The organism is Myxococcus sp. XM-1-1-1 (assembly GCF_020037095.1).
Classification (GTDB): domain Bacteria; phylum Myxococcota; class Myxococcia; order Myxococcales; family Myxococcaceae; genus Myxococcus; species Myxococcus fulvus.
On record NZ_JAIQDH010000014.1, the window covers coordinates 173,015 to 264,765 of the forward strand.

At 70.2% G+C, this 91,751-nt stretch carries 75 protein-coding genes (1 of these 75 cut by a window edge); 46 read left to right on the forward strand and 29 right to left on the reverse strand.

Annotation, left to right across the window (positions count from 1 at the left end; translation table 11 throughout):
- On the forward strand, positions 1-143 hold the 3' end of the coding sequence (locus K8640_RS25580) for an ABC transporter permease (RefSeq protein ID WP_223749460.1). It extends 637 nt beyond the left edge of the window; only the last 143 of its 780 coding nucleotides appear in the window; its start codon lies beyond the left edge, outside the window; the stop codon is at positions 141-143.
- A gap of 67 nt (positions 144-210) precedes the next feature.
- Complete coding sequence (locus K8640_RS25585) at positions 211-1,206, forward strand: ABC transporter substrate-binding protein (RefSeq protein WP_223749461.1); 996 nt, start codon at positions 211-213, stop codon at positions 1,204-1,206.
- Positions 1,207-1,215: 9 nt separating this feature from the next.
- Here the strand turns inward: K8640_RS25585 and K8640_RS25590 are convergent, their stop codons facing one another.
- The 8 genes from K8640_RS25590 to K8640_RS25635 form a co-directional block, all read right to left on the reverse strand.
- Positions 1,216-1,803 (reverse strand): PIN domain-containing protein, encoded by a 588-nt coding sequence (locus K8640_RS25590; protein ID WP_223749462.1) that lies wholly within the window; start codon positions 1,801-1,803, stop codon positions 1,216-1,218.
- Positions 1,804-1,842: 39 nt separating this feature from the next.
- Positions 1,843-2,304 carry a helix-turn-helix domain-containing protein gene (locus tag K8640_RS25595; protein ID WP_223749463.1) on the reverse strand — a complete coding sequence of 154 codons (462 nt, stop codon included), beginning with the start codon at positions 2,302-2,304 and terminating at the stop codon, positions 1,843-1,845.
- Between the two features lie 126 nt (positions 2,305-2,430).
- Entirely contained in the window at positions 2,431-3,675 is a 1,245-nt protein-coding gene (locus tag K8640_RS25600; RefSeq protein WP_223749464.1) for an HlyD family efflux transporter periplasmic adaptor subunit, read from the reverse strand.
- The gene (locus K8640_RS42925) at positions 3,662-6,766 is read right to left on the reverse strand and encodes a peptidase domain-containing ABC transporter (RefSeq protein WP_305070680.1); all 3,105 of its coding nucleotides are present in this window, start codon (positions 6,764-6,766) and stop codon (positions 3,662-3,664) included. Before K8640_RS42925 ends, K8640_RS25600 begins: the two co-directional genes overlap by 14 nt.
- An 11-nt stretch (positions 6,767-6,777) precedes the next feature.
- Positions 6,778-7,839: an iron-containing redox enzyme family protein gene (locus K8640_RS25620; protein WP_223749465.1), complete on the reverse strand. Its 1,062-nt coding sequence runs from the start codon at positions 7,837-7,839 to the stop codon at positions 6,778-6,780.
- Positions 7,832-8,143, reverse strand: coding sequence for a hypothetical protein (locus tag K8640_RS25625; RefSeq protein ID WP_223749466.1), 312 nt, complete (start codon positions 8,141-8,143; stop codon positions 7,832-7,834). The genes K8640_RS25620 and K8640_RS25625 overlap by 8 nt, the downstream gene beginning before the upstream one ends.
- Before the next feature lie 5 nt (positions 8,144-8,148).
- Positions 8,149-8,970, reverse strand: a complete 822-nt coding sequence (locus K8640_RS25630) for a hypothetical protein (protein ID WP_223749467.1) — start codon at positions 8,968-8,970, stop codon at positions 8,149-8,151.
- Between the two features lie 116 nt (positions 8,971-9,086).
- On the reverse strand, positions 9,087-9,266 hold the full coding sequence (locus tag K8640_RS25635) for a hypothetical protein (RefSeq protein WP_141326135.1): 180 nt from the start codon (positions 9,264-9,266) through the stop codon (positions 9,087-9,089).
- Positions 9,267-9,413: 147 nt separating this feature from the next.
- Between K8640_RS25635 and K8640_RS25640 the strand changes: the two genes are divergently transcribed.
- Positions 9,414-10,166: a pyridoxine 5'-phosphate synthase gene (locus tag K8640_RS25640; RefSeq protein WP_223749468.1), complete on the forward strand. Its 753-nt coding sequence runs from the start codon at positions 9,414-9,416 to the stop codon at positions 10,164-10,166.
- 11 nt (positions 10,167-10,177) lie between these two features.
- Here the strand turns inward: K8640_RS25640 and K8640_RS25645 are convergent, their stop codons facing one another.
- From K8640_RS25645 to K8640_RS25670, 6 genes are all read right to left on the reverse strand, one after another.
- Entirely contained in the window at positions 10,178-11,218 is a 1,041-nt protein-coding gene (locus K8640_RS25645) for a hypothetical protein (protein WP_223749469.1), read from the reverse strand.
- An 8-nt stretch (positions 11,219-11,226) separates the two neighbouring features.
- Positions 11,227-12,102 (reverse strand): SDR family oxidoreductase, encoded by an 876-nt coding sequence (locus K8640_RS25650; protein WP_223749470.1) that lies wholly within the window; start codon positions 12,100-12,102, stop codon positions 11,227-11,229.
- Positions 12,103-12,128: 26 nt separating this feature from the next.
- Positions 12,129-13,046 (reverse strand): carbohydrate kinase family protein, encoded by a 918-nt coding sequence (locus K8640_RS25655; protein WP_223749471.1) that lies wholly within the window; start codon positions 13,044-13,046, stop codon positions 12,129-12,131.
- Between the two features lie 66 nt (positions 13,047-13,112).
- Positions 13,113-13,751, reverse strand: coding sequence for a hypothetical protein (locus K8640_RS25660; protein ID WP_223749472.1), 639 nt, complete (start codon positions 13,749-13,751; stop codon positions 13,113-13,115).
- Between the two features lie 20 nt (positions 13,752-13,771).
- Positions 13,772-14,809: a zinc-binding dehydrogenase gene (locus K8640_RS25665; protein ID WP_223749473.1), complete on the reverse strand. Its 1,038-nt coding sequence runs from the start codon at positions 14,807-14,809 to the stop codon at positions 13,772-13,774.
- A gap of 18 nt (positions 14,810-14,827) precedes the next feature.
- Positions 14,828-16,141 carry an aspartate aminotransferase family protein gene (locus K8640_RS25670; protein ID WP_223749474.1) on the reverse strand — a complete coding sequence of 438 codons (1,314 nt, stop codon included), beginning with the start codon at positions 16,139-16,141 and terminating at the stop codon, positions 14,828-14,830.
- Positions 16,142-16,347: 206 nt separating this feature from the next.
- Here K8640_RS25670 and K8640_RS25675 point away from each other — a divergent pair, with 206 nt between their 5' ends.
- On the forward strand, positions 16,348-17,124 hold the full coding sequence (locus K8640_RS25675) for an HAD family phosphatase (protein ID WP_223749475.1): 777 nt from the start codon (positions 16,348-16,350) through the stop codon (positions 17,122-17,124).
- 114 nt (positions 17,125-17,238) lie between these two features.
- Entirely contained in the window at positions 17,239-18,333 is a 1,095-nt protein-coding gene (gene fba, locus K8640_RS25680; RefSeq protein WP_223749476.1) for a class II fructose-bisphosphate aldolase, read from the forward strand.
- Between the two features lie 71 nt (positions 18,334-18,404).
- Here fba and K8640_RS25685 read toward each other — a convergent pair whose 3' ends face one another.
- Complete coding sequence (locus K8640_RS25685; RefSeq protein WP_223749477.1) at positions 18,405-18,887, reverse strand: hypothetical protein; 483 nt, start codon at positions 18,885-18,887, stop codon at positions 18,405-18,407.
- 246 nt (positions 18,888-19,133) lie between these two features.
- Between K8640_RS25685 and K8640_RS25690 the strand changes: the two genes are divergently transcribed.
- On the forward strand, positions 19,134-20,117 hold the full coding sequence (locus K8640_RS25690) for an NYN domain-containing protein (RefSeq protein ID WP_223749478.1): 984 nt from the start codon (positions 19,134-19,136) through the stop codon (positions 20,115-20,117).
- A gap of 282 nt (positions 20,118-20,399) precedes the next feature.
- On the forward strand, positions 20,400-23,369 hold the full coding sequence (locus K8640_RS25695) for a M36 family metallopeptidase (protein ID WP_223749479.1): 2,970 nt from the start codon (positions 20,400-20,402) through the stop codon (positions 23,367-23,369).
- An 84-nt stretch (positions 23,370-23,453) separates the two neighbouring features.
- Here the strand turns inward: K8640_RS25695 and K8640_RS25700 are convergent, their stop codons facing one another.
- The gene (locus tag K8640_RS25700) at positions 23,454-25,493 is read right to left on the reverse strand and encodes a PilZ domain-containing protein (protein WP_223749480.1); all 2,040 of its coding nucleotides are present in this window, start codon (positions 25,491-25,493) and stop codon (positions 23,454-23,456) included.
- Between the two features lie 584 nt (positions 25,494-26,077).
- Between K8640_RS25700 and K8640_RS25705 the strand changes: the two genes are divergently transcribed.
- Both K8640_RS25705 and K8640_RS25710 read left to right on the forward strand, forming a co-directional pair.
- Complete coding sequence (locus K8640_RS25705) at positions 26,078-26,575, forward strand: YkgJ family cysteine cluster protein (RefSeq protein ID WP_223749481.1); 498 nt, start codon at positions 26,078-26,080, stop codon at positions 26,573-26,575.
- A 197-nt stretch (positions 26,576-26,772) separates the two neighbouring features.
- Positions 26,773-27,531 (forward strand): hypothetical protein, encoded by a 759-nt coding sequence (locus K8640_RS25710; RefSeq protein WP_223749482.1) that lies wholly within the window; start codon positions 26,773-26,775, stop codon positions 27,529-27,531.
- A 14-nt stretch (positions 27,532-27,545) separates the two neighbouring features.
- Here K8640_RS25710 and K8640_RS25715 read toward each other — a convergent pair whose 3' ends face one another.
- Positions 27,546-29,441 carry a ribonuclease R family protein gene (locus tag K8640_RS25715; RefSeq protein ID WP_223749483.1) on the reverse strand — a complete coding sequence of 632 codons (1,896 nt, stop codon included), beginning with the start codon at positions 29,439-29,441 and terminating at the stop codon, positions 27,546-27,548.
- Between the two features lie 190 nt (positions 29,442-29,631).
- Positions 29,632-29,985 carry a hypothetical protein gene (locus K8640_RS25720; RefSeq protein ID WP_223749484.1) on the reverse strand — a complete coding sequence of 118 codons (354 nt, stop codon included), beginning with the start codon at positions 29,983-29,985 and terminating at the stop codon, positions 29,632-29,634.
- A 203-nt stretch (positions 29,986-30,188) separates the two neighbouring features.
- Here K8640_RS25720 and K8640_RS25725 point away from each other — a divergent pair, with 203 nt between their 5' ends.
- The 6 genes from K8640_RS25725 (at position 30,189) to K8640_RS25760 (ending at position 39,014) form a co-directional block, all read left to right on the forward strand.
- Positions 30,189-30,614 (forward strand): helix-turn-helix domain-containing protein, encoded by a 426-nt coding sequence (locus tag K8640_RS25725; protein WP_223749485.1) that lies wholly within the window; start codon positions 30,189-30,191, stop codon positions 30,612-30,614.
- Between the two features lie 77 nt (positions 30,615-30,691).
- The gene (locus K8640_RS42590; RefSeq protein WP_255653446.1) at positions 30,692-33,241 is read left to right on the forward strand and encodes a serine/threonine-protein kinase; all 2,550 of its coding nucleotides are present in this window, start codon (positions 30,692-30,694) and stop codon (positions 33,239-33,241) included.
- Positions 33,242-33,317: 76 nt separating this feature from the next.
- Complete coding sequence (locus tag K8640_RS25745) at positions 33,318-34,019, forward strand: head GIN domain-containing protein (protein WP_223749486.1); 702 nt, start codon at positions 33,318-33,320, stop codon at positions 34,017-34,019.
- A 147-nt stretch (positions 34,020-34,166) separates the two neighbouring features.
- Positions 34,167-35,630, forward strand: a complete 1,464-nt coding sequence (locus tag K8640_RS25750; protein ID WP_223749487.1) for a lipopolysaccharide assembly protein LapB — start codon at positions 34,167-34,169, stop codon at positions 35,628-35,630.
- Positions 35,631-36,213: 583 nt separating this feature from the next.
- On the forward strand, positions 36,214-37,419 hold the full coding sequence (locus tag K8640_RS42930) for an SRPBCC family protein (protein WP_305070681.1): 1,206 nt from the start codon (positions 36,214-36,216) through the stop codon (positions 37,417-37,419).
- Between the two features lie 209 nt (positions 37,420-37,628).
- Complete coding sequence (locus tag K8640_RS25760) at positions 37,629-39,014, forward strand: DUF4166 domain-containing protein (RefSeq protein ID WP_223749488.1); 1,386 nt, start codon at positions 37,629-37,631, stop codon at positions 39,012-39,014.
- On the opposite strand, the gene K8640_RS25765 is transcribed toward K8640_RS25760, so the two are convergent.
- Positions 38,993-41,182 (reverse strand): tenascin-X, encoded by a 2,190-nt coding sequence (locus K8640_RS25765; RefSeq protein WP_223749489.1) that lies wholly within the window; start codon positions 41,180-41,182, stop codon positions 38,993-38,995. The two genes, K8640_RS25760 and K8640_RS25765, sit on opposite strands and share 22 nt — an antisense overlap.
- 462 nt (positions 41,183-41,644) lie before the next feature.
- Here K8640_RS25765 and K8640_RS25770 point away from each other — a divergent pair, with 462 nt between their 5' ends.
- The 14 genes from K8640_RS25770 to K8640_RS25835 all read left to right on the forward strand — a co-directional run bounded on the left by K8640_RS25770 (position 41,645) and on the right by K8640_RS25835 (position 58,621).
- Positions 41,645-41,935: a hypothetical protein gene (locus K8640_RS25770; RefSeq protein ID WP_141325272.1), complete on the forward strand. Its 291-nt coding sequence runs from the start codon at positions 41,645-41,647 to the stop codon at positions 41,933-41,935.
- Between the two features lie 21 nt (positions 41,936-41,956).
- On the forward strand, positions 41,957-42,253 hold the full coding sequence (locus K8640_RS25775; RefSeq protein WP_223749490.1) for a hypothetical protein: 297 nt from the start codon (positions 41,957-41,959) through the stop codon (positions 42,251-42,253).
- A gap of 663 nt (positions 42,254-42,916) precedes the next feature.
- On the forward strand, positions 42,917-44,542 hold the full coding sequence (locus tag K8640_RS25780; protein WP_370640390.1) for a protein kinase domain-containing protein: 1,626 nt from the start codon (positions 42,917-42,919) through the stop codon (positions 44,540-44,542).
- Positions 44,543-44,614: 72 nt separating this feature from the next.
- Positions 44,615-45,580: a glutathione synthase gene (gshB, locus tag K8640_RS25785; protein ID WP_223749491.1), complete on the forward strand. Its 966-nt coding sequence runs from the start codon at positions 44,615-44,617 to the stop codon at positions 45,578-45,580.
- 481 nt (positions 45,581-46,061) lie between these two features.
- A complete protein-coding gene (locus K8640_RS25790) occupies positions 46,062-47,930 on the forward strand; it encodes a PHB depolymerase family esterase (RefSeq protein WP_223749492.1) in 1,869 nt (622 codons plus the stop codon).
- A 60-nt stretch (positions 47,931-47,990) separates the two neighbouring features.
- Positions 47,991-48,767, forward strand: a complete 777-nt coding sequence (locus K8640_RS25795) for a tRNA1(Val) (adenine(37)-N6)-methyltransferase (protein ID WP_223749493.1) — start codon at positions 47,991-47,993, stop codon at positions 48,765-48,767.
- Between the two features lie 109 nt (positions 48,768-48,876).
- Entirely contained in the window at positions 48,877-50,202 is a 1,326-nt protein-coding gene (locus K8640_RS25800; protein WP_223749494.1) for an AHH domain-containing protein, read from the forward strand.
- Between the two features lie 17 nt (positions 50,203-50,219).
- The gene (locus K8640_RS25805; protein WP_223749495.1) at positions 50,220-50,792 is read left to right on the forward strand and encodes an imm11 family protein; all 573 of its coding nucleotides are present in this window, start codon (positions 50,220-50,222) and stop codon (positions 50,790-50,792) included.
- A gap of 131 nt (positions 50,793-50,923) precedes the next feature.
- On the forward strand, positions 50,924-51,430 hold the full coding sequence (locus tag K8640_RS25810; protein WP_223749496.1) for a DoxX family protein: 507 nt from the start codon (positions 50,924-50,926) through the stop codon (positions 51,428-51,430).
- 104 nt (positions 51,431-51,534) lie between these two features.
- Positions 51,535-53,412, forward strand: a complete 1,878-nt coding sequence (locus K8640_RS25815; RefSeq protein ID WP_223749497.1) for a CapA family protein — start codon at positions 51,535-51,537, stop codon at positions 53,410-53,412.
- A gap of 538 nt (positions 53,413-53,950) precedes the next feature.
- Complete coding sequence (locus K8640_RS25820) at positions 53,951-55,186, forward strand: MFS transporter (RefSeq protein ID WP_141325262.1); 1,236 nt, start codon at positions 53,951-53,953, stop codon at positions 55,184-55,186.
- A 152-nt stretch (positions 55,187-55,338) separates the two neighbouring features.
- The gene (locus K8640_RS25825) at positions 55,339-56,343 is read left to right on the forward strand and encodes an alpha/beta fold hydrolase (RefSeq protein WP_223749498.1); all 1,005 of its coding nucleotides are present in this window, start codon (positions 55,339-55,341) and stop codon (positions 56,341-56,343) included.
- A gap of 122 nt (positions 56,344-56,465) precedes the next feature.
- Positions 56,466-58,184: an alkaline phosphatase D family protein gene (locus K8640_RS25830; RefSeq protein WP_223749499.1), complete on the forward strand. Its 1,719-nt coding sequence runs from the start codon at positions 56,466-56,468 to the stop codon at positions 58,182-58,184.
- A gap of 140 nt (positions 58,185-58,324) precedes the next feature.
- Complete coding sequence (locus K8640_RS25835; RefSeq protein ID WP_046710224.1) at positions 58,325-58,621, forward strand: hypothetical protein; 297 nt, start codon at positions 58,325-58,327, stop codon at positions 58,619-58,621.
- 294 nt (positions 58,622-58,915) lie between these two features.
- On the opposite strand, the gene K8640_RS25840 is transcribed toward K8640_RS25835, so the two are convergent.
- Positions 58,916-60,430, reverse strand: a complete 1,515-nt coding sequence (locus K8640_RS25840; RefSeq protein ID WP_223749500.1) for an insulinase family protein — start codon at positions 60,428-60,430, stop codon at positions 58,916-58,918.
- A complete protein-coding gene (locus K8640_RS25845; RefSeq protein ID WP_223749501.1) occupies positions 60,430-61,836 on the reverse strand; it encodes a pitrilysin family protein in 1,407 nt (468 codons plus the stop codon). Before K8640_RS25845 ends, K8640_RS25840 begins: the two co-directional genes overlap by 1 nt.
- Positions 61,837-62,034: 198 nt before the next feature.
- Between K8640_RS25845 and K8640_RS25850 the strand changes: the two genes are divergently transcribed.
- Both K8640_RS25850 and K8640_RS25855 read left to right on the forward strand, forming a co-directional pair.
- A complete protein-coding gene (locus K8640_RS25850) occupies positions 62,035-62,835 on the forward strand; it encodes a B-box zinc finger protein (protein WP_223749502.1) in 801 nt (266 codons plus the stop codon).
- A 114-nt stretch (positions 62,836-62,949) separates the two neighbouring features.
- Positions 62,950-63,429 carry a DUF2267 domain-containing protein gene (locus tag K8640_RS25855; RefSeq protein WP_223749503.1) on the forward strand — a complete coding sequence of 160 codons (480 nt, stop codon included), beginning with the start codon at positions 62,950-62,952 and terminating at the stop codon, positions 63,427-63,429.
- 11 nt (positions 63,430-63,440) lie between these two features.
- On the opposite strand, the gene K8640_RS43240 is transcribed toward K8640_RS25855, so the two are convergent.
- Both K8640_RS43240 and dnaA read right to left on the reverse strand, forming a co-directional pair.
- Complete coding sequence (locus tag K8640_RS43240) at positions 63,441-65,171, reverse strand: HEAT repeat domain-containing protein (RefSeq protein WP_223749504.1); 1,731 nt, start codon at positions 65,169-65,171, stop codon at positions 63,441-63,443.
- A 78-nt stretch (positions 65,172-65,249) separates the two neighbouring features.
- Positions 65,250-66,602 (reverse strand): chromosomal replication initiator protein DnaA, encoded by a 1,353-nt coding sequence (dnaA, locus tag K8640_RS25865; RefSeq protein WP_223749505.1) that lies wholly within the window; start codon positions 66,600-66,602, stop codon positions 65,250-65,252.
- Between the two features lie 520 nt (positions 66,603-67,122).
- On the opposite strand from dnaA, the gene rpmH reads away from it, so the two are divergent.
- From rpmH to K8640_RS25905, 8 genes are all read left to right on the forward strand, one after another.
- Positions 67,123-67,275, forward strand: coding sequence for a 50S ribosomal protein L34 (gene rpmH / locus K8640_RS25870; RefSeq protein ID WP_015353655.1), 153 nt, complete (start codon positions 67,123-67,125; stop codon positions 67,273-67,275).
- A 12-nt stretch (positions 67,276-67,287) separates the two neighbouring features.
- A complete protein-coding gene (gene rnpA, locus K8640_RS25875) occupies positions 67,288-67,710 on the forward strand; it encodes a ribonuclease P protein component (RefSeq protein WP_046717247.1) in 423 nt (140 codons plus the stop codon).
- Positions 67,707-67,925, forward strand: a complete 219-nt coding sequence (gene yidD, locus K8640_RS25880; protein WP_046717246.1) for a membrane protein insertion efficiency factor YidD — start codon at positions 67,707-67,709, stop codon at positions 67,923-67,925. Before rnpA ends, yidD begins: the two co-directional genes overlap by 4 nt.
- Positions 67,926-67,973: 48 nt before the next feature.
- A complete protein-coding gene (gene yidC, locus K8640_RS25885) occupies positions 67,974-69,794 on the forward strand; it encodes a membrane protein insertase YidC (RefSeq protein WP_223749506.1) in 1,821 nt (606 codons plus the stop codon).
- A complete protein-coding gene (locus tag K8640_RS25890) occupies positions 69,791-70,570 on the forward strand; it encodes a hypothetical protein (RefSeq protein WP_223749507.1) in 780 nt (259 codons plus the stop codon). The genes yidC and K8640_RS25890 overlap by 4 nt, the downstream gene beginning before the upstream one ends.
- A gap of 8 nt (positions 70,571-70,578) precedes the next feature.
- A complete protein-coding gene (locus K8640_RS25895; protein WP_015353650.1) occupies positions 70,579-70,806 on the forward strand; it encodes a hypothetical protein in 228 nt (75 codons plus the stop codon).
- Between the two features lie 71 nt (positions 70,807-70,877).
- Entirely contained in the window at positions 70,878-72,272 is a 1,395-nt protein-coding gene (gene mnmE / locus K8640_RS25900; protein WP_223749508.1) for a tRNA uridine-5-carboxymethylaminomethyl(34) synthesis GTPase MnmE, read from the forward strand.
- Between the two features lie 78 nt (positions 72,273-72,350).
- Complete coding sequence (locus tag K8640_RS25905; RefSeq protein ID WP_223749509.1) at positions 72,351-72,962, forward strand: Uma2 family endonuclease; 612 nt, start codon at positions 72,351-72,353, stop codon at positions 72,960-72,962.
- Between the two features lie 12 nt (positions 72,963-72,974).
- Here K8640_RS25905 and K8640_RS25910 read toward each other — a convergent pair whose 3' ends face one another.
- Together K8640_RS25910 and sppA are read right to left on the reverse strand one after the other, a co-directional pair.
- The gene (locus tag K8640_RS25910) at positions 72,975-74,030 is read right to left on the reverse strand and encodes a general secretion pathway protein GspE (RefSeq protein ID WP_223749510.1); all 1,056 of its coding nucleotides are present in this window, start codon (positions 74,028-74,030) and stop codon (positions 72,975-72,977) included.
- 347 nt (positions 74,031-74,377) lie between these two features.
- Positions 74,378-76,171, reverse strand: a complete 1,794-nt coding sequence (sppA, locus tag K8640_RS25915; RefSeq protein WP_223749511.1) for a signal peptide peptidase SppA — start codon at positions 76,169-76,171, stop codon at positions 74,378-74,380.
- Positions 76,172-76,426: 255 nt separating this feature from the next.
- Between sppA and K8640_RS25920 the strand changes: the two genes are divergently transcribed.
- Entirely contained in the window at positions 76,427-77,392 is a 966-nt protein-coding gene (locus K8640_RS25920; RefSeq protein ID WP_223749512.1) for an aldo/keto reductase, read from the forward strand.
- On the opposite strand, the gene K8640_RS25925 is transcribed toward K8640_RS25920, so the two are convergent.
- Positions 77,389-78,033, reverse strand: a complete 645-nt coding sequence (locus K8640_RS25925) for a metallophosphoesterase (RefSeq protein WP_223749513.1) — start codon at positions 78,031-78,033, stop codon at positions 77,389-77,391. The two genes, K8640_RS25920 and K8640_RS25925, sit on opposite strands and share 4 nt — an antisense overlap.
- Positions 78,034-78,119: 86 nt before the next feature.
- A complete protein-coding gene (locus K8640_RS25930; protein ID WP_223749514.1) occupies positions 78,120-78,908 on the reverse strand; it encodes a hypothetical protein in 789 nt (262 codons plus the stop codon).
- Positions 78,909-79,185: 277 nt separating this feature from the next.
- Here K8640_RS25930 and K8640_RS25935 point away from each other — a divergent pair, with 277 nt between their 5' ends.
- Positions 79,186-82,014 (forward strand): pitrilysin family protein, encoded by a 2,829-nt coding sequence (locus K8640_RS25935; RefSeq protein WP_223749515.1) that lies wholly within the window; start codon positions 79,186-79,188, stop codon positions 82,012-82,014.
- Positions 82,015-82,134: 120 nt separating this feature from the next.
- Here K8640_RS25935 and K8640_RS43245 read toward each other — a convergent pair whose 3' ends face one another.
- The gene (locus K8640_RS43245; protein WP_370640391.1) at positions 82,135-82,599 is read right to left on the reverse strand and encodes a ClpX C4-type zinc finger protein; all 465 of its coding nucleotides are present in this window, start codon (positions 82,597-82,599) and stop codon (positions 82,135-82,137) included.
- A gap of 138 nt (positions 82,600-82,737) precedes the next feature.
- Positions 82,738-83,958, reverse strand: a complete 1,221-nt coding sequence (locus tag K8640_RS25945) for a multidrug effflux MFS transporter (RefSeq protein ID WP_223749516.1) — start codon at positions 83,956-83,958, stop codon at positions 82,738-82,740.
- Positions 83,959-84,780: 822 nt separating this feature from the next.
- Between K8640_RS25945 and mnmG the strand changes: the two genes are divergently transcribed.
- From mnmG to K8640_RS25970, 5 genes are all read left to right on the forward strand, one after another.
- Complete coding sequence (gene mnmG, locus K8640_RS25950; protein ID WP_223749517.1) at positions 84,781-86,631, forward strand: tRNA uridine-5-carboxymethylaminomethyl(34) synthesis enzyme MnmG; 1,851 nt, start codon at positions 84,781-84,783, stop codon at positions 86,629-86,631.
- Between the two features lie 98 nt (positions 86,632-86,729).
- Positions 86,730-87,383 carry a 16S rRNA (guanine(527)-N(7))-methyltransferase RsmG gene (rsmG, locus tag K8640_RS25955; RefSeq protein ID WP_223749518.1) on the forward strand — a complete coding sequence of 218 codons (654 nt, stop codon included), beginning with the start codon at positions 86,730-86,732 and terminating at the stop codon, positions 87,381-87,383.
- Positions 87,384-87,989: 606 nt separating this feature from the next.
- Complete coding sequence (locus tag K8640_RS25960) at positions 87,990-88,658, forward strand: hypothetical protein (RefSeq protein WP_223749519.1); 669 nt, start codon at positions 87,990-87,992, stop codon at positions 88,656-88,658.
- Positions 88,659-88,899: 241 nt separating this feature from the next.
- Positions 88,900-89,286 (forward strand): VOC family protein, encoded by a 387-nt coding sequence (locus K8640_RS25965; RefSeq protein ID WP_046718731.1) that lies wholly within the window; start codon positions 88,900-88,902, stop codon positions 89,284-89,286.
- 2,265 nt (positions 89,287-91,551) lie between these two features.
- Positions 91,552-91,716, forward strand: a complete 165-nt coding sequence (locus K8640_RS25970; RefSeq protein WP_223749520.1) for a hypothetical protein — start codon at positions 91,552-91,554, stop codon at positions 91,714-91,716.
- The last annotated feature ends 35 nt before the right edge of the window (positions 91,717-91,751 follow it).

Here is a 91,751-nt window from a genome sequence, read left to right on the forward strand (position 1 = left end):
TGGGGCGCGAGCTGATGGACGTGCCGCAGGTGATGGCGGTGATGGTGGCCATCGTGCTCATCGGCGTGACGGTGGACCGTGTCTTCTTCCAGACGGTGGAGGGGCGGCTGCGCCGGCGCTGGGGTTTGCAGCCGGCGATGTGAAGCGCCCGACGCTCGTGTCGTGACACGTGTTGCCAGTGCTGGCTTCGCGTCCTTCTGCTGGGTGCCTATGCGTCTTCTTCGTTTCCTGGCGGTCGTGGTGTTGATGGGCGTCGGGTGCAAGCGCGAGTCGGCGCGAGGGCCTGACGATGCGCTGCGGCTGGGGTTCTTCCCGAACATCACGCATGCGCAGGCGCTGGTGGGGAACGCGGAGGGGACGTTCGCGTCGGAGCCTGGGGTGGGGAAGCTGGAGGTGAAGCAGTTCAACGCGGGGCCCGCGGCGATGGAGGCGTTGGTGGCGGGCTCGTTGGATGTGTCCTACGTGGGCACGGGGCCGTCCATCAACACGTTCCTCAAGGCGGGGCGCGAGCTGCGGGTCATCGCGGGCGCGGTGAACGGGGGCGCGGTGTTGGTGACGCGCACGGCGAAGAGCGCGGCGGAGCTGAAGGGGAAGAAGCTGGCCACGCCGCAGTTGGGGAACACGCAGGACATCGCGCTGCGGTATTGGCTGAAGCAGCAGGGCGTGGAGACGAACCTGGACGGCACGGGGGATTTGCAGATCGTGCCGCTGAGCAACTCGGACATCCTGGTGCAGTACCTGCGCGGGGGAATCGAGGGTGCGTGGGTGCCCGAGCCGTGGGGTACGCGCATGCTGCTGGAGCCGGGGGGCGGCGGGCAGGTTCTGGTGGATGAGAAGTCGCTGTGGCCGGGTGGGCGGTATCCGACGACGGTGGTGGTGACGACGCGGAAGGCCATCGAGACGCAGCGGCCGCGCATCGTCGCGCTGTTGCGCGCGCACGTGAAGCTGACGGAGCGGTGGGAGCAGGAGCCGGAGGCGTTCGCCACGGCGGTGAACGCGGCGTTCGGGCAGTTGACGAAGAAGCCGTTGAAGCCGCCGATTCTGCAGGGGGCGTTCTCACGGCTGGAGCCGAGCCTGGACCCGGTGGGCTCCGCGCTGGCGGCGGCCGCGCGGCATGCGCAGGAGCTGCACTTCATCCCCGCGTCGGACATCAGCGGGCTGGTGGACTTGAGCCTGCTCGAGGAGGCTCGCAGGGCGAGGGATTGAGGCAGCGCGCTATGCGCTTCCATCCGGGTCGGAGTCGAGCAAGCGCAGATAGTCGCGCACGTCCTGAACAAAACCCGGGAGCGGCTTCGACAGCGCATTGAGGTGCTGCTCGAAGGTCTGCGGAGGTTTTTTCTTCTCCTCGGCGTGCTGTCGGAGAATCTGGAGCAGCGTCTCACTATCAAGGTCGAAGAGATTCCGCAGGAAGCCGTCAGCGGACTGCGCCTCCATGAAGTCGGGCAGGTCTTCCTTCTGGAAGTGCTTCAGATTGTTGGTCACCAGGACCTGCGCCTGCGCCTTGAAGGCCGCGGCGGCGACATGCCTGTCCCCCGGATGATTTCTCATGCTGGGCTCCAGGTGCTCGTAGCCTGTCACCCTCGAGTCGGGGAAATGCAGCTCCAACAGGGCGAGCGTCCTGTCGATCGACTCCGGGGTGCGGTTCCTCTTCGCTATCAGGCTCCGTCGGAACTCTTCGAGGACGCGGTCACTCCAATACGGTTGGATGAGACCGGCCGAAGCGACGCGCAACAGGGTGTCGCGCGTCACTCCCGAGAAGAACACGTTCGCGTCGATGAACACCCGAAAGACCGCTGGGAACACGCCCCCACCCCGCAGCGGGCCGGCGTGCTTCGACCGGCCCTAGCTGTAGTAATCCTCGTCGTCTTCACTGAGCTGCGTGAGCTCTCGAAGACCACTCGCCCTTGCCTCGTCCCGCTGCTGCTTATAGCGCAGGAGGTCCTCGAAAAGGATGCGTCGATGCTTGACGCTTCGGGTGTATTTGATTTTCCCGGACTCACACAGATTGACGAGTCCCTGGCGTGAGATGTTGAGAAAGTCCGCTGCTTGCTGCGTGGTCAGCGCTTTCCTCGAAGGCACGATGCTCACCGGCTCTCCCTTGGCAAGCGCGGCGAAGAGCGTGCGCAGCAACTCCGCGGCCTCTGGCGGCAGTTCGACCTGAGCGCCGTTCGGGAAGAGCAGGACCGGCGACTTCGGGCGAGCCCCTGACGCGGCCTTTCCCTGGGTGAGCTGCCGATGGATCTGCTCGGCGATAGGGCGCTTCTCGGGAGGAAGCGCGACGGGGTCGTCGAGGTTGGTCAGCATGCGGGCACTCCGCTACAGCAGCAAAGGAATCCCTGTTTATTCAGGGGTTTGAATCACTCGACTTGATTCAAAATCGCTAAATTCGCCAACCTGATTTAAACAGCCGTATGACATCTGTCAAACCCGTCAGTGCCCCAGGCTGTCCACGCCCCGCAGCGGGCGCATCAACGCGGAGACGAGTCGCTCGCGGCGCACCACGAACTCGGCTGTGCCCGTCATCCCTGGACGCAGCTTCACGGGCACTCCCGCCGTGGAACGCGGCGCCTCCGGCACCCTCACGTCCACTCGATAGGGCGAGGCCCCCAGCGTGTCGTCCTGCCTCCGCGTCGTGTCCCCCGCGACGCGTGACAGCTCCCCCAACAACACACCGAAATCCTGGAACGGATAGCCGTCCAGCTTGATGCGCACCGCCTGCCCCTCTCGCAGGAACGTGATTCCCTCCGACGTCACCGCCGCGCGCACCACCAACGCATCCTCCGACGGCACCACCAACCCCAACACACTCCCTGCCTGCACCACGTCTCCCCGGTCGAACACCGTCAGCCCCTGCACCGTCCCCGCTCGCGGCGCCACCACCTCCCACCTCGCCACCTCCAGCCGCGTCTCTTCCAGCTCCCCCTCGTACCGCTCCAACTCCACCTTCGCCGCCGCCAACGCGGCCCCGTCCGCCAACGACGCCACCCTCGCGTCCCCCTCCAACCCCCGCTGCTCCAACTCCAGCCGCCCCAGGCTCGCCTCCAGCTCGCGCGCCGCCGCTCTCGCCGCTTCCACCTGGGAGCGCGCGACCTCCGCCTCCGTCGCCGCGTTCTCCGCCTCCACCGGCGCCACGAACTCCTTCGCCTTCAGCTGCTCGGCCTGCCGCGCATCCCTCGCTCGCGCCTCCGCCTCCCGCTCCTTCGCGCTCACCTGCGCTCGCGCCGCCTCCAGCCTCGCCACCGTCTCCACAGCCGTCGCCTTCCGCACGCGAACCTGCACCCCGTACGCGTCCGCTCGCGAGGCCACCAGCGCCTCCAACATCGACACCCGTCCTCGCGCCTCCGCCACCTGCTGCTCCAGCAGCTTCAAGCGCGTCCGCACCTGCGCGTCATCCAGGCGCAGCAGCACCGCTCCCTGCTCCACCGGCTGCCCCTCGCGCACCGAGATGTCCGCCACCACCCCCGAGCGCTGTGCCTGCACTCGCGCTGTCTCCCCCACCGGCGCCACCACCGCCTGCGCTCGCACCACCACGTCCAGCTCGATGAAGCACAACGCGCCGAAGCCCAGCAACGCCAGCCCCGCGCACACCAGGTACAGCGTCCGCAACACCTGCCGCGTCCTCGGGAAGTCGAGCACGGGAAGCAGCTCGCGATAGGTGTCCTCACTCACCGCCATGCCCCACCTCCGTGCCATGGCGCTTCCAGTTCGGCGTCGCCTGCGCGAGCGCGCTGTACAGCTTGCCCTGCGCCGACATCAGCGACTCGTGCGTCCCCATCTGCGAGATGCGCCCCTCGTTCATCACCACGATACGGTCCGCGTGCTGCAACGTCTGGAGCCGATGGCTGATGATGAGCGTCGTCCGCCCTCGCACGATGTCTCGCAGCCGGTCGTGAATCGCCTGCTCCGCCAGCGGGTCCAACGCCGCCGTCGCCTCGTCGAAGATGAGGATGCGCGGGTCCGTCACCAACGCCCTCGCGATGATGACCCGCTGCCGCTGCCCTCCCGACAACGTCAACCCGCGCTCCCCCACCAACGTCTGGAACCCGTACGGCAGCTCCGTGACGAAGTCGTACGCCCCCGCGAGCTGCGCCGCCCTCACCACCGCCTGCTCCGTCACCGGACGCCCACAGGCGATGTTGTCGAACACCGTGCCGGAGAACAGCTGCGTCTCCTGCGTCACCATCCCTATCTGCCCACGCACCGACTCGGGCGTCACGTCCCGCAGGTTGTAGCCGTCAATCGAGACCGTCCCCTCGCTCGGGTCATGCAACCGCAACAGCAGCCGCACCAGCGTGCTCTTCCCACACCCCGAGGGCCCCACCAGCGCCACCACCTCGCCCGGCGCGAACTCCAAGTCCAACCGCTCCAACGTGTTGGACTCCCTGCCACTCCCATAGCGGAAGCTCACCCCGCGAAACCGCAGGTGCCCCTTCACCCTCGGCAGCTCCAACACCGCCGAGGCCCGCTTGTCCCCCTCCCCCGCCACGTCCTGCACCGCCCCCACCCGCTCCAGATGCGCTCGCACCCGCTGGTAGTCCCGCCACTGCGTCGCCAGTCGCACCAACGGCCCGCTCATCTGCCGCGCGAACAGCGTCGCCGCGATGAGCGCTCCCACCGTCAGCTCTCCTCGCAGCACCGCCTTCGAGCCCACCCACAGCACCAGCGCGCTGCCCATCAGGTCCAACGTCTGCGACACACTCGCGCCAATCGCCCCGTGCATCGCCGCCTTGAAGCCGTGCTGCAGCGACGGCGCCAACAGGCGCTGCATCGTGCGCAGGAAGGGCAGCTCCAAAGCGTGCGCCTTGAGCGACTCGAAGCCCTTGAACGAGTCCATCAGGTGCGTCTGGTACAGGTCATGCTGTGACAGGTACGCCACCGTGTGGTTGCGCACCTGCCGCCCCACCACCGCCGACACCAACAGGTGCAACGGCATCAACGCCAACGCCAGCACCGCCAGCACCGGCGAGTACAGCGTCAGCACCGCCGCCGTGCTCAACACCAACGCCACGTCAATGGTGATGGCGATGGCGTTGTCGACGATGAACCCGCGCACCAACCCCACCTCGAGGAACCGGTTGAGGATGTCGCTCGTCGTGAAGCGCTGGAACAGGCCCGAGGCCCCATCCAGGATGCGCCGGTACAGCGTCTCCACCACGTCGCGCTCGATGCGCGTGGACGCCTCCAGCACCAGGTAGCTGCGCGCATAGGACAACACCCCGGACACCACCGCCGTCCCCAGCAACCCCACGAGCAGCACGTCGAGCAGCGCCGTGTCCGCGCGCATCAACACCCGGTCGATGACGACCTGGCTCCCCAACGGGAACGCCAGCGCCAGCACCTGCAACAGCAGCGACAGCCCCACCAGCTCCGCGATGGCCCAGCGATAGGGACGCAGCAGCACCGAGAAGCGCCCGAGCGCGGACTGCTCGCGCTGCTTCGGGGCCAGCGGCGCCACCGCTGTCGTCATCCGGTCCGACGGCTTGAGCAGCAGCAACATCCCCTTCCACGAACGCTCGAACGCCTCTCGCGGAATCGTGCGCGTCGCGAACGAGGGGTCCCCCACCACGACACCCTTGCGCGTCACCCGCCACACCACGACGAAGTGGTGCCGGTCCTGCAGGTGCGCGATGGCCGGCAGGTCCACCGAGCGCAACAGCTCCCAATCCGCCTGGATGCCCGTGGTGATGAACCCGAGCTGCTCCCCCGTGCGCGACAGGTCCAACAGGCTGGTGCCGTAGCGGCTCACGCCCGCCAGCTTCATCAGCGAGGGGTAGTCCAGCTCGTGGCCGTGGTACCGCGCCACCATGCGCAGGCACGCGGCCCCACAGTCCATGTGCTCCTGCTGTCGGTAGAACGGCACGGGCTTCCAGCTCGGCGCGGAGCCGGGTCGCTCGGGGAGTTCCAGGGAGGACTCCTCCTCCGCGGGCAGCTCGGGTGGCGCGCTCACGTCCGTGAGCACCACGTGCGGCCACCGGTTGAACTGCGCGCTGCTGCGAGCCACCCGCCGCCCCAGCGCCCGGCGGACTCCCGGGTAGCGCAGCAGCACCTCGGCCGTGGCACCTCGGGGCGCGGACAAGAGCGTGCTCGGCTCCAGCGCCGTCGCCGCGGCGAAGACGGGCGCATCCAGGAGCAGCGCATCCAGCGCGAAGTCCTCGCCCGGCCCGAGGGCCCGCTCGCCGTAGCGCACCGAGCCCTGGCGCAGCACCCACCACTCCGCCGCCGTGGCCCCCGCGGGCATGAGCACCGTGCCCTCCGGCACCGTGCTCTCCCGGAAGCACGCCGCGAGCCGCAGCGCGCCCTCCGGCTCCACGTCCTCCACGAACAGGTCCAGCAACGCCCGTCGCAGCGCGGGACACAGCAGCGCCTTCAGTCCACCCGTCTCGTCGAGGGCCAGCGCCTCCGTGAACGCAGCACCCGGGACCTCCAGCACCCGCGCGCCGCCGCTCGCCACCACATCGAACCCGTGCGTCGCCCCCACGTCACGCGCGTGCGTGCCGTACAGCTCCCCCGCCGCCACATGGGTCACCCGGAGGAACGCACCGTGGCTCGCGCCCAGGTGCCCCATCACGAGCATCCCCTCGAGCACCAGGAGCACCGAGTCACACGGCTGTCCGTGCGTCGCCACCAACTCCTGCGGCGCGAAGACACGGATGCGCCCCGCGCGCTCCAGATGTCGACGGACCTCTTCCGGCAGGATGCGCAGCACCCCGGACACACGTCGCGCATCCAGGGCGAACGTCTCGACGCTGTCCGCGAGCACGCTCATGGCGCCGCCACTCAATCCTCCACGGTGAAGACGAGCGGCCCCTCGTCCGGACCGTAGAAGTCGAGCAGCTCGCGGTGGTACGCCATCGTCAATCTGCAGAACGTGATGAGCCTGCGACGGATGCGCGCCTGGTCCGCCGCGGTCAACGGCCCCGAGTCCGCGAACGGCTCCCGCCCGAACTGGTCGTGGTCATCACTGCAGTCCCCCACGTCATGGTCCCGGAAGGGCCCGTACGCCTCCACCGGCAACACCCCGTGCTCGGTGAAGCGCTCCCAGAACTTCCCCACCGTGGCCAGCGCCGTCGGGTCTCCCTCCCCCACGCCGATACAGGCCGAGTACGACAGCGGATCCGCCATGCCCAACCACCGCAGGTGGTTGATGAGCGCCTGCATCGAGATGAGCGGAGACGCCCGCTCCAAATCCACCTCCGTCAACCCCGCCGCGAGCAACCCGCGCTTCAACCACGCGTGGTGCCAGTACTCGAACGACAGGTGCTCGCTCAGGATGGTCTTCAGCCGCTCCGTCGGCTGCGACGCCACCGCCGCGCTCTGGTGCGACGAGGCCGCCAGCGCGAAGTGGTAGTTCTCCAGCAGGTACCCCACCGCCAGGCGCCGCGACACCGGCCCCGTCCAGAACCGGTGCAACATCGCCGACGGCCCCCAGCGCTGCTGCGCGATGCCCGCCAGCGAGCGCAGGTGCTCGTAGTACGCCAGCGCGTCCACCTCGAACGCGCTCGTCTGCACCAGCACCGCGCGGTGATACAGGTCCTGCGCCACCGACGACACCAGCTCCAGCCCCAGCTTCGTCTCCCGCGCCAGCTCCGAGAGCGTGCGCTGCCCGTCGAACAGCGGAATCACGCGCCAGGCCTTCTCCGCGCTCTCGCTGTCGATGGTCATCACCTCCCAGGGCTCGCCCTGCGCCCCACCGAGCACCAGCTCGCGCCGCGCAAGCCCGTCGGGACGGACCCAGCTCGCCAGGGACAGCCGCATCGCGGGATGCAGCGGCCCGGGCTCACGCGTCGAGGGATGCCAGGCACGTCCGATGATGGGAAGGTGGCCGTTGCTGTCACTCATGGTTCTCACCGCCTGCTGAAGGGTTGGAAGAAGAAGGAGGAGCCACGAGCGAGACGAGCTCCTGCTGAACGAAGGCGCCCAACGTGTGGCGCGTGACGGCGAGCGCGAGCTCCAGGTCCCAGCCCCGCTCGCGATGCAGCACCTCGGCCACCTGGACCACCGTCCTCACGCCGTCACAGGCGCGCCAGACGGCATCGGTGCCCTCGTCCAGGTCGAAGTAGTAGTTGTCCAGGATGAGGTGCACCTGGCCCTCCGCGCGGCGCCGCCGCACGCGCAGATGGGTGACGGGAACGAGCAGGTCCATGGCGCTCATCCCTCGATGACATCCGTGAGCTGGTTGCACAGCCGGATGCACGTCTCCAGATAGGCCTTGAGCGCCTCCGGTTGCGCCCTCAGCCGCGCGCCGTCGGGGAACTGGAGCTCCCAGAAGCGCTGCTCGAACGTGCGTGCCTCCGCGTCACCGCTCGCGGCGAGCTGTCCCAGGATTCTGGTGCGCCACTTGCGGCGGATGTTCGTGCTGCCCCGCGCGTGGCAGAAGGCGTCGCAGGTGGAGTTGAGCAGCTCCCGCGCGCGCATCAGCGCCACGTCCGGCTGCTCCATCATCCCGTAGAGGTCCTCGAGCGCGTCGTCGACCTCGCGAATCTTCACCTCCTGCAACCACCGCGACAGCCGAGGGAAGTCGAAGCGGGCGCGGAGCCGCTCCAGGCGGCTGTCGTGCATCAGCGCGACGCCCGTGCGCACGCGGTGGAGGAAGACGATTTCGTCCTCCGTCATCCGCCGCTCCATCATCACGTTGTCCGGCCCCCCCTCCTTCAGGTCGAGCGAGGCCAGCTTCGCGGCGAGCCGCTCCACGGCCGCGTCACTCCAGTACTCGAAGTCCACGCGCCGCTTGCCGAGCATGTGCACGGAGAAGAGCGCCTCCCCCGCCTTGTGCAGGCTGGTGCCCTTCGGCTCCCCCCCGCCGACGATGAACACGTCGATGTCGGAGAAGGCGTTGCCCATGCCCTCCACCAGGGAGCCGGACAGGAACACCGCGGCCTCCAGCGCGGGCGTCAGGGACTCGAGCGCCAACAGCTGGCCCAGGTCCACACCCAGGAGGTCCACCAGGTCGTCACGCGAAGGCTGCGTCATGAGGGCCGCCACATCGGAAAAAAGAAGAGGAAGGACGACGCGGGCCCGTTTCCAGGCGGCCCGCGCCCCCCTGCATGAGCCTCAACGGCCCACGCGGTCAGCCTTCACCGGCGAAATCACAGCACCGGGAAGACGCGGCCCGGCCCCTCGAGGATGGGACCCGTCACCACCGGGCCCGTGACGATGGGACCCGGCAGGGTGACGACGGGGATGTTCGTGGTGGTGATGGCGCCACCGACGACGCACTTCATGGTGTCGGCGGACAGCTTGATGGCAACGCTGCGGGGCTTGTTCATGGTGATGCTCCTTGATGTGTCGGTTGTGACTGCGTGCTACGTGCTGCGTGCTGCACCTGTGGCGGCCACACCCCACCGCCTGAATCGAATGAGTCCCCGCGCGAGGACCGTGCGAGGATGGGTCCCCTGGAATCCGGAGGACCGTGGATGCGTGCCGCTGCCTCGACACCCGTGCTTCGCGTGGGACTCAACAAGGTCGCGCTGCTGCGCTCGTCGCGTGGGAGCGCCGTCCCCGACCTCGGCGAGGCCGCGCGGGCGCTCGTCGACGGCGGCTGCCGCGCGCTGCTCGTGCACCAGTGGCCGGACCATCGGCACGTGAAGCCCGAGGACGTCTCCGCGCTCGCGCGACTGGATGTCATCCGCGACGAGCGCGCCTCGCTGCACGTGGGCGGAGACCTGCGCGAGGACCTGGGCGCGCTGCTCGAGCGGACGCCCGGCGTCGGCTGCTGGGTGGTGACACCGTTCGAGGCCCAGCACCTCACCACGCAGCGCGGCTGGCGCGCGGAGGATGACCAGGCACGGCTGGCGCACTGGGTGCGCTCGCTCCAGGGACGCACGCGCATCTCCGTGTTCGTGGACCCGGAGCCGGCGGCCGTGGACCTCGTCGCACGCGCGGGCGCCGCCGCGGTGGAGCTCAACTGCCGTGCGTATGTCGAGGGCTTCGAGACCCCCACGCGGGAGCGTGCGCTGGAGGCCCTCGCGCTCGCGGCGGACCGCGCGCGTCAGCTCGGGCTGGAGGTCAACGCCGCGCATGACCTGGACCGGCGTCACCTGCCGCCGCTCATCCGCGCGGTGCGCCCCACGCTCGTGTCCGTGGGACATGCCTTCGTGGCCGCGGCGGTCATCGCGGGGCTGCGTGAAGTGCTGCCCGGCTTCCTCCAGGCGGCCTCGGAGGAGTGATTCGCTCGCCGTCATGGCGACACCCCCAGGTCCCGGGTGCCGTGCAGCTCCAGCGCCTCCGCGAGCAACCGCACGCCCGTGGCGTGCAGCACCAGCGCGATGTCCTCGGTCCGTGGATTCACGGGCGCGAGTTGGAACGGCGCGTTCGCCAGGAGCAGCAGCGGCGCGAGCACGTCCAGCCGCACGCGCCAGTCCGCGTCCCTCCGCACGCGGGCCTTCACAGACAGCTCGTCGACCAGCCATGCGTCCAGCGCGGCGAAGCGCTGCAACGCCGGCCCGGCCCACGAGGCCCACTCCCACGAGATGCGTCCCTCGCCCTCGCTCACCCGCGCCGCGCCCGCGCGCACCAGGTCGTAGAGCCCCCGCGTGCACGTGCGCAGCTTGGCCAGGTCCTCCATGTAGTCGCTGTCGGAGTCCCCGGTGACGGTGGAGCCGCGCGGGTCCAGCAACAGGAAGCGTCCCGTGGCAGGCTCGAACAGCACGTTGTCGTACTTGAAGTCCCCGTGGAACCGACCGAGGCACGGTGGACGCAGTCGCGCGAGCAACACGGTGTCGCGTTGCAGCTCGCGCATCAGGGACGCCGCGCTCGGGTATACCCGGCCGTGGATGTCCAGTTGCTCCGCTGAGCACAGCCGGTCGAAGCGCTCGGACATGCCCCGGCCCGCGCTCGCCCTGCGCCAGAACTTGTCCACGTAGCTGACGTGGAAGAAGTCCTCCGGCGCCGGCCGGTGATGGTCCGCGTAGAGCACGTCGAAGGCGAAGCCGAGGAGACTCCGCGTCCCCGAGATGGCCTCGTCCACCGTCAGCGTGCCTTCCACCAGCACGCGCGACATGTCCGGCCACGGGCAGAAGTCCATGTCGTACTCGGCCCAGCCCTCCCCCGTGCGCACCTCCAGCACCCGCGGGAAGTACCCGACGGCCCTGGGTGGAAGCGCCTTCAGCCACGCCACCTCGCGCAGGAGCTTGTCCCGGCCGTGCGTGGCGCGCTTGGTGACGCGGTGGCCGTTCACCCGCACGTCGCGCACGACGCCGCGCCAGTCTCCTTCCGACACGGGCCCCCTCATCGCGCCGCCTCCCGCTGGTGACGGAGGACGTCCAGTCCCTCCGTGAGCGTGAGCGGCGGTTCGAACCCGAGCGCGGACAGTCGCGTGGAGCCCAACCGGTTGTCGCGAGGACGCGCCGCGAGCGACGACTCCTTGCGCGCGTGCACCAGCGTCACGTCCAGGTTGAAGGCATGCGCCAGTCGGCGCGCCCACGAGTACTTCGTGGTGGCCTCGGCGCCGCTGAAGTGCAGCACGCCGTTCACGCCTCCCCCCGCGAGGCGCGCGAGAATCGCCGCCACCTCGTCCACGAGCACCGGGTAGCGAACCTGTTCGCCATCCGCGTACACGGGCTGTCCCGCCGCGAGCCGCTCCAGCGTGGACGTGACGAACGTGGCCTTCTCGTCCGGTCCCGCGAGGCCGTAGAGCAGTGGCACGCGCAGCACCAGCACGTCCTCTAGCGTCAGCGCGAGCAGTTCTCCTTCCCGCTTGGTGACACCGTAGTGCTGCAGCGGCCGGGGCGCGTCGGTCTCCACGTACGCGCTCGCGGGTGCGCCGTCGAAGACATGGTCCGTGGACACGTAGAGCAGACGGGTGCGCGTGCGTCGGCAGGCCTCCACCACGTGGCCCGTGCCAACCACGTTGGTGGTCGACGCGAGCGTCCGGTGCCGCTCGCAGTCATCGAGATTGCATCGCGCCGCCGCGTGGATGCACACGTCGAAGCGTCCCGCCGCGAAGGCCTCGTCCACGGCGCGTGCGTCGGTGATGTCCAGGCGCTCCAGGCCCTCGCGCGGCGTCGTGCTCCAGGTCCCCACGGCCTGGGCTCCGCTCGTGCGCAGAGCGCGCATCAGGCGACGGCCCAGGAACCCACTCGCTCCCGTGACAATGACTTTCATGACCCTGCCTCGTGTCCGCCTCGCCGCTACAGCAGCGAAGAGGACGCGCCCCCGCTCGCGCCCAGTGCCGTGCCCAGCAGCGCCAGCCGGTCCGCTCCCGCGCGGGGTCCCGGCACGCCGCACTTCACCGCCGCCACCTTCGTCGCGAAGCGCAGCGCCTCACCGAAGCCCTGCCCCGCGAGCGCCGCCGCGATGTAGCCCGCGTGGAACGCATCCCCCGCACCCGTCGTGTCCACCACCTCGCAGGACTCCGCCGACACGCGGTGGTGCTCTCCATCCGACGTCCACCCCTCGCACCCCTCCGCGCCCAGCGTGCCCACCACCACGCGCAGCCCTCCAGCCAGCAGCGCCCGCGCGGCCGAGGCCAGTTCCCGCTCCCCCGTCAGTTCGCGCAGCACCTTCCCAGGCGCCACCAGGCTCGTGAGGTGCGGCAACAGCGGCCGGGCCTCGTCGGCCACCTCCGCGTCCGCCAACACCGGCAGCCCCCGCGCCCGCGCGTGCTTCGCCAGCGCCAGCGAGAAGGCGGGCTCGTGCCCGTCCAGGTACACTAGGCCACACGCATCCATCGGCGCGGCCTCCACCGGGACACCGTCCATCCGCAGCCGCGCGTCCTTGTGCATCACCAGCGAGCGCGTGCCGTGCGTCGTGTCCACCACGATGGCCGCCGTGTGCTGCGGACAGTCCGCCACCGTGAGGCTGCCCTCCACCCGCACGCCCGCCTCCACCAACGAGCCGCGCGCGAGCCTCCCGAAGTCCCCTCCACCGAAGACACCGAAGTAGCGCGTGGTGACCCCCAGCGCGCCCAGCATCGCCGCCACGTTGGCGCCCTGCCCGCCACCGAAGAAGCGCAGGCCGTCCGCCTGCACCTTCCCGTCCGTCACCAGCGCCTCGCGCGTGGAGAAGACGATGTCCACCGTGTTGTTGCCGATGACGAGCACTTCCATGTCTCCACCCCGTGTCCGCATTGCCTGCCCGCCCCTCGGGCCTCGTCGCTCCCCCGCCGTCGCCACCTAGCGCGCCACCACCGGACGCACCGGTGCCTCCGCATGCAGCCGCCGCAGCACGTCCGTCGCGATGCGCTCGGCCACCTGCTCCGGCCGCAGCTCGCTCGTGTCCACCACCACCCAGCGCTCCTCGGGCGGCAGCAGCGACACGAGGAACTCGTCGTAGGCCTGGTGACGCTCGGGGTTGTCGCGCAGGTACGTGTCCCGCACCGACTTGGAGGGGCGCAGCAGCGAGCGCTCACGCTTCGCCTTCGGCGTGGACGTCAGGTAGTAGTTGAACGCGAACGGGAGGTGCTCATCCCAGATGAGCTGACTCGGCAGCCCCGCCGCCTCCGGATGGAAGAAGCGGTTGCGCCCCACCTGGCTGAGCCAGTGCCGGTCCTGCACCAGGAACCCCGACGGCAGCCCGCGATGACACCGCGCCAGGTCCAGCAGGATGTTCGCCGAGTAGAGCCAATCAATCCGCAGCAGGTCCGGCGTGAGCTTCGCCTCGGCCAGGAAGTGGTCGAGGATGGGCAGGTCGTGCACGTAGCAGTGCCCCAGCCGCGCGGGCAGCCCCGCCGCCGACAGGCTCGCGCCCAACAGCTTGCACACCGTCGTCTTGCCCGCGTAGTCCGTGCCTTCAATCAGCAGTCCGTGAATCATGTGCGTGGGCCTCGCTCGCATCAGGGTTGGAGGACGACCTTCAGCGCGCCCGCGGGAGCACCCTGGCGCCGCGCGTCCACGTCGCAGCCCACCAGCGCCAATCCCTCCCGGAAGCGCGTCAGCGGAAGCTGGTGCGACACCAATCGGCGCGCGGGGATGACGCCCGAGCCGATGAGGTGCAGCGCGGTGGCGAAGCTGCCGTCCAACGAATCGATGGAGCCCTGCACGGACAGGCTCCGGTCCGCGATGGCGCCCACGTCCAGCGGCACCTCGTGACGCTTGAGCCCCACCAGCAACAGCTGTCCGCCGCGCGAGAGCCTGGGCAGCACGTCCCCCGCCATGCGGCCCGTGGTGTCCACCACCAGGTCGAGCGGCGCCGCGTCCCTCGCGTAGCGCGCGCACACCTCGTCCAGTGACTCGGCCACCGCCCAGCGTCGGTCCACCACCTCGCGGCACAGCTCCCGCCGCCCCGGCGCGCGCTCCACCAACGTGCCCGTCAGCCCCAGGCTCGACAGCACCCACGCGTACAGCACGCCCATGGGTCCGCCCCCCAGCACCACCGCGCGCAGTGAGGGCCGCAGGCGCAGCTGGTTCGCGCCCGTGACGGCGCAGCTCAAGGGCTCGGTGAGGCTCGCCTCCTCGAAGCCCACGTGCGCGGGCAGCGTGTAGAGGAAGCGCTCCGTCGTCCTGTGCAGGGGCGCCATCGTCCCGTCCGCGCTGACGCCCGTCTCCGTCTCGCCCTTGCGCTCGCAGTGGTTCTGTCGACCCGAGCGACACAGCCGGCACTGGCCGCAGAAGAAGGTCGGGTCGATGACGACGCGGTCCCCCACCCGCACGTCGCGCACGGCGGGGCCCACGGCGACGACCTCACCCGAGGACTCGTGGCCCAGCACCACCCCGGGCTTCGCCGCGTACTCGCCGCCGATGATGCCCAGGTCCGTGCCGCAGATGCCGGTGGCGCGCACGCGCACCAGCACCTCGTCCCGCACCGGCGCCGCCGGCTCCGCGCGCTCCTGGAGCGACAGCTCCCAGGCCGCTGAATACACCAATGCCCGCATGTGACACGCCCCCTCGAGTCAGCCCACGTCCGCGAGCGCGCGGCCCAACCGCGCGACGATTTCTTCCAGGTCGTCCTGCGTCGCGATGAGCGGCGGACGCACCTTCACCACGTTGCCGAAGCTGTAGCGCGAGCCGCGCAGCACCAGCTGGTGGCGCTCCTGCGCCACGCGGATGAGCGCCAGCGTCTTCTCCACGTCCGGCGAGCCATCCTCCCGGACGATTTCCAGCCCCCACATGTACCCGAGCCCCCGCACGTCCCCGACGCACGGATGACGCGTGGCCAGGGTGTGCAAGAGTTCGCCCAGGATGATTCCGTTGCGACGCACGTTCGCCAGCAGGTGACCGGACGTCATCGCCTTCAGCGTGGCGGACGCCGCGGTGAGCGCCACCGGATTGCACCCCGAGGTGAAGGAGTGCTCGTGGCTCTCCAGCACGTCCAGCGCGCCCTCGAAGAGCACCGCCGCCACCGGCACTCCGATGCCGCCCAGCCCCTTGGCCAGCGTGACGATGTTCGGCTTGAAGCCCAGCGCCTCCGAGGCGAACAGGTGCCCGGTGCGCCCCATGCCCGTCTGCACCTCGTCCGCGATGAGGAGGATGCCCTTCTCCTCACACAGCTTGTTGAGTGCCTGGAAGTAGCCCGGCGGCGGCACCACGTTGCCGCCGTTGCCCAGCACCGGCTCGACCAGCATGCACGCCACCGAGCCGCTGCTCGCGTACTCCACGAAGTCGCTGATGCGCTCCACGCACAGCATCCCGCAGCCGGGGTACTTCGCCTTGTAGAAGCACCGGTAGCAGTACGGCGCCGGCACCTTCACCGAGTGCGGTGACACCGCCTCCGGGAAGCCCTTGCGCCGGAAGGCGTTGCCCGAAATCGCCGTGGTGAACTGTGTCTGCCCATGATGCGACAGGAACAGGCTCAGCACGTCTGTCTTTCCCGTGGCCTTCTGGGCCACCTGCACCGCGCACTCGTTGGCGGTGGAGCCGGTGATGTCGCGCATCCATCCGGCCGTGAGGTGACTCGGGGCATGCGCGAGGAGCTCCGAGAGCACCTGCTTCGCCTGCGCCGCCATCAGCGAGGAGCTGGCGTGCGCCATGCGGCGCAGCTGCTCGACGACGGCCTCCACCACCTCCGGGTGGTCATAGCCGAGCGGCACGTTGAAGGTGCCCGACGCCGCGTCGAGGAACGCCGTGCCGTCCTCCCGCACCAGCCGGATGCCGCGTCCCCGGACGAAGTCCTCCGCCCTCGAGACGCCCTCCGTCGCGACTTCGGACGCACCCTCTCGTACATCCGGGCCTTCCCCAGGAAGGACCTTCAGATTGAGACCGGACATGCGCGCTCCCCCGAACGGCATGAAACGTCCCCCCTTGGACGTTTCGAATCCCCGCTGCTGGTGTCTCAACGGGGGTCTTGAAAATCCGTCGGTGAGTCACCATTTCCCGGCGCTTTTCGCGCGGGCAGCTCGCAGGACGCGTCACCTCCGCGTGAAAACAAAGACAGGGGTTGGCCGCGCGCGCATGGGCGGCCAGGATGTCCGCCATGAAGACGGAGCACGTGGAGCAGACGCTGGAGCGCATCGCCCGCGAGCGGGAGGCCACGCCGGGCGGAGTGCTGGCCTTCGACGGAGACGGCACGCTGTGGAGCGGCGACGTCGGCGATGACCTGTTCATGAGCATGACGGGGCACGACGCCGTGCGCGAGGACGTGCGGCCCCGCCTCACGGCCGTCACCACCCACTACGGCCTGGAGACCGAGGGCAGCCCCAGCACGCTGGCCCGCCGCGTGTTCTCCGCCTTCCAGGCCGGCCGCATTCCGGAGAAGGACATCTGCGAGATGGCCACGTGGGTGGCCGCGGGCTGGACGCTCGAGGCGCTGTCCGACTTCGCTCGCGGCGTGGTGGAGTCACACGGCGTGGCCGAGCGCGTCCACCCCGAGGTTCACCGTGTCCTGGAGTGGGCACGAGCGCACGACGTGCCCTGTTACGTGGTGAGCGCCTCGCCGCTGGCCGTGGTGCAGGCCGCCGCGCGCGTCGTCGGCATCCCCCCCGAGCAGGTGGTGGCGAGCACGCCCCAGTCCCGCGACGGCGTGGTGTGGACGGACGTGGTGTCGCCCATCCCTTATGGCCCCGGCAAGGTGACGTGCCTCAGGGCCCGCACCCAGCGCCCCCTGTACGCGGCCTTCGGCGACAACGTGTTCGACCTGGAAATGCTCGGTGCGTCCCGGGTGCCGGTGGCGGTGCGTCCCAAGCCCCGGCTGATGGAGCGCGCGGCGAGCCTCCCCTTGCTGGTCCAATTGCACCCGGTGGCCAGTCGCTGACAGCGTCCGCTGGGGAACGCGGCCGGCGAGCTTTTGGGGGCGTCCGCCGCCGCGTCCGTGCTAACTCAGGCGCCCTCACTCACTTCTTCCAATCCGCCACGGAGAGACACAGTCATGCCGCTCATCGCCCTGCGTCCCCTGCTCGACTACGCCGCCGCCAACAACTTCGGGGTCGCCGCGCTCAACGTCAACAACATGGAGCAGATCCAGGCCATCATGGAGGCCGCGCGCGCCACCCAGAGCCCGGCCATCATCCAGGCGTCGCGCGGTGCGCGGAAGTACACCAACGACTTGTTCCTGCGGAACCTGATGCAGGCCGCGGTGGAGCTGTATCCGGAGATTCCGGTGGTCATGCACCAGGACCACGGCAACTCGCCGGAGACGTGTATCAGCGCCATCCGCATGGGCTTCACCAGCGTGATGATGGACGGCTCGCTCGAGGACGACGGCAAGACGCCGTCCAGCTACGAGTACAACGTGGCCGTCACGCGCGAGGTGGTGAACGTGGCGCACCGCTTCGGCGTGTCCGTGGAGGGTGAGCTGGGCGTGCTGGGCTCGCTGGAGCACGGCATGGGCGAGAAGGAGGACGGCCACGGCGCCGAGGGCAAGCTGACGCTGGACCAACTGCTCACCGACCCGGACCAGGCGGTGGACTTCGTCAACCGCACGGGCATCGACGCGCTCGCCGTCGCGATGGGGACCAGCCACGGCGCCTACAAGTTCTCGCGCAAGCCCAGCGGTGACGTGCTCGCGATGAGCCGCATCGAGGAGATCCACAAGAAGATCCCCAACTGCCACCTGGTGATGCACGGCTCCAGCTCCGTGCCCAAGGAGCTGTGCGACATCATCAACGCCAACGGCGGGCGCATCAAGGAGACCTACGGCGTGCCGGTGGAGGAGATCCAGCGCGGCATCCGCGCGGGCGTGCGGAAGATCAACGTCGACACGGACAACCGCCTGGCCATCACCGGCGCCATCCGCAAGGCGTTCACCGCGAAGCCGGAGGAGTTCGACCCGCGCTACTACCTGACGCCCGCGCGCGCCGCGATGCAGGCCGTGTGCGAGGAGCGCATGAAGCAGTTCGGCCAGGCCGGCCACGCGAAGAAGGTGCCGCACGTCACGCTGGAGCAGATGGCGCGTGACTACGCGGCGGGCAAGTACGGCGACAACGCGCGCCCGGACACCGTCGTCGGCAAGAAGGCCAGGTAGTCACGGCCCTTCCGGGGGAGGAGCGCGCGGGACGGCGGCTCCCCCGGAGTGGTCCCTGAAGCAGGCGGCGCTCACTTCTCTCCCTGGAGCGCCGTCGCCAGGTTCTGAGTCTGGTTCTCCACCTGGTAGTCGGCCACCACCTTCTGGCCCTCCCGGGGCGTCTGCGTCAGGCGCAGCGCCTGCAGGTCCAGCGGGATGACGGCGCCCTGCTGGTCCTCCTGGATGTAGAGGACGTCGTTGCCCAGCTCCACCACCTCGCCCGAGATCTGCTTCGTGCGCTTGGGGTCCGGCAGCGTGTCCACCTTGGGCCCCTGGACGATGGGCACCTGGCCCTGCGTGGGCGTGACGTCCACGCCAATCATGCCGCCCAGGTTGAGCGGAGGCAGGACGGAGGCCCGCGTGGTGGTTCTGTCGAACTCAATCTGGCTCTGCTGGTACTCTCGCGAGTCATGGTTGGGTATCTCCGCGGCGCCCACGGCGGGCACCAGCAGCGCGCCCATGGCGGGTACCGCCAGGGCCCAACTCTTCCAGCGACTCCACCTCGTTCGTGTCATGACGCATGCTCCGGCTCGGGGGTCCTCGACCCGTTTGCCTGAAGCTAGGTCACGCCCCGGCGCTCACGCCTGGAGGGTGCCCCGGCCACCTCCCGGAAGGACAGGCCGACGCTGTGGCCCGAGTGTTCAGCCGGCGAACACCCGCGCCCCATGCCGGTGGGAACAGGCTAGGGTGCACCCGCAAGGCCCGGCGGGCGCCCTTCCGGACGGAAGACGCGCCGGGGCGCCATACCGCAGAGGCCTCACGTGAACGGTCGGACCAACGAGCACCGCATCGCCCTCTTTCTCGACTTCGAGAACCTCGTCACCAATACAGGCATCAGCGCCTCCAACTTCGACCTCCAGCCCTCGCTCGACCGACTGCTGGAGAAGGGCAAGGTGGTCTTCCGCCGCGCCTACTGTGACTGGTCGCGCTTCAGCGACGCGAAGATTGGGCTGCACCGGTTCGGCGTGGAGCTCATCGACGTGCCGCCCTCCACGCGCGCGGGGAAGAACGGCGCGGACATGCGCCTGGTCATCGACGCGCTGGAGCTGTGCTACGCGCGCGAGAGCATCGACACGTTCGTCATCGCCTCCGGCGACAGTGATTTCTGCCCGCTGGCGTACAAGCTGCGCGAGAACGGCCGCACCGTCATCGGGCTGGCGGTGAAGGAGTCCACCTCCCCCCTGTTCGTCAACGCGTGTGACGAGTTCATCTACCTGCGCACCCGTCAGCGCTCGGAGAAGGGTGAGAAGGGTCGTCACGGTGGAGCGTCCGAGGAGGCGGGGCACGGCAAGCGCGGCCGGCACGGGCGTGATGCCGGGGGCAAGGGTGGCAAGGCGGAGGCCGACAAGCAGGCGCCGTCGGGCAACAAGGGCCACGCCAAGTCGGACGTGCCGCAGATTGCCCGCGAGGTGGTGCAGAACCTGCTGGCCCGCGCGACAGGCCCGGTCAACCCCTCGCTCATCAAGGAGACCATCGTCCGCAAGGAGCCGGACTTCGACGAGAGCGAGTACGGCTTCGCCACCTTCGCCAAGCTGCTCGCCGCGCTGGAGCAGGAGGGCGTGCTGCGCCGCATCCAGCAGGGCCGCCAGTGGTACGTGGTCGGCGCCGACGCGGACCTGGGCCACGGCGGCGACGCCAAGGAGCCCAAGGAGTCCAAGGGCAAGAAGCACGGCAAGGGCCGCGTCGAGGAGGTCGAGGAGGAGCTGGAGTCCTATCCCGACCCGGACGAGGACGACGGGCTGTAACACCGTGGCGCAGTGGGGCCGCTCAGCGGCTCCACGCCCCCAGGTCGTCGCATGAAACGGGGGAGGGGGTTCGACCTGGACCCCAGGAATCTCCAGAAGTTACGGCGAAGTCACCGCCGTCATCCGTGACGCCTTCCGCTACGAATCCGCCGTTTTTGTGACGGCCCACGCTACAGCGCTTCCGGTGTTGGCCCGGAAGGCGTCGTTGGCACGTCCACTGCTCTGTGCGGGCTCGCCGGGTTTTCAAATCCCCCACCGGCCTTCACCGCGGAGCATTCCAACATGTCACAGGGTCATTTCCGCCGACGCCTCACCCAGGCGTTGGTGCTGATGGGCGTCTGCAGCGCGCCCTCGGCGTTCGCCGTCGTCCAAGGCTCGGAGGGCGTGCGCAGCCACGACGCCCGCGTCGCCCACAACCAGGGCCTGCGCCAGGGCCTCAGCGCGAAGCAGCAGGACAAGGCGGCCCAGCTCCGCAAGAGCGTGCCCGAGCTGCGCGTGGAGCACGACGCCACCACGGGCCTGGTGCGCTCGCTGGTCAACCCCGTGGGCGCGCTCACCTCCCCCCTCAAGGGTGACGCGCTCGCCGTCGGCCTCACCTTCGTCCAGAACCAGTACGAGCTGCTCGGCCTGGAGCTCAAGGACCTGGCCAGCCTGGAGGTCACCGACCGCGTCTACTCGCGGCAGACGGGTATCACCCACCTCTACCTGCGCCAGACGCACGAGGGCCTGCCCCTCTACAACGGCCAGTTGCAGATCAACGTCGACAGCCAGGGCCGCGTGCTCAGCGTGCACAGCGACTTCCTGCCGTCGCTCGCCCGGAGCGTCGCCAGCATCCAGCCGCGCCTGGGCGCCGCCGCCGCCGTCACCGGCGCCGCGCGTCACCTCGGCCTGAAGCTGGCCACCGCGCCCCGCGCGCTGGAGAAGCAGGACGGCCCCCGTCAGCGCACCCGCGTGGAGCAGTCCGGCCTGTCCACCGAGCCCATCGACGCCGAGCTCGCGCTGCTGCCCATCCGCCCCGGTGACGCCCGGCTGGTGTGGAACTTCCAGGTCCACACGCCCGACAGCAAGCACGTCTACGACCTGACCGTGGACGCCAACACCGGCGAGGTGTGGACGCGCTTCGACTGGACCGCGTCGGACGCGTACTCCGTCTACCGGCGCCCGGTGGAGAGCCCCATCCACAACACGCCGCTGCCGCCCATGGACGGCCGGCTGAGCCTGCTCAACCCCGCCAACCTCATCGCGTCACCCTACGGCTGGCACGACACCGACGGCATCCCGGGGGCCGAGTACACCCTCCACCGCGGCAACAACGTCCACGCCTACGACGACTCGGCCAACGCCGACGTGCCGCCCCTCTTGCAGCCCGACTGCGGCCCCGGCCTCACCTGCAGCTTCCTGCTGGACCTGACGCAGGACCCGTCGACGTACAAGCCGGCGGCCATCACCAACCTGTTCTACTGGAACAACATCATCCACGACATCCAGTACCAGTACGGGTTCGACGAGGCGGCCGGCAACTTCCAGCACAACACCTACGGCAACGGGGGCCTGGGCAACGACTCCGTGCGCGCCGAGGCGCAGGACGGCTACGGCCTCAACAACGCCTACTTCACGTCTCCGCCGGACGGGCAGCGCCCGCGCATGGAGATGTTCGTCTGGAACCAGACCTTCCCCCGCCGCGACGGTGATTTGGACAGCGGCATCATCGTGCACGAGTACGGGCACGGCATCTCCAACCGCCAGGTGGGTGGCCCCAGCAACGCCAACTGCCTGCAGAACAACCAGCAGCCGGGCGAGGGCATCAGCGACTTCCTGGCGCTGATGTACACCGCGCGCCCCACGGACACCGGGCCGCAGGGCCGCGGCATGGGCACCTACGCCATGGGCCAGCCCACCACGGGCCTGGGCATCCGCACCAAGCGCTACAGCACCAACCAGACGGTGAACAACTGGACCTACGCCAGCATCAACGGCATGGCCGTGCCGCATGGCGTGGGCTCCGTCTTCGCGCAGGCGATGTGGGAGGCCTACTGGTCGCTGGTGGACCGCTGGGGCTTCAGCACCAACCTGTACAACGCCGCGGGCGGCGCCGGTAACCAGCGCATGATGCTGTACTTCAACGAGGGCCTGAAGAACACGCCCTGCGGCCCCACCTTCACCCAGGTGCGCGACGGCATCATCACGGCCGCGACGGCGCTGAACAACGGCGAGGACGTGTGCCGGCTGTGGACGGCCTTCGCCGACTTCGGCCTGGGCGTGGACGCCAACTCGGTGGGCCCCGCCAGCACCGCGCCCGTCAACGGCTTCAACGTGCCGGCCGCGTGCAAGACGGACGTGTGGGGCAAGGACAAGCCGTGGGACACGGGCGCCGAGCCGGACGCCGCCACCGCGGCCAACGGCATGTGGGAGAGCGAGGACATCTGGGTGCGCACCACGGCGACGCCCGGTCCGCACGAGAACCCGGAGGCCGGCCAGCCGAACTTCGTGCACGTGAAGGTGCGCAACCGCAGCACGGTGGACGCGCACAACGTGATGGTGAAGGTGTACGGCACCGCCGCGGCCACCAGCACCTCGTGGCCCAACCTCTGGGTGGAGATTGGCGAGGCCAAGGTGGTGCACCTGCCGGCCGGCGCGGATGACGAGGTGGTGGTGCAGTGGAACCCGGCCGCCGCGGGCCACTACTGCCTGCTGGCGCGCCTGGTGACGCGGCAGGACCCGATGACGCACCCGGAGCTGGGCAACCCCGACCACAACACCCGCCAGAACAACAACATCATCTGGCGCAACACCAACGTGGTGAACCTCATCCCGTTCGGCTTCTCCGAGGCCACGTTCATCCTGCGCAACACGCTGACGGAAGGCCGCCTGTTCAACCTGCGCTTCCAGGACCGCACCGTGCAGGCCAAGCGCCCGCTGCTCGAGCGCGGCGGAATCGTGGTGGACCTGGGCCGCGAGCTGATGGAGCACCTGAAGGCGCAGGGCGGCGAAATCGAGGGCCTGGAGCAGGTGGGCGAGACGCGCTTCGAAGTCACGGACCCGACCAAGGCCCGCATCGCCATCCGGCTGGAGCCCGAGCAGGAGTTCCCCGTGGGCCTCCAGTTCCGGGACCGCGAGTGGAAGGAAGGAAAGCAGACCGACGACTTCGTCCAGTACGAGTTCGCGGCCGTGCTCGAGGACCCGAAGCACGAGGAGGCCAAGACGCAGGACATCGGCGGCGTGACGTACTACGTGCGCATGTCCGTGCAGTAGGCCCTTGTCGGCCTCGTGTGAGGCCGACCTGAAGCACACACAGGGCCGGGTGGAGCCATCTCGGGCCACCCGGCCTTCGTCGTCTCAGGCGACGCGGGGCGTGGTGGCCTCGCACAGGTGCTCGAGGAACTCGGGCAGGAGCGCGGAGGAGATGATCCACAGCTTGCCCTCGCCCAAATCCGCCAGGGCGGCGCGCTCGACGTACTCCACGCACGCCGACTCCACGTAGTGCACGAAGACGCGGCGGCCGCGCGGGCGGTACCACTCCGCAGCGTGCGCCAGCAGCGCGAGCAGGGCCCGCTGCGTCTCCGGCTGCGCGTCGTCGGTGAGCGTCACCAGCCGCACGCCGTCCAGCACGTTGAAGAGGTTGAGGCCCGGCTGCGCGGACTCCATCACCGCGAAGGCCACGGCCTTGCCGTCCACGCGGGCCACGCGCAGCTCGCGCTCGCGGCCCAGGCCCGCCTCGCCCCACTTGGTGCGCGCGCGCGACAGCTCGAATCGCTCGGGCACCAGGTCCAGCGCCTCGCGGTACGCCACGGGGCGGGTGCGCTCGACCTCCTGGAAGAACCGGGCCTGCTCGGCCTCGGTGGGCACGGCGACGTCCACGTCCTCGGGGTGGTCCCAGTCGCGCTCCACCTCCGCCTCCATCAGGCGGAAGGGCGTGAGGCTGGCCTGCCCGGTGTGCTCGTACCAGCTGGCGAAGTCGAACTTGGTGAAGCGCACCCAGCGCACGTTCGCCTCGCAGTAGGCGATGAACCACTTCACGTCGGGGTCCACCTGGGTGGGCTCGTAGCCGCGCAGGTAGATGTCGCGCAGCGCCTCGCGCGCGGAGCTGCGCTGACCGGGCACCGCCTGACGCGCCAGCTGGTGCGCCATCCATGTGCCCTCGTACGGCTTCACCACGGACAGCGTGGCCTCCAGCGACTCACCCGCCGGACGCACCACGCGGTAGCCCAGGCGCGTGCGGCCCTCCAGCCGCTCCTGCGTGGCGTCGAACCAGGGGCGCTCCTCGGTGAAGTCCTCGGGCGACTTGCCCGGCAGCCCGAAGTAGCCCGAGCCCTGGAAGAGCTTCCACGTGGCGTCGCCCCAGTCACCCTCCACGCGGGTGGACGGATGCATCTGCGCCTCCACCAGCGCGCGCCACGCGCGGGCGCCCTCGGCGTCCAGCGGCCGCACGGACATGCCGCACCGACGGCCCGCCGCGGTGCCGGAGATGTTGCGCACCTCCGCGCGCAGCCGCACCGGCGCCATGCCCTCCATGGCCACCTCCAACACCGGCTGGCGCAGCCCGGGATAGAGCAGGTCCTCGCCCGGCTCCGTCATGAAGGCCAGGCCCTCATAGGACAAATCCAACACCGGCCGGCGCACGTGCACCTGGGGCCACAGCGGGTGGTCGAAGGACAGCGTGCACGGGCTGCTCGGCGGGGCGCGGCGCAGCCAGCGGTGGCGGTAGCGCACCACCTCCGTGGGCACGGACATCATCACCCAGCCGGCCTCCTCGCGCGCGTCGTGGATCTCCAGGTGGACGACGCTGCTGTAGCCGAAGGCCTCCAGCACGAAGGGCCCTTGCGGCAGCGGCCCCTCGAAGCGCCAGCCCATGCGGCCGTTGTGCGCGTCGAAGTGGACGGCGGTGACACAGACCTTCTGGCCCTGTGGCGTGCGGGCGACTCCGCGCGCCTGGCGTCCCACCAGCGCCTCGCAGATGCGCAGCACGCGCTCCTTGCGGTCGATGCGCTCCTTCCACACGGGCCGCGTCTCGGGCGGCAACAGCAGGCCGTTGTCGCGCAGCGCCTCCAGCACCGTGACGATGCGCCGGCCCGCGTCGAGCGGCGGCGACACGAAGCGCAGGCTCACCTCCGGCTTGCCGCCGCGCACCTCCGTCACCTCCGCGGCCAGCGACGTGGCCCAGCGCTCACCCTGGCCCAGCACCACCGACGCGGCCTGTCCGGGGCTCGGCAAGGACCTGGAGTCCAGGTGCAATGTCAGGTGCTCGAGCGAGAGCTGCACCAGGCGGCCCGGCGAGTCACCGTCGCCGAACGAGGCGACCGCGGTCAGCTCCGTCCCCACCCGGTAGCCGAGCACCGACTCCCGGCCGCGCGTCCCGTCCCGTGTGTCCGCCTGCATGCCAGCTCCGTTGTGAGAAGGGAGTCGATTGTACGACTTCGCGCGAAAGGAAGCAGTCCCCCGGTACGGATACCACCTGGGTGAACCGGGGTTCATATAGCCTGCCCACTCCTGCGGGGCGGGGAACTTGTTCGACAGTACAGGCGTGGCGGAACCACATCCGGCGCGCCAACCCCCTGGGATTCAGGGACAAGTCGCCTCGCGGAAGCCAGACACACCCACCGCTTCGCCGTCGGGTCCGCTTTCACCCATCCCGGCACGTATCGAGTCTTGTCCGCCCACGAGGGCAGGCTCCCCGTCACCTCCTCGACATCGGCGCCGGGGTCGCGGATCCCCGAGGGGCTCGGATGAACCGTGCGGCACAGGGCGCTTCCCGGGCTCGATGGACACTGTTTCGTTGCCCGCCTGAACAGGTTCTCGACCCGGTCCGGTGTGGGCCCGGGTCCGCGCACGGCTCCCTCGGAGGAGGGGGACGTACCTGGCCACCCTGGAGGTAGCACCCCGACCCACGGGCAGGCGTGCGGGGGCACCTTCCGCGCCTCGTCGAGATGGAACGACGTGCCCGGACGCGTTAGGGGGAGACGATGCCCCTGTCCACCCTCTGCCTCCGTTGCGGCATGTGCTGTGACGGGAGCCTCTTCACCCACGTCTCGCTCCAGCCCGACGAGGCCACCGCGCTTGAGCGGCGCGGGGTCCCGCTCGCGCGCCGTGAGGACGGTACCCAGGCGCTCGCCCAGCACTGCGGCGCCCTGGAGGGCCGGACCTGCGCCGTGTACGCGGACCGGCCCTCCAGCTGCCGCCGGTACCACTGCCAGCTCTTCGCCGCGCTCGCCGAGAAGGAGGTCTCCCTGGAGGAGGCGCTCGGCGTGGTCGACCAGGCCCATGCGCTGAGGGCGACCCTGGAGCGCGAGCTGCCGGAGGGCACGACGCCGGACGCGCCCCGCTCGGTGATGCAGCGGGCGCGGCGCGCGGCCCAGGCCCACCCGGCGCGGCCCCTGTCCCAGCGCGCGCAGGATGCCTACGCGAGCACGGAGGCCTTCCTCGACAAGCACTTCCGGGGACGCTTCGGCCGGCGCGGGTGAGTCCGCTCCAGCGCGCGTGGGCGTGAGCTGGAATCCCTTCAACGCGGCCCGCTTCAACAAGCGCGGGTGAATCCGCTCCGGCGCGCGTGGGCGTGACACCGGCGCATGGAGCCCTTCGGGAAGGACGGGCGAGGCTACGATGCGCGCCGCGCGGCACCTTCACCCGACGCCCAGGTCCTCACGAGGTCATCTCCATCATGAAGACGTCGCTCCTCCCCACCATCGCCCTGTCGTCCTTCGCGCTGCTGCACGCCCCGCTCGCGCTCGCGGGGGACGAACCGCTGGTGAAGGCCGCGTCCGTCGACCTGAACGGCGACGGGAAGCCGGAGGACATCTCGCTGGAGACCCAGGAGGGCCCCAAGGGGTTCGGCTACGTGCTCAAGGTCGGCGCCGCCACCGTCAACGTCCGCTCGGACGCGGAGGTGCACGGCTTCGTCATCATCGACATCGACAGCGGGGACCCGCGCAAGGAGGTCGCCGTGCACACCGGCATGACGGACCACGACAGCGCCAGCACGCTCTACGCGTTCGATGGCAAGGCGCTCAAGTCGCTGGGCTCGGTGCGCTCGCCCATCGAGGCGAAGGGCAACAACATCATCCTCTCCAGCACGTGGCAGTCGTTCTGGACGCGCGTCGACAAGTACGTGCTCGACGCGAAGGCCGGCAAGCTCGACCACGTGCCCCAGGAGTTCTACTTCGTGGGGCAGGAGGCCAAGGTGCGCGAGTCCTTCCCCATCTTCCAGCAGCGCACGACGTCGAAGCCCGTCGCCCAGCTGGCCACGGGCTCCGCCATCCAGGTGCTGCTCGCCGTGCCCGTCACCGTGCCCAGCGGAGTGAAGGGCAACCAGAAGGTCAAGGCCCACGCCTTCCTGGTGAAGTCCTCCACGGGCCTCGTCGGCTGGGTGAGCGAGAGCGTCCTCTCGTCCAAGACAGAGGGGCTCCCGTTCGCCGGCTGAGGCGCCCCCCGTGTCTAACCGACGAGCGCCAGCTCCACGCGTCCGAGCTGCTCGTCGGTGGAGGCCACCTTCACCGTCACCGGCATGCCCACGGTGAAGGCGCGCTCCTTGCCCACCAGCGACAGCTCGCGCGCGTCCGGACGGAACGGGCCGCCGGGCAGTCCCTCCGCGGGGAGCGTCCCCTCCGCGAGCATGCCGTCGAGCTGCGCCACCAGGCCGAAGGGCTTCACGCGGACGATGCGCGCGGAGAACTCCTTGCCCACGTGGCCCGCCAGCCACCGCGCCTCCAGCACATGGTGCCGGTCCGTCTCCGCGCGGTTGGCCGAGCGCGCCCGCATGTTGATGTGCACGGCGAGCGACTCCACCGTCGGGTCCTCGTCCAGGTAGTCGCGGCGCCCGTGCAGGTAGCCCTTCAGCGTGCGGTGCACCGCCAGGTCCGCGTACCGACGGATGGGCGAGGTGAAGTGCAGGTACAGGGGCGCCGCGAGGCCGAAGTGCGGCCCCGGCTTCACGGTGTAGCGCGACGGGCCCAGCGAGCGGCGCAGCACCGAGCGCAGCGCCGGCTCCGCGGCGGCGCCCACAATCTGCCGGTCGAACGCGGCCAGCGCGAGCGGCGTCAGCTCCCGTCCGAAGCCCGCGGCGAAGCCCGAGTGCTCCGCGAACGCGTTGAGGTCCGCGACCCGCTCCGGGTCCGGCTGCTCGTGCACGCGGAAGACACCGGGCAGGCCGCGCGCCAGCATCCACGTGGCGATGGCCTCGTTCGCCGCGACCATGAAGCGCTCAATCATCCCGTGCGCGGACGTGGGGCGCTCGGAGACGAGGCCGGAGACCGCGCCGGTGGACGCGTCGAAGGTGAACCGCGCCTCATCTCGCGCGAACTCCATGCCGCCGCGCGCGCCACGGGCCACGGCCAGTCGCGCCGAGGCCAGGCGGAACCACGGCATGACCTCGCGCACCGGCTCCATGGGCGGAGACACCTCGCCCCGGTCGAGGAAGGCGCCCACCTCGTCGTAGTTGAGCCGCGCCCAGGAGCGGATGACGCTCTCGTACACGTCCGCCGCCGTCACCCGGCCCTGCGGGTCGATGCGCAGCTCCACCGTGAGGCAGTGCCGCTCCTGTCCCGGCACCAGGCTCAGCCAGTCCGAAGACAGTGACTCGGGCAGCATCGGCAGCACGCGGCCCGCCATGTACACGCTGGTGGCGCGCTCACGGGCCTCCGCGTCGAGCACGGTGCCCTCCTTCACGCGCTCGGCCACGTCGGCGATGGAGACCAGCAGGCGCAGCGCGCCGTCGGGTCCCGCGGGCAGCACGGAGATGGCGTCGTCGATGTCCCGCGTGGACGGCGCGTCCACCGTGACGGTGGGCACGTCGCGCAAGTCGCGTCGGGAGCCCACGGCGTGGGGCACCTCGCGCGCGAGCCGCGCGTCCTCCAGGGCCTGCGCGGAGAAGTCCTTGCTCAGGCCATGGCGCGCGATGATGCGCTCGAGCGAGCGGTCCTCGCCGGCCTCGACCTTGTAGAGCAGCACGACCTTGCCGTCGGCGATGGAGGCGACCACCGCGTCGCCGTGCTGCACGCGGGTGGCGCCGGCGTCGAGCACCCAGTCCGCGTTGCCCACCTCGCGGTCGATGCGCAGGAACAGGGCGCCCTTGCGCGAGACGACCTCGCCATAGACGCGGGTGCGGGGGCGCTCCACCAGCGACAGGTGGCTCGCCGTCCAGCGGCCGTCCGCGGCGGCCGTCACGGTGCCGGTGACGATGTCGCCGGCGAAGAGCGGGTTGAGGTCCGGGGGCGGGATGAAGGCGGACAGCACCTCGTGCGAGCCCGGGGCCTGCACGGTGAGGAAGCCGAAGCCTCGCGGGTGGACATCGATGCGGCCGGTGACGGTGCGGGGAGAAACAGGAGTATCCATGGAACCTTGGAGCGCGTCTTAGCCCAGGTCCCAGCGGGGACGGGCGACACGGACGCGCGGAATGTGAAGTGGGAAGGAGGGCGCTGTCCGGAGGCCGGCTCACGAGGGGAGCCCGGGCTCGCTGGGAACAGCGCGCGAAACACGATGAGAACGGTGGCCCGGACGCGGGGCGCCCCGTTCTCCTGACGCCCTAGTCCTCGGGCTCGTCGCGCATCGCCCGGCGCTGCTCGACCGAACCGAACAGCGTCTCCACGAACTGCTTCGTGGAGAGCCCCGGTGGCAGGCCGGGCACGGGAAGGTCGTTGGAGTCGACCTCCTTGCCTCCCTCCAGGACCCGGTACGTGGCCCCCGCCCAGGCGAACAGGGTGACGTGACCCTCCGCCTGACGCTTCACCTGGAGCTCTCCCTCCTCCGGCCCCTCACAGGCGATGTCGAGCCGGCCGCCAGGCTGCACGGTGTACGGCATCCCCCAGGGCTCCATGACGAGCTCCACGGGTGTGTCCCGCGTGTTCTCGAAGTCGAACCACACCGTCTTCATCGCCATGCCCCACCCTCCTCAGCCAGCGCGAATCGCCCCTCGGTTTTCACACAGCCGCTCGCGCCAACACCACCCGCGCCGCATGGACACACATCACGGCACACCCTGGAAGTCTTCACGGTGGGTGCGTCCCGCGAGCGGCGCGGAGTAGGGTCGCTCCTTCGCGGTGGCGAGGGGGCCTCCGCGTCCTTCCTGACGACGGACGAAGAATGAAGACCGAGCTTGGAATCCATCTGGGCATGTCCGCGCGCACGGCCCGGAGGAACATGGGACTGACGCAGGCAGTGGTGGCCGAGCGGCTCGGCGTGGCCCGCGAGGTGTACGCGCGCCTGGAGCGCGGCCACATGCTCCCCAGCCTCCACACCCTCAAGGGCCTGTGCACCGTGCTGCGCGTGCCGCCCCATCAGCTGCTCGCCCTGGACGCGAGCATCGAGACACCCCCGGGTCGCAAGCGCCCTCCACCCACCCCGCGCGTCGAGTCCACCGCCCTGGTGGACCTCCGCAAGACGCTGCGCGGCCTGTCCCGCTCGGATTTGCGCCTGCTCAACGCCCTCGCCGCCACCCTTCCCGCAAGCCCTCCCCGCAGGCACGCCGCACCTGAACCCGACATCAAGAATTCGTTGAAGTCGGCGTGATGTCGATATTCGTGGACTTTTCTTCGACCGCGACTTTCGCGTCCGTCCGGGTGCCGGTGTAGATTCGGCGCCTTCCGATGAGTGGGACGACGCTGCCGCTCGCGCCGGATGCCTCCAGGGGCCGGTCGCTGGGCAAGTACGAGGTGCTCAGCCGCCTGTCCACGGGCGGGATGGCGGAGATCTTCCTCGCGTCGCAGCGTGGGCTCGCGGGCTTCCGCAAGCTGGTGGTGCTCAAGCAGATCCTGCCGGACATCCGGGGCGAGGAAGAGTTCATCCGGATGTTCCTGGACGAGGCCAAGGTCACGGCCGCGTTCAACCATCCGCACATCGCCCAGGTCTTCGACCTGGACATCGCCGAGGGCGAGCTGTTCCTGGCGATGGAGTTCGTGCCCGGGGCCACGCTGGTGGAGGTGGCGCGCGCGTGCCGGCAGGCCAACCACCCCATCCCCATGGGCTTCAGCCTGATGGCGGTGCGCGACACGGCCGTCGCGCTGCACTACGCGCACACCTTCACGGACCCGCTCGGCCACCCCTCGCCCGTCATCCACCGGGACGTGGCCGAGAAGAACATCATGGTGACGTACGAGGGCGTCACCAAGCTGTTGGACTTCGGCATCGCCAAGAGCCTGGCGCGCGCCAGCCGCACCGCGGTGGGCATGGTGAAGGGCACCAGCGGCTACATGTCGCCCGAGCAGATCATGGGCGACCCGCTGGACGCGCGCAGCGACCTGTTCAGCCTGGGCGTGGTGCTGCACGAGCTGCTCACCGGCATGCGGCTGTTCTACGCCAAGCAGGCCGAGGCGATGATGAACGCGGTGTTGAAGTGCGAGGTGACGCCGCCCTCTCGCGCCAACAAGCAGATACCGCCGGAGCTGGACGCCATCGTCCTGCGCGCGCTGTCGAGGCGGCGCGAGGACCGCTACGCCTCCACGCTGGAGTTCGCCCGCGCCCTGGAGCGCGCGGTGGGCCCGCTCATCTGGCACCCCGAGCAGAGCAGCGAGGTGATGCGCCGCCTCTTCGCCGACCGGCGCGAGCAGACCCGTCAGCTCCTCATCGCCGGCCCCGCCTCGGGCGACGTCACCGGCGAGACGAACGTCGCGCAGATGCTGGCCATGGGCGGCAGTCCCCCCACCGCGCCCGACGTCCCCGAGCCTCCCACCGTCAACACCACCTCCGGCCCCCCGGACTCGGCGCCGATGCCGCGTCGGGCCTCGGGGACGATTCCCACGGTGAAGTCGTCCGGCCCGCAGTCCAGCGCCCAGCCCACGCCGCGCCGGGCCACCACGACGGCGCTCCCCACGACGCCTCCACCGCCGCCGCCCCCGGACCCGGAGCCTCCTCGCAAGGCCGTGCTCCGGGCGCCGCCCCAGAAGAAGCTGGGCAGCCGGGGCGCCGGTCAGGAGCCCTCGCGTCCGCCGCCGCCCTCGGAGACGCTGCCCTCGCGGCCTCCCGACGATGAGACGCACACGGCCCGCACCCAGCCGGGGCGCCCCGCGCTGACGTCTCCCGGGCCCGCGCGCACGCCGCCTCCTCCTCCGCCGGCCGCGCTGACGACCTCGGGCCCCACGCGCTCCGCCGCGCCGTCCCCCGGGCCCGCGCGCACGCCGCCTCCTCCGCCCTCGCGCCCCTCGGCAGGGGACGACACCACGCTGCGCAACGACTCACGTCCCCGCTCCGGCCGGACGATGGAGGCCCCGCGCGCCCAGGTGCCCGCTCCGATGCCGCCCGCCCGGAACGAGGAGACCGCCATGGTCCGCGTGGCCTCGCTCTCCTCCTCCGACTCGGGCCCGTCCCGCCGCGCCCCGGCTCCTCGTCGCAGGACCCAGGCCCAGCTGCCCGCGTCCTTACAGACGCCGGACCCGAACCTGGAGGCCACCACCAAGCCCGCGCGCTCCTTCCAGGAGAACCGGCGGACCCCCCCACTCGCGGAGGCCGAGGACAACGACTCCCATGTCCACACGCTGAACGGCGTCTCCGCGGCGCGCTCCCGGGTCGGCCTCAAGGTCCTGGCCACCGTGCTGGTGCTGCTCGCGGTGGGGACCGCCGTGGTGGGACTGGGGCTCGACGGTGGAGTCGTCTCCAACCGGGTACGGCCCCTCCTGGGGCTCGCGCCCCGCGTGACGCCGCTGCCTCCGGAGCAGGTGAAGAAGCCCGCGCCCGCTCCCAAGGTGGAGAGCGCTCCCACCCAGGGTGCCCTCGCCGGCAGGCCCGTGGAGCCACCGCCCGAACCGGTGGGGCCCCCCGCTTCCGCGCCGGAAGAGGCCGCGCCGGAGGCTCCCGCCGAGACGGAGGTCGCGGACACCAACACCCCTGTGAGTGAGGAGAAGTCCTCGCCGCGCGCCAAGGCGCCGCGCACCCCCAACAAGCGCGCCCAGCCCCGGGACTCCGCTCCCCTGGCCACCGGCGAGCCGGGCTTCCTCACGCTGAGCACCGAGCCCCAGGCCCAGGTGTTCCTGGGCGGGCAGTTGCTGGGGGAGACGCCGCTGTTCAAGGTGAACGTGCCCTCGGGCAAGCACACCCTGAAGCTGGTGGACGAGGAAGGCAGGGCACTCAAGCTGACGGTCGAAATCAAGCCCGGCGACACCACCTCCATGAGGGTGCCGCTCGAGATGTTGTCCCGTCAGTAGCAATCGTTCCCGGCATGGTGCGTAGCCCGGCATGACGGGGCCCCTGCCGGGCTCCACGGCCCTTTGGGAGCACGCCATGAAGACCGCCCGGATGTCCCTGCTCGTCCCCCTGATGATGTTCGCCGGAGCCGCCTGGGCCGGGGACGCGCAGACGCGGGACGTCCCCGACTTCCACAGCATCGAGGTGGGCCACGGCATCAAGGCCGAGCTCAAGGTGGGCCCCAAGTCCGTGCGCGTCGAGGGCCCCGCGGACCTGCTGTCCCGCCTGGAGCTCGAGGTGGAGGACGGCGAGCTCGCCACGAAGGTGGAGCGCAAGGGCCTCCGCGACGCGTTCAACGGCGGCAAGGTTCGCCTCTTCATCACCGTGCCGCGGCTGGAGGAGGTCTCCGTCAGCGGCGGCGGCTCGGCGCAGGGTGAGGTGGCCACCTCGGAGGACTTCTCCATCGAGGCCAGCGGCGGCGCCACCATCGACCTGCGGGGCATCGACACGCGCAAGCTGGACCTGGAGGCCAGCGGCGGGGGCACCGTCCAGCTGGAGGGGCGCGCGAAGCAGCTGGACATCGAGGCCAGCGGCGGGGCGGTGGTCAAGGCGATGAAGCTCGCGGGCCTGAAGGATTTGGAGGTGGAGGCCAGCGGCGGCGCGCAGGTGGAGGCGGACCCGTCAGAGAGCCTTGAGGTCCAGGCCAGCGGCGGCACCACCGTGAAGTGCGTCTCCCGTCCCGACCGCACCCAGGTCCAGGCCAGCGGCGGCAGCCGCGTCCTCTACGCGAAGGACTGAGGCACGGCGGGCCTTGCGCCCGCACGAAGCGCGGCGTCTTCCACCTGGGTAGGGAAGGACACTCCCACCTGGGAAGAGGGCCACCTTGCTCCGACGGGGCGGGGCCGATTGGAATGCGGCCTCCCCCACCCCCGGAGAAGCCGCGCCATGACGGACCCGATTCCTCCACCTTCCTCGCAGGGCACCTCGGGACGCAGAGCCGCGGTGTGGAGTGGCGTGGGGCTGGCGGTGGCGCTGGCCGCGGGAGGCGCGCTCTATGTCCGGAGCGCCCGCGCGCCGAGCCCCGCGCATGACGAGCACGGGCCGCATGACGGGCATGCGCACCCGGAGCTCCCCGCGCCCAAGGGCCCGCGCGCCGTGAAGTACACCGCGTCGCCGGAGGTCCTCCGCCACACGGACCGGGCCGCGCGCTTCGCCGCCAGTGGTGACTCGAAGAAGGCCCGCGAGTCGCTCGGCGAGGCGACGATGCTCGCCCCGAGCTTCGCGCCCGCGCTGCTGGTGCACGTGTGTCTGGCGCTGCAGGAGGGCAATGACCCGGAAGCCGCCGAGGTCCTGGAGCGCCTGAAGGCCGAGGCCCCTGGGAGCCCCGAGGTGGCGCTGCTGGAGGCGCTGCGTGAGCGACGGCGCGCGCCCGACGCCGGCACCTGGCAGCAGGCCTTCCGCGACGCGTGGGACAAGCTGGGCCGTCCCGACTTCCGGCAGAGCGAGCTGTTGCCGGGAGCCACGCCCCTGCCGCCGGACCCGGCCCTGGCGGACTGGGAGAAGGCCGCGTGGGCGCGCGCCACGTCCGACGACACCCGGCTGAGGCTGGCGCTGGCCATGCGCAAGCTGGAGCCGGAGCAGGCCCTGTTCCTCTTGAACCAGGTGCCCCGGCTGGAGGACCCGGACCTCTACGTGGCGGTGCGGGACGCGCTGCGCGGCGAGGCGCTGCCGGAGTCCGAGTACGAGCGGGCGCGGACCGTCTTCCGCGAGAAGCTGGAGGCGCTGGTCCGGGCGCACCCGCGCTCGATGCAGCTCCAGCTGCTGCTGCTGCTGGGTGACACGGAGTCCGGCAGCGAGCTGACGGCGGCGGAGATCGACGCGCTGGAGAAGCTGTCCACGCTGCCGGCCTGGCGGGAGACGTCCTTCCACGACGGCTACGTGCGCTCGCGCGAGCTGCTGCGCGAGGTGGGGGTGCCGGACGCCAGCGCGGCGGCGATGGCGGTGTCCAAGCGCGTGCTGGGCGAGCGGGGCACGTGGATCCTGCGCACGCGCAACGTGGGCACGCGGGGCTCGCTGTCAGCCGAGGGGCTCAAGCGCCTGGGTCGCATCACCCGGGACATCGGCGCCAGCCTGGTGCGGCAGCCCACGTTGGTGGAGCGGATGGCGGGCTTCCAGCTGGTGCGCGGCGGGGCGCAGGACATGGGGGACGAGGCGGGCCGGGCGCTGACGCTGAAGCAAATCGAGGCGCTGGAGCAGACCCTGAAGACGTTCAACCAGACGGCGCTGGAGCGCTGGCCGGTGGCGGCGTTGACGGAGGAGCTGCTGATGGAAATCACCCGCGACGAGGTGACCTGGCTGGAGGCCTTCGTGGCGAAGGCGCCCGCGGGCACGGCGAAGGCGCGGCCGTAGGCAGGGACGAGGTGACTCGGGCCCCAGGGAAATCTCTTCCCCCCGGGGCCCGAGCAGACCCCCCACACTGCAACGGAGCCGCCGCACGCCGGACCTCCAAGGTCGTCCGGGCAACCGCACTCCTTCCACACCAGCGCCGGAACCCAGGGGGGCATTTCCGGTCAGGCCTCGCGTGGGCAAGGTGGAACACGTCCACGTCTTTCAACGCAACGATGGGGCGAAGAATATCGGGTACGCGCGGCATGTCCACCCGCAGGGTCGGTGACGCGGGGGGTGTCGTGTCAGGACGGGCGCTGAACGGGCCCTCGTTCACCATCCGTCCGGGAAAATCGCGCGGAGACCCCAGGTCGGCGATTGACAGCGGGCCCGGACCCTCTCTGGCGACGCGGGTCGCGGACCGCCGACACCTGAAGCACCGTTCATGACGCGCCGGCACGGAGCCCGGGTGAAGGCCGCCCACACCCGGAAGCGTTGTGGAGAAGTTGGGGATGACAACGCCCGTTGTCGGCGCTGTCCACGCTGTTGACGGACCTTCGCTTTGAATCCTCTGAATCCCTGACGTTTCCGAGGTTTGCGAGGGCGGGTGGCCCTGGCCACGGCGTTGCACCGGGGCGTGGGCATGCACGTCGCCTTCTACCTGCTGCTCGTCATCGGATGGTTGGGAGCCTTCGACGTCGTCTACTTCCACCACTGGCGCGGCCGGCTGCACGAGCGCGCCGAGTGCCAGCGGGAGGTCTTCTGGCACACGGCGCGGCACCTCATCTACGCGCTGCAGTTCCTCTGGGTGCCGCACGTGCGCTTCCAGGGGTGGGCGCTGGGGGCGCTGGTCGTGCTGTATGCGGCGGACGTCGGGGTCGCCTTCGCGGACGTCTGGGAGGAGAACGACAGCCGCGCGCCGCAGGGGGGCCTGCCCCGGGGGGAGTACTTCGCGCACGTGGTGTTGAGCGTGCTGGTGGGGCTGTACCTCATGGCCACGTTCCAGGCGGTGTGGGGGGACCGGCTGCTGCCCACGGGGGTGCGGTGGGAGCCTGCCGACGTGCCGGTGGCGCTGCGCGCGCTGATGACGGTGATGGGGGTGACGGCGCTCATCACCTTCACCCGGGACGCGGGCCGGTGGTGGGCGATGCGTCGAGCCACGGGGGTGCCAACGCGTCGACCTGCGCTCCAAAGGATTGTCGCGGAGGTGCTCATCCCCGCGCCGGTGGAGGTGGTGTGGGAGCGGACGCAGGAGCCGGCGCTGCATGTGGCCTGGGACGTGCGCTTCACCTCCATCCGGTATCTGCCGGAGCAGGACGCGCGGGGGTTCCACTGGATGGACTACCGGACGCACCTGGGCTTCGGGCTCGAAATCGTGGGGTGGGGGCGCTACCTGGCGAACACGCCGAACGTGCGCTCGACGTTCGAGTTCGGCTCGGAGGACTGGCGCAGCCCCATCCTGCGGGGGCGCGGGGTGTGGCTGTACGAGCGCCGTCCCGAGGGGACGTTCTTCAAGACGGTGTTCGACTACCAGACGCGGCATGGGGTGCTGGGCGAGGTGCTCGATGCGGTGCTCTTCCGTCCCATCATGCGGCTGGGGACGGAGTGGGGATTCGAGACGCTGCGGCGGTGGTGCGCGGGAGATGAACAGGCCACGAAGCGAGGGCGTTCGCGGTGGCGGTTCGCGCTGTTCGTGCTCGCGCGGACGCTGGGCAGGCAGCCTGCGCCGGACGCGGCGCGGAGCTGGCTGGGTGGGGGGGCGCGTGGCACGGCGCCGGCTCCGGGGGCGCGCCTGGTGGAGGTGTCGCCGTGAGCGTGGGAGCCAGGACGTTCGAGGCGCGGGTGGCGAGTCTGGCGCGTCACGCCGACGCCCGTGAGCCGATGAGAGAGGGGGCGCTCCGGGCAGCGGCGGCTCTCGCGGAGGCACGCGAAGCCATGCCTCATGCCACGGAGGCCACGTCGCGAGAAGGCGCGCTCCAAGCGGCGGCGATTGCCGAGGCACGCGAAGTGCTGTCTCATGCCATGGGAGCAGCCTCGTGGAAGGACACGTTCCACGAGGAGGAGCTCGACGAGGCGCGTGACGCTCTCCCCCACTCGTCGCTTGAGGCACTGCACGGCTTCGTCCTGCGTCAGCGCGCCTGTCGACTGTCGCTCGGGCTGCTCGCGGACTTCTACCGGGTGAATCCATGCCGCATGGCCCAGGTGCACCTGCTCGCGGCCAGCGCCGTGACGCTGGGCCGCTTCTGGGGCGTGTCCGAGCCCTTCGCCCGTCTGGGCGCCGCGGTCATGCCGGTGGATGAGACCGGGCTGCCTCGCACGCCGGAGTGGAGCGCCTATGCGAGCGCATGCGCCGAGGGCCTGCCGATGGAGGTGCGCGACGAGCGATGGATTGAAGCCCACATGGTCGATGTCGCGCGCGGACGCGAGCTCGGTCATGAGGCGGCGTTCCTCGAGGAGGCTCGAGCCCATGAGCGCGAGCCGCTGTGGCGTCTGCTCGTCCAGCACGTGGAGATGACGCTGGGCGCGCGCTTCTTCGACCAGCACGCGCTGGCGGGCGCGGTGCCCGGGGAGAGCGCCATCGCGCACGGGCTCGCGCTCTCGGTGGTGCGGCTGACGAGCGCGGGCTGGGTGCTCCTGCGTCACTACGCCTGGGCCACGCTGCGCGCGCTGTGCCTGCCGCGCTGGCATCGGGCCCCGGGCCTCGTCGGCGAGCGCCGCGCGGCGTGGCTGCTGCTCTCGAGCTTCCTCACCGCGTGGACGGCGGCGGGAGTGTACCGGCGGGGCGTGAAGGCGCTGCATCGGGGACAGCGCACGAGACCCTCGGATGCCTGGTCCCTGCTCGCGAGCGCGATGGGCCCGGAGGTGTCCCGCGTGGACGAGCGGGTCATCCGCTTCTACGCCAACCCCGGCGCCTGGAACGTGCGCGCCTCGGTGACGTTCTCCTCGCGCACCGCGCGGGTGTTGGCCTGGGTCGCGACGCGACTGTCGGGCCAGGGCCTCTTCGAGCACGGGGCACGCACGTTCCCCGGACGCTTCCGGACCTTCCGCCGCGCCGATGGCTCGATGCACTTCGTCCGCGAGCTGTACTGCGACGGAGCCCTGCGCAGCTTCGACTCGGACTTCGTCCTGCGAGGCAACCAGCTCCACGAGGTCTTCGTCGAGCACGGCCTCGACCTGGCGCTGGACGTGTCGGTGCTCGACGACGGCGGCATCCGGCTGCGAGGCGGCACGCTGAGGTGGCACGGGCTGGTGCTGCCCCCCGTGGGACGCGGCGTGGAGTTCCGCATCCTCCCCTCACGCGTGGACCCCACCCGCGTGGACATCATCGGCACCTTCCGCTGGAGCTCGTCGTCCCGCGCGCCCCTGGGCTGCATCCACTACGAGGCTCAGTGGGCCGCGCCCTCGTGATGGTCGTGTCCCGGCCCACCAAAGGTCCCGGGCCAGGGCTCGTTCGCGGGCAGCAATCCCGGCATCGGGAAGCGCTGGAAGCGCGCCTGGCTGGAGGCGAACGGCGGGTCGCACTCGCCGCACGTCTCGGCCCCATCCATCATCAGCAGCGCGCCCGGCGCCAGCTCCAGCAACTGGGGCATGGTGCGCGCCTGGTAGTCCAACCGGCACTGGAACGCCTCGCTGCCGTCGGAGACCCGCACGCCCACGAGCAGCTGCGCGTCGTCCGCATCCGTCGCCGTGGTGAGCACCAGCGTCCTCGGTGGCAGCCCCGGCGTCTCCGGCCACGTCGCCAGCCGCAGCTCCTTCGTGGTGAGCGACTGTCCCGAGCGAAGCGAGTACGTCCACACGGGGCTCAGTGACGGCAGCGCGAAGCCCCGCAGCTGCGTGGGCGCGGGCGCGTTGCCCTCGTCGCCGACATTCACCGTCGTGCCCGGCGCGCTCGGCACCAGTCGCTCGCGCGTGGCCACCACGCGGCCGAAGACCTGCGGAATCGTCCCCGCCACCGAGCCATCCGCCGTGCGCAGCGCCTGCCCGCCCCGCTCCGCGAAGAGCAGCCCGTCGACCACCGCCAGCTCTCCGGCGCGCTGCCCCTGGGACTTGCGCCAGCGCGGCACCCCGTCCGACGAGAACGCCATCAACAACGAAGGCGCGCCCGCATGCAGCGGCGCCCCCACGTTCAGCGTCTGCGAGAAGGACACATACAAATCCCCCGCCGCGTCGGACACGACGCCGAAAGGGTGCGGGTGGTTGCACTCGGACAACAGCGGGTCCGTCAGCTCCTGCGCGGACACCATCTGTCCGAACGCGTCCAACACCACCAGGAAGTACATGCGGCACAACGTCTCGCGCCGCTCCCCCGCGGGATACGCCTCGAAGAGCGCCGCCAGCCGGTCCGGCGCCATCACCGCCAGCCGCGCCAGGAAGAGCGTCTCCGTGCGCTGCCGGATGTCCGGCCGCGCGTCCCCCAGCGTGAAGGTCCACCGGGGCACCCCCGTGTACCGCTCCATCAGCGACACCGTGCCGTCCTCGGGCAAATCCATGCACAACAGCCGGTCATTCCACAGCATGCACCGCCGGGCCGCGTCCCGGCTCAGCATGGGCGTCGGCGCCGCCGCGTCGAGCAGCGCCGACTCGTAGAAGCCCGACAGCGTCACGTCCCCCTCGGGCCCCACCAGCAAATCATGCAGGTTGCGCGGGTACGCCGCCGCGTCGAGGCTCCAGTCCGGCGCCAGCGTCACCGCGGCGGGGCGCTCGCACACGGGCCCGCGACACCGGCCCTCCGCCTGACACGGACTGGCCGACGCGCAGACGAAGCCGTCCGGCAAGTCCCTCCGCGCGCACGCGCCCTCGATGCACACGTCCGCCGCGTCGCAGCCGCGCTCCGTCCCGCAGAAGGTGCCATCGGGCGCGTCCGCCAGGCCGCACCCGAGCTTCGGGTCGCACGTGCCCACCTGGCACGGCCCCCCCCCGGGACACGGCGGCGCCGGCACCGAGCGGCACCCATCCAGCGCATGGCACGCATCCGTGGTGCACGCGTTGCCGTCGTCACACGGCCGCTCCTGCCCCCGACACCGCCCCTGCTGACAGGTGGCCATGGTGAGACACGCGCTGCCCGGGTTGCACGCGGTGCCGTCCGGCGACACCGTCTCCACGCAGCGCTCGGTGACGGGGTCGAACGTCGAGGTCGCGCAGACCACCGGGACACAGTCGGGCGTCGGCCGCGCCTCGCCCGCGAGCACCAGCTCCACGCGTCCTCCATCCGACGCGGTGCCCACCAGCCGCGACTCGAAAGTGCCGATGGCCCGGGGACCGAAGCGCACCCGCACGGGCACCTCCTCCATCCCCACGCGCGAGGGCAGCCCCTCCACCAGCGAGAACGGGGCCTCCACCGCGGTCCATGTCACGTCCAGCGGCGCGCGCCCCGCGTTGAGCACGCGCACCTCCGCCTCACGCGTGCCACCCGGATACGCGAAGGGAAAGTCGAGCCGGTCGACGGACAACCGCAGCCGACCCTGCGCGCCCACCAGCGACGGGTCCTCGCGGCACGCGACAAGCCCCGTGCCCAACACCACCGCCATCACGATGACGGCCCACCCCGCCCCGCCTGTGCTCGTCGCGCGCGCCATGGGTGCCTCCCGGACTCCAGCCCTCCGCGTATAGCCCCGGGCTCCCCGTGATGCGAGGGGTGAGCACCTCGGGCCTGTCCGCCATCGCCTCCCACGCGGCCCGCGCGTTTCGGCTGCTGAACGCTCGCGTCACGGCGCGCTCACGCCAGCACGTGGCGACACACGTTCCCTGCGTGACGACTTCCAAGACCTCCCCAGGGCCCTCACCGGACACCGCGGCGGACGCCGCGCCACCAGCACCCTGAAGTCGCAAGCTCGCCGCAGAGATGAACGTCGGACGGAATCCTCATCCACTCGGGTAATGGAAGCCGGTGGAGGCCCGGAAGGCGCGCCTTCCCGAAGACACTTCAGACCGCGGCCACGAACACCCTGTGATTTTTTCAGACGGTCGCGGCCGACCCACTCCAACCGCGCGGAATGGTTGGATCCAGGAAAGGTACGGTTCTCGCAATCGGCGCCGGCATGACCTCCGTCGCCGACACGGGCTCTACGTCCTCCCAGGCCTTCACCGTGCTCATCCCACGCAGCCTGCAAGGCACCGTGGACGGGCTGACGCCCAAGACGCGGCAGGCGCTGCTGTCGGAGCTCTTCCGCATGGCCGCGCTGGCGCACCAGGAGCGCGGCCTTTTGCCCGCGTCGGAGCCGTATGCGCTGAACCTGGACTTCGACGAGTGCCACGTCACCGTGGAGATGGACCCGTCCCGTGCCCGGCTGACCCTGGCCGGGCTCTCCCGGGCTCGAGCGCTGGGCTGAGCCCGGCGATGCGTGGAAGCAATGTCTCGACGGGCCGGCTACGAAGAATCCTGGGACCTGACCTATCTGGTCGAGCAGCTGCGCGAGCTCATCAGCCGCGACCTGCAGCTGGATGACGCGCTCGGCGAGGAGCTGGAGGACACCCTCGCGCGCCTCGTGCTGCGCAACCAGCGGCTGCGCATGCTCCAGCGGATGGTGAACGCGGAGCGCTCGGCCGAGGACCTCGAAATCCTCCGCAATGCCCTGGAGCACACGGACCGTGAACTGCTCATGGCCCTGCCCGGCCTCCTCGAGCGTCTGCGCGCCGCGCTGACCTGAGCGTCCAAGGCCCAAGGCCCCCAGCGCCTGCTGGCGCCCTGTTCCGACCTGGGAAGCTCCCGGTGTGCCCGCGAAGGCCCGGCGCGCGCCCCAGGGCCCTCCACGGCCGCCTGGCGAGGCCTGCCGGCGTGGGCTCCTGATGGCTTCGCGCCTGGAGGCCCGCGTGCCGCCGTGGGCGCCGCCCGCGTGCCCGGATGCCAGGGTGTTACAGCCGTGTGGCGCTCATCCACAGGCGCAAGTCACAGGCACCGTCTGCTTCTTCAAAAGGGAGATGGGGTATTGATCAAGTGGTGGAAGAAGTAGAGGGCACGGAGTTGGGGACAAGTCAGCAAGCTCGCGGGATGACTGACGAATTCGCGCGATGCTACATGTGGGTAAATTGGCGGTTTCCCCCGGCCACCCACAGGGGTTGATCCACGCCGGGGTTTCTCCACAGCCATCCCCCCGCTGTCCACAGGCCATCCACAGGCTCGTGGTGGATGACGGGAAGACGGTGGGTGACGGCGTGTTCTCACCGCACGTCCGCGCCATACAAGCCTGTTATCCTCGGCGGCGTTGCGGCTCCGGTGGCGGGGCGCTGGCGAGGAGGGTTGACCCATCGATTTCTATCGGGGCGAGCGCATCGGGAAGTACGAGGTCGTCACGCAGCTGTCCGTGGGTGGCATGGCCGAGCTGTTCCTCGGCTTCACCTCGGGTCCGGGTGGCTTCCGCAAGTACGTGGTGGTGAAGCGCATCCTGCCGGACGCTCGGGACAACGAGCAGTTCGAGCGGATGTTCCTGGACGAGGCGCGCATCACCGCGGCCTTCAACCACCCGAACATCGCGCAGGTGTTCGACCTGGGGCAGGAGGAGGACGGCCTCTTCCTGGCGATGGAGTTCATCGCCGGGCAGAACCTGAACCAGATAACGAGCGCGTGCCTGCGCCACCATCGCCCGGTGCCGCTGGGCTTCACGCTGTCGGTGGCGCGCGACGTCTGCATGGCGCTGCACTACGCGCACACCTTCACCGCGCCCTCGGGCGAGCCCAGCCCCGTCATCCACCGCGACGTCGCCCAGAAGAACATCATGGTGACGTACGACGGCATGGTGAAGCTGCTCGACTTCGGCATCGCCAAGGCGAAGAACAGCCTGGAGCGCACGCACGCGGGCACGGTGAAGGGCACCACCGGCTACATGTCCCCGGAGCAGGTGCGCGGCGAGAAGCTGGATGGGCGCAGCGACCTGTTCTCCGTGGGGGTGATGCTGCACGAGATGCTCACCGGCGCGCGCCTGTTCGCGGGCAGGACGGAGCGCGACGAGATGATGAAGATCCTCGAGGCGCCCATCCCCTGGCCCTCGCACGTCACGCCGCACGTGTCGGAGCAGATCTCCAAGGTGGTGATGCAGGCGCTGGAGCGCAGCCGTGAGAAGCGCTTCGCCAACGGGCGGGACATGGCGCGGGCGCTGGAGGCGGCGGCGGGGACGCTGATGCAGGACGCGGAGCACCGCGCCACCCTGATGAAGGAGATGTTCGCGGAGCGGATGGCGGCCACGCGCGCGCTGCTGGAGAGCGTGGACGGCACGGCCAGCTCGCTCATGGTGGACTCCGCGAAGCGCGCCCTGCGCGGGGATGACGGGCCGTACCTGCCGGTGCGCGAGGAGATGGCCACGCCCCGGTCGGGCAACACGCCGATGAAGGGCGGCAAGAAGCCCTCGCGCAAGGTGTCGACGGTGAAGACCGAGGCGCCGCCGCCGCTGGACGGTGACGAGCTCACGCCCGCGCAGAAGCTCCGGTCCAATGTGCTCTGGGGGCTGGTGCTGCTGAGCATCCTCGGCGGAGGCATCTATGGCGCGGTGAAGCTGAGCCGCGCGCTGGATGACTCGGCGACGATGGTGCCCGTGCGGGAGGAGGAGCCGCAGGACGCCAGGCTGCGTCCCATCCAGCCGGGGGGCATGGCGGGGAACCTGGGACCGGGGCCCGATGAACCTGTTCCGGGCGCGAAGCCGGAGCCCGCGCCGAAGAACGTCGCCGCGCCGGGGGAGTCGCCGGACGAGGGCTCGAAGCCGGAGCGCACCAGGCCCTCGCGAGCCACGGGCAAGCTGACCTTCAACATCACGGGGCAGTCGGCGCCCGTCTATCTGGGAGGCAAGAAGCTCGGCGTGACGCCGCTCTTGGGGGTCTCCGTGCCGGTGGGCAAGCACACGCTGAGAATCGTCGACCCCCAGGGCAAGTCGCGCTCCCTGCCCGTGGTCATCAGCGCCGGGGAGACGACGGTGAGCAAATTCGAGAGCTGGCAGGACCTGCCCTGAGGGGTGTGAATCCGCTGCGATGACGAGGGGGCCTGTTATCTTCGCGCCCCCTCATCCTTCCTTTCGAGACCCATGGCCCCGCTCACCCTTGGCTTCCTGATGGACCCCCTCGAGACGGTGAGGGTGGACCACGACTCCACCTTCGCGCTGATGCTGGAGGCGCAGAAGCGGGGCCACCGGGTGGTCTACTTCGAGCAAGGGTGGCTGCGCTTCAACGGTCGGGTGGCGGAGGCGCGCATGCGCCACGTCACGGTGCGCCGGGAGCTGGGACGGCACTTCGACGTGCTGGACGAGGCGCCGCGCGAGCTGTCGACGGTGGACGTGTTGTTCCTGCGCAAGGACCCGCCGGTGGACGCGGAGTTCCTGCACGCCACGCAGCTGGTGGAGCTGTGTGGGGACCGCCCGCCCGTCTACATCAACGACCCGGCGGGCATCCGCGACGCGAACGAGAAGCTCTTCAGTCTGCGCTACCCGGACCTGATGCCGGACACGCGAATCACGAGGGAGCTGCCGGTGCTCCTGGACTTCATCGCGAGGAACGCGCAGGGCACCATCCTCAAGCCGGTGGATGGCTTCGGCGGCAAGGGCATCCTCTTCCTCGCGCCGGGGGACCGCAACGCGCGCTCCGCCGTGGAGCTGCTCACCAGCGGAGGCCGCGAGGCCGTCGTCGCGCAGGCGTACATCCCGGAGAGCCGACAGGGCGACAAGCGCATCATCCTGGTGGACGGTGAGCCCGTGGGCGGCGTGCTGCGCGTGCCGTCCGGGGACGACCACCGCGGGAACATGGCCGCCGGGGGGACGCCCCACAAGGCGGTGCTGTCGGCGCGCGATTTGGAGATCTGCGAGCGGCTCAAGCCGGAGCTGCGCAAGCGCGGGCTCCTGCTCGTGGGCATCGACGTGCTCGGCGACTACCTCACCGAGGTGAACGTGACGAGCCCCACGGGCCTGGTGGAGGCGAACCACCTGGATGACGTGTGCATCGAGGCCCGCGTCCTCGACGTGGCCGAGCGACTGGCGGCACGGCGTCCGAAGGCCTGAGGTCCGGGCGCGGTGTGCTGGGCCGGGGCTCGTGGTGGATGCCCCGGCCCTGTCCGCGCCATCGTTCGGGAGGGCGGGGCGCGTGCCTCCGTGGGACGTGCGGAGAGCCTCATGCCGGGCGCGGGTTACGGGTGTGACGGGATGACAGCAGCCCACCGGGGCGGGCTCCTGCGACCCCGCCCTGTCCATCGCGGATGGCCCCGGCCCTGAATCGATGTCGGCGAGGTCGTCTTCTTCGCGGGTGACCGCTGACGTCGGGAGAACAATCCGTCGACGGGCCGTCCAGACCGGTTCTCCGAGTGAAGGTGAGCTGAAGGACGGTTCAGGTTCCAGGGCGCCCGACGCGGTGCGCTGAAATGAACCCTGGTTCAGGTTTCAGGGACCGGGCGACGCGGCGCGCCTTGAATCAGGGTTGTGCGGGGGAGTCACGTTGCCGCTCGCGGCCGTCATCCCCCTTCCCCTCGACGGCCCGGGAGGCACCATGTCGTCGTGGCGTTCTCGACTCTCCTCGACGTGCTTCACCTTCACCGTGGCGCTCGGCCTGGGCGCGCTCGGCTGTGGCGGAACCGAGGTCGGCCTCTCGGGTGACTCGGTGCTCGAAAGTTCCGAGCAGGCCCTCACCCAGGTGACGGGCTTCGGTAGCAACCCGGGCAACCTGCTGATGTTCCGGCACGTGCCCTCGGACATGCCGGCCAACGCGCCGCTGGTGGTGGTGCTCCACGGCTGTACGCAGAACGCGACGGGCATGGAGCTGGGCGGCTGGACGGCGGCGGCCAACGTCTACAAGTTCTACGCGGTGTATCCGCAGCAGCAGGGCAGCAACAGCGGCACCAGCTGCTTCAACTGGTACGAAATCGGAGACACCACGCGCGACGCGGGCGAGGCGCTGTCCATCAAGCAGATGGTGGATGCGATGAAGGCCACCTACTCCATCGACGCGTCGCGGGTGTACGTGACGGGCTTCTCCGCGGGCGGCTACATGGCGTCCTCGCTGCTCGCCGTCTACCCGGATGTCTTCCGCGCCGGCGCCATCAACGCGGGCGGACCCCACCGCTGCTCCACGTCGGTGAACGCGGCCTTCACGTGCATGAGCGGCCTGGACAAGACGCCCGCGGCCTGGGGGGACCTGGCGCGCGGTGGCCACCCGAGCTACGCGGGCCCGCGTCCTCCGGTGTCCATCTGGTACGGCACCAGTGACTTCACGGTGCGGCCGATGAACGGCACCGAGGCGATGGAGCAGTGGACGAACGTGCACGGCATCGACCAGACGCCGGACACCACGGAGACGGTGGGCGGCTTTCCGCACAAGGTCTACCGCGATGGCGCGGGTCGGGCCCTGGTGGAGACGTGGGAGCTCACCGGCATGGGACACGCGGTGGCGTTCGACGCGCAGTTCAACTTCCCGGGGAGCACCACGGCCTGTGGCTCGGTGGGCGCGTACGTGACGGATGTGAACCTGTGCTCCGTGTACCACCAGGCGAAGTTCTTCGGCCTCACGGGGGGCGGCGGCGAGCCGGGCGGTGACACCACGCCGCCCACGGTGGATGTGACGTCTCCGGCGAGCGGGGCCACGGTGAGCGGCACGGTGACGGTGACGGTGAGCGCCACGGACGCGGTGGGCGTGGCCCGCGTGGAGCTGCTGGTGGATGGGACTCCGGTGGCGACGGACACGGTGGCGCCGTACGAGCTTGCGTGGGACAGCCGGACGGTGGCGAACGGCGCGCACACGCTGGGGGCCCGGGCCTATGACGCCGCGGGGAATGCGGCGACGGACAACGACACGAGCGTCACGGTGGACAATGCCGGCGTGCCTCCCACGCCTGTCACCGTGAGCTTCACGAGCATCGCGGCGGAGGACGGCTACCTGAAGGCGAACGCGGATGGCGGCGGCGCGGTGCTCGGGACGCTGACGAACCTGGCGCTCGGGCGTGGGACGGATGGGAAGTACAACCGCTCCTTCCTCTCGTTCGACACGTCGGCGCTGCCGGACGGGGCCACGGTGACGCGGGCGTTCCTCACGGTGAGCTACTCGTCGGGCTCGGGGGACCCCTGGTCCACGCCGGCGGGGAACACGTTGGTCATCGACGTGAAGTCCGGCACGTTCAACGCAGCGTCCACGGAAGGCGCGGACTGGGCGGCGGCGACGGACGCGAGCGCGGTGGCGAGCATCGAGCGTTTCACCAGTGGAGCGCGGGCCTCGGCGGACTTCAGCGGGGCGGGCCTGGGGGCCATCAACGTGGCGGGCAGGACGCAGCTGCGGCTGCGCTTCAGCCAGGAGCAGACGGCGACGCAGTACCTGTTCGTGCGGGACTCGGCGAACGCGGTGCTGACCGTCGTGTACACACCGTGACGTGAGGCGGTCCCCGGGGTGGACGCCTGTTCGACGAGGATGCGAGCATGGCGTTCCCCCGTGACTGACTCCGCCTCACAGCCCGGCCCGGACGAGACGCTCGACTCCATCGGCACCTCGGGCGTGCGCGTCTTCCAGCGACGGGATGGGTATCGGTTCACGCTGGACGCGGTGCTGCTCGCGGCCTTCGCGGCCACGGAGTCCCCGCAGGGCTCGGGGCGGATATTGGAGCTGGGTGCGGGCAGCGGCGTGGTGTCGCTGCTGCTCGTGAAGCAGTTCGGGCTGGGGCCCGTGGATGCGCTGGAGGTGCAGCCCGCGGTGCATGCGCGGCTGACGCGGGCCGTGGCGCTCAATGACTGTGAGTCCCGGGTGCGGCCTGTGCTCGGGGATTTGCGGCGCATCCGTGAGCAGGTGACGGGTGGAGGGTATGTGCAGGTCGTGTCGAACCCGCCGTTCCGGGTGGCGGATGCGGGGGTGCGCAGTCCGGATGACGAGCGCGCCATCTCCAAGTCGGAGGTGGCGTGTGATGCCCGGGACGTGGTCGCGGCGGCGCGGTATGCGTTGGCTCCTGGGGGACTGGTGAGCCTGGTGTATCCGGCGGCGCGAGCGGCGGAGGTGCTCGGGTTGCTGGCGCAGTCGAAGCTGCATCCGCGCGTGCTGCGCTTCGTGCACTCGAGGGTGGAGGCGCCGGCGACGCGTTTCCTGGTGCAGGCCGTGCGAGACAGGGACCGGGGCCTCACCGTGCGTCCGCCACTCGTGGTCCACGGAGAGGGACCTGGGGGCTACTCGGCGGAGGTGGCCGCGCTCATGGATCCGCCGCTCTCGGAGCAGGCGTAGCTCCACCTGGTGGCCGAGGCTGTGATTCCGAGACCGACGGTGCGATGGCACGTCGGACCGCCCTGCTATTGCGTCGCGAGTCTCACGACGTCATGTGCACGGGGGCTGGATGGGCGCGCATCGCTTCATCGTGTGGCTGTTGGCACTGACCCTGGTGGGTTGTTCGAGCACGCGGGTCGTCCGACTGGACTCAGGCGAGGGCGCGCCAGAGGTCCACGTGCCCTTCGAGGACAAGGACGCGGGGCCGGTGGAGTTGGACGACGATGAGTTCGAAGAGGCCCTGGTGGTGCTCGCTCGGGACGTGAGGCCCTTCGAGCATCCGTTGAGAGAGGCCCGCGAGCGCTTCGGCGTGCCGGAGCGAAGTGGCGTGTACGAGTACCAGCCGCAGAGCCTCAAGCTCATCCCGAGCGGGGACGGGGACGTCGGAGGACTCCGGTTGCTGGAGACGTACGCCGATGACGCGCTGACACGGGACTACGGGCGCTGGTGCGAGCGCAAGTCGCAGCCTGGAGACTGTCTGCGCCTGCTGGAAGAGGGACCGTTGCTGGGAAGTGACGGCCGGTATTCGTTGGCGCTGGCCATCGCGATGGACGCGGTGTGGGAGGAGACCGCGGAGGCGCTGGAGGATGCGACGGACCCCCAGGCGTTGCTGGCGACAGTGACGGCGTCCGTGAGCATGTACTTGCTCTTGTGGGCGCTGCCCGAGCCCGTATCCAAGGGTCTGGCGGCGCTGCTGACGGCGACAGCGATTGCGTACCTGGGCGTGGACACGGTGTGGCGGGTGCTGGATGGCTGGGTGGTGCTGGTGCGCGCGGCGGACCGGGCGCGGAGCTTCGAGGAACTCCGCGCGGCGGGAGAGGCGTACGGCGAGGTGCTCGGAGAGAACGCGGCGCGGGTCTTCGTGATGCTCGCGACGGCGGCGATTGGGAGCACAGCGGGGTTGGCGGCGAAGGCGTCAGGGCTGCCGGGCTCGGCGCAGGCGGCGGTCGCGGTGGAGGCACAGGCGGGCTATCGGTACATGGCGGTGGGCAGCGTGCGCTCGGTGGCGATGTCGGCCGAGGGCTTCACGGTGGCGCTGGCGCCTCATGCGGTCGCTATGACGAGCGCGCGCACCGAGAAGCACCACCTCGCGACGAACAAGAACAGCAAGTCCGCTGCTCGTGGAGGCCCATGGACCCCGAGGTTCAGGGACATCTTCAAGAAGGCGGGGATGGAGTTGAAGGACCCCGAGAACATCGTGCGTGTCGAGGGGTACAAAGGGCCTCACCCGGAGGAGTACCACATGGCCGTCCACGAAAGACTCCGGGATGCGACGCGCAGGTGCCGCACCGTGGTGGCCTGTCGTGAGTCACTCACCGCTGCACTCAAGGAGCTGGCGAGCGAGGTCTCGACCCAGGGAACGAAACTCCACAGGCTCGTGACGGAGGGGAAGTGAGGTAGACAGCCTTCACCATGCCACGGGTGCGCTACTTCAGGCTGAACGAGGACGTCCGAGCTGGGTACTGGTACCTGGGAGATCCCCAGGACGCGCAGGGTCATGAGATCGAGGACCCTTATGTCTTCACGGCGGGACAGCCTGTCCGAGTCGAGGGTCGTCTCTCGATGCCAATCAACGAGCCAGGCAAGGCGTTGGATTTCTGCATCGCGGGCACAGGTGCGGTGCCCGTCGTCCATATCAAGATGGCTTCGCTCTTCGCGGAGTTGGCTCCGGACGACGTGCAACTCATCCCAGTCGACATCCAGGGGAAGCCGGACCAGTACCTCATCCTGGTTGTCACGAAGCGCTTTCGCTGTATCGACGACGAAGCGTCCGAAGAGGTACGTTACTGGCTGCCCGAACATGGCCAGCCAGACCGTGTGGGTGACTACAAATCCGTGATGGGGCTTCGCATCGACCCCTCCAAGGTGGGCGATGCCAAGATCTTCCGCACGGAAGGTTGGGACATCGCCCTCATCGTCTCAGAGGACATCAAGGAGTCCCTGGAGCGGCTGAAGCCCACGGGCGCGAAGTTCACTCCCGTGTGACGGAGCGGTCGAAGGCCCGGTCGTCCACCGAGGGAGGTGCGCCGGCGCACGGGTGCCGGGGGGATGGAGCGTTCCCAACGTACTCAGGTTTCCCGGACGGGCCCGTGGCCCCCGAGCAAGGAGAACAGGGAATGAACTCCGTGACGCTGACCGAGCAACCGGACCTCCTCAAGGCGGCGGCCTTGCTGCCTCCTCGCCTGTCATTGGGCTCGACCATGGTGGTGCATGGCATCGCCAAGCTGCGCAAGGAGGGCACCGAGCAGCACGCGGGCTTCTTCGAACAGCTCGGCCTCAAGCCGGCCAGGCCCCTGGTTCTGGCCACGGGCGTGACCGAAGTCCTCGCGGGCGTGGGCGCCATCCTGGGCATCGCGACCCGACCCGCGGCGGTGGCCGTGCTCGTCACCCAGGCGTTCGCCATCGCGAAGGTCCATGGCTCCAAGGGCTTCGACAACACCAAGGGTGGCTTCGAGTTCAACCTCGCCCTGTGCGCCATCGCCCTCGGGTTGCTCCTGCGGGGCCCGGGTCGCTTGTCGGTGCACAGCGCCGTGGAGTCGAAGGTGAAGCGAAAGGAGCTCCGGCGATTCAAGCTGCTGCCACGTCAGCGCCGGGGCTCCAGGCTCCTGGACCTGCTGGGCTAGGCGTGGGCGGGGTGGGTCGGCGGGGCTGCCCGCCTGCCCGCTGAAGTCACAGGCACACGGGGGCTGTCCCTGGAGGGCCCCAAGGCTCGTAAGATGCCCGAGCCATGCTCCCGTCCGCTTTCGTCCTGCTCGCGCTCGCCACCTCATCGGGCCCCTCCTCGGAGCTCGTGCCCGACGTCGCCCACAAGTTCTCCACAACGCCCATGGGCCGGAGCGCCGAGCTGTTGTCCTCGGCCGGCTCACGGTCCGTGCGCAGCGCGTGGGAGGTGGAGGCGCTCGCCAACGCCGCTCAGCGCGCCGGTGAGGAGTCAGCGCGCGCGGTGGTGAGGGGCATGGCCGTGGGCGCCAGGATGGCGAGCCCGGGACCGAGCGCGTCCTCCGCCGTGATGAGCGTGGGAGCGCATGCGGTGCGCTCCGGACTGAGCGCGTCGAGCGTGGCCGACGTGATGAGCGCGGGAGCACGCTCGGTCATGGTCTCGACGACCTCGCGAGCTCCGGTGGCCCTGGCTTCCTCGACCCCCTCGTCGACCGATTCCACGGTGCAGCCCGCTGCGGCGGGAGGTCTCTCGGACATCGGGAACGCGGCCGCGCGAGCCGGTGCCGGTGCGCTCCAGGCCGCGGTCCTGGCCTTGAGCTCGGGTGACTCGTTCGCCCCGAACCCCGAGGCCGCCGAGCTGCACTATGCCCGTGGCCTCGAGGCCCTCCAGCAGAAGAACACCCCCGTCGCCATCCAGGAGCTGTCCTCGTGCGTGAAGGCCCTGCCCACGCGCGTGGACTGCCGCTGGGAGCTGGGCTGGGCGTACTCGGTGGAAGGCCGCTGGGCGGACTCGCTCACGCAGTGGACCGAGGTCCAGAAGCTCGCGCCCGAGCACCCGGACCTCGAGACCGCGCTGGCCCAGGCCCGAGGGCAGGCCGCGCTCCAGGCGAAGCTCAACCAGTCACCCGTCGCCAGCAACCGCCCTCCCCCGCCGCTCGATGCCAAGGTCCGCATCCGCGCCGTGGGCGACATGATGCTCGGCACCACCGTCCCCGAGGGAAACCTGCCACCGGATGGCGCCAGCAGCGTGATTGCCGGTGTGCGCTCGCTGATGGAGGACGCGGACGTCACCTTCGCGAACGTCGAGGGCCCGCTGTGCGACAACGGCTCGACGAAGAAGTGCCGCTCGTCCAGGAACTGCTACGCGTTCCGTTCGCCCACGGCCTACGGCCAGGTGTTCAAGGACGCGGGCGTGGACCTCGCGTCCACGGCGAACAACCACTCGGGTGACTTCGGCGAGCTGTGCCGTCGTGAGACCGAGGCCACGCTCGATGCGCTCGGCATCGCGTGGAGCGGGCCGCCGGGCTCGGTGGCGACGGTGGAGCGCAACGGGCTGCGCATCGGCATGGTGGCGTTCCACACGTCGCCCTCGTGCAACCACCTCAACAACACGGAGACCGCCACGGCGCTGGTGCGCGCGGCGGCCGTCGAGCACGACATCGTCATCGTCTCCTTCCACGGTGGCGCGGAGGGTGGCAAGGCGCTGCATGTCCCGCAGGGCCGTGAGATGTTCTTCGGCGAGGACCGAGGTGACTTGAGGCTCTTCACGCACGCGATGGTGGACGCGGGTGCGCACGTGGTCATCGGCCACGGTCCCCACGTCGTGCGCGGCATGGAGTTCTACAAGGGCCGCCTCATCGCGTACTCGCTGGGGAACTTCGCGACCTATGGGCGGTTCAACCTGAAGGGTCCGCAGGGGCTCGGCATGGTGCTCGAGGTGGAGCTGGACCGCGAGGGTGCCTTCACCGGCGGCCGCGTGCTGGCCACGAAGCAGGTGGACAAGGGCATCGCGGTCCCCGACGAGAAGGGCGCCGTCATCAAGCTGCTGAGGGATTTGTCCGCCGAGGACTTCCCCGGCTCGGCGGCGCGCATCTCCGAGGACGGCACCATCCTCCCGAGCGGGAAGGGTCCCGTCTCCGCGCGCTCCGCTCCCGTGCGTCGCTGAGCGCGTTCCAGGTCGTGTCGCGAGGCCGAGCCCTTCGGAGGCTCGGCGCCGTCCTCCGCCGCGACGAGTCGCGCGTTGCTCCGCATGCCGACCGCGGGTGGTGAAGGCCCGGCACCGTGTCACGACGAACGTCCCGCTTTGCTCGATGAATGGAGCGCATGGGCGGCACGTGACCTCGTCATCCTCGCAACGTGCAATCCGTGCGACTCGTTGCTCCTCATCGAAGCCACGGTGTCACTGCGCGCCCGTCTCCGCACGCGAGCCCCGCTGTCCCGACAGGCGCGCACTCTCGCGCACGCGGAAACTCACGGAGCTTCCTCGAAAAACACTGAGTGAGCCCGCGCACAGGCACTGTGCCGCCCGCGCCGCGCGCGAACTGTGTGTCACGAAGACGCGGCGAGCGTCGTCGGTGGTTTCGTCATCCACCCCACGCTGAAGCCTGGCTGCTGGCCCCTCTGCCACCCGCGTGATTGCGGCCCCAATGATGACGCGGCTCGCGAGAGCGCGTCGTCGGCGCGTGCGGTACAAGGAACTCGCCGTGCGCGCACTTCGACTGCCCCATCTCTCTTCGCTTCGCGCCTTCGAGCACCCCGGCTATCTCGCGGTCTGGCTGGGCGCCCTCATCTCCAACATCGGCACCTGGATGGAGACGGTGGCGATGGGCGTGTACGTCACGCAGGAGACGGGCCGCGCCGAGTGGACCGGCGGCATCGTCGCCCTCGCCTTCCTGCCCTCCGTCATCCTGTCGCCGCTCGGCGGCGCGCTCGCGGACCGCTTCGACCGCCGCGTCTACGTGGCGCTGGGCATCGCCGTGCAGCTGGTGCTGGCCGCGGTGCTCACCGTGCTCGCCTTCATCGGCGAGCTCACCGTGCCCATCGTCGGTGTCGTCACGCTGCTCAACGGCTGCGCGAGCACGCTGACGAACCCGGCCTTCTCCGCGATGCTCGCGGAGCTCGTCCCGCCCCGTGATTTGCACAGCGCCATGAGCCTCAACTCGGCGCAGTACAACCTGGGGCGCATCGTGGGCCCGCTGCTCGCGGCGCTGGTGCTCCAGATGGGCGGCGCGTCGTGGGCGCTGCTCATCAACACGCTGTCCTTCGTCGCGAGCCTCATCGCCCTGTCCCGCGTGACGCTGCCCTCGCGCGACACGCCGCGCACGAAGGAGAGCCTGTGGGCCGGCATCACCCGAGGCGTCTCCGTCGCCCGCGCGGACGAGGACATCTCCCGCGTGCTCTGGGGCACGCTGTTCGTGGCCGCGCTCGTGGCGCCGTTCATCGGCCTGGTGCCCGTCTTCGCCATCAACGTCTTCGGCCAGGGCGCCGCCGCGACGTCGCTGCTCGTCGCCTGCCAGGGCGCGGGCGCGGTGGTGGCCGCCGTCGTCGTGGGCACCCTCGCGGATGCGCTGGGCCACCGCAAGCTCCTGGGCTTCGCCGCCATGTCCATCGGCGTGGTGTCCGCGGTGTACTGGATGTCGCCCACGCTCACCGTGGCCGCGGCCGTCATCTTCCTGCTCGGCGCCAACTACCTCACGCTGATGAGCGGCCTGCACGCCTTCGCCACCTCGCGAGTGCCCCGCGACATGCAGGCGCGCGTCAGCAGCCTCTACAGCATGGTGCTCGGCGGAGGGTACGCCGCGGGCGTCTGGGCCCTGGGCGCGCTCGCGGACCGCGTGGGCGTGCGCTTCGTCACCGTCACCGCCAGCGTCATCTTCCTGGCCCTGGTGCTGACGCTGCGCCTGCTCAGCCCGCGCAGCTTCGACGACTCGCGCGCCTGAGCCCCCGCACCCCGGGTGCCCGCCCGCTCCACGATGAGGCCGTGCCCGGGGTCCACCTCCGGACATGAATGGCGGTTCAGGTGCCGAAGGGCCTGCGTCCTGGCGACGCGCGCGCTACACACGGACGCTGAAGACCCCCTCCCGAGGAGCGCATGCCCATCCGTCCATCCGTCCTGGCCCTGTCCGCCCTTCTGCTGACGGCCCCTCCCGCCCTCGCCCAGTCCAAGGCCCCCGTCGAGCCGCTCGGCACCGCGCTGGAGGGCCTGCCCTCCGCGTTCCCCGTGCAGTACCTGTCCACGAAGGTCGAGGGCCAGGACGTGCGCCTCGCCTACCTGGACGTGAAGCCCACCGCGCGCGCCAATGGCCGCACCGTGGTGCTCCTGCACGGCAAGAACTTCTTCGGCGCCTACTGGGAGCCGACGATTCGCGCGCTCACCGCCGAGGGCTTCCGCGTCGTCGCCCCGGACCAGCTCGGCTTCGGCCGCTCGTCCAAGCCCGACGTCCACTACAGCTTCCACACGCTCGCGTCGCTCACGAAGCAGGTGCTCGACTCGCTCGGCATCAAGCAGGCCGTCATCCTCGGCCACTCCATGGGCGGCATGCTCGCCACCCGCTTCGCCCTCATGTACCCGCAGGCCACCGAGCGCCTCATCCTCGAGAACCCCATCGGCCTCGAGGACTACCGTGAGAAGGCCCCCTGGCAGCCCACCGAGGCCTATTACAAGGAGCAGCTCGCGGTGACGGAGGAGTCCACCCGCAAGTACCACCACACGTACTACGTGAAGTGGAAGCCCGAGTACGACGTCTGGGTCCAGGTCCTCTACCGCCAGACGCTCGGCGGTGACTACCCGCGCCTGGCCCAGGTCGCCGCCCGGACGTCGCAGATGATCTACGAGCAGCCCGTCGTCCACGAGTTCCCGTGGGTCAAGCCGCGCGCCCTCGTCGTCATCGGCCAGGAGGACCGCACCTTCATCGGCCGAGGCAAGGTGCCCGCCGACGTCGCCGCGACGATGGGCCAGTACCCCCAGCTCGGGAAGAAGACCGCCCAGGCCATCCCCCAGGCCACCCTCGTGGAGCTGCCCGGCGTGGGCCACATCCCCCACCTCGAGGCCCCCGAGAAGTTCCACGCCGCCGTGCTCGACTTCCTCGCGAAGTAGCCCCTGTGGGCAACTTGGGGACGCGGGACACACTCCCGGCATGAGCGCACCCTCCTCGGGTTCACGGGTTAAAGTCCGTGAATCCGGGGCTCACGGCCCTGACGCATCTCGAGGGGGCGTGGATGAAGAAGCTGCTCGGGCCGATGCTGTACACGACCACCCAGCCGTCGCAGGACCGGTGGTCGTTCTTCGTGAACCTGTACCTGTCGGCGGACGCGGTAGACGCGGCGAGGCTCCCCCGGCTGCGCCTGCGCGCCTCGGACGGCACGGTGCTGCCGGACACCGTCGTGGCCCCTCCCCGGCGGGTGGCGGACTTCTCCACGCTGGAGGGCCGGGCGGCGGGCGTGCTGTGGCGCTGGGAGGTGACGCTCGCGCGCGAGGGCAAGGCCCGGCGGGTGACGTACCGCTTCGAGCCGGTGGACGCGGGCGAAGTGCTGGAGGAGGTGGACTTCTCCGCGCCGCACCAGCCGCCCCGGCCGTGGAACCAGGACTCGCTGGGGACGGTGGTGGTGCCCGCGAGGGGCGCGCTGCCCAAGGCGGCCTTCTTCTCCTGCAACGGCGCGAGCGACGCGAAGACGTGGAGCTCGGTGATGCGGATGAAGCGGCCCTTCGGCTGCTGGATGGACATGCTCGCCCAGCACGAGGAGCCCACGGAGGGCGGCTTCGAGCTGCTGCTGGGTGGCGGCGACCAGGTGTACGCGGACTCGCTGCTGGACCACGAGCCGCTGGTGGAGTTCCGCAAGCGCGAGCTGGAGCAGAAGCTCAACCGCGACTTCGGTCCGCCCAAGGGCTTCCACGAGCAGATGCTCGCGCGCTACGTGGAGCTGTACTGCGAGCGGTGGGGAGGCTCGGCGGGCATCGCCCCCATGCTGGCGCGGGTGCCGGGCCTCTTCACGTGGGATGACCACGACATCTTCGACGGCTGGGGCTCGCACGAGTCCCTGCAGGCCTGCGAGTGGTTCGAGTCCATCTACAGCGCCGCCGCGCTCGCGTTCGAGGCGTTCCAGTTGGGCGCGCTGCGAGGCTCCGAGAAGCCGACGCGTCGCAGGCCCTGCGAGGGGCACTATCTGCAGTCCGTGCGCTTCGCGGGCGCCGAGTGCGACGTGGACGTGCTCGCGTTGGACCTGCGCAGCGGGCGCACGTACCGGCGGCAGACGAACGGGAAGATGGCGCACGAGGTGATGAGCCCGGAGCAGTGGAACACGCTGGATGCGTGGCGCCAGGAGCACGCGAGGCGGGGCGCGAACAAGCCCCGGCACGTGCTGGTGCTGTCATCGGTGCCGCTGGTGCACCTGCGCTTCGGGCCCTCGGTGGAGACGATGGGCGGGGACACCGAGATGCACGACGACATGCTGGACCAGTGGGAGTCGGTGGCGCACCGGGGCGAGCGCATCCGGTTGATGGTGGACCTGCTCCAGTTGGCGAAGGCGTCGTGCTGCGCGGTGACGGTGGTGTCCGGGGACGTGCACGTGGGGGCGCGAGGGCTCATCCGCTCGCGCAACCCGGAGCACGTGCCGGCGGGGCTCGCGGAGGCGGCCATCGAGCAGGTGACGTCGTCGGGCATCGTCCACCCGCCGCCGAGCATGCTCCAGTTCATGGGCATGCGGATGCTGGCCGAGGAGTCGGTGGATGATTTGCCCTCGTACATGCAGACGGAGATGCTGCCGGTGGGCAAGAGCCGCTACCTGCGCGAGCGCAACTGGCTGTCGTTGAGGGTGGAGCCCGCGCGCTCGAAGACGTCGCGGCCCAAGCTGTGGCTGCGCTGGGAGGCCGAGCACACCGCGCTGTCCATGCAGGTGGTGGTGGAGCCTCCGCCGCTCGCGCCGATGACGGGGGCGTGAGCCGGCCCGTCCACCTGGCATGCGGCCGGGCCCCGCTGTCGTTGGCCGGAGCTTGGTGTGCGCCAGCGTCGCTCCGACATTGAGCGCATGGGGAGTGGGCGCGGGGATGCACCTCGCACCCTTCGCGCGAGGAGCGCCACATGGGCACCGACAACAAGAAGAACGACCCCTCGAAGGGTGGCAAGGCCTCGGGACATCGGCCCACCTTCGCGAAGGACCGCGTGGAGCGCGGTCTGGAGGCGGATGACACCCGGCCGCTCTACGCGGCGGACTCCATCCACAGCACCCAGGAGGCGAAGTTCGCGCTCGACAGTGACGCGCCCGTGGGCGGCGACGTGCCCGACATCCGCAGCCCCATCGACGAGGCGGACGAACTGGAGCGCGAGCGGCGCGGACGTGAGCGCTCGCTGGAGCGACAAATCGAGGAGGGCGACTGACGCGGCGTCAGCGCCTCTTCGCCCGAGGTTCGCGGAGGCGTCGCGCGGCGCTGACGAGACAGGCTCGACCGTGAAGCGCGCCGTGCGGGACGGTCGCTCACGCGAGCGAGGCTGCATCGCGTGGGACGTGCTCCGCCCGGAGGACACGCGGGGTGGAGCGAAGCGGCTCTCGAGGACTACGTCCCCGCGAGCTTCACGCCGTGCGGGACGGCCGCTCATGCGAGCGAGGCCGCGTCGGGTGAGCCGTGCTCCGCCCGCAAGACACACCGGGCGGAGCGAAGCGACTCTGGGAGACTACGGCCCCGCGCGCGTCACGCCGGGCTGGGTGTCCGGCTCCACGGGCACGAGCTTGCCCAGGTTGAGCGGCGACACCTGCTCCTGGATGAGGAGCGGGTCACCCACGAGCACGATTTGCAGCGTGGCCGGGTCCAGGTACTTCTCGGCCGCGCGCTGCACGTCCGCGGCGGTGGCGGTGCGCAGCCCCTCCACGGTGCGGTTGAACTCGTCCATGGGCCGGCGCTTGCGGAACAGCTGCGACGCGCTGGAGCCCAGGCCCTCCACCGACTCGAAGGCGCCGGGGAAGGCGCGGATGAGGCCCTCGCGCGCGGCCTCCAGCTCCTTCTCGGTGATGGGCCGCGACTTCAGCCCCGTCACCTCACCCATCGCCTCCTTCACCGCGGGCCCCGTCACGTCCGAGCGCACCGACGCATACGACGTGAGCGGCCCCACGCCCAGCCGCGGATCCAGGCTGGCACCCGCGCCGTAGCTGTAGCCCTTGTCCTCGCGCAGGTTCATGTTGAGCCGGCTGCCGAAGAAGCCACCGAACACGGTGGTGGCCAGCTCCAGCGAGAACTCGTCCGGGTTGCCCGCGGCGATGGCCGGCCGACCCATGATGACCACCGTCTGGTCCAGGCCCGGCTTGGGCACCACGTGCACCTGCTCGCGGTTCACGAGCTTCGGCGTGGGCGGCGCGGCCGGCAGCGTGGCCTGCGACTTCCAGGTGCCGAAGTGCTTCTTGGCGTAGGCCACCGCCTCGTCCAGCGTGACGTCGCCCGTCATCACCAGCGCCGCGGCGGCCGGGCCGACGTGCTTCTTGTAGAAGCCCTGCACGTCCTCCAGCGACAGCGCCTGCACGGTGTCCGGCATGCCCGCCGCGGAGTGCCCGTACGGGTGCGCGCTGCCGAAGGCGGACGACAGGAAGACAATCTGCCCCAGCGCGGTGGGCTGTCCCAGCCGGCGCACCAGGTCCGCCAGCTGCTGCTTCTTCCTGCGCTCGAAGGCCTTGGGCGCGAAGGTGGGCCGCAGCGTCACGTCCGACAAGAGCCCCAGCGCCGCGTCCACGTTGCGCGTCAGCACGCGCACGCCCACCTGGGCGCCGTCCGCGGCGACATCCTGGAAGGGGGACACGCCCAAATCACCAAAGGCGTTGTCCAGCGCCACGGTGTCGCGGGTGCCCGCGCCCTCCAGCAGCATGCGGTACGTCAGGTCCGCCAGGCCCTGCTTGCCCGCGGGGTCCTGCGCGCTGCCCGCCGCGAAGGTGATGCCCGCGAACACCAGCGGCAGCTCGCGCCGGGTGCTCACCAGCACGGTGAGCCCGTTGTCGAGCGTGGCCTTCTGGAAGCTGGGCAGCACCAGCTCCGGCGGCTTGCCCGGCTCGGGCTTCGTCGCGCGGAAGGACTCGGCGTCCGCCGGTGCCGTGGGCTGCGTGGCCTGGGGGGGGGTGGCCGGGTTCTCGCTGGCGGCGGGCTTCTGCTGGCTGGCGCAGCCGGCGAGGGAGACGGTGACGAGGGTGGTGATGAGGCGGCGCATCAGCGGCGCTCCTTCGGTTCGACGGGTGCCTGCTTCCGGGCGGGCGGCACGGCGTGGAGGATGACGCGTGAATCAGGGCTCAGGGTCTCTTTGGCGAACTGCTTCACCGCCTCCGGCGTCACCGTCTCGTAGCGCGACAAATCCTGCGCCACGTAGCTGGGCTCGCCGACGAAGTGGTTGTAGCTCTGGAGCACGTCCGCCTTGCCGCCGAAGCCGCCGATGGACTGCAGCCCCGCGAGCGTGCGCGTGTCGAAGCGGGTGCGCGCGCGCTGAATCTCCTCGGCCGAGATTCCGTTCTTGCGCACGTCCTCCAGCACCGCGTCCACTTCCTTCTGGAGCGTGTCCGTGGACACGCCGGGCCGGGCCACCACGTTGAGCGTGAAGACCGACTGCGCGCCCTGGCTCTGCTGCGTCACGTCCACGCTCTGCGCCAGCTGCTTGTCCAGCACGAGGCGGCGGTACAGCCGGCTGGCCTTGCCCGTGCCCAGGGCCGTGGCGAGCACGTCCGCGGTGGCGTCGCCCTGCTCGAAGTACGCGGGCGTCAGCCACTGCATGGAGAGCAGCGGCAGCTGCGCGATGCGCTCCTCGTGGCGGATGACCACGGGCTTGGTGAGCTTCACCGGCGCGACGGTGGGCCGCGTGGGCTTGGGGTGGCTGGGCAGCGAGCCGAAGTACTTCTCGATGAGGGCCTTCGTCTTCGCCACGTCGAAGTCACCCACGACGGCGAGCGTGGCGTTGGAGGGCGCGTACCACTTGCGGAAGAAGTCCTTCACGTCGTCCAGCGTGGCGGCGTCCAGGTCCTTCATCGAGCCGATGACGTCCCCGTGGTACGGGTGCGGCAGCGGGAACAGCGCGTGCCACGCGGCCTCGCGGGCCAGACCGTACGGCGCGGCCTCGGTGCCCTGGCGGCGCTCGTTCTTCACGACCTCCTTCTGGGTGGCCAGCTTCTCGGGCGTCATCGCATCGAGCAGGAAGCCCATGCGGTCGCTCTCCAGCCAGAGGGCGGTCTCCAGGTGGTGGGTGGGCACCGTCTCGAAGTAGTTGGTGCGGTCGAAGCTGGTGGTGCCGTTGAGGTCGGTGGCGCCCAGTTGCTCCAGCATGGAGATGTGCACGTCGTCGGCCACGTTGCGCGAGCCCTGGAACATCATGTGCTCGAACAGGTGGGCGAAGCCGGTGCGGCCGGGCTGCTCGTGGTAGGCGCCCACGTGGTACCAGACGTTGACGGAGACGACGGGCAGCTTGCGGTCCACGGACAGGATGACCTCCAGTCCGTTGGGCAGGGTGTATTTCTCGTAGGGGATGGCGAGCGCTTCGCGCCCGGGCTCCAACGGCTTCGCCTCTTGAGGGGATTGGGCGAGCGCCGGGAGCCCGAACAGGACGAGGGCTGCGGCGACGAGGGCCTTCATTCGGGACAAGGTTCCTCCGGGGGCTTTTCGTGCCAGGAAATCACCTCTCGCGCTTAGCACGCGTGCCTCGGGGCGTGGGCAAGGAATGACCGGGGGAATGGGGGGAGGGCCGCAACTGTTGAGGGCCGCGCTCGGGCGGGGCGAGGTGCGGCGTGACTCGTGGCCGCGCTGTCCGGCCCGTCGTGTCACACTGGGGCCATGGTCTCCTCCGTCGGTGTCGTGCCCCGCTGCGCGGTCCATCCCGAGGAGGAAGCGGGGGCGACCTGTCAGCGCTGTGGCGCGTTCACCTGTGACACGTGCGCGACGTGGGTGATGGGCGTGCTGTATTGCGCCACCTGCGCGGCCCGGCCGGAGGTGAACTACCTGGAGGTCTTCCGCCAGGAGCGCTGGGGCCAGCGTGACGCGAATGCGTGGACGGTGGCGGGCGGCACGCTGCTGCTCGTCGGCCTGGCGGCGCTGGCCATGTACCTGGAGGAGTGGAGGCTGGTGCCGTTGCTGCTCGGCGCCGTGGGCGTGGGCGTGGCGTTCTTCCTGGGACAGTCGTGGGCGAGGCCGGGCCTGGTGCTCACGCCCGTCGTCGGAGGGCTCTGGGCCACGTCGCTGTATGGCCCGGGAGCGCTGGTGGCCGCGTTCCTGATGTTCATCTCCTCGCTGCAGATCTTCCTCGACACGCGCACCCGGCTCTTCTTCCGCGTGGAGGTGTCCGAGAAGGACCTGCGGCGGCTGTGGAACCTCCAGGTGAACAACCCGCTGGCGAGGCATGCCTTGTCCGCGGGGATTTCGTCGGTGTTCTTCCCGTTGATGGTGCCCATGGCGTTGGTGCTCGGCGTCCTCGGCCTGCGGGCGGTGGATGCCAATGCGAGGCCGCCCATCGGGCGCAGGGGGCAGGCGCTGGCGGGCATCGCGCTGGGGCTGGGCGCGATTGCGCTGTGGGGGCTGGTGCTGTGGCGGCCGGTGTTGCAGGTCGTGTTCGACCGGTTGTTCGCCGACTGGCCCTGAGGGAGCGGGCGCGCCATGCGTCCGGGCCCTGGCATGTCGCCCCGGCGAAGGGCGGAGGTCCCGTGTCGTCCTCTCCGCCGGTGGTCACGGTGAGGGAGAAGGGAGGGCTACGACATGGCGAATGAAACCGAGGGGCAACAGCAGCAGGCGGACAGGCGTGCGAGCGAGGAGCTGCGCGCGAAGCGGCACGAGTCGAGGACGTCGCGCACGTATGCGTTCTTCCTCCGCGACCTGGAGGCGAGGGCGGGCGTCGACCGGGCGCTCGCGGAGCGGGCGGCGGAGTCGGTGCTCTGTACGCTGGAGCAACGACTGATGGGCGGGGAGGTGAAGCACCTGGAGGCGCAGCTTCCCCAGAAGGTCCGGGACATGCTGCAGCGGTGCCCGCGTCACGAGGGCCTGCCTCCTCGCAAGTTCAAGATGCTGGAGTTCGTGCAGATGGTCGCGGACGACCTGGACACCACGCCGAACGAGGCGGAGCGGCTGTGCCGTGCCGTGTTCGTCACGGTGCGCGAGCACATCTCCGAGGGCGAGGCCGATGACGTGATGGGCCAGCTCCCCGCGGACCTGCGAGCGCTGTGGATTCCGGACGTCTGAGGGGCCAAGGGCTACGGCTTCGCGAGCAGTGACGAGGCCAGTCGACGGAGGTCCTCGGAGTCATCGCGCGCGGCCACGTCGCGAAGCAGCTCGGGGGCCAGGGGCTCCACGGTGAGCACCTGGCCCAGCATCCGCACCAGCTCGGCGCGGACGCGGGGCTCGGGCTCCGTGCGCAGGCACTGCGCCACCGTGCGCAGATGCGGGCCCAAGACGCGCTGGGAAATCACGGCGGCGGCCTGCTCGCGGACAGCGGCGTCCTTGTCCGTCAGGAGGACCTCGTCCAGCAGGGACTCCACGCTCGCGCCCTTCATGGCGCCAAGGGCCCGAGCCGCCGCGGCGCGCACCTCGGGCGAGGTGTTCGCGAGCGACTTGCGAGCGTAGCCTTCTCCTCGGGACGAGCCTGTCTGGGCCAGCACGTGCAGACACTCCCGTGCGTCCAGTCGACTGGCTTCACAGCGACGAAGCAATCCATCGAGGAGCTCGGCGGCGCGGGCAGGCTCGGTGCGCTCGAGGCCTCGCGCCACGGCGCCGAACGCCTGTCCCACCGCGTCCTTCAACGCGGGCTCCGTCGTCATCCCCACGGCCTGGGCGAGTGCCCGAGCGAGCTCGCGGGAAGGCCGCTCCACCCTTCCCGCCGTCGCGGTCACGTCCCGCGCCAACGCGTGGGTCAGCTCCGGTGAGAGGGGCTCCCGCTTCGCCAGGGCGCGTGCCAGCATCTGAATCAACTTCGACGAGGGTGGCTCCACGCCTCCACCATCTGGTGGAACAGGCCGGGAGGTCTCCGGCGCGGAGAGCACCTCGGCGCTCCACCGCGCGGCATGGAAGTCCTTCAGCGTGCTCGCCGCGCGCTGCTCCGAGCCCAGGCGTGTCATCGCCACCCGCGTCTCCAGGCGCACCAGCGGCAGCCCCGTCGCGCCACCTCCGGACTCCACCACGTCCGAGCCCGTCACCTCGCGCACGAGCCCGTCCGCGTCGAGCGTGAAGTCCCAGTGCCCTCGTGGCCTCGGAACGACGAGCCCCGGCCCACGAGGTCCCGAGGGCGCCCACACGGGCACCGTCGTGCGCAGGTAGCGCCGCTTCGTCTTCACGTACGTGTGGGCGCTGCCTCCCGCGCGGTACTCCGCCTCGAAGTCGCCCGTGGTGTCCTCCTCCTCCGCGGTCCACGCGCGCCCCTCCTCCGCCACGAACTGGGTCGCCGCCACCAGCCGCCGCATGAAGCCTCGGGCCCGCGCACCCACCGACGGGTCGAAGTGCACGGCCACCACCCGTCCGCGCGCGTCCTGCGTCACGTACACGGGTCGCTCGAAGCTGGCGCGGAAGTCGCGCAGCGCTCCCTCCACGAGCGGCTCCGCGTCCACCACCCACGTGGGCTTCACCCGCGCCACGAAGAAGTGCTGCCCACCCTCCGTGCCCGCGTAGGCCACGGCGACCTCTCCGCTCCAACCGGAGTGGCGCCAGGTGCGCCCCGCCTCCGCGCCGGGGAGCTGCTCCGCCGTCCGCGTGTCCAGGTCGAAGCGGTAGCGGTGCGTCAGCCCCGCCTTCAGCAACCGCCGCGCCCCCTTCACCCCGAACGGGATGACGGGCGGCGTCAGCACGGGCGGCGGTGGAAAGCGCGGTGCGGGCGGGACGGGCGCGAGCGAGGGCCGCGCACGGGGCGCGTCCCTGGCGGACTCGAGACTCCACAGCCCCACCACCGCCAGCACGGCGAGCAGGGTCAGCAGGCCTTTGAGTCGAGGGGTCACGGCACCTGGGATACGGGCGCGCGGCCCGTTCCTGGTCGTACCGTGTGTGGGATGCGGTGGCCGACGGTGGGTGGGCGCTCAGTGCCCGCCGAGCCGCAGCTCCAGCTCCGCCAGCTCGCGCTTCACGGTGGGGTCCGACTCACGCAGGCCCTCCACCTTGCGCACCGCGGAGATGACCGTCGAGTGGTCCTTGCTGAAGCGCGACGCGATTTCAGGGAAGGAGCTCTTGGTCAGCTTGCGGCTCAGGTACATGGCCACCTGCCGCGCGTGCGCCAGGGCCTTGTGACGGCGGTCCTCCTTCAGCGACTCCACGGTGACCTTGTAGAAGCGGGCCACCTCGCGCTGGATGGCCTCCACGTCCACCACGTGCTGGGCGGGGAGGATGTCGCGGAGGACCTCGGCGGCGAACTCCTCCGTCACCGGCTGGCGCGTCAGGCTGTGCACCGCGGACAGCTTCACCAGCGCGCCCTCGAGCTCGCGCACGTTCTTCTGGATGTGCTTGGCGATGAAGTGCGCCACGGAGTCCGGCAGGTCCAGGTTCTCCGCCACCGCCTTCTTCTGGAGGATGGCCACGCGCGTCTCGTACGTGGGCTCGCGGATGTCCGTCATCAGGCCCATGGTGAAGCGGCTGCGCAGCCGCTCCTCCAGGCCCGGAATCTCCGCGGGCACCGTGTCACTCGTGAGGACGATGGCCTTGCCCAGCTCGTAGAGCGTGTTGAAGGTGTAGAAGAACTCCTTCTGCGTCTCCTCGCGCTTGCCCAGGAACTGGATGTCGTCGATGAGCAGCACGTCGCACTCCTCCCGGAACTTGCGCCGGAAGTCGGTCATGCGGTGCTCGCGCACGCTCTCCACGTACTCGTTGGTGAACTGCTCGCTGGAGAGGAACACCACGCGCTGCGAGGGGTCCTTCTCCCAGATGTGGTTGCCCACCGCCTGGAGCAGGTGCGTCTTCCCCAGGCCCGTGCCGCCGTAGATGTAGAGCGGGTTGTAGTGGTGACCCGGCTTGTCCGACACCGCCTGCGCCGCGGCCGCCGGCAGCTGGTTGCTGTCCGCCACCACGAAGGTGCTGAACGTAAAGCGGCCGTTGAGGCGCGAGGGCCGGCCCACATTGACCTTCACGGTGGGTGTGGGCGGGAACTGGGGGTCGGGGACGAGTCCCTCGACGACTTCATAGGTCACGGAGGACAGGCCGTCGCCCATCCGGGCCAGGTGTCCCTCGAGCAATCCGCGGTAGTGGTCGTCCACCCAGTCGCGGAAGAAGCGGTCGGGGACACCCAGCACGAGGGCGCTGTCTCGGACCTCCAGCGCGCGCACCCGGTCCAACCACTGGAGCGCGTACTGACGGCCCTCCTGACGGATGGCCTCCAGCAACTTGTTCCAGAGAATTCCAGCACTTGGAAGGGGGGCGGAGGCCTGGGCGAGGGCGTTCAAGTGTGTCTCAACCGTGCAAAGCGGGCGGGACTGCGAGCGTCCGGCGGTGCTAACAGAGGGGTCCAGGTGGATCAAGCTATCGACCCAAAGTGGCGCCGCTGAAGGATCTTTTCCGGACCTCACGAATCGGCAACGGACGTGCCGGGTCAGGGCCGTTGTGGAGATCCGCTCCCCTCCCCCCAACCGCTGGGGCTCCGCCTGCGTGGGTTGACTGGGAGTACGGAACGCAAAACGCCCGGAGCCCCGTCACGGCTCCTTCAAGTGGTGCGCGCGGATCCGCTCCCGGGTTGATCGAACGGAGGCGTGCTCGGCCGCTCCAGATGGATCCACCCGGGCGGGCGGTCGCTCCCGGGAGGATTCGGAGGCCTGGAATCCGTTCCCTGGATCTGGAAAATGGGGGCGGTCCTGGTGGTCCTCCGTTGACTTACCCCGGAAATGGGGTTACGGACCCGGCCCTTTCCCTAGTTCAGGTCGCGCCGAAGCCGTAGGAGGCGCCACCCCTCATCAAGGAGTTCGAGCCGTGTCCAAGCGCACGTATCAGCCGTCGAAGCTGCGCCGCAACCGCACCCACGGGTTCCGCAAGCGCAATGGAACCAAGTCCGGCCGCGATGTCCTCAAGCGCCGCCGCGCGAAGGGCCGCAAGCGGCTGGTCGTGTCGGCCGCGAAGAAGTAAGCGAGTCCGCGTGTGAGGGCTGAGGGTGCGACGCCGGGCCGAGAGGGCCCGGCAGACCAGCGCTTCCCCAAGGCCCTTCGCCTGCTCAGCAGGCGTGAGTTCCTCGAGGTGCAGGACGGCGGGCAGAAGCTCCCTTCCGACTGCCTCCTCGCCCTCTACAAGCGCAATGGCCGGGCGTACTCCCGTGTTGGCCTCACCGTGTCGAGCAAGGTGGGAAACGCGGTGGTGCGAGCGCGCCTGAGGCGTGTGCTGCGGGAGCTGTTCCGCAAGCGGCGCACGCAATGGCCCCAGGGCCTGGACGTAGTGTTGGTGGCGCGCTCATCCGCGAAGGAAGCCTCTTTCGTGGCGCTGTCGCGCGCCTTCGACGGTGTCACCCGTAAGCTGCAGCGGCTCCCGCCGGCCGCCGAGCCGAAGCCGAAGGAGCCTCCCCGATGAGCCCGCTCGCCTTCGTCATCTCGCTGCCCATCCGGTTCTACCGGAGGTTCCTGGGGCCGCTGCTCCCGAAGGTGTGCCGCTTCCATCCCTCGTGCTCCACCTACGCCATGGAGGCGCTGGAAAAGCATGGAGGGTTCAAGGGTTCCTGGCTCACCGTGTGGCGCCTGATGCGCTGCCAGCCCTTCCACCCCGGTGGCATCGACCCGGTGCCCTGACGGGGTCTTCACCCCTTGCCGCACCCTCCCCCGCGGGGAGGGACACTTATGAACGATCCGCTCTCGCCCCAGTCGAACGACTCCCAGAAGCGGCTGCTGGTCGCCCTGCTGCTCTCCTTCGCGGTCACCGCCGGATGGATGTTCCTGTTCCCGCCCCCGCCGGCCGCCCCTGGCGCCGATGACGCGGGTGTGGCGGCCGCAGGCACGCAGGACGCTGGCACCCCCGCACAGGCCGCGCAGCCTCCCTCCGGTGAAGGCACGCCTCCCCCGGGCGGCACCGTCGCCGAGGCCACCCCGCCCCCGCCCGCGAAGCAGGTGGACTCGCACCGCAAGGAGTCCGTGTACCGGTTCTCCTCCGTGGGCGCGGGCCTGACGTCCGCCGAGCTGCAGGGCGTGAAGATGCGCGAGCAGCACTCGCTGACCCTGGCCCAGGGCTACCAGCAGCTGCTCGGCAAGGAGGTGCCTCCCGCGCCGCAGATGAACCTGGCGCAGCCGGTGCCCAACCAGCCCTTGCCCCTGTCCGTCACCATCGAGGGCCAGAGCCCCCTGGGCGCCGGCGTCCCCTACGCCGTCGACGAGAAGACGGGCGGCGACGTGGAGTCCCTCACCTTCACCGGCCGCCAGGGTCCGTGGGAGGTGGTGAAGGTGCTGCAGTGGCCGAAGGAGGGCTTCGAGCTCACGTACACCATCCAGGTGAAGAACACGTCGGGCCAGGCGCAGAACGGCGAGCTCTTGGTGCACTACGGCCGCGCCATCGACCCGAACTTCGAGCACGCGCCGTCGTTCTTCGGCGGCGTGGGCAACCTGAGCCGCTCCGCGTGCTGGGTGGATGACAAGCTCCACAACATGAACCCGGGCGACGACGCGCTCGACGCGGAGAAGAGCAAGGGTCAGATTCACTACTTCGGCATCAACCAGCAGTACTTCCTGTCGGCGCTCTATCCGCTGGAGGGCCCCCGCCCCGGCCGCTGCATCCTCGCCGCCACGCCCACCGCGCGTCAGGTCTCCGTGGCCTTCCCGCTGAGCGCAGCCGCGGGTGAGACGGTGACGCTGAAGCTCGGCGGCTACCTGGGCCCCAAGGACCCGGACCTGATGGCCGTGGTGCCCGGGCCGGAGCTGCGCAAGGCCGTGGGCCTGGGTGAGGCGACCTTCCACCCGAAGCTCGAGGACACCGTCGACTTCGGCATCTGGGCCGTCATCTGCAAGATCCTCCTGGGCATCATGAAGTTCTTCCACGGCCTCACCGGCAACTGGGGCGTGGCCATCATCCTGCTGACCGTGGTGGTGAAGCTGGTGCTGCTGCCGCTCACCTACCGCTCCATGGTCAGCATGGAAGAGGTGAAGAAGCTCCAGCCGCGCATGGACGAGATTCGCAAGAAGTTCGCGGACAACCGCGAGCAGCAGAACCTCGAAATCATGAAGCTGTACCAGGAGGCGAAGGTGAACCCGCTCGGCGGCTGCCTCCCGCTGCTCATCCAGATGCCGGTCTGGATCGCCCTCTTCACGGCGCTGCGCAACAGCTTCGACCTGTACGGCGAGCCCTTCTTCGGCCCCATCTGGCGGGACCTGACCTACAAGGACCCCACGTACCTGCTGCCCCTGGCGCTGGGCGTGTCGATGATCATCACCCAGAAGATGCAGCCGCAGATGATGGATGCGACCCAGGCGAAGATCATGACCTGGTTCGTGCCCGGCATCTTCACGCTGACGCTGCTGCAGTACCCGGCGGGTCTGTCGCTCTACATCTTCACCAACAACATCTTCTCCATCGCGCAGCAGTACGGGTTGAGGAAGTGGTTGGACCGCAACAAGCCGCAGGCCGGTGGGGGTACGCCGGCGGTGGCGACAGCGGGAGGAAAGCGCAAGTGAGCGAGCAGCCGGTTTCCCAGCAGGCTCCCGTTGCCGGGGGCGCGGATTTGCGCCCCCGCGTGGAGAAGCTCCTCGGTGACATCCTGGGCCTGATGGGCTTCCCGGCCCGCCTGGACATGCAGGACGCGGCGGACGGCAGCCTGTCCGTCGCGCTGCACTTCGAAGCGGGGCCTCCGCCCGGCGTCGAGCAGGGCCGCCGCAGCCAGGTGCTGGATTCGCTCCAGTTCCTGCTCAACAAGATGCTGCACCGCCCGGGCGTCGACCGGCGCTGGGTGGTGTTGGGCTGTGGCTCGCACCCGGAGCCCCGGCAGCGTCGCGAGCCGCAGCAGCCGCAGGCCGCCGCGGAGAAGGCCCCCGCGCAGCAGGCGGCGGCTCCGGCGCCCAAGGCGCAGGCGGCGCAGCCTCCCCCTCCCGCCAAGCAGCAGGCGCAGCGTGGGGCGGACAAGCAGGCTCCGGCGCAACGTGGGGCGGCGCCCAAGGCGCAGGCGGACGGGGACGAGCGGACGCTGGCGGTCGAAGAGGATGCCGCGCTGCGAGAGGCGGTCCGCAAGCTCGCGGAGAAGTCCGCCAGCCTGGGGCGCTTCTACGCGCTCGCCGCGATGAAGCAGGACGACCGCGCGCGGGTGCTGAAGGCGGTAGAAGGAGTGGTGGGGTTGAAGGTCGCGGCCGAGGGTGAGGGCCGCAACCGCCGAGTGGTGTTCACGCCGGAGAAGCCCGCGCCGCTGCCCAAGCGGAGCCTGCTGCCGGACGATGACGAGGACGACTTCGACGAGTGAGGGCGTGCATGGGCAAGGCGAAGGGTCTCAAGGACAAGCTGTACGGCGCGGCGGTGCTGAAGATGAGCTTCCGCCTGCGCGGCGATGAGGAGTCCCCCGCCTTCCGCTTCGTCTACCCGGGCGTGCTCCGGGACCTGGACATCGAGGACGCGGCCGTGGAGAAGTACATCGAGGAGAACCGCGAGGCCGTCGAGAAGGCCGCCCGTGGCTCCACGCCCCCGATGGGGCCTCGGTAGGTCTGGCTCGAGCGCTGCCGGGGATGCGAGTCCCCGTCAGCGTGCCGAACGGCCGCCGGTTTTCCGCTGACATGACGTCCGTCTCCCCCACCATCGTCGCCCTGGCCACCGCGCCCACCGCGGGGGCCGTGGGCATCCTCCGGTTGTCGGGTCCCGCCGCGCTGGAAGTGGGCCGTCGGCTGGCGCCGGGCATCCCCGCGGAGCTGACGCCGCGCCACGCGTACCTCGCGGCCTTCGTGGACGCGGCAGGGCGGGCGCTGGACGAGGGGCTCTTCCTGTACTTCCGCGGGCCGGCGTCGTTCACGGGCGAGGACGTGGTGGAGCTGCAGGCGCATGGGAGTCCGCGTCTGTTGCAGCTCCTGCTGGCGCGCGCGCTGGAGGATGGGCTCGCGCGGCTGGCGACGCCGGGGGAGTTCACCCGGCGGGCGTTCCTCAACGGGCGCATCGACCTGACGCGCGCGGAGGCGGTGGCGGACCTGGTGGCCGCGGACTCGGAGTCCGCCGTGCGCGCGGCCGCGGCTGGGTTGTCCGGGGCGCTGAGTGAGCGGGTTCGTGCGTTGGAGGAGCCGCTGCGCGCGCTGCACGCGGACCTGGAGGGCGTGCTCAACTTCCCGGACGAGGCCGAGGGCGCGGACGAGGACGCGGGTTCGCGCGTCCAGGCACTGCGTGCGCAGGCGGACGCGCTGATGGCCGAGGCGGGCCATGGCCGACTGGTGCGACGTGGCGCGCGCGTGGCGCTGTTCGGGCCGGTGAACGCGGGCAAGTCCACGCTGTTCAACCGGCTGGTGGGCGAGGCGCGTGCGCTCGTGGACGACGAGCCCGGGACGACGCGCGATGCGCTGGAGGCCCGTGTCGAGTGGAGCGGCCTGGGCGTGACGTTGTTCGACACCGCGGGCCTGCGCGAGACGCCGGGGCGCGTGGAAGCGCTCGGCATCGCGCGCACGCGGGAGCTGCTCTCGGGCGTGGACCTGGCGGTGCTCGTGCTTCCGCCGGGGACGGCCGAGGCCGATGCGGAGCGCTGGCTCGCGGAGACCGGTGCCACGCCCGTGCTGCGCGTCGACGGCAAGTGCGATGTCGAGGCGCGGTCCTCGGCGATGCCCGAGGTGCGCGTCGTGGATGCGCGCTCGGACGATTCGAGGTCCACGTCACCGGGCACCCCACCCCGCCTCCGCGTCAGCGGACTCACGGGCGAGGGCGTGGACACCCTGCGTGAAGCGCTCCTCTCACGACTGTGGGGCGGCGGCACGCCCTCGGCGGTCGCCCTCGTGTCCGAGCGTCACGCCGATGCCCTGCGTCGCGCCTCCGAGGCGCTGTCCCGCGCGGAAGCCGCGTCGCGCCTGTCCACCCTGGAGGTCGTCTCCGGCGAGGTGGCCCTGTCCCTGGAAGCCCTCGGTGAAGTGTCCGGAACCTCCGCTTCCGAGGCGCTCATCGACGCAATCTTCCAGCGGTTCTGCATCGGAAAGTGACGCGCCGTCGCACGGCCCAGGCCGTGTCAGACCCCTCCCTAGAATGCCGCCCTCAACCGCCGCACTTTCGGAGGCGCTGTGACGGAAGGCATCATCCACCTGGCGAACCACTCCATGCTCCAGGCCCTGCCCGCGGGCTGGGTCGGAGAGATACTGGACGAGGAGCTCGTGGCTTCTCCCAGGCTGACGCCCGCTCAAACCCGCGCTGCCTTCATGCTGGGCGTGGAGCTGGGTGAGCAACTCGACCGGCGCCGGGGTGGCAGCGGACGCTGGTGCTTCCTGCGCGCCCCCGAGCTGCGCCTGGGGCCCGACGTGCTCGTACCCGATGTGGCGGGTTGGCGTCGCGACCGGGTGTCGTCCCCCCTCGACCCGGACGTGCCCTTCCTCACCCTGGCGCCGGACTGGGTCTGCGAGGTGCTCGCCCCGTCCACCGTCGCCCTGGACCGCACGCGCAAGCTGCCCCTCTACGCGCGCCAGGGCGTCTCCCACGTCTGGCTGGTGGACCCGGCCGCGCGCACGCTGGAGACCTACCAGCGCGTCAAGCGAGGCTGGCTCCTCACCGGCTGCTACGACTCGGACGCGCTCGTGCGCGCCGAGCCCTTCACCTCCGCCCCCGTGGAGCTCGAGTCGCTGTGGCTCCCCGAGTCCTCCCTGGGCAACGTCTCCGCGATGCTCTCCGCGGTGCCGTGAGGTCCGCGCGCCTCAGCTGGCGCGCCTGAGAAACGTGGCGTCGACGGGCGCACTGGCCAGTCGACGCACCGTCCTGAGCAGCAGCTCCGCGTCCACGGGCGCGGCCACGAAGCCCCGCGCTCCCACCGCCTGCGCCCGGGGCAGGTCCACCTCGGGCGTCTTGCCCGCGGCCACCACCTGGGCGCCCACCCTCCGGCCCAGCGCCTCCAGCGACGGCAGCGGCGCCACCACCACCTGCGCCTCGCTCGACGCCAGGAGATCCTCGGTGCTCGCCACCCGCGCGGTGAAGCCCGCCCCCGTCAGCACCCGCACCAGCCCCGACGCCGCCTGAGCGCCCCAGCCGTACACCAGCACCTGCGCCAGCGCCTCCGCGGGCGCCGCCGTCACCACGGGCAGCTTCGTCTGGGACGGCGTGCGAGGCCGGGGCACCGCCGCCACCACGGGCCGGGGCCGCGCCGTCTCCTCCTCCAGCGAGGACAACAAGGGCAGCTCACCCTCGGAGGGCACCACCGGCGGCGCCATGTTCGTCAGCTCCGCCATGCTGCCGCTGAGCACCATGGGCATCTGCTCGTCCGCCTCCGGCAGGGAGAAGCCCTCCATGCCAGGACGACGGGGCGCGTTCTCCGTCTCACCCCGGTACATCCGGCCGATGGCGCGGCGGATGGATGCGTCCGTGGCCAGCCTCGCCACCACCCGCGTCCGCCCCGTCACGCTCTTCACCGCGTCCACCGACGCCAGGCTCGCCGGCGCGGCGATGGCCACCACCAGCGTGTCCCGGGGAGCGTGTCCCTCCAGCCGCAGCGGCACCACGCGGTGTGTCTCCGCCACGCGCTCCGGAATCAGGCGCGCCAGGGCCGCCTCGGGAGGCTGCGCGTCCAGGTCCACCGTCTGCATCCCCACCTGCTCCGCCAGCGCCTCCAACACCTGCCGCGCCGTGCAGAAGCGCTGGTCCACCACCACCTGCCCGAGCGGAACCCCCCACTTGCGCTGGTATGCCAACGCGGAGTGGAGCTGCAGCGCATCCATCATCCCGCGCTCGAGCAGGATGTCCCCCAGTCGCTTCTTCATGATGCCTTGCTCCTCAGGCCCCCCACGGCGGCCCCCTGCCCCTGGGAACGCATGCGTCCCGGAAACTTGAGTGTTCTCTACGCCCGCACCACCCGCGCGGCTTGCTCCGCCGCGACAGATGGTTCCACGTCCGCGACATCTGCAAGGAAGGGGCCCGATGCCCCACCCGTCATGACGCGCCGTCACGTCTCGAATTGAAACGGAGCACGTCCACGAAAGGTCTGTCGCGGTGAGAGGCGAAGGCGCCGAGGCGGGAAGGACTCACGCACCTCGGGGCCAGGCGTCCAGGCATCACGCCCGCGCGTCCATGAGGCACGCGCGGACATGTCCTGACGTGTCGCGGACGACTACCAGCGCGTCTGGGGCATCGGCGCGTGGAGCGAGCCACGCTCGGGTGCGAAGACACCCATGCGCACGCCCACCTCGTGCACCACGCGCGTGGCCTCCACCAGCGGCGCCCACGGCGTCGAGAGTGACGTGGTGGCGGAGGCCTCGTCGTCGCTGTTGTCGCCCGTCTCCCCCAGCATGGAGGACAGCACCTCCGCGGGGCTCTTCTTGCGCGGGTACTCCTCGACCCGGACCTTGGCGTCCGCGGGGAGCTTCGCGGCCTCGCGCGCCAGCTCCAGCGCCTTGGGGTAGCCGCCGAGCGCGTCCACCAGGCCGTTCTCCAGCGCGTCCTCGCCCGTCCACACGCGACCCTTGGCCAGGCCCTGCAGCTTCTCCACCGGCATCTTCCGGGCGCTCGCCGCGCGCGTGGTGAAGTCCGTGTAGATGCGGTCCAGCTCCGCGTCCACGCGCGCCTGCTGCTCCGGCGTGTAGTCGGCGTCCGAGCTGGCCAGCGTGGCGTTCTTCCCGAAGGCCACCGTGTCGAAGTTGACGCCCAGCTTCTCCCAGAAGCCGTCGGTGACGAACTTGCCCGTGTACACGCCGATGCTGCCCGTGAGCGTGCCGGGCTGGGCGACAATCTTGTCCGCGTCCATGGCGAAGTAGTAGCCGCCGCTGGCCGCGTACGTGCCCATGGTGGCGATGACGGGCTTGCCCGCCTCGCGAGCGCGCTGCACCTCGCGGCGCACCGTGTCGCTGGCCACGTAGCTGCCGCCCGGGCTGTCCACGCGGAAGATGATGGCCTTCACCTGCGAGTCCTGCGCCGCCTTGCGCAGCGCCGCCGCCACGCTGTCGCCGCCGAGCGCCTGCTCCCCGAACGGGCTGGAGTCGCTCCGGCCGCGCGAGATGGTGCCCACGCCGTAGACGAGCGCGATGGTGTCGCCCGTGGTGTTCGGCCGGCCCGCGCGCTCCAGGTACTTCTTCACGTACAACAGCTCCGCGCCCTCGCCCGCGGCGGCCTTCTGCGCGGCGTAGACCTCGTCGCGGTAGAGCAGCCCGTTGAGCAGCTTGCCGTCCACCGCCTCCGGCGCGAGCAGCGGCGCCCGGTCGATGAGCGCGCGCACCTCCTCCTCCTTCAGCCCGCGCCCCTCGGCGATGCCGCGCACCATCTGCCCGTAGAGGCTGCCCGCGAAGCGCTCCGTGGCCAGCAGGTGCTCGGGCGTGTAGCCCTGCTCCGTGTAGCTGTTGACCGCGTTCTTGAACTCGTAGCGCTTGTCGAAGCGCGGCTTGACGCCCAGCTTCGCCAGCGCGTCGCGCGCGAAGGGCGTCTCGAACGCGAGGCCGATGACATTCACGCTGCCGGACGGCTGCATGTAGATTTCATCGAAGGCCGACGCGAAGTAGTACGCGCCCGTCGCGTTGCCCTCCTCGCCGAACGAGTCCGTGTAGGCGATGGCCTTCTTGCCCTTGGCGCGGAACGCCTTCACCGCGTCGCGCACCTCCTGCGTCGTCGCGGGGCTGCCGGGGCTGGTGCCCACGCGCACCACCAGCGACTTCACCCGTGAGTCCTCGCCCGCCTTCTCCAGCGCGTCCACCACGTCGCGCACGGTGAGCGGGTCCTCGCCGAAGGCCCCGGCCAGCGAGTCGGCGGAGACGTTCTCCGCGAGCGGCTGCGACAGGTCCAACTCCAACACGAGGTTGGACGGCACGCTGGGGCGGCTCGAGGACGCGAGCACCACCAGGGCCACCAGGCCCACCACGAAGAGGACGGACATCGCGCCGATGAAGGCCAGCGCGCCGATGAGAAAGCGTTTCATCCGAGGGAAGCTCCTGGTCCGCGCAAGGGACTCGAATCCTGCAGCGGTCCTTACTACTTAACGGGCCAGCGCGCCGATGCTTGCACGCCGCTTCGTGTCACCCCGCCGTCCGAGCGACATTCCAGGGGCCGGGCGACGGGGCGCTCGTCCCGGGCCCGCGCGTCCCGGGCCGCGCATCCCCATTCTTCCAGGGGCCCCGAGGTGACAGGCTGCCCGAGCCTCGGGTGCGGGCCCGTACGAGACTTGGAGGAGCGCATGCGGACGCGGAAGCTGGGGTCATCCGACCTGGACATCACCCCCCTGGGCTTCGGGGCCTGGGCCATTGGAGGGGGCGGTTGGCAGTTCGGCTGGGGCTCGCAGGACGACGCGAAGTCCATCGAGGCCATCCGGCGCGCGCTGGACTCGGGCATCAACTGGATAGACACCGCCGCGGTGTATGGACTGGGGCACTCGGAAGAGGTGGTCGCGCGCGCCCTCGAGGGCCGGGGTCAGCGGCCGTATGTCTTCACCAAGTGCGGCATGGTCTGGGACGCGCAGGGGCGCATCTCCAAGGTGCTCAAGGCGGACTCGGTGCGCCGCGAGTGCGAGGCTTCGCTGCGCCGGCTGAAGGTGGACGCCATCGACCTGTACCAGTTCCACTGGCCGGTGGAGTCGCTGGAGGAGATTGAAGAGGGCTGGAAGGCGATGGAGGCCCTGAAGCGCGAGGGGAAGATTCGCTGGGCGGGCGTGAGCAACTTCGATGCGAAGCAGCTCGAGCGCATCCGGGGCATCGCGCCGCCGACGTCGCTCCAGCCGCCCTACTCCCTCATCCACCGCGACATCGAGAAGGACACCCTGCCCTTCTGTGAGCAGCACGGCATCGGCGTCATCGCCTATTCGCCCATGGCCTCCGGCCTGCTGACGGGCGCGATGACCCGCGAGCGCGTGGCGGCCTTCCCCCAGGACGACTGGCGCCGCAAGAGCTCCGACTTCCAGGAGCCGAAGCTGACGCGCAACCTGGAGCTGGTGGAGCTGCTCCGGAAGGTGGGAGCGCGACATGAACGCTCGCCCGCGGAGGTGGCCATCGCGTGGACGCTGCGAAACCCCGTCGTCACGGGCGCCATCGTCGGCGCGCGCAGCGCCGAGCAGGTGGATGGCTTCATCCAGGCCGGGGACTTCCGCCTCACCACGGACGAGGTGCGCGAAATCGAGGACTTCTTCCGAGGACAGCGCGCGTCCTAGGACAGCGCGTCGAGTTCCACCTCGACGGGTGGACGGATGCCGAAGGGGTGCAGGTGGCAGTTGGACACGTTGAGGAAGCGAGTCGGCACGTCGGGCAGGGACTGCTCGCCTGGGGACTCGTGGATGTGTCCGTAGACGTGGAGGCGCGGACGGACCTGCTTCACGCGGGTGAGCAGGTCCTCGCAGCCCACGTGCGCGCCGAGGAACGTGCGGTCCCCCAGGCACTTGGGAGGACCGTGCGTGACGAGCACGTCGAGCCCCTCGGGGATGAGGTCCCAGTGCGTGCGGATGTCGGCGCCGCGCTCGCGGTTGAAGGCCATGCCGCCGAAGCGGGGCGTCACCGGTGAGCCCCAGACGCGCAGGCCTCGGACGAGCACCTCCTCGTCGTCGAGGTAGTGCACTCCCGCCTCGTGCGCGAGCCTCCGCGTCAGCTGCGGGTCGCGCTCGCAGATGAAGTCATGGTTGCCGGCGACGAACACCTTCTCGCGCGCCGGACAACGGGAGAACCAGCCGAGGAAGGACTCCAGCTCCTCCTGCTTGCCTCGACGGGAGAAGTCACCCGCGTGGATGAGCACGTCGCACACGGGGACCTCCAGCTCCTCGTGCCGTCGATGTGTATCGGAGATGAGCACCAGCTTCATGCATCGCCCCTTGCGGACCTGAGAGGCGACGCTACACCGACGCGAGGGAAACCGCGTGGAGTTCCCCTCACGGTGTCATCGCGGGGTCAGTTCTTGAGCAGCTTCGTCAGGATGCTCTCGTGCGCCTGGAGGCGCTTGTCGGTGGTGTCCTGCTCCACCGAGAGCCGGGACACCTTCTCGTTGACGTGGAACAACCCCCGGCGCATCTCCGAGGCGTTGATGCCCATGGTCGCGGCGAGCTTCGCGAGCGTCTCCACGGACTCCTCGAAGCCCGCGCGCACGACGCGGAGGTCCCGGGAGAAGAGGTCCATGCGCTCGTTCATCTCCTCGAAGAGGCGGTCCGAGCGCTGGAGCTTGACCTCCATGGCCTGACACCCGGTCTCCAGGATGCCGAGTCGGGAGTCGATGGCATCGAGCCTTCTGTCGATGCCCTCCAGTCGTGCATGCACGACCTCCATCTTCCGCTCGAGGGCGTGGACCTTCACCTCCAAGGCCTCCACCCTCTGCTTGAGCAGAGCCACGTCTTGTTTCAGTTCATGGACGTCGACCCGGATCTCCTTGACGTCCTGCTGCAGCCCGCCGACGTCGCCCTTCAGTCCGCTGACTTCCTGTCGCGTCTCCCCGATGACCACGTGATGCTCGTGGACCATCTCCCTCAGCTCGCCGTACTCCCGCTGCACCGCCTGGAATGACTGCCTGAAGTCCGCGTGGCTCCGGTCCAGCGCGTCCAGGTTCACCCGCGTCCTGTCCATGTGCTGCGACAGCTTCGCGATGGCCGCGAGCGACTCCTCGTGCGCCTTGCGCAGGCGCTCCCTCAACTCCTCCATCTCCCGTTGGTACATCGGCCCCAGTCCCCCACCGTCATTGCGCGCCATCTCGACGTCCTCCTTCGAGCGACCCCATGTCGCTTTCCAGGTGGAAGGCACCCTACCAAGCCAACCTGACATGGAGGAAAGGCGGTAGACAACCTCAAGGGTAGCCTCCGGAAAACGCGACGAACCCGCCGCGAACCCACGGAGCGCGCCCTGCTCGAGCCCCCTCGCCTGTCGCACCGAGGACGCCTTCCTGGAGGAAGTGCTGGCTTCCGGGATGGCGGATGGGGTGTGCCGGGTTAGAAGCGCCGTGCACTTCCTGAAGACCCGCGAGGACCGCATGAAGCGTCGTACCCCGCTTTCCCTGCTGGCGCCCCTGATGCTGCTGGCCAGCCAGCCCGTCTGGGCCCAAGCCCCTGCCCCCTCCCCTTCCGCCGCCAAGACCCCCTCCCCCGCCGCGAAGGCCGCTGCCCCCGCCCCCAAGGCCGGCTCGCTCTCCCCCGTGACGAGCGTGGAGGGCATCACCGAGTACCGCCTGCCCAACGGCCTGCGCGTGCTGCTCTTCCCCGACCCGACCAAGCCCAACGTCACCGTGAACGTGACGTACTTTGTGGGCAGCAAGCACGAGGGCTACGGCGAGACGGGCATGGCGCACCTGCTCGAGCACCTGCTGTTCAAGGGCACGCCCACCACGAAGAACGTGCCCCAGGCGCTCACCGAGCGCGGCGCCCGGCCCAACGGCACCACGTGGCTGGACCGCACCAACTACTTCGAGACCCTGCCCGCCACCGACGAGAACCTCCAGTGGGCGCTCTCGTTCGAAGCCGACCGCATGGTCAACAGCTTCATCGCGAAGAAGGACCTCGACAGCGAGATGACGGTCGTCCGCAACGAGTTCGAGTCCGGTGAGAACGACCCGGGCAGCATCCTCCAGGAGCGCGTGCTCAGCGCCGCGTACATCTGGCACAGCTACGGCAAGTCGACCATCGGCGCGCGCTCGGATTTGGAGAACGTCCCCATCGACCGGCTCCAGGCCTTCTACCGGAAGTACTACCGCCCGGATAACGCGCTGCTCGTCGTCGCCGGCCGCTTCGATGAGGCCAAGGCGCTGGGCTACATCCAGGACACCTTCGGCAAGCTGAAGAAGCCCGCCGAGCCCGTGCCCGCCACGTACACCGCCGAGCCCACCCAGGACGGCGAGCGCGAGGTGACGCTGCGCCGCGTGGGCGACAACCCCATGCTCGCCAGCGTGTACCACGTGCCCGAGGGCGCCCACCCGGACTTCGCGGCCATCGACGTGCTGACGCTCGCCATGGGGCACAACCCCTCGGGCCGGCTCTACAAGTCGCTGGTGGAGAGCAAGAAGGTCGCGAAGGTGTCCGCGTACAACCTCCAGTTCCGCGACCCGGGCGTCATCGGCTTCAGCGCGGAGCTGCGCGAAGGCCAGCCGCTGGGCCCCGCGCGCGAGGCGCTCATCAAGAACGTGGAGGAGGCCGCTCGCAAGCCCTTCACCGAGGAGGAGGTCACCCGCGCGAAGACGACGCTCCTCAAAATCATGGAGCTGACGCTCAACAACTCCGAGCGCGCCGCCATCGGCCTGTCCGAGTGGGCCGCCACCGGCGACTGGCGCCTGATGTTCCTGCACCGCGACCGCATCGAGGCGGTGAAGCCCGAGGACGTCACCCGCGTCGCCACCACGTACCTCAAGTCCTCCAACCGGACGATGGGCTCGTTCGTGCCGACGGCGAAGCCGGACCGCTCGGAGATGCCGGCGCCGGTGGACCTGGCGAAGGTGCTGGAGGGCTACAAGGGCCGCGCCGCCGTGACGCAGGGCGAGGCGTTCGACCCCTCCCCCGCCAACGTGGAGGCGCGCGTGCAGCGCGGTGAATTGCCCGGCGGCATGAAGTACGCGCTGCTCTCCAAGAAGACGCGCGGCGAGATGGTGAACGCGTCGCTGTCCTTCCACTGGGGCACCGAGGCCAGCTTGCGCGGCAAGGCGGACGCGGCGGCGTACACGGGCCGCATGCTGATGCGCGGCACCCAGAAGCGCACGCGCTCGCAGCTGCAGGACGAACTCGACAAGCTCAAGGCCCGTGTGAGCGTGGATGGTGGGCTGTCCGGAGCCTCGGCCAACATCGAGTGCCCGCGCGCCAGCCTCCCCAAGGTGCTGGAGCTGGTGGCGGAGGTGCTGCGCCAGCCCGCGTTCGACGCGAAGGAGTTCGCGCTGCTCAAGCAGGAGCGCCTGGCGGACCTGGAGGCCCAGCGCAGCGAGCCGGAGACCCAGGGCAGCATCGCCTTCTGGCGCACGCTGTCGGGCCACTACCCGAAGGGCCACCCGTACTACGTGCCCACGCTCGACGAGCGCATCGCGGGCGCGAAGAACACCACGCTCGAGCAGGCGCGCGCCTTCCACAAGCAGTTCTATGGCGGCTCCAACGCGGAGCTGGCCGTGGTGGGTGACTTCGAGCCGAAGGAGCTGACCGGCGTCGCGAGCAAGCTCTTCGGCGGCTGGAAGAGCCCCACGCAGTACCAGCGCGTGCCGGAGGTGTTCAACGACGTGGGCGCCAAGGCCCTGGTCCTGGAGACGCCGGACAAGGCGAACGCGTACTACTACGCGGGACAGACGCTCCAACTGCGTGACCAGGACGAGGACTGGCCCGCGCTCATGCTCGGCAACTTCGTGCTGGGCGGCGGCTTCCTCAACTCGCGGCTGGCCACGCGCATCCGTCAGAAGGATGGCCTGTCCTACGGCGTCGCCAGCAGCCTGAACCCCGGTGACATCGACGCGGTGGGCACGTTCATCACGTACGCCATCTACGCGCCGGAGAACGCGTCGCGGCTGGAGCTGGCCATGCGTGAAGAGGTGACCAGCGCGCTGCAGAAGGGCTACTCCGCCGAGGAGCTCGAGAAGGCCCGCGCGGGTCTGCTCGAGTACCGTCAGGCGGGACGCGCGCAGGACGGGGGCCTGGCACGCAGGCTCGCCAGCTACCTGTACCTGGGCCGCACGCTCGCGTTCGACGCGGAGCTGGAGCAGAAGCTCGCGAAGCTCAAGCCGGAGGACGTGCGCCAGGCCATGGCGCGCCACGTGGACTGGACCAAGGTCACCCAGGTGAAGTCCGGTGACTTCGTCGGCGCGGAGAAGAAGGCCAAGGTCCCGGTCGCGCAGTGATGACCTGACGACTCGCTCTCTCGCGTCACCCGCCCCGAGGTGCCAGCACGGCGCCTCGGGGTTTTTCATGTCCGCGTGGCGTGAATCAGGAGCGGCGTGGAGGCGGACCTCGACACCGTCCTATTTCGAGGCGTCTTGCTTCTCCTTCTGGATGATGTCGTTGCACAGGCCCACGCACTCGTCGCAGATCTTCACGTTGATGCCCGCGATGAGATGCCTCACCTCGCGGAAGTACTTCTCGCAGAACGAGCATTGGAGGTTGATGCCGGGACGCGGTCCCTGCATTTCGCTGGCGATGGTGCGGAGCCACGGAACACCCCAGGCCGCCAGTGACTTCTCCTCGTCATAGGGAAGGCCCGGAGCGGAGCGGTCCCATTCGTGGACCGTGTTCCTCTCCACGCGGGCCCAGCTCCCATCCGGTGCCACATCCAGGGCCCAGGTCCCGGGCTTGCGTTGCCCGTCCTCGTAGATTCCCAGATGCACCACCCGGTCCTCCGGACCGAGCACCGCATAGAGCCCCTCCTTGCGGTCGAATGAGACGCCCTCCGGCAGACACGAGCGGTCGAGCCTGTCCTTCTTGTCCATGAACTGGCACCTCTTCCCGCGAGGCGGATGGAGGAGCGGACCCACGTCGGTGCGGGAACCCGGCGGTCCACACGCGACGTTAGCCTTTTCAGGTGAGGCTTTCTCTCGGGCGGCCCGTGTCCCGTGCGGGCTACGGGCTCACGCCGCCACGGTGGGCTCGGGCTTCGCCGCGCCCGAGCGGTGCCGCAGGAACGCGCACAGCCACGCGAGCGTCGCCGCCGCCGCCAGCACCCCGCCCATGGGACGCGCGGTGCCGTCATCGAGCGCGCTCACCGCCCACGACGCCGTGGCCGCCGCGGCGAACTGGAGCGCGCCCAGGAGCGCGGACGCGAGCCCCGCGTGCGCGGCATGCCGCTCCAGCGCGATGGCCACCGAGTTGGGTCCCACCAGGCCAATCGTCGGGACGAACAGGAACAGCGCGGCCGCCAGTCCCCACAGGCCCCCTGCCCCGCTCCACGTCACGGCGAAGACGCCCAGTGCCGTGAGCCAGCACCACGTCAATGCCAGACGCAACATCCGGTGCAACGGGATGACGCCGAGCAGCTTGCGATTGAGCTGCGCCATGGCCACCAGCCCCACCGCGTTGGCGCCGAAGAACCAACCAAAGTCCTGCTCCGGAACACCATGCAGCGTGATGAACACGAAGGGCGACCCGGCGATGTACGCGAACATCCCCGCGTACGCGAAGCCGCCCGCGAGCGCCGGGCCGACGAAGTCCGCGTCCTTCAAGAGCGCCCCCAACTGCGAGCGCACGCTGCGCGGCCCCGAGTGCGCGGGCGCCGTCTCAGGCAACACGCGTACCGTGGCCACCAGCGCCACCACGCCGATGCCCGCCAGCAACACGAAGATGGCGCGCCAGCTCGTGTACTGGAGCACCAGCCCTCCCAACAGCGGCGCGAGCACCGGCGCCACGCCCACCACCAACATCAACCGCGACATCGTCCGCGCCGCGTCCGCGCCGGACCACAGGTCGCGCACCACCGCGCGCGGCGCCACCAGCGCCACCGCCCCACCCAACGCCTGGAAGAAGCGCATCGCCACCAACGCCGTCGCCGAGGGTGCGAGCGCGCAGCCCAGCGAGCCCAGCACGTACACCGCCAGCCCCACGTACAAGGGCCGCGTGCGTCCGAAGCGGTCGATGAGCGGCCCCGTGAAGAGCTGCCCCAGCGCCAGCCCCGCGAAGCACGAGGCGAGCGTGAGCTGGATGACCGAGGCCGACGAGTGCAGGTCCTCCGCGATGCGCGGCAGCGCCGGCAGGTACATGTCGATGGACAGCGGCGCGAACGCGGTGAGCGTCCCCAGCAGCAGCTCCATCGACAGCGTGCCCGAAGGGGGCGACTTCTTCGTGAGCGGGTTCATGCCAACTCGAGCGTGAGGCGCGCCCTCGTGGGGCGTGCGCGTCCATCGGGGCTCCGGGCCTCGCACGGTCGCTCGCGCGCGGCGCGGGGGACGACGTGTCGGGGAGGACTTCGGAGCGGCTTCATCGTGAGCGGTGTGGATAGCGGCGTGGACGTCGGCTGACCAGCACTCCCCACCGTCAACGGTGTGTTCCCCGCCGCGAACAATCCCAGCCTCCCAAGGGCCGGCTTCCGGGGAAGCGCCCGCCTCCCACCTCCACCCCCAGGAGCCCCGCCCGGCGGAAGCCGGCATGTCAGACCCTCCGGTTATTCATATCCCCGTCGCGCACACGGGGGAGCAGGGCCTCCCAAGAGACTCGAGCTCTCCGTAGCGCCCTCACCGCACGGCCAAGGCCCGCCCTCCGTGTGTGCGACGCCAGTAGGGGCGACGAACCACCGAGGGGGCATGGGCCCTCCTCGTGAAGAGGGGGACTTGGAGCGACCGCGCGGGGACGCGAGGCGCTTTGGCAGCAGGACCGGCGAGCCCGAGGAGGCCCGCCCGACATTCTTGGATTCGCCATCCAGGCCGAGGGGGGAAGCCCGTCGTACGGGACTGAACCTCACGGAGGATGGCCGGTGCGCGCGAGGCAGGCAGCTCCTCAACCCCTCCCACTGCCCGCCTCGCGCGCTCCCGTAAACCTTCCCTTTGCTTGCCAAGGGCGTCCGCCGGAGACATACGGACACGCACGGTCGCGGCGCGCCCGGAGCCAGGGTGCTCGGGGCGCCATGACGGAATGCTCGGGCCCGGTCAGGCCCGGTGGCCCTCCGGCGACCCTCGTGAGCGATGGGACTCCGGTACGACGTCATCGTGGTGGGCCTGGGCCATGCCGGCAGCGAGGCGGCGCTCGCGTGCGCGCGGCTGGGCCTCTCGACGCTGGCAGTCACCCTGAAGCGCGAGCGCTCCGCGGTGATGAGCTGCAACCCCGCCGTGGGCGGCACCGCCAAGGGCCACCTGGTGCGCGAGCTGGACGCGCTCGGCGGACAGATGGGCCGCGTGGCGGACCTGGCCGGCACGCACTTCAAGATACTCAACGCCTCCAAGGGCCCCGCGGTCCAGGCCACGCGCATCCTCTGCGACCGCGAGCAGTACGCCGCGCTGATGCAGGACGTCCTCTTCCACACCCCGAACCTGACCGTGCGCGAGGGCGAAGTCTCCGCGCTGGTGACGGAGGGTGGCCGGGTGACGGGCGTGCGGATGGGCGACGGCACCGACGTGGCCGCGTCCGCGGTGGTGCTCACCACGGGCACGTTCCTCCAGGCGCTGATGCACGTGGGCGAGAAGAAGGAGGTCGGCGGACGGCTCGGGGATGACGCGGCCAAGGGCCTGTCGGATTCGCTGCGCGGCCTGGGCTTCACGCTGGGCCGCTTCAAGACGGGGACGCCGGCCAGGCTCGCTCGCGCGAGCATCGACTGGGACCGCGTGGAGCCGCAGCCCGGTGACTTCCCGCCGCGCCCGTTCTCCTGGCGCACGCGCGTGGAGCAGGCCTCCGGAGTGCCGTTCCCACGTCAGCGCGAGGTGACGTGCGGCATGACGCAGACGACGCTCGAGACGCATCGGGTGCTGCGCGACAACCTGCACCGCTCGCCGCTGTACCAGGGGGAGATTGTCGGCCGGGGCCCGCGCTACTGCCCGTCGCTGGAGGACAAGGTGGTGCGCTTCGCGGACCGCCAGCGGCACCAGGTGTTCCTCGAGCCCGAGGGGCCAGACTCCCCGCTCGTGTACCCGGCGGGGCTGTCCACCAGCCTGCCCGCGGACGTGCAGCTCGACTTCCTGCGCACCATCCCCGGGCTGGAGAAGGTGGAGGTCGTGCGCTTCGGCTACGCGGTGGAGTACGACTACTCGCCGCCCACGCAGCTGCACCCCACGCTGGAGACCAAGTCCGTCGCGGGCCTGTACTTCGCGGGGCAGCTCAACGGCACCTCCGGCTACGAGGAGGCCGCCTTCCAGGGCCTGTGGGCGGGGCTCAACGCGGCGCTGCGGGTGAAGGGCGAGCCGGCGCTCGTGCTCGGCCGCGACGAGGCGCACGGCGCGGTGCTGGTGGATGACCTGGTGACCAAGGGCGTGGACGAGCCGTTCCGCATGTTCACCAGCCGCTCCGAGCACCGGCTCAAGCTGCGCGAGGGCAACGCGGACCTGCGGCTGGCGCGTCACGGGCACCGCGTGGGGTTGTTGCCGCGCGAGGCGCTGGAGCGGGCCGAGGCGCGGCGGCGCGCGGTGACGGAGGAGGTCACCCGGCTCAAGCGCACGGGCCTGGCGGCGAGGCTGAAGCGGCCCGAGGTGACGTACCTGGCGCTGGGGGAGGGGAGGGCGGACTGGCCCTCGGTGGGGGAGGACGTGGCCGAGGAGGTGGAGGTGGAGGTGAAGTACGAGGGCTACATCGCCCAGGCCGCGCGGGCGGCGGCGCGCGAGTCGGAGGCCACGGACCGGTGGCGGATTCCGGAGGGCTTCCGCTTCGGCGAGGTGCGGGGGCTGAGCAAGGAGGCGGCGGAGAAGCTGGCCTCGCACCGGCCCTCGACGGTAGGGCAGGCCCGGAGGATTCCAGGGCTGACACCCACCGCGGTGTCCCTGCTGCTGGTGGCGCTCAAGCGCGTCTCGGGGCCCTCGGGCGGCGGGGACGGACACCCCCTGGAGTGATCAGGACTGGGGGTGTGGATAACGTGTGGGAAACTTTGGGGATGAAAATCCCCTGAATGATTCCGGGGGGTTGAGACTCCGCCGGCTGTGGAGGGGCTGTGGATAACACGCGGTTCGACGATCTGCTGGCATCCGGTTGCCAGGCGCTGGGCGTGTCGGTGGGGCAGGACGTGGGGCCCCGGTTGCAGCAGCTGATGGCGGAGCTGCTCAAGTGGAACGCCAAGGTGAACCTGACGGCGATTACCGCGCCGGAGGAGGTGCTGGAGAAGCACTTCCTGGACTCGCTGGCGGTGCTGCCGGAGGTGACGGGCGCGGCGTCGCTGTTGGATTTGGGCGCGGGTGCGGGCTTCCCGGGACTGCCGTTGAAGATTGCGCTGCCGTCGCTCGGCGTGACGCTGGTGGACACGGTGGGCAAGAAGGTCGCGTTCATCAAGGCGGCGGCGGCGAGCCTGCGGTTGCAGGGCGTGCGCGGGCTGCATGCGCGCGCGGAGGGACAGCCGGAGACGGAGGGCATCCCCCGCGCGGAGCTGTTGATTGCCCGCGCGTTCATGGACCTGCCGGATTGGTTGGGATTGGCGCCCGCGTATGTGGCGGAGGGCGGGCGCGTGGTGGCGATGCTCGGCAAGGCGCAGACGGACGCGGAGCTGGCGGCGCGCGCCGAGGAGCGCGAGCTGCGCGTGGTGTCCGCCCGTGCGTACCGGCTGCCGTTCTCCGGCGCCGAGCGTCAGGTCGCGGTGTTCGCGCGGCGGTAGGGCAGGGGGGGAGAAGGCTCCCTCTTGAGTGAGCCGCTTCCCGCTCGTCCTCGACACGGTAGGGGGGCTCACGACGAACGTCACGTTGGCCGGTTACATCGCGTGCCACGGAGATGTCGTCGACTCCGTCTTAGCGACGGTACTGATGGTTTTCCCATCCACCCGCGGAGCTGGGAATCGTTTCGGTGACGCAGGGTTGTCACCATGCGTCCCGGAAGATGCGGGCCGCGCTCCTCGACCCGCGACGTCCTGGAAGATGGATATCTCCCGGCGGATGAAGGTCTTCGAGCGCGCCATCCAACGGGCGCTCGAGGGCCCCGCGCTCGACACCGAGTCCGGGCCTCGTTGCTCGTGGAACCCACCAGGAAGTGGAAGGCGCTGAACCCCTGAGCACGGTGGGGGAGGGGAGGGGTTGTGAGGCCCTTCTCCTGAGTCGTGTGCGTGAGTGGGCGCCTCGGACAACGGTCATCGGGTTGCGATGGATTGGGGTGGACCGAGCGCTCATTCGAGCAACTGTTGTGAGGTTTCAGCGGTCGTCGCCGGAGTGAGGAGCCCCTACTGAAGACCGTGGATGTCGACGTTAGGTTCGAGGTGGAGGTGTCCTGGATGAAGCCGCTTCCGACGGACCGCCCCGTGGTGTGGGGCGATGACGAGCCCTCGAATCGTTTCATTGTCGCCGCCGCGGAAGTCCCGCTCGCGGACTTCGAGCGACGCTGGGGGCCCGCGCATCAGCGGGATGCGGATGGCGACGGATGGGGACCCACTCGTTATTGGGGTTGGCGCGCGGACTGTGGCTTCAAGTTCGTCGTCGCATACCTGGAAGTGAAGAACTTCTTCCAAGTCATCGCGCGAGAGGACGAACTGGACCATGCGCTCGCGCACCTCGACTGGTGGCGGGGTGAGGTGGTGTGGCGATTGGATGCCGACGCGCCTCGCGCGAAGGACGGCTGGGCGGTGTACCGGCAGGACGACACGGGCAATCGCCATGATGTCTGTGTGATGGGCCAGCGAAGTCATGCCGAGTGCCTGGCGCGCAGGTTGGAAGCGCGGGCGCACAAGCAGTGGTACGCGGTGGAGGCGCGTGGAACACCGCCGGTTCCTCCGCCGCGTCCGCGTGAGGGTTGGGCCGTGGTCCGACAGGATGAGCACGGCAATCGCGCGGAGGTGGCCGTGTTCTCGAGTGAGACGCGCGCCCGGGAGCTCGCCACCGCGTACGACGCGGAGCCTCGACACAAGCAGGCCTACTTCGTGGAGCACGTGCCTCCGAAGTTCTGAGTCGTGGGTAGGACCTTCAGGGTCGAGTGCACGGCGAGCGTCTGGCGTCAGGCTCGCTCGCCGTTCTTCCGAGTGATGCGCTGACGATGGGGTGGATTCCTGCCATCGCATTGCCGTTCGGGAACCTGGAGATGCCGGACAGCGCCATGCTGACCGCACCTCGTCGAGCGCGTGGTGCGCGCATCACCGCTGTCACTCGGGTGGATGCCGTCCTCGACGAGAGGATGGAGCTGGCATGGACATGGGCAAGATGAGGGTGGCGCGCCCGACGCGGAGTCTCGCGCCCGTGGTGAGGTTCTATCGGGAGGGACTCGGCTTCGAGCTGCGAGGAGGCTTCGAGGACCACGCGGGCTTCGACGGCGTGATGCTCGGTTGTCCCGGCCTGCCCTACCATCTGGAGTTCACGGTGGAGCGAGGCCACGAGGCTCCGCGTGCGCCGTCGAAGGAACACCTGTTGGTCTTCTACGTGCCGCAGCGGGACGAGTGGAAGGCGAGGGTGAAGCGCATGGTGCAAGCGGGCTTCGAACCGGTGCGCTCACACAATCCCTATTGGGACGTGAATGGGATGACCTTCGAGGACCCGGATGGGTACCGCGTGGTGCTCTATCAAGGTGAGTGGACGCGGTAGTGCGGTGCATGCGTCGGCTCGGTGATGCGTCACTGCTCGCGTGGATGCGGCTCCAGCGCAGGTGTTCGCGAGCGTGCGTGAGTCGATGCCGCGTGAGGTGTTCGTGCGCTCCACGCACCCGGGTGAGCGCGGCTTGGACGCGCATCGTCTCCGTGAGGATGAGAACGCGTGTTGAAGCCGGGCAGCCGAGGTGACGAGCGCTCTCCGAAGTGAATCGGTGCACATGCGAGGAGCCCACGGTTCGCTGCATCGACGCACACGCCAGCCTGTGCTCCGAAGCGCCGGGCAGTGCCTTGCTCGGAGTCCAACACGGGATGCGTGCGTGCATCCGCTCTGTTGGATTCGGTGGGGTGCGGTGCGCCGGGTGCGACGTCGAACGGCACGCGTCGAGAGCATGCGAGCGTTGCCTGACTTCGCGTTGCCGAGAGGTCGACAGGGCCGCAAGAGCCTTATCGATGAGGTGGTCTGGGATGAAGCCTCGAAGATGGCGGTGAAGACTTCGTCAGCCAGTGCTTGCTGTGCAGCCGCGGTGAGGTCCCGCCAATCCGCGCCCTTCGAGACAGTGGCTGGAACACCGCCGCGCGAGGTACTCGATGAGGTCCCCCAGAGGTGAGCGCGCTGGCCACTGACTCATGCATGAGTCGATGCTCCCCGGCGGGGTGGAGCAGTCAGCAGCGGAGGGATGGAGGAACTGCGCGCAGCGAGCACGACGACTCGGTGGAGACGGCCCAGGGCTCGATTGCACCACTGCATCCGGAGCAGGGTTGAAGCCGACGGGTTGTGTGGCCAGGTGCAACGCGTGTGAGCGAGCTTCGGCTGCGCGGGATGCCTCAACCCTTCGAGCTGATGCGGCCGTGCCTTCAGCCAACCGATGAGGGTTTCGGTCTGTCTCATGGGGGCCATGTCGCAGCGGAGAGTCGACGAGCAGCCGTGCGAGCCGGGCCCTGCTCCAACTTGCAGTACTGCGGGCCCGAACGACGGCACCCTTGCTTGCTCGCAGCGGTTCGAAGCGCCGTCTGATGACGGGTCGCCGAACATGAGGACCGAGTCGCTTCCGGACAGTGCCACCCACGCTTTCGTGCAGCGATTCGAAGAGCGGGTTGCCACGTGTGAGGAACGCGGATGCGGACCGAGTCGCTGACCTGGTGTGGAGGCCGCCGGGTCCCATGCGTCGGGTCCGGGACTTCGGTCGGTGGATGCGAGGCCTCTCTGCACGTGGAGCGGGACCACGGTCCATGAAGCGGAGGCGCGCCGTCAGTGCCTTCGGTGACGATTCGAGAAGTGGGCCGATGCCAGTTCGCGTTCGACTCGGTCCGCGACTGCGGAACGGGCAGCAGCGGCCTGTGGCCGGTGGTTGTCCCCACCATCACGATGCGCTCAACCGGAAGAGGGTGCGGCGAGTCGATGGCCGTCTTCGCGGGAGGCGTAGACACCGCAACGAAGACTCAGGCCACCACCGGATGGATACGAAGCAGGTCGAGCAGTCCGCCGATGACCACGAGGCGTTCCACGTGGAACGCGATGCGGCCATGCAGGTGGGCCTCGGTTGAGGGAGGTCGACACCTTCGCGATGCCCATCGATTCGATGGGCGACAAGGTCGACGAACTTCCTCGTGAAAGGGGCCGGGCAGCAGAAGTCAGTCCTCGTGCCTTCACCACGCTGGAAGTGACGCAGGCCGATGGGCATCCGGGGACCGCGTGGCGTTCCACATGGAACGCGCATCCGCATGCGGCGTGTGCCGGCGCTTCCCTGACCCCGAAGCCGCGAAGGTGAAGAGGTCCGCGCCGAGGCCGTGGTCCATGCGGAACGGCGCATCGCCTGTGGCGTGTGCCAGCGACCTCACCGCCACGAAGGTGGAGACGCCCGCACCGAGCCCATGTCCTGTTCCACGTGGAACCGTGCATCCACATGTGGCGTGTGCCGGTGCCTCGCGGGTCTCACCGCCACGAAGTTGAGGAACTCCGCCCCGGGGCTACGTCCTGTTCCACGTGGAACCGTGCATCCACATGTGGCGTGTGCCAGCGGCGTCACCGCCACGAAGGTGAAAAGCTCAGCCCCGAGGCCACGTCCTGTTCCACGTGGAATCGTGCATCCGCATGTGGCGTGTGACGGCGCCTCGTGGGCCTCACTGTCACGGAGGTGAAGAGTTCCGCCCAGGGCCATGGCCTGCTCCACGTGGAACCGTGCAGTTGCATGCGGCGTGTGCCGGCGCTTCGCGGGTCTCACCGCCACGAAGGTGGAGACGTCCGCATCGAGGCCACGCCGTGTTCCAGTTCGAACCGCACATCCACATGCGGCGCGTGCCGTCGTCGCGCTGGTCGCGCAGCCATGAAACGGAAGCGGTCCACACCAAGGCCATGCCGTGTTCCACGTGGAACGCGCACCCGCATGCGGCGCGTGCCGTCGTCGCGCTGGTCGCGCAGCCATGAAACGGAAGCGGTCCACACCAAGGCCATGCCGTGTT

What these genes read in the sequence shown, in the direction of transcription:
- sppA (WP_223749511.1), bottom strand. Translation starts at nt 76,171, where the DNA reads ATGAAACGCTTTCTCATCGGCGCGCTGGCCTTCATCGGCGCGATGTCC.
- K8640_RS42590 (WP_255653446.1), top strand. Translation starts at nt 30,692, where the DNA reads ATGAGTGGGACGACGCTGCCGCTCGCGCCGGATGCCTCCAGGGGCCGG.
- K8640_RS42925 (WP_305070680.1), bottom strand. Translation starts at nt 6,766, where the DNA reads ATGAGCGTGCTCGCGGACAGCGTCGAGACGTTCGCCCTGGATGCGCGA.
- K8640_RS25705 (WP_223749481.1), top strand. Translation starts at nt 26,078, where the DNA reads ATGCCCCTGTCCACCCTCTGCCTCCGTTGCGGCATGTGCTGTGACGGG.
- K8640_RS25635 (WP_141326135.1), bottom strand. Translation starts at nt 9,266, where the DNA reads ATGAACAAGCCCCGCAGCGTTGCCATCAAGCTGTCCGCCGACACCATG.
- K8640_RS25765 (WP_223749489.1), bottom strand. Translation starts at nt 41,182, where the DNA reads ATGGCGCGCGCGACGAGCACAGGCGGGGCGGGGTGGGCCGTCATCGTG.
- K8640_RS25600 (WP_223749464.1), bottom strand. Translation starts at nt 3,675, where the DNA reads ATGGCGGTGAGTGAGGACACCTATCGCGAGCTGCTTCCCGTGCTCGAC.
- K8640_RS25660 (WP_223749472.1), bottom strand. Translation starts at nt 13,751, where the DNA reads ATGATTCACGGACTGCTGATTGAAGGCACGGACTACGCGGGCAAGACG.
- K8640_RS25780 (WP_370640390.1), top strand. Translation starts at nt 42,917, where the DNA reads ATGGCCGAGCTGTTCCTCGGCTTCACCTCGGGTCCGGGTGGCTTCCGC.
- K8640_RS25845 (WP_223749501.1), bottom strand. Translation starts at nt 61,836, where the DNA reads ATGAAGGCCCTCGTCGCCGCAGCCCTCGTCCTGTTCGGGCTCCCGGCG.
- K8640_RS25625 (WP_223749466.1), bottom strand. Translation starts at nt 8,143, where the DNA reads ATGGACCTGCTCGTTCCCGTCACCCATCTGCGCGTGCGGCGGCGCCGC.
- K8640_RS25585 (WP_223749461.1), top strand. Translation starts at nt 211, where the DNA reads ATGCGTCTTCTTCGTTTCCTGGCGGTCGTGGTGTTGATGGGCGTCGGG.
- K8640_RS25935 (WP_223749515.1), top strand. Translation starts at nt 79,186, where the DNA reads ATGAAGCGTCGTACCCCGCTTTCCCTGCTGGCGCCCCTGATGCTGCTG.
- K8640_RS43245 (WP_370640391.1), bottom strand. Translation starts at nt 82,599, where the DNA reads ATGGACAAGAAGGACAGGCTCGACCGCTCGTGTCTGCCGGAGGGCGTC.
- K8640_RS25745 (WP_223749486.1), top strand. Translation starts at nt 33,318, where the DNA reads ATGAAGACCGCCCGGATGTCCCTGCTCGTCCCCCTGATGATGTTCGCC.
- yidD (WP_046717246.1), top strand. Translation starts at nt 67,707, where the DNA reads ATGAGCCCGCTCGCCTTCGTCATCTCGCTGCCCATCCGGTTCTACCGG.
- K8640_RS25760 (WP_223749488.1), top strand. Translation starts at nt 37,629, where the DNA reads ATGGGAGCAGCCTCGTGGAAGGACACGTTCCACGAGGAGGAGCTCGAC.
- K8640_RS25930 (WP_223749514.1), bottom strand. Translation starts at nt 78,908, where the DNA reads ATGGCGCGCAATGACGGTGGGGGACTGGGGCCGATGTACCAACGGGAG.
- K8640_RS25960 (WP_223749519.1), top strand. Translation starts at nt 87,990, where the DNA reads ATGAAGCCGCTTCCGACGGACCGCCCCGTGGTGTGGGGCGATGACGAG.
- mnmG (WP_223749517.1), top strand. Translation starts at nt 84,781, where the DNA reads ATGGGACTCCGGTACGACGTCATCGTGGTGGGCCTGGGCCATGCCGGC.
- K8640_RS25715 (WP_223749483.1), bottom strand. Translation starts at nt 29,441, where the DNA reads ATGGATACTCCTGTTTCTCCCCGCACCGTCACCGGCCGCATCGATGTC.
- K8640_RS25750 (WP_223749487.1), top strand. Translation starts at nt 34,167, where the DNA reads ATGACGGACCCGATTCCTCCACCTTCCTCGCAGGGCACCTCGGGACGC.
- fba (WP_223749476.1), top strand. Translation starts at nt 17,239, where the DNA reads ATGCCGCTCATCGCCCTGCGTCCCCTGCTCGACTACGCCGCCGCCAAC.
- K8640_RS25910 (WP_223749510.1), bottom strand. Translation starts at nt 74,030, where the DNA reads ATGAAGAAGCGACTGGGGGACATCCTGCTCGAGCGCGGGATGATGGAT.
- yidC (WP_223749506.1), top strand. Translation starts at nt 67,974, where the DNA reads ATGAACGATCCGCTCTCGCCCCAGTCGAACGACTCCCAGAAGCGGCTG.
- K8640_RS25965 (WP_046718731.1), top strand. Translation starts at nt 88,900, where the DNA reads ATGGGCAAGATGAGGGTGGCGCGCCCGACGCGGAGTCTCGCGCCCGTG.
- K8640_RS25805 (WP_223749495.1), top strand. Translation starts at nt 50,220, where the DNA reads ATGCCACGGGTGCGCTACTTCAGGCTGAACGAGGACGTCCGAGCTGGG.
- K8640_RS25650 (WP_223749470.1), bottom strand. Translation starts at nt 12,102, where the DNA reads ATGAAAGTCATTGTCACGGGAGCGAGTGGGTTCCTGGGCCGTCGCCTG.
- K8640_RS25810 (WP_223749496.1), top strand. Translation starts at nt 50,924, where the DNA reads ATGAACTCCGTGACGCTGACCGAGCAACCGGACCTCCTCAAGGCGGCG.
- K8640_RS25640 (WP_223749468.1), top strand. Translation starts at nt 9,414, where the DNA reads ATGCGTGCCGCTGCCTCGACACCCGTGCTTCGCGTGGGACTCAACAAG.
- K8640_RS25655 (WP_223749471.1), bottom strand. Translation starts at nt 13,046, where the DNA reads ATGGAAGTGCTCGTCATCGGCAACAACACGGTGGACATCGTCTTCTCC.
- K8640_RS25840 (WP_223749500.1), bottom strand. Translation starts at nt 60,430, where the DNA reads ATGCGCCGCCTCATCACCACCCTCGTCACCGTCTCCCTCGCCGGCTGC.
- K8640_RS25695 (WP_223749479.1), top strand. Translation starts at nt 20,400, where the DNA reads ATGTCACAGGGTCATTTCCGCCGACGCCTCACCCAGGCGTTGGTGCTG.
- K8640_RS25835 (WP_046710224.1), top strand. Translation starts at nt 58,325, where the DNA reads ATGGGCACCGACAACAAGAAGAACGACCCCTCGAAGGGTGGCAAGGCC.
- K8640_RS25770 (WP_141325272.1), top strand. Translation starts at nt 41,645, where the DNA reads ATGACCTCCGTCGCCGACACGGGCTCTACGTCCTCCCAGGCCTTCACC.
- K8640_RS25920 (WP_223749512.1), top strand. Translation starts at nt 76,427, where the DNA reads ATGCGGACGCGGAAGCTGGGGTCATCCGACCTGGACATCACCCCCCTG.
- K8640_RS25620 (WP_223749465.1), bottom strand. Translation starts at nt 7,839, where the DNA reads ATGAGTGACAGCAACGGCCACCTTCCCATCATCGGACGTGCCTGGCAT.
- K8640_RS25925 (WP_223749513.1), bottom strand. Translation starts at nt 78,033, where the DNA reads ATGAAGCTGGTGCTCATCTCCGATACACATCGACGGCACGAGGAGCTG.
- K8640_RS25670 (WP_223749474.1), bottom strand. Translation starts at nt 16,141, where the DNA reads ATGTCCGGTCTCAATCTGAAGGTCCTTCCTGGGGAAGGCCCGGATGTA.
- K8640_RS25725 (WP_223749485.1), top strand. Translation starts at nt 30,189, where the DNA reads ATGAAGACCGAGCTTGGAATCCATCTGGGCATGTCCGCGCGCACGGCC.
- K8640_RS25850 (WP_223749502.1), top strand. Translation starts at nt 62,035, where the DNA reads ATGGTCTCCTCCGTCGGTGTCGTGCCCCGCTGCGCGGTCCATCCCGAG.
- K8640_RS25815 (WP_223749497.1), top strand. Translation starts at nt 51,535, where the DNA reads ATGCTCCCGTCCGCTTTCGTCCTGCTCGCGCTCGCCACCTCATCGGGC.
- K8640_RS25855 (WP_223749503.1), top strand. Translation starts at nt 62,950, where the DNA reads ATGGCGAATGAAACCGAGGGGCAACAGCAGCAGGCGGACAGGCGTGCG.
- K8640_RS25895 (WP_015353650.1), top strand. Translation starts at nt 70,579, where the DNA reads ATGGGCAAGGCGAAGGGTCTCAAGGACAAGCTGTACGGCGCGGCGGTG.
- K8640_RS25800 (WP_223749494.1), top strand. Translation starts at nt 48,877, where the DNA reads ATGGGCGCGCATCGCTTCATCGTGTGGCTGTTGGCACTGACCCTGGTG.
- mnmE (WP_223749508.1), top strand. Translation starts at nt 70,878, where the DNA reads ATGACGTCCGTCTCCCCCACCATCGTCGCCCTGGCCACCGCGCCCACC.
- K8640_RS25595 (WP_223749463.1), bottom strand. Translation starts at nt 2,304, where the DNA reads ATGCTGACCAACCTCGACGACCCCGTCGCGCTTCCTCCCGAGAAGCGC.
- K8640_RS25790 (WP_223749492.1), top strand. Translation starts at nt 46,062, where the DNA reads ATGTCGTCGTGGCGTTCTCGACTCTCCTCGACGTGCTTCACCTTCACC.
- K8640_RS25630 (WP_223749467.1), bottom strand. Translation starts at nt 8,970, where the DNA reads ATGACGCAGCCTTCGCGTGACGACCTGGTGGACCTCCTGGGTGTGGAC.
- K8640_RS25830 (WP_223749499.1), top strand. Translation starts at nt 56,466, where the DNA reads ATGAAGAAGCTGCTCGGGCCGATGCTGTACACGACCACCCAGCCGTCG.
- K8640_RS25675 (WP_223749475.1), top strand. Translation starts at nt 16,348, where the DNA reads ATGAAGACGGAGCACGTGGAGCAGACGCTGGAGCGCATCGCCCGCGAG.
- K8640_RS25665 (WP_223749473.1), bottom strand. Translation starts at nt 14,809, where the DNA reads ATGCGGGCATTGGTGTATTCAGCGGCCTGGGAGCTGTCGCTCCAGGAG.
- K8640_RS25720 (WP_223749484.1), bottom strand. Translation starts at nt 29,985, where the DNA reads ATGGCGATGAAGACGGTGTGGTTCGACTTCGAGAACACGCGGGACACA.
- K8640_RS25825 (WP_223749498.1), top strand. Translation starts at nt 55,339, where the DNA reads ATGCCCATCCGTCCATCCGTCCTGGCCCTGTCCGCCCTTCTGCTGACG.
- K8640_RS25775 (WP_223749490.1), top strand. Translation starts at nt 41,957, where the DNA reads ATGTCTCGACGGGCCGGCTACGAAGAATCCTGGGACCTGACCTATCTG.
- K8640_RS25945 (WP_223749516.1), bottom strand. Translation starts at nt 83,958, where the DNA reads ATGAACCCGCTCACGAAGAAGTCGCCCCCTTCGGGCACGCTGTCGATG.
- gshB (WP_223749491.1), top strand. Translation starts at nt 44,615, where the DNA reads ATGGCCCCGCTCACCCTTGGCTTCCTGATGGACCCCCTCGAGACGGTG.
- K8640_RS25710 (WP_223749482.1), top strand. Translation starts at nt 26,773, where the DNA reads ATGAAGACGTCGCTCCTCCCCACCATCGCCCTGTCGTCCTTCGCGCTG.
- K8640_RS25685 (WP_223749477.1), bottom strand. Translation starts at nt 18,887, where the DNA reads ATGACACGAACGAGGTGGAGTCGCTGGAAGAGTTGGGCCCTGGCGGTA.
- K8640_RS25700 (WP_223749480.1), bottom strand. Translation starts at nt 25,493, where the DNA reads ATGCAGGCGGACACACGGGACGGGACGCGCGGCCGGGAGTCGGTGCTC.